Source organism: Paractinoplanes maris, assembly GCF_023544465.1.
In the GTDB taxonomy this organism is placed as follows: domain Bacteria; phylum Actinomycetota; class Actinomycetes; order Mycobacteriales; family Micromonosporaceae; genus Actinoplanes; species Actinoplanes maris.
The window spans coordinates 113877-227684 of sequence record NZ_JALPVL010000012.1 but is presented as its reverse complement, the minus strand read 5'-3'; the positions used below and the strand labels follow the sequence as shown (position 1 = coordinate 227684).

Genomic DNA, 113808 nt, shown 5'->3' with positions numbered 1-113808 from the left:
CATGCGCATGCGGCACGACGCGGGGGTGAGCTCCTGCGCGATGCCGTAATGGCCGATGAAGGCTCGCACCGCCGAGGCCGGCGTCTCGAGCACGACGGAGACGTCGTAACGCGCCGGGATCTGTGACATCCGCGAGCGCAGCCACGCCGCCGGGTCGCCGCCGGGGATCTCGCGCGGGCGGAAACGGGCCCCGGTCAGCGCGGGCGCACCGAGTCGGTCGACGCGGAAACTGCGCCAGTCGCCCCGGTCGAGATCCCACGCCACCAGATACCACCGCCGGCCGAGCGGGACGAGCCGGTGCGGCTCGACATATCGGGCGGCCGCCTCGCCGTCCTTCCGCGTGTAGTCGAAGCGCAGCCGCTCCTCGCCCCGGCAGGCCATGGCCAGGGTGGTCAGCACCGTGGCGTCGAGCGTCGGACCTCCCCCGAAGGCGCCGGGGGCCGTGACCTCGCGGAGAGCGTCGATGCGGCGGCGGAGGCGGGGCGGCAGCAGCTGGATCACCTTGGCCAGGGCCCGTACGGAAGTCTCCTCGAACCCGGCCACCGCGCCCGCCGCCGCCGTGCGCAGCCCGATCGCGATCGCCACCGCCTCGTCGTCGTCCAGCAGCAGGGGCGGCACCGCGGCACCGGCCTGCAACTGGTAGCCCCCGGCCACGCCGCGGCTGGCGTCGACGGGATAGCCCAGCTCGCGCAGCCGGTCGACATCGCGGCGCAGCGTACGGGGACTGACCTCGAGCCGGCCCGCGAGCTCGGACCCCGGCCAGTAACGGTGGGTCTGGAGCAACGACAGCAGCCGGAGCATCCGGGCACTCGTGTTCGCCATGAATCCAGACTCCGCCACATTGAGGTCAGAAAGTGTCCGCAAGCAACCCTAGCGTCGTGTCCATGATTGAGACACGAGGGCTGACGAAGCACTTCAAGGACGTGCGGGCGGTCGACGGCATCGACCTCACCGTCGCGCCGGGCGAGCTGGTCGCGCTGCTCGGCCCGAACGGCGCCGGCAAGTCGACCACGCTGCGGATGCTGACGACGCTGATCCCGCCGAGCTCGGGGACGGCCCGGGTGGCCGGTTTCGACGTGGTGCGGCAGCAGCGGGAGGTGCGCCTGCGGATCGGCTACATCGGACAGGGCAACGGCGCCGGCCACAGCCAGCGGGGGCGCGACGAGCTGATCAGTCAAGGACGGGCGTACGGCTTGAGCGTGCGCGACGCCCGGACCCGGGCCGGCCGCCTGGTCGACTCGCTGGGGCTGGCCGAGGTGGCCGACCGCCGGGTCTCCAGCCTCTCCGGTGGTCAGCGCCGCCGGCTGGACATCGCGATGGGCCTGATCCACGCCCCCGAGCTGCTCTTCCTCGACGAGCCGTCGACCGGTCTCGACCCGCAGAACCGGGCCAACCTGCAGGAGCACATCCTCGCCTTGCGGGCCGAGCACGAGACGACGATCGTGCTGACCACGCACTACCTCGACGAGGCCGATTCGATGGCCGAGCGGGTGATCGTGATCGACCACGGCCGCATCGTGGCCGACGACAGCCCGGCCCGGCTCAAGGCCGAGCACGTGGGCGACCGGATCGTCCTGGGCTTCGACGCCGAGACCGAGGCCGCCCGGGCCGCCTCGACGCTGGCCGCGTACGACCCGGGCCGCGAGGGCACCCGGCTGACCATCACCACCCAGGGCGCGCCCCGCCGGGTGCCCGGGATGCTCGACGACCTGCGCGCGGCCGGGCATCCCGCGGCCGAGGTCGAGGTGATCCGCCCCACCCTCGACGACGTCTTCCTCAAACTCACCGGCCGCAGCCTGCGCGAGGGCGGCGCCGCCCAGGAGCCCGCGAACAGCACCGACGAGCTCGTGGAGGTCTGAGCCATGACCACGTTGATCACCGACACCCGGACCGTCTTCAGCCGCGAGTTGAGGCCGGTGCTGCGCGACCCGTTCACGATCATCTTCTCGATGGTGCAGCCGCTGGTCTTCCTGGCGTTGTTCGCGCCCCTGCTGCCGGGCGCCGACGCCCTGCAGTGGTTCGTGCCCGGCATCATCGTGATGTCGTGCCTGTTCGCGTCGTCGATGACCGGTTCCAACCTGCTCTTCGAGATCCAGACCGGCTCGCACGAGCGGATGCTGGTCACCCCGCTGCGGCGGCCGGCGCTGCTGATCGGCCGGGCGCTCAAGGAGATCGTCCCGATGTTCGCCCAGGCCGCCCTGATCGTGGCCGTCTGCGTGCCGTTCGGGTTCCGGTTCAACCTCGCCGGCGCGCTGCTGGGGCTGGTCGTCCTGGCCACCTTCTGCATCGGGCTGGGCGCTCTCTCGTACACCTTGGCTCTGGCCGCCAAGAACCAGGAGTGGCTGTTCTGGACCGTGCAGCAGACCCTGATCTTCCCGTTGCTGCTGCTGGCCGGGGTGCTGCTGCCGATCGAGAACGGCCCGGGCTGGCTGCGGGCCCTGGCCAAGGGCAACCCGCTCAGCTATGTCGTCGACGCCGAGCGCTCGCTGTTCAACGGTGACATCTGGACGTCCGCGACCGTGAGCGGTGTGGTCGCCGCCGCAGCCGTCGCGGCCCTCGGCCTGTGGGCCGGCGTGCGAGCCATGCGCCGCTCGGATTAGTCGTACCGGGCCAGTACGGTCGGCGGGTGTTCAAGCTTCTGGGCCGCCTCGTCGAGGGCATCGCGCCGCGCACCACCGGTGCCGCTGTCGAGCGGCGCCGCCACAATCCGGATGCCGTGGTCGATTGCGCCGTCTACCAAGCCGGACGGCGCCGGCCCGGCCCGGCCCACTACGCCTCGGCGCGCCGGCGCCGGGGCGAGTTCCTCTGGCTGGGGCTGCACGAGCCCGACCTGGTGACCATGCGCTCGGTGGCCGAGACGTTCGGGCTGCACGAGCTGATCGTCGAGCAGACCACCGAGGGCGGGCACCGGCCGCTCGTCGAGTCGGCCGGTGAGGTGACCCGGCTGGTGCTGCGGACGGCCCGCTATGTCGAGCACGAGGAATTGACGGCGACCAGTGAAGTGGTCGACACGGGCGACGTGACCTTGTTGATCGGGTCGTGGTTCGTCATCACGGTCCGTCATGGCACGGCGGGCGCGTTGTGGCCGGTTCGGCGCGATGTCGAGAAGCGCCCGGAGCTGTTGCGGACCGGCCCGTGGGCGGTCGCCTACGCGGTGGCCAACCGGATGGTCGACGACTACCTCGCCGTCTCGATGGATGTCGAGCACGACCTCGAGCGGATCGAGGAGGAGACCTTCGCCACCCGTCGCTCGGCCGACGTGGCGCACTTCTACCAGCTCAAACGTGAGATGGTGGAGCTCAAGCGCGCAGTGCTGCCGCTGCAGGAGCCGCTCGTGCGGCTGCTCGACCTGACCGAGGTGCCACCGGCTCTGCGGCCCTACTTCGTCGACGTCCGCGACCGCCTGGCCCGGGCCGCCGACCGGGTGGCCGGCTTCGACGACCTGCTCAACTCGGTCCTGCAAGCCCGGCTGACACAGGTCACGCTGGAACAGAACAACGACATGCGCATGATCGCCGCCTGGGCCGCCATCGCCGCCGTCCCGACCGTCGGAGCCGGGATTTATGGGATGAACTTCACGAATATGCCCGGGATCGACTCCCGGTATGGGTTCGCGGTGACGATTGTGATAGTTCTTCTCGTCTGTAGCGGCCTCTTCTGGCGTTTCAAACGAGCGGGTTGGTTGTGATGATCCACGTCACCGCGAGTGACCGGATGACTCATCCGGGACCTCAGGCGCACCAGGTATCGACCGAACGGCCACCCGGATCCGCCGCTTACACGATCGTCCATACCGGACAGTATGTGAAGATCCGGCCGCTCTCCCGTAGCAACGCAAACCGGCGAGTAACTAACCTTTCATCGTCGTTCCGTGGGGAGGCTGTGTGACCGCGACCGAGGTTCGAGCGCCGCAAAGCTCGGTGCCGAAACCGGCCAAACGCCGCAGCGGCATCGTGACCGCCCTCAAGGGGCATGTCGATCTGTTCCTGAACGCCGGCTCCCTGATCGCGACCACCGCGATCACGTCGCTGTTCGGGTTCGCCTACTGGTGGGTCGCCGCACGTACGGCGTCGCCCGAGGCGGTCGGCCAGGCTTCGGCCGCCGTGTCGGCGATGACGCTGATCGGCACCATCGGCATGTTCGGCATGGGCACCATGCTGATCTCCGACCTGTCACAGCTGCGCGGCCCCAAGTGGGAACTGATCACGACCTGTCTGCTCGTGGCCGGCAGCGCCGCCACGGTCGGCGGCATCGTCTATGTGATCGTCGCCCAGCTCTGGATCCCGGGCCTGCAGGCGGCGCTCGGCGGCACGTTCGGCAGCGTCCTGCTGATCGCCGGCATAGCCATCAACGCGGTCACCCTGGTGCTCGACGAAGCCCTGGTCGGCCTGCTCAAGGGTCCGTTGCAGCTGATGCGCAACGCCTGGTTCTCGGTGATCAAGCTGGCGCTGCTGGGCGGTCTGGCCTTCGCGCCGATCACCCTGACCGGCAACGAGCTGCTGCTCACCTGGGTGTCCGGCATCGTGCTGTCGACCGCCATCCTGAGCGTCGCGCTGCGCCGCCGCCGCATCATCGACTCCGCCCGCCCCCGGCTCTCGCTGCTCAAGGGCCGCGGCAAGTCGACCTTCGACCACAACCTGCTCAACCTGGCGACCTACCTGCCACGGGCGGCGCTGCCGCTGGTCGTCACCGCGGTGCTGTCCGCCGAGGCCAACGCGTCGTTCTACACCGCCTTTATGGTGCTGTCCTTCCTCGCGATGGTGCCCGGCAACGTGGCACTGACGCTGTTCGCGGTGGCCAGCGGTGACAAGCGGGCGCTGACCTCCAAGGTGCGGGTCGGCCTGATGATCTGCCTCGGCGGCGGCGTGCCCGTCGCGCTGGCGGTCTCGTTCCTGGCCAACCCGATCATGTCGCTGTTCGGTGCGGAGTACGCCGAGACGGCCGGCGACGCGCTGCGCATCCTGGCGCTGACCTACGTGCCGTTCGTCTTCCTGCACTTCTTCATGGCGATCTCCCGCGTGCAGGACAAGGTGCGCGGCGCCGGCGTCTTCTCGCTCTTCGCGGGTGCGGCCGAGCTGGGCGCGGCCTGGTACGGCGGCAGCACCGGCGGCCTGACCGACCTGGTCAAGTGGGTCGCGATCGTGATGGCCGTCGAGACGGTGCTGGTCGCGCCGACCGTGCTGCGGGTGGTCTTCGGTGGCGCCAAGCGGCGGGGCGACAGCGCCAACACCACGATCATGACGCTGCACGAGCGGGCGTGGCTGCCGCTCGAATACATCCGGACTGTGGGGCCGCTCTACGGGGTGACCGTCGATGGCGTACGCCGGGCTCTGATCGGTCTGCACGCGGCCGACCCCAAGCACCGGGCCGTCTCGAAGCTCGACCGCGTCGGCGCGCGCTGGGAGCACATGAACGGCGCGGAGTTCGCCCAGTTCGTGCACCGCGCGGTGCAGGACTCCGGCGACTGGTCGCTCGACATGGACGGCATGACCCGCAAGCTGCAGTCCGAGCCGCGGGGCATCCACCCGATCCGCATCCTGGTCGGGGCCGGCTACGTGGCGATCAAGGTCTCGCACGCGTACGGCGACGCCGGCCCGGTCAACCTGCTGGTGCACGAACTCGTGCTCGCCGCCAGCCAGGGTCGCGCGGCGGTCATCCCGCCGCTCGAGCGCAACCGGATGGCGCTGCCCAAGGCCTGGTGGAAGCAGTTCGGCACCAAGCCGGCGCGCTGGAAGGAGGGCATCAGCTTCGCCCGCCCGCCGGAGCCCGTCGAGACCCGCATGCGCAAGTGGCAGCCCAACCTGACCGTACGCTCGGCCCGCTCGGCCACGACGCTCAAGCTGATGCGCCAGTGGCGGGACGAGTACTCCCCGGGCGTCACCACGTCGGCGATCACGTTCGCGGCGTTCACCGCGGCGCTCAACCAGCTGGGCCTCAAGCCCGACACCGGCGGGGCGACGTTCCTGGCCGACGGCCGGCGCTTCCTCGACAAGGACACCCGGATCGACAGCAACTTCTGCATGGGCCCCTACCTGTCCCCGCAGAACATGATGGACCCGGCGTCGATCAACACGACGATCAAGAACGAGCTGGCCACCGGCCGCATCCTCACGATGATGGTGCTACGCGAGGGCAAGATCGCTCTGGACGGCGCGCCCGGCATGCCCGACCCGTACCCGTCGGAGCTGGCCATCCCGCCGCGGCCCCGCCTGACCTTCAGCAACCAGGGCCGGCACGACCTGCTCGGCGACCTGCCCTGGTCGGTCGGGCCGGAGTGGCGGGTCAACCTGAGCGTGCCCACGCTCAACAGCCCCGAGGGCGTCACGCTGACCACCAGCGAGATGAACGGCGTGCTCCACCTCGAGGCGACGTTCCACGCGTCGACCTTCGACCCCAACCTGATCTCGAAGGCGATGGAGATGGTCCTGGCCGACCCGTCGGCCCTGATCATGAACGCGCGGCGGGAATCGGACGAGGCTACCCAGGTCCTCGCCCGGGTCTGAACCGTGGCGCCGCGTCGCGGTGCTGGAAAGCAAAGCGCCCGGCCAGTTCTGCTGGCCGGGCGCAACTATGTTCGGCGTAGCTGGCCGCCGCTCGTGAGTTGGCGGGTCCGTCCCGCCCCCGGTTCATCCGGCGCCGTGCTGGCCGCCACTATGTTCCGGCACTTCAGGTGCCGCTTTCGTCAGCTCCGCACGGGAGCTTGAAGCTGGTGTCGCTCAGGAAGGTGTGAGTCACGCCTGATCGCTGTGGCTGATGGTGGCCGCAGCGGGGCGAAGGCGCTCCGGTCGTAGGCGGACTCGTCGGTCTTGTTGCGCTCGAGAAGTCGCCGCGCGTTCCAGTCGCCTGGACAGCGGATGTCGACCCCGCCGTCTCCCAGACAACGGCCCGCATGTCGTGGTTGGCCCTCCGGCGCACGGGCAGCCATTCCGGCTCGCCGGCTTCGGCCGCCGGCAGTAGCGGGGTGAGGGGCGCCTTCAGCAGGTTCCGCGCGTCCGCGGCGGCGCCGCTCTTCGACCTACTTCGGGTGGCGGTCTCGTCGCGGGCAGGACAGCGGTGGCGGAACAGGTTCGGCGGCGCGCCGTCATGTTGTTCCTCCCGTCGCCTGTCCGCTGTCCTCGCGGTCCGCTGATCATGCTATAACGGCAATTTCGGACACAGGGCTTTTAACCGTTTCGTACTGGCCGTGAATGCGCAGACCGGCAGCGGTTCCCACAACGAGCGCTGTGTCGCCTCGATACACCCTCACGCGCGCCTCTTCAGCTCAGCCGTTTCCAGGCTTCCGAGGAGTACCGCTTTCCACCGGGAGCCAACGGAGCGGGCCCCGGCTCACCGACTCAATCAGTGGTCCCGGGACCCGCTTGCTTCCACTTCACCCGTGCCGCTTCTCCAGCTCCACCCCACCGCCCGGGCCCACGAGGAGCTCGAGCGGTGGAAGGCATGCAACGGTGTGCCGGATCCGGCAGCCGTTACGCAGTGGCGGACGCGCTGGGGGACGGCGACGGGCTCTGCCACGGCTTGCCCGAGGTGTTGCCACGGTCGCTGCCGGTGCCGTTGCCGCGGTCGCCGCCACGGTCGCCGCCAGTGCCGTTGCCACGGTCGCCGCCGGTGCCGTTGCCACGGTCGTTGCCACGGTCAGTGCCGGTGCTGGTGCTGGTGGTAGGGCTGGGGCTGTTGCTGGGGCTGGGGCTGGCGGTGCCGCCGTTGCCACGGTCGTTGCTGTCGCCAGGGCGGCCATCGCCAGGGCGGCCATCACCGGGGCGGCCATCGCCGGGGCGGCCATCGCCAGGGCGGCCATCGCCAGGGCGGCCATCGCCAGGGCGGCCATCGCCAGGGCGGCCATCGCCAGGGCGGCCATCGCCAGGGCGGCCATCGCCAGGGCGGCCATCACCGGGGCGGCCATCACCGGGGCGGCCATCGCCAGGGCGGCCATCGCCGGGGCGGCTCGGGCCCTGGTGGCTGTTGCGCAGGACCGGCATGGCGAGCGAGAACGACTTGAACTGGGTCCGGTCGCGACGGCCACAGGTGTCGAAGGAGATCGTGGCACGGAGGCGCGCGATGCCGGCCCGATCGAAGTCGGGGTTGACCTCGATGGCGGTGAAGTCGGTGCGGCCCGGACGCAGCGTGTCGCCGCGGGTGAAGGACGAGAAGCGCTTGCGACCCGGGTAGTCGACATCCACGTCGCGACCACTGACCCGGACCTCGACGTCACAGATCGTCTGGTCCGTGCGCCAGTAGAGCTTGACCAAGCTGTCCGTGTTCGCCTTGACAGCACCCAGCCAGCTGGAAGCCGGCTGCGGGCCCTTGGCGGGCGCCGCCGAGACGGGCGCCGTGGCGGTAACCGTAGCCACGCCGACCGCTGCGGTGGCCATGGCCATGAGCGCCCCGATACGCCGACTGCTGTTCATTCCAAATCCTCCAGAGACTGATGGGTGTCCGGCAGACTGCCAACCGACAAACCGGACACTATGACCACCAAACGATCCCAGGCCGCGTTTAGGTAGCGTTTCAGACGAAAACCTCTTACTTGGACCAAGTGTTTAGTCGCGGTGAGCCGAAAAGCTGATGTTGATCCACTTCCGGTCGGAACCCATGACGTGCTCGCCATCCGAAACAGATTCCTGATTGCTCGCAACTGATGATCAATTGCGTCGCCGAGTACAGCTTCACCACTGCTTATAGAAATTCAAGAATGGAAGGCACTGCGCATCCGCAACGATGCGAGACGCTCGACACGCCCGCCCTGCCACCGGCGTGTCGGCGACCACTGGGCCCCGGACCCGGCACAGCGGCAGGCGAAGTGGATCTCGCGGGATGGAAGCGAGTCCTGGGATCACCGGGCGCTGACCAAGACTTGTGCCGTACGTCTGAGGGGTTGGGTTTTGAGGTCGTGCCCGTTCTTTCGTAAGACTCGGGCCCTCGCGATGGTCTTATGCAGGACGGTGAAGAGGTTTGGCAAGGAGGGGGAACTGATGTCGCTCAGTGGGGCGCACCGGGCGGCCTTTCGGCGGGAAGCGGCTCGGGAAGGGCGTGTCTTCACGATCCGGGACCCGGAGGGGATTCCGGCTCCGGTGGGAGGCGATGGGCGGCGGGCCGTGCCGTTCTGGTCGAAGCCGACTCGGGCGGGACGGGTGGTGGAGCAGGTTGATGCCTATCGGGGGTTCGAACTGGTGACCGTCGACGTCGGGGAGTGGCTCAGCGGGTGGCTTCCGCGGCTCGAGAAGGACGGGATGCTGGTGGGGGTGAACTGGGCCGGTTCGCGGGCTACGGGGTACGACCTCTCACCGGCGCAGGTGCGGCAGTGGTTCGCGGACCAGCCGGCGCCCGACGAGGGTGAAACCGAGACCTCCCGGACGTAGTTGAGGATGGTGCATGCCCCTATGCTTGCGGCACAGCAACCAAAGGGGCTTTCCGTGCGCAGTCTGCAGATCCTCGTCGTGGACGATGACGACGCCGACGCCCTCATGATCTCCGAGGCGTTGGAGAACGCCGGTACGGAGACCAACGTCGAGCGGGTGGCTGACGGGCGTGAAGCGCTGGACTATCTGCGGCGCGAGGGTGTCTACGCCGAGGCGGTCCGGCCCGATCTGATTCTGCTCGACCTCAACATGCCGCGGATGGACGGGCGGGAGACGCTCGCCGCCATCAAGTCGGACGAACAGTTCAAGGCCATTCCGGTGGTGATACTGACGACGTCGGGCGCGGCGCCGGACATCGCCTCGAGCTACCAGCACCGGGCCAACGCTTACGTCACCAAGCCGTTCGGCCTCGACGACTTCGAGGCGACCGTGCGGCAGATCAACCGCTTCTACCGCGAGGTCGCCACGCTCCCCAGCGACCGCGAACTGTAGGTCACAGCTCTTCCCGCGCGAGTCACGCCTGGTGAAGGCGTTGCGACCGACCACTCGCGCCGCACCGTCAACGCGCGCGAGCCTGGCATCGCACACCGCTGTCCCGGCCCACGACCTACCTCCTGGTCCCAACCGCAGCCTGCGCGCGCCTCGAGCACGGCCTGCGCGCTGCCCCGAGCCCGGCCCAGACGCTGCGCGTGGCGCTGCCCCATCGCAACCTGCCTGCCTCCCTCGGGCGCGACCTGCGCCCTTCCCTATCCGGCTTTCCTCGGACGCGGCCTACGACACGGTGGCCCCGCCTGGTGCGAGGCATAGGGCGCGCCGCGGGCGGGTACCGGGAAGGCCATGACCCAGAACGAAGCTCCCGAGGACCTTGGCGCGCCGGTTGCTTATCTCGTACTCAAGGACGGCACACCCGTCTTCGACGAGTCCGGTGCGCGTGCCGGTGAGGTCGAGCATGTGCTGGATGACGAGCAGTCGGATGTCTTTCACGGGCTGATCATCAAGACGCCGCAGGGGCATCGGTTCGCGCCGGCCGACAAGGTGAGTGGGCTGTTCGAGCACGGGGTGATTCTCACCGTGCCCGGCGCTGACCTGCCGGAGCCGAGCGAGGACCCGGCGGCCCGGGTCGCCGATGAGGGCCTCCAGGACACGCTCAAGCGAGCGTGGAACTGGCTGGTCCAGCCCAAGTAGGCCAACCCGCGACACGCCACTCTCCACGCCAGTTATCCCGGCAACCGCTCGACACACCTGGCGAGCTTGGCAACCGCTGGACACGCCTGGTGAGCTTGGCAACGCTGAACACCCCGGGTGAGCCTGGCAACCGCTGGATACGCCTGGCGAGCCGGCACCCGCTCGACGGCGCCTGAGCCGCAGCCCGGACGCGGGGTGTCGCTGCGGTCGAGGCTCTGCCTGGGGTGATGCAAAAGCCGCGCGCTGCCTGAGCAGCGCGCGGCCTACGTGCGTGGCGACCTGGGGCCGCGGGTCAGTGGCGGGCCGTGCCGCCCCAGCGCAGCAGGGACGCGCCGACGGACATGCCGCCGCCGAAGCCGGCCATCAGGACGATGTCGCCGTCCTTGAGCGCGCCCTTGCGTGCCGCCTCGTCCAGCGTGACCGGCACCGAGGCGCTACCCACGTTGCCGTAGCGGTCGAGCGTCAGGTGGGTCGTGGCCGCGCCCAAGCCCGCCTTTTCGACCAGCTCGGCCAGCATGATGCCGTTGGCCTGGTGCGGCACGAAGTGGGTGACGTCCTCGACGGCGATGTCGGCCCGCTTGAGCAGGGTCTCGAGGGCCGGCGGGACGCCGATGTTGACGAAGTCGCGGACGCCGCGGCCGTTCATCTTGAAGTAGTGGTCGCCGTTCGCCACCGTTTCGGCCGAGGCCGGGAGCCGGCTGCCACCGCCGGGGACGTGGATGAGCTCGCTGGCCTCGCCGCGCGAGACCAGCTCCATGTCGAGGAAGCCGTAGCCCTCGGCCACCGAGCCGATCACCGCCGCCCCCGCGCCGTCGCCGAACAGCACGGCCGTGCGGCGGTCGCCGAAGTCGAGGATGCGCGAGTAGATGTCGGACGCGATGACCAGGATCTTGGCGTTCGGGTTCATCGCGACGAGGCTGTTGGCCAGCGCGACACCGAAGACGAAGCCGGCGCAGACCACATTGATGTCGAAGCACGCGGCCCGGTTGGCGCCGATCTTGTCCTGCACCAGGGTGGAGGTCGGCGGTTGCGGAGAGTCACCGGTGGAGGTCGAGACGATGAGGTAGTCGATGTCGACGGCCTCGAGCCCGGCATTGACCAGGGCCTCTCGGGCGGCCTCGGCGGCAAGGTCGGACGCGGCCTCGTGCGGCGCCGCGAAACGGCGCGCCTGGATCATCGTCTTGCGGCTGACCCACTCGGGGTCGGCATCCGGCACGAGACGCACCAGATCCGCGTTGGTGACCACCTCGGCCGGCAGGTACGAGCCGGTACCCAGGATGCCCACGCCCATGTTGCCCCCACTTTCGACGAACTCGCCCATCCCTGAGGAAAGAGGCTATCGGCTTTAGGCTATGACAGGCAGACAAGATCCGACGGCCGGGCGGACCCTGGCGATCAGCCGATCGGCCCACCGATGGCGCCCTCGGAAACGGCTCGGTAACAAGTCGAAACCAAATACACCGTGGTCGTTCGTTGCGTTGAGGGCCCGCACACGCAGCGTCACCAGGAACGTTGCATTTGCTGCCCAGAAAAGTCCTTTCGGCATCTTCAGATAGTGAAATCGCCTCGCGGACGCGGCGGCCCGTTTCCGACCCCAAGACCACGGAGTGAGGGCCGGCCATGACGGCCGACCCTCACTGTTATTCGCGTCTCAACGCAGCGCGACTAGCCTTCACGCAGCCAGGACAAGCCTGTTCCGTCTCCATGGAGCCAAGACGAGCCGCGACCCGCTGCAGCACCGATCGGATCGGGCGGACGTCAGCGCGACGAACGGTCCCGATAGGTCCACGCCCCGGAGGCGAGGCTGCCCGGCGACGGCGGCGCGGCCTGCTGCGGGATGCGGGCCGCAGCCTGTTCACGGCGCTGCTCCAGATAGGCCGCGGCCGCGCGGTCCTCCTCGGTCGGGGCGGACATCAGGGCGTACGCGAGCCCGATGATGCCGAAGACCACGGCCACGCCGATCGGGACGAGCATGCCGCTCGCCGTCGCACCCGGCAGCTGGGTGGTCGACGGGTCGGTGTCGACCGACATCGCGGTCATGCCGGTGAAGTGCATGCCGTTGACCGCGACACCCATCACGAGGGCGGCGGCGAAGACGACGAGCGGGCGGCGCACCGTGACGGCGAGCCAGAGCGCCACCGCCGCCGCGACCACGGCGATGCCGATCGACAGACCGACCCGGGTCATCCCGTACGAGACATCGCCGTGCAGCTTCATCGCGGCCATGCCCGTGTAGTGCATCGCCGCGACGCCCAGCCCGGCGATGACCCCGCCGGTCACGATGCGCAGGTTCTGCCCGCCCTTGCCGAGCAGCGCGATGGCCAGACCGACACCGACCGCCACCACGGCGATGATGGCGCTGGCCACGGTGAGGCCGACGTCGTAGCGGATCGGCGTGCCGACGACGCTGAAGCCCATCATCGCGACGAAGTGCATGCTCCAGATCGCGGTGCCGCCGATCGACACCGAGGCCAGCACGAGCCACCAGAAGCGCTCGCCGCGCCCGCTCGCACTCCGGAACCGGATGGCGCAGGTGAGCCCCAGCATTGACCCCAGAACGGACAAAACATAGCTGATGGTGGGCGTGATCCACCCATGGTCGAAGTGATGGATCTGCGCCATCGCGGTCCCCCTCTGTAAAACCCCGCTCCGGTAAGGCATCCTGCATCGTCCGGACGCGATCGCGCAGTGATCGTGACCAATCTGTGTCACAGTCCGACTGCAAACGGTCAAACAACGCCGACCGATTAGACGCCTGGTCAGCGGCTGAGTGATCATCCGACGGTCTGCAGCCCGCTGTCCGAACAGACAGTCGACATGTCCGAGGCGGCAGCTCCGACGGCCGCCACGGCGTCGGGTTCGGTTTCCCGGCCCGCGGCGGCGACGGCCGAGGCGTACGCGGAACCGAGGCGCTCGGCGGCGTCGGCCACCGGGGCGTCGGCCGTGGCGCTGCTCCGCACGATCGCGTCGACGATCCCCGGCGTCATCAGCGAGGAGTCGGCGATCGCGGCGGCCAGGGCAGTGCAGGTGAGAGTGCCGGGCGGGTCGTCCACGGGCAGCGCGGACGACGGCGCCGCACTGCTCGGTGGCACCGGCTCGGGCTGCGTGGGCTGTTGCTCCCGGGAGCAGCCGGCGACCAGCAGCAACGCGACGATCAATGGTACGAATCGGGGCACTTCGCCAGGTTAAGCGCGCTTCACCCCGTACGGGAAAGAAAAGGCCCGGTCGTCGCCGACCGGGCCTTGATCACTCAGCGTGGGGACCGCTCAGAGGTAGGAGCCTTTTTTGTACTCGTCCCAGCTCATGTTCCAGTCGGTCCAGCCGTTGCCGTTCTTCAGCTTCTCCTCGGTGCCGGTGACCGTGATCGGGTCACCCATGAGGGTGCGGTCGAAGAGCCAGGCACCCAGCGCCTCGGAGACGTTGACGCAGCCGTGGGAGACGTTGACCTTGCCCTGCTTGCCCTCGGACCACGGCGCGGCGTGGATGAACTGGCCACTCCAGGTGATCCGCTGGGCGAAGTCGATCGGGGTCTTGTAGCCTTCGCCGGCCGGCAGCTCGTCGGTCGTGTCGAAGATCGTCTTCTTCTTCTTCTCGATGACGACCATCGTGCCGCTCGACGACGGGGTGCTCTTCTTGCCCAGGCTGACCGGGATCGTCTTGATGACCTTGCCGTCCTGCTTGACCGTCATCCGCTTGGTCTTGTTCGAGACCGTCATGACGAACGATCGGGCGATCTTGAGGTCGACGGTGAGGTCGGACCGGCCGTAGTAGCCATTGCCCAGCGGGACGCCGGCCAGCGCGACCTTGTAGAAGACCTTGGAGTTGGCCATCCAATAGACCTTGGGGCGGTAGTGCACCTCGGTCGGGCTGGTCCAGTGCCAGGTGCCGACCTGGGCCGGGGTGGCGGTGACCTTCATCCGGCGCTCGACGTCGTCGCGGAAGCTCTCCGGGATCGAGCGGCCGAACCGGACGATCAGCGGCATGCCGACGCCGACCTTCTGACCGTCGCCCAGGAAGCTCGAGACACGGATCAGCTTGGCCGGCTTCGACATCGTGGTGAAGGTGCTGGTCGCGGTGTTCGTCTTGCCGTCGGCCTCGGGGCCGGTGACGGTCACCGTGATCTTCGCCCCCCACGGGAGGGCCTTGGCCGGGGTGAAGGTGCCGGCGTCCTTGTCGAGGGTGCCCTCGATCTCCTTGCCCTGGGAGTCGGCCACCTTGACGGTGGTGCTCTCCGGGTCCTCACTGGTGAACTTGATCGGGGTGATCGCCTGGACGTTCTTGGCGTCGGCGGCCGGCGAGCTCACCGCGACGGTGCTGGGCAGAGCCTCGGGCGTGGCGGCCTCACCGCCGGGCGAAGCACTGCTGCCCGGCTTGCCGCCACCCTCCCAGGAGGACGACTTCTTGTCGCCGTCACCACAGCCCGAGGCGAGCAGCGCGCTCGCCGCGACCAGCGCAACCGCGGCCTTTCTGAATCCCCAGGTCTTCATGGTCCCCTCACGGCGTCGTTCGTCCCGGCGCCCAATACTGCCCTTATCTTCCCCGGCTACCAATCCCGGAATCGTGCCGCCTGTCGTTCTCGGCCCACCTATTTGGTCCGATTTAGACGCAATGGCACCATTGGTCACTTGAGCGACGCGGGCACCGGCAGAGCACTGCCCTTCACGAACTCCGACCAGGGCTTGTCCCACGGCGTCCAGCCGTTTCCGTACGAGAGCTTGTCGCTTGTGCCCTTCACGGTGACCGGGTCACCGATCAGAGTGCGGTCGAACAACCACCGGGCATTGCCGGGGGCCACGTTGACACAACCGTGCGACACGTTGCGCCGGCCCTGATCGCCGACCGACCAGGGGGCGGAGTGGATGTACTGCCCGCTCCAGGTGAGCCGCTGGGCAAATTGGATCTCGGTGCGGTAGCCGTCCTCGGGACCGAGCTCGGCGGTGGTGTCGAAGACCGTCTCGGCCTTCTTCTCCATCACGACCATGGTGCCGCTGGACGAGGGCGTGCTCTTCTTGCCCAGACTCACCGGCATCGTCTTGATCGCCTTGCCGTCCTGCACCACGGTCATCTTCTTGCTGGCGTTGTCGACCTTCATCTCGAACCGGCGGCCGATCTTCGCCGTGGCCGAGCGGTCCCGGTCGCCATACCGCCCGCTGCCGGTCGGCAGTCCGCCGAGCCCGATGCGGACCTTGAGCGTCGTGCCCGACTGCCAGAACTCGGGGCCGCGGTAATAGGCCTGGGTGCCGTTCGGCGTCCACGACCAGACACCGGGCTGGGCCGGGGTGGTGGTGACGAACATGCGGCGCTGCACGGCGGCGCGGTCGGCCTTCTTGATGCCCGGGCTGAACTCGACCACGACCGGCATGGCCACGCCGTACGTGTGGTCGTCGAACAGATAAAGGCCGGTGCCGGTCCGCTTGCCCGGCTTGCCCATCGTGGTGAACGTGGTGGCGGCGGTCTTCGTGCTGCCGTCCTCGGCCGTGGCGACGACGCTGGCCGCGTACTTCTGCTTGGTCTTGAGGGGCGCGCTGGGCACCCAGGCCGAGCCGTCCTCGCGCAGCGTGCCGGCGACGGCCTTGCCCGCGGAGTCCTTGAGGGTGACGGTCGTCACCTTGGCCCCGGCGACCTTGAAGCCGATCTCGGCGCTGACCGGCACCTCGGTCTTGCCGGTGGCCGGGGTGACGGCGAGGCTGACCGGCACGGTGGCCGACTCCTCCCGGCCGGTCACGGCCGGGGCGCTCGCACTCGCGCTCGCGGACGGTGTGCCCACCCAGGCCGAGTCGCCGTCGTCGCCCTTACCGCACGCGGCCAGCGCGACCGGCGTGATCACCGCCATCGCCATGACTGCCACGAGCGTGCGCCGCATGCTGACCGTCCGTCCGTCCCGTTGTGAAGCTGCGGGGACATCCTGCCTCATGAATGCAAGAGATCGGTTCCTCCGTCCGGGTGGGTGGCGCCCCGTCCGGAGGTCCTCCGGGGGGCGATTTCGATGATCACCGGGAGCCGTGCTAACGTTTTCGTCGTTGCCAACGAGCGCCGCTAGCTCAACTGGCAGAGCAGCGGACTCTTAATCCGCGGGTTGTAGGTTCAAGTCCTACGCGGCGCACAGCAGTGACGGGGGGCGTATAGCTGACCAGCTATACGCCCCTCGATCTTTGTGTGACGTTGGTGGGACGTATGTGGGCGGCCCCGTTTTCTGCCTGTGGAGCGGATGGGCGGCCTGTTCACCGGCCGTTCTGCGGCGATGATCTCGACCGGTGCAGTGGTTTTCCGCGGGAGATCGTTTCGGCGGTGCAGGCGGCCCGAGTTAAGGGACGCCGCAGCGAGTACCGGCTTCGCGATGGCCTCGGCCGCGCACGCCAGCAGATCGGTCAGGACACTGGTGTAGGTGTCGGCGGTGAGCATGATGCTGGAATGCCCCAACTGGGCCTGCACCGTCTTGAGATCGATCTCGGCGCAGTGCGCGAGACTGGCGGCTCCGTGCCGCAGGTCGTGCAGCCGGACTGGGGCAGCCCGGACTCGAGCATGGGGTGGCGGAAGCGGCGAGTCAGAAAGTCCGGGTGCAGCGGCGCCCCGTCCTCAGCCACGAGCACGTAGCCGGAGTCCTGCCAGCCCTCTCCCGCGGCCCGCTGCTGAGCGCGCTGCCGGCGCCGGTGCTCGCGCAGCAGCCGCACAGTGTGCCGGTCGAGCGCGATCAGGCGGCGGCTCGCTGAGGTCTTCGCGCCCCGCAGGGTTTCGCCGTCCACCACGATTACCCGGAGATACCGGCGCGGCAGCGCCACGCGCGGTTGCTGGGTGCGGGCGTGCAGCCAGCCGGCGAGAACAGTGGCCAATAGGGCCGGATCGAGATGGATCAATAGCCGACACATCGTGGTGCCGGCCGGTACACCATCGGTGAAGCCGAGGCGAGTACGGGCCTGATCGTCGAGGTCATGTAGCCAGTCGGTGATCGCCGCGAACGAGCACGCGCCGGCCATGACCGCGCGGACCGCGACGGTCAAGACCGCGGACAACGGGCAACGGATCCCGCGTGGGTCACGAGGGTCGGGGACCTTCGTCAACGCGGCCAGGAGATCCTTGCGCTCACCGTCGGTTACCAGAGTCGGTGCAGTAACGGCGTAGGGTGTCGTGACGGTCAGTGCGGCAATGAGAGATGACGCCATCGGCGGGTGAGGTCCTCGGGGCTTCGTGCGGCGTAGAGAACTTCATGATCACCGACGTGATCTCGCCTGCCGCCTTCGCCCCACAGAGGCCAATCACACCACAGATCCCCAGCTCAAACGCCTGGCATCAGACTACGCAACGGCCCTGCCACAGCATCACCTGCAAGAGGCGGGCGGCGGTGAGAATAGCGAGGTTCTCCCCCAAGCGACACCACCGCCCGCCTCGCGTTCGGTGCACCAGCAGTGCGCTGTCGGCGCCTGAAGTTAATTGAGACACGAAAATGGTGACCGATTCCGAGGCACGCGGCGATCGACCCAGCACATCTGTCGCTTCAATGTTGGCGTCGAATCGCGGTGCTTGCCGAGTACCAAGCGTCAATCACCTTTGACGCCGGTAGTGGTCTCGGCCAGGCGATCGCAGTCGAATAGCTTCCCGTCGAGGATGACGTACGCTCAGCCTCCGGCGGCAGCCCTGGCGAGAGCGTCGTGAAGGTCGGGCCCTGGTCATCTGAGCTGGTCAGTGCCCGTTTCCGGCGGCGGGGTGCCGAGCAGTCAGCGTTGCGCGGCGAGCACGGGGGCGAGGTAACGCACGGGGTCCTTGGGCGCGTCGAGCATGGTTTGACAAGCGATCACAGGAAGCCCTCTCGAAGGCCGGCGTCTGTCGCAAGGACCTGTCTATCGATGGCTCCACGCCTATATCCAGCATCGTCCGTCCTGCCTGATATGCCCGTGGCGGTCAGATCCAACGCCCTTCCCTTGCTGAGATCACCTCCCTACCACAATCCCTGAAATTCGACGAGCCGTTATTTACTTGGAGCGTGCCGACTGCTCGAAGAGATGGTCGACCTCGACGAGCATATGTGGTAACGGCGTCATCAACCGCAGGCTCAAAACTCGGCAGCGCGGACATCGACGAGGGTTGCCTGTGTCTACTCTGGAATGTTAACTTCGTTGAGCCGTCTTCCGGAGACTCTGGGACGAGAAAAGGGGAATTCTGTGAAGGTCAGAGTTGGTTTGATGCTAGCGATTACCGCGCTTTCTGGCCTAGCTTGGGCGGCCCCTGCGGCGGCATCGGAAAGTGAATGCTTGTCGAATCGGGTTTGCTTGTTCGGGAACAACGACTTTGATTGGCTTCTTAGCATGCGGGGGGCGGGTTACGGGAACTACAACCTTATCTCCTCAGTCAATGACAAAATGGATTCATGGATCAATCGCACCGGCACCAATGCCGCCGGATACTCAAACGCCAATGGCAGTGGAGATTGCCAGACCTTCCACTCGAATAGCAAAGACAACAACGTGAACTTCGCCAACAGCGATGAGGTGAGTTCGTGGAAGACCAACGGTGGCTGCTGATCTAAAATTGCTTAGGGAACACTTCGATAAAAACATTGAGGAATATTTACGTCGTGCTGAGTATTGCTAATATGAGTCGGTCGTACTCGTCGCACGCGGAAACGGTTTGGGCCGTCAGGGACGTTTCCCTGACGGCCCGTCCCGGTGAATTCGTGTGCATCTCCGGGGCAAGTGGTTCCGGCAAATCGACGTTGCTTAACCTGCTCGCGGGTCTGGACAGCGCCGACCATGGTGAGATCACTGTCGCCGGCGCCAGGGTTGATACGCTGAGCGAGACCGAGCGGGCCCAGTTGCGACTGGAAACCGTCGGTGTGGTGTTCCAGGACCACAATTTGATCGAGGAGTTCACCGCAGCGGAGAACGTCGCCCTGCCGTTGGAAGTGCTCGGAGTGGACAGCCGGCAAGCGCGGCAACGAGCGGGTGAGGAGTTGTCCCGGGTCGGCTTGGCCGGCCTGGACCGCCGGTTTCCCCGACAGTTGTCCGGTGGGCAACGGCAACGCGTCGGTGTGGCTCGAGCCGTGATCGGTGACCGCCGCATTCTTCTTGCGGACGAACCAACCGGCGCTCTCGATTCCAAGAATTCCCGGGAGTTGTTCGCATTGATCAGGTCGCTGTGCGACCAGGGAGTCCTCGCTGTGGTCTGCTCGCACGACATCATGTGCCGGGAGTTTGCTGACACCGCATACGAAATGGTCGATGGCGGCCTTGTTGCATGCGGCTCGGCGGAGCGGACCATGCCGTGACCCGTGTTCGCCTGGTACTGGTGCTGGGGCGCCGTTTTCTGCGGGACCGCGCGCAGGCGCAGTTCGCACTGATCGCGTTTGTGTCGTCCGCGTTCCTGATCACGATGGTCATCACGCTGGCGGCGTTCAGCCCCAGCGGCGATCAAGTCGTCGAGCGGGATCTCGGACGTTTCGGTCATAGTCTGTCCGTCGGTAACCTTGGAGGCATACGTCCTGGAGACGACCGGCTCGTCCGAGACGCCGTCACGGCGGGGCGTGCGGCCGGGGCGGCGGATCTGACAGCGGAGTTGCTGTCGCTGGACTTGCGACAGACCGGTACCAACACCCGCCTGACCTACCGGGAAACGGTTTGGACGGCGGACCCGTTTCCCCGCAGGTATGTGCTGAGCGGCGGGCGGTGGCCCACCCGTCCCGGCGAGGTCGTGGTGGCCAACGCCGAAACTTTGCGCATCGTCCCGGGCGCAGAGGTGTCCACGTTGTCGGGCCGAGCTCGTTTCCGCGTTGTCGGTGTCGCCGCCGACCGCTACTACGGCAATCCCGCTGTGCTGGCGGCGCCGGGCACCTGGGCCGCTCTCGACAAGGACATCACAAAGACGTTCACCGCGGTGCAGGCCTCCCCCAACCTCTACTGGGGTGCGGCCCCCGCCGAGCCGGTCATCGCGGCGGTAAGCCGGGTCGCAGCGCGCTATTACCGCACGACGGAGAAGGCGGCCGTCAGGGAGTTGACCCCCGCTGTCCAGACTGTGGAAGCTGCGAAAGCGAACCAACAGCGACGGCAGACCTGGGTGGGCCGCGCACCGGCCGCCTACCAGGCGCCCTCCTGGGTATTGCCGGTGCTGGCCGTCTTGCTGGTGTTCGGTCTCAACGACCGACGGCTCCGCCGCAGCACCCGCATCCTGCGGTCCGTAGGTGTGCCGCCTCGAGTCGCAGTGGCCAGTGTGGCCGTATCCAGCGCCGCCTGGACTCTGATAGCGACGCTCGCCGGCGCGGCCGCAGGCGTGGGGCTGGGCGCCGCAGCCCGTCTCATCGTGGCCCGTTTCATCGATGCGCCCCTACCGCCGCTGGGCGGCCTGGGCGAACCGATCCTGCGGCTTGTCGCCCTCACGGTGGTGGGCTGCGCGGCGGCGACCGTTCTGTTGACGCGCACCGGCGTTTCGCATCGTCGGCGCCCCACCAAACCCGAGGTCGCCCGCCGCACCACGCCGGCCGTGAAACCCCGGATGCCCGCAATCCGTCTTGCCGTAGCCGCCCTGATCGGCATGGCCGCTGCCCTGCAGATTCCCGGCATGAACGTGCCCCGCAAGGCCATGGTGTTCGCGGCCATGGTCGGCGTGGCCGTACTGCTGGTCACACCGGACATCGTCCGGTACGTGTTGCGGCGGCTGCCCGAGCGTGGCCCGCGGTCCCGGCTCGCCGGCCGCCAGCTCACCGGAGACCACCGACGCGCTGTCATCGCCGTGGCCGTGCTCGCCACTGCGCTGGGCGGGCCACTGGGTTTCCTCACCCTGTTGCACACGATGATCGTCTCGGTCGAGGCCAGCAACGTACCCGACACCGGTCCCGGCCAGGTCGCCGTAAGCGGCAGCGGCGGCATTCTCCAACCACCCCTGCCCGCACTGGTGAACACCGTCCGCACAGCCCTTCCCGGCCGTACATCGGTCGAATTGAGATCCGTGTACTCGGAGAAGGCCGGCTTCGTGGTGCCCCGAGGAACAGACGTCGGATACTTCCTGGCCGTCGACACCCCGCAAGAGGTCGCCGCCCTCGCGGGCCGACCGCTCACCGGCGAACAGACGGGCACCTTGCAGGCCGGCGGCATCCTCAGCTGGGACGACCCGGCACCCGACGAATACATCCTCGTCTCCGGCACGAGTCCCTCGAACGCACGCGAAACGCCGCCAGTGCCCACCCGGCCGCTCCGGCTGGCCAAAGCTGAGTGGAACCGCAACGCGTACGGCATCATGCTGACTGCCACCGTGCAGCGGCTGAAACTGCCGTTGTCGACTGGTGCGGTGTTCTTCACCGGCGTGTCCGACGCAGAGGCGACCGCCGCCCGCCAAGCCGCGCTGGCCGCCGGGTTGAACACGCACGATGTCCTGCTGGACGAAGCCCCACCGCCGCCCGTGCCGCCGGCCGCCCTCTACGCCTCGGCCATCGGACTATTCGCCCTGATTCTGCTGGTGGCCATGGCCGTGGCCCGTGGGCAGGTCGCCGCGCTGCGGGCCTACCTCAGCACCCTCATCTCGGTCGGCGTGCCCACCGTCTGGGCCCGCCACGTCCTGCTCTACCAGCAGGCGGTGACCGTCGCCCTCAGCACGCTGCTAGCGGCCCTGATCGCCATCCCGCCGGTGATCGTCGCGGCCTGGCGGCTACCGGGATACGTGCTCAGCATTCCGTGGGATTGGCTGGCCCTGGTAACCGGCGCGTTCTACGCCGCCACCCTCACGATGACGCTCCTCACCGCCCGGCGGCTACGCGCCCGTGACCGTACCGCGTATACGACATAGGACGGTCAGCGGTTCGCAGTTGGTGGCCGCGCCATGGTCGCGGCGACCGAGATCAACTGATCTTCGGCGAGACCGAGCAAGAACCCGATTCTTCGCCGGGTGCCCCCGCCGACTTGCTCGCGCAGGTCGGCGGGGGTTTGCATTGCTCGTGGTTGAACGGAGGGCGTGGGGTTCGAACCAGGGAACCACCACGCCACCCGGACCCGCAGGGTGTTCACGCACCGCAAGCACCGCACCGTGGGGTTTCAGAGGGTCCGGCCCCTGAGCAGACATGACGAGGGGCCACGGTTACTTATCTACTGGTGGCACGACCGCAGCCCGGCTACGCTCCGTCGGGGTGACCGGTGAGATCGCTCGCTCGCGGCTGTCCACCGCGACTTTGGTGTGACTCTCATCTGGCATGCGCCTACCGGTCACCGCGGCGCGGAGAGGCTCAAGAGGGGCATGCCCAGCCCAAAGTAGCGATGCCTTCGTGCCAGCGTTTCTTCGGATCAGGGGAGGAACGACATGGCCCGAGTCGTCATCGATATGGCCTCGCACAAGCATCCGCGACCATCGAGATCATGAACCACCGCGAGAATCCTGTCGGCAAAGGCCGCTTCGGCACTGACCGCGACGGCTACCAGACGATACTCGCCACCGGCCACAAATACGCCGACCGGGTGCGGGCGGTCGAAGGACGCAGCAGTATCGGCCGGCACGTCGGCCCAGCGCCTGGTCGCCCACGGTGAAACCGTACTGGACGTTCCCGCGAAGCTGTCCGCCCAGGCCCCGGTGTTCGCGACCGGCCAAGGCCGCAAGACCGATCCGGTCGACGCGCACGGCGTCGCCGTGCGCGCCGAAGGCCTGCCCCAGGTCACCGTCGACGACACCACTGTGGCGTTGCGGTTTTGAGACCGTCGGCGACGGCCCAGCCCGCGACGCCGGGCGAGGTCGATGACGGTGGCCGGATATAGCCAGCCTTCCCACGTGGTGATGTAGGTGATGTCGCCGCACCAACGGGTGTCGACCGCCGTCGCATCGACGGTGAGTCCCGCCGGACTAGATCGGGCCGCCGGACGGCCCGCCCCGGCGGTCGACGGCGGCAGCCGAACGCGTGATTCGCCACCAAGCATCACCCAGGCCATACAGTCCACGGACTGTGTGGCCTGTTCTGTTTTCCGGGTCACTCCGTCAGGTCACCTAAATCACAGGTCGGCAGGGCTATCCAGCCCTCCCTGCGAGCCCTCCCCCGCTCCTCCGGGGCCGGTTCCAGGGCGCGACCCAGGGCGGCGGCCCGGGCGGCCAGCGCGGCGATCACCGCGTCGAAGGCGTCGTGGCTCCGGCGGCACAGCGGCTCGAACGGGCCGAGACTCAGCCAGGGCGCGGCCGCGAGCAGGCTGTCGACGAGGAGACCGAGGGCGTCCGGGCCGGGCAGCTTGTAGCCGCGGTGGGTCAGTCCCCAGCGGCGCAGGGAGGCGGCGGGATAGACCTCGACCACCAGGCCCGCTCCGGAGCGGTCGATCGGCATGCCCAGCGAGGCCAGCAGGTTGGCGCAGCGGAACGCCACGTAGGCGATGCGGTCGGCCGAGACGCTGAGCGGGTTGAGGCCCGCTTCGACCCGTACGACCTGGTCGGTGAGCCGATAGGCGAGACCCCGCCGCCAGGCCGCGTCGGCCCGCACCGGGGACAGCGAACCGGTCCGCTGCGCCCCGACGAAGTCCACGAAAGCGTCCGGCCACCCGAGCGGGCAGTCGATGCCGGCCTTGTCGGCGGCCCGGATCGCGTCGATCAGCTCGGCGTCGGTGACACCGCCCTGCAGCGTGCGGACGGTGGCCTCACCGCCGGCCCACTCCACCGACGCGATCGCCGTACGCTCGTCGGCCGAGGCCAGGTCGACTCCCAAGGTCAGCACCCGTCACACGATAGGCAGCCCGGCGGCGAAGGGCCCACACGCCGAGCGCGACCACGAGCACCGCCACCGGGATCAGGCCCAGGTAGTAGAGCGGCGTCGACCTCGACGAGCCGCTGGTGGTGGCGGTGATCCAGTCGCTGATGTTGTCGGTGCGGGCGCTGAGGTCGGGGCCCGTGTGCGGGCAGCTCGGGCCGCCGCTCACCACGGCCACCAGCTCGGGGCCGCTGTCGGTGGTGCGGAAATACGGGCCGCCCGAGTCGTGCGGGCAGGGGCTGGTGTCGTCCTGCGGGGCGGTGCCCGAGGTCTCGATCAGGGAGTCGCCCACGGCGTCGATGGTGAAGCGGCCGGTCTGCAGGCGCTTGGCCGGCACCTGGCCGGCGGTCAGGCCGAAACCGGTCAGGCGGAGGCTCTCGCCGGGCGACGGCGGGTGGGTGGCCACGCGCAGCGGGGTGATCCCGGTGACCGGGGTGTCCAGTTCAGCCAGGGCCACGTCGGTCGTCTCGGACTGGTGGACCGCCACCACCTCGATCACCTGCCCACCTCGGCCGCCGGCGACCAGCGTGCGGCCGATCGTGGCGGTGGTGCGCTCGGCCACCGGGTGGCTGACCTTCTGGCCGGCCGCGTCGCGGAAGCAGTGACCGGCCGTGACGATCCAGCGCGGAGCGATCAGCGCGCCCGAGCAGGAGCTGTCGCGGCGGCCCCGGTCGGCGGTGGGCAGGCCGGTCATCGTCAGCCGGACCGAGAAGGGGTAGGCGCCGTCGCGCGCGTTCTCGCCGTACGCGATCGCCGAAGCCGGCTGGGCCGTCCCCAGCAGCACGACGAGGATGGCGGTGGCGAGCGTGGCGAGGACCCTGGACATGGCGACAACCCTGCGAGAACGACTGTCACACGGTCGTCAGCGGAGTGCTTATGAATCTTTTATCGCGGATGTGGAAGCGTGGGACCGTGCGAGTGCTGGTGGCGGAGGACGAGCGGGTGCTGGCCGACACCCTCGCCGAGGGGCTGCGGCGGCAGGCGATGGCCGTCGACGTCGTCTACGACGGGGAGGCGGCGATCGAACGGCTCGGGGTCAACCGCTACGACGTGGCCGTGCTCGACCGGGACATGCCGGGGCGCACCGGCGACGAGGTGTGCCGGTGGATCAGCGAGACCGGGGCGGACACCAAGGTGCTGCTGCTCACCGCGGCGGCCGGCATCCGGGACCGGGTCGAGGGGCTCGGGCTGGGCGCCGACGACTACCTGACCAAGCCGTTCGCGTTCGCCGAGCTCGTCGCCCGTCTGCAGGCGCTGTCGCGGCGGTCGGGGCCGGCCCTGCCGCCCGTGCTGGAGCAGGACGGCGTCGTCCTCGATGTCGCCCGGCACACGGCGAGCCGGGACGGGCAGGTGCTGTCGCTGTCGCCCAAGGAGTTCGCCGTCCTGCACGTGCTGTTGCGGGCCGGCGGCCGGGTGGTCAGCGCCGAGGACCTGCTCGAGCAGGCGTGGGACGAGAACACCGACCCGTTCACCAACACCGTCCGGATGACCGTGATGACCTTGCGGCGCAAGCTCGGCGAGCCGTCGGTGCTGCACACCGTGCCGCGCGCCGGCTACCGGCTCGGCTCATGAGACGGCGCATCCTGCTGCTCTGCGCGATGCTGCTGGTGGCCGCGCTTTTCGTACGACCGATGGCCGACACCGTGCTGTCGATCTGGTGGGACGTCACCCCGGACTGGTGCGCGCCGCCCACCCCGGACAGTTCGCACCTGATCTGCCGGCAACTGTTCCGGCGGCCCAGCATCCCGTCGACTCTCGCCATCGCCGTCGTGCTGACGGCGCTGCTGGCGGCCTCCTACCCGGTGATCCGGTGGTGCCTGCGCCCGTTGCGCGACCTGGCGCCGGTGATCGCCGACGTCGGGCCGCAGAACCTCGGCCACCGGCTGCGCCCGGGCGACGGGCGGGACGAGCTGGCCGTCCTGGGCCGCTCGATCGACGAGATGATGGACCGGATCGCCGTCGGTTACGAGGCGCAGCGCCGCTTCGCCGCCGACGCCTCGCACGAGCTGCGGACCCCGCTGGCCGTGCAGCGGACGCTGATCGAGGTCGGCCTGGCCCGCACGCTGGGCGCGGAGCAGCTGGAGTTGCTGGCGGCGCAGCTGCTCGAGACCAACGAGCGCAACGAGCGCCTGATCGAGGGCCTGCTGGTGCTCAGTGAGAGCGATCGCGGCCTGGTCTCCCGTACGCCTTTACGGCTCGACCGGATAACCGAGGCGGTCCTCGACGCCCACCGCGCACGGGCCGGCGAGGCCGGCGTCACCATCACCAGCGAGCTCCAGCCCCGGCTCGTGCTCGGTGAGCAGGTGCTGCTGGAACGGCTGGTCGGCAACCTGGTGCAGAACGCGATCAAATACAACCGCCCCGGCGGCACGCTCGACGTGCGGGTCGGTGCGGACCCGGCGCTGATCGTCACCAACACCGGTGACGACGTGCCGGTCGACGAGGTGGCCGCCCTCTTCGAGCCGTTCCGCCGGCTCAGCGGTGCCCGCATCGACCACAGCGGCGGGGCCGGCCTCGGTCTGTCCATCGCGCGCTCCATCGTCCGCGCCCACGACGGCGTCATCGCCGCGTCGTCCTCCGGCCACGACGGCCTGCGGGTCCAGGTCACCTTCCCCTGACCGCCCGGCTGCGGGCTCATCCCGCCGTCCGCGCCGGGTGCGAGCTTTGCCGTGTCCGCGACATCAACCGTTGACGAAGTAGTGACGTATCTGAAACCTTGAATGCCTGTTCACGAAAAAACTTGGCAACACGGCGAAAAATCGTGGCAGAACCTCCCCCGTCCCCCGGTGGTCGCCGGGATCCCCGCCCGGCGGCCCCATACGCACCACGAAGAGGACTTCATGAGAGGACGAAGACTCCTTACCGGCATCCTGGCGACCGCCCTGGTCACCACCGGGATCTCGGCCACCCCCGCGCAGGCGGCCGGCGGCCCCAACCTCGCCCAGGGCAAGGCGGCCACGGCCAGTGGCACCAACGGCCCGTACGGTGCCGGGAACGTCACCGACGGGAACGCCGGCTCCTATTGGGAGAGTCCGAACAACGCCTTCCCGCAGTGGGTGCAGGTCGACCTCGGCAGCAGCGTCGCGATCGACCAGGTCAAGCTCAAGCTGCCGCCCCCGGCCGACTGGGCCACCCGCACCCAGACCCTGACCGTCCAGGGCAGCACCACCAGCAGCAGCTGGAGCACGCTCTCGGCGAGCGCCGGCCGCACCTTCAACCCGGCCAGTGGCAACACGGTGACCATCGACTTCACCGCCGCGACCGTCCGCTACGTCCGGGTCACCATCACCGGCAACACCGGCTGGCCGGCCGGGCAGCTCTCCGAGCTCGAGGTCTATGGCGTGGCCGGGCAGAACCCCGACCCCGATCCGGACCCGCCGACCGGCACCAACCTGGCCGCCGGCAAGCCGATGGAGGCGTCGAGCAACGTCTTCACCTATGTCGCGCCCAACGCCAACGACAACAACCTGGCCAGCTACTGGGAGTCGAACGGCCTCCCGGCCACGCTGACCACCAAGCTCGGCTCGGACGCCAACATCACCGGGGTGGTCGTCAAGCTCAACCCCGATCCGTCGTGGGGCCCCCGCACGCAGGGCATCCAGGTGTTCGGCCGGGCTCAGGGCGCCGCGACCTACAGCTCCCTCAAGGCCCGCGCCGACTACGCCTTCGGCTCCGGCAACACGGTGACCATCCCGGTCACCGGGCGGGTCGCCGACCTGCAGCTCCAGTTCTTCAGCAACACCGGCGCACCGGGCGCGCAGGTCGCCGAGCTGCAGGTGCTCGGGTCCTGGGCGCCGGCGGCCGACCTGGTCGTGACCGGTCTGTCGTGGACGCCCACGACGCCGGACGAGTCCTCCACCATCTCCGTCTCGGCCACCGTACGCAACGCCGGGACGGTCGCCTCGGCCGCGACCACAGTCGACGTGCGCCTCAACGGCACCGTGATCGGCAGCGCCACCGTCGGAGCACTCGCGGCCGGCGCCTCGAGCACCGTCGCGGTCAGCGCGGGCCGGCGGGGACAGGGCAGCTACCAGGTGTCCGCCGTCGTCGACCCGGCCAACACCGTCGCCGAGACCGACAACGGCAACAACACCTACACCGCGCCCGGCTCGCTCGTCGTCGCCCAGGCGCCGGGCCCCGACCTGCAGGTCCTGAGCGTCACCCCGAACCCGGCCAACCCGGCAGCCGGCTCCGCGGTCACCTTCGCGGTGCAGGTCAACAACCGCGGCACGAGCGCGGCCGCGGCCAGTGTCACCCGGGTCGTCGCGGGCAGCACCACGCTGAACGCCGCCACCGGCAGCATCGCCGCCGGCGCGACCGTCACCGTCAACGCCGGACCCTGGACGGCGACCAGCGGCGGCGCCACCGTGACGGCCACGGCCGACGCCACCGGTGTGGTGGCCGAGACCAACGAGAACAACAACTCCCGTACGCAATCGATCGTGGTCGGGCGGGGAGCGGCGACCCCGTACGTCTCCTACGAGGCCGAGTCCGGCCGGCACAACGGCACCCTGGTCGAGGCGGACGCGCTCCGGACCTTCGGGCACACCAACTTCGGCACCGAGTCGTCGGGCCGCAAGTCGATCCGCCTCACCAGCACCGGCCAGTTCGTCGAGTTCACCTCGGCCAACCAGGCCAACTCGATCGTCGTGCGCAACTCCATCCCGGACGCGCCGGGCGGCGGCGGCCTCACCGCGACGATCAGCCTCTACGCCAACGACCAGTTCGTGCAGAAGCTGACGCTGTCCTCCCGCAACAGCTGGCTCTACGGCACCAGCGACGACACCGAGTCGCTGTCGAACACCCCGTCGGGCGACGCGCGCCGGCTCTTCGACGAGTCGAACGCGCTGCTCTCCCAGTCGTATCCGGCCGGCACCCGCTTCAAGTTGCAGCGGGACTCGGGCGACACGGCGTCGTTCTACATCATCGACATGGTCGACCTCGAGCAGGTGGCGCCGGCGCTGAGCCAGCCCGCCGGCTGTGTCTCGATCACCACCTACGGCGCGGTGCCGAACGACGGCCTCGACGACACCGCCGCCATCCAGCGCGCGGTGACCGACGACGAGAACGGCGTGATCAGCTGCGTCTGGATCCCGGCCGGGCAGTGGCGCCAGGAGCAGAAGATCCTGTCGCCCGACCCCACCCGCGGGCAGTGGAACCAGAAGGGCATCCGGAACGTGGTGGTCCGCGGGGCCGGCCTGTGGCACACCCGGCTCTACACCGACACCCAGCCGCAGAACGTGACCGGCAACATCAACCACCCGCACGAGGGCAACGTCGGCTTCGACATCGACGACAACACGCAGATCTCCGACCTGGCGATCTTCGGCAACACGACGAACCGGGCCAACCGCGGTCACGGCATCAACGGCCGGCTCGGCAAGAACACCAAGATCAGCAACGTGTGGATCGAGCACGTCAACGTCGGCGCCTGGGTCGGCCGCGACTACTCGGACACGCCGGCCTACTGGAACCCGGGCGACGGGCTCGAGTTCAGCGGCATGCGCATCCGGGACACGTACGCCGACGGCATCAACTTCTCCAACGGCACGCGCAACTCGCGGGTGTTCAACTCGTCCTTCCGGACGACCGGTGACGACTCGCTGGCCGTGTGGGCCAACCCGCGGGTCAAGGACACGACGGCCGACTCCGCGAACAACAACCATTTCGTCAACAACACGGTGCAGCTGCCGTGGCGGGCCAACGGAATCGCGATCTACGGCGGCTCGAACAACTCGGCCGAGAACAACCTGATCTCCGACACCATGAACTACCCGGGCATCATGCTGGCGACCGACCACGACCCGCTGCCGTTCGGCGGGACGACGCTGCTCGCCAACAACGGCCTCTACCGGGCCGGTGGGGTGTTCTGGAACGAGGACCAGGAGTTCGGCGCGATCACGCTCTTCCCGTCGAGCAAGCCGATCACCGGCGTCACCATCCGGGACACCGACATCATCGACTCCACGTACGACGGCATTCAGTTCAAGACCGGCGGCGGCGAGATGCCGAACGTCGCGGTCACCAACGTCCGCATCGACAAGAGCAACAACGGCGCCGGCATCCTCGCGATGAGTGGCGCCCGCGGCAACGCCAACCTGACGAACGTCACCATCACGAACTCGGCCGACGGCAACATCGTCGTCCAGCCCGGTTCGCAGTTCGTCATCAACGGCGGCTGACGCGGAATCGGAAAGGTGCGGCGCCGTCCCCGGCCGGGAGTTGGGGACGGTGCCGCACCGGTCCGGGGCGCCGCATACCCCGGTCCGGCCGGATCATTCGCCCGTTTGCCGTCGATCTCCGCGGGTACCCGATCGGTCCACCGTGACCGGAGGGACCCATCGTGCGGAACAACGTTCTTTCCGGGGCGCTGCTGGGGATCGGGATCGCCGCGTTCATCGACGAGACCGTTTTCCACCAACTGCTGCACTGGCACCATTTCTACGACAAGTCGACGCCGGCCGCGGGGCTCGTCTCGGACGGGATCTTCCACGCCGTGAGCTTCTTCGCCACCGTGGCCTCGCTCTTCCTGCTCGCGTCGCTGCGGCGCGAGGGTGCCTTCCGGGCCCGGCCGTGGTGGGGCGGCCTGCTCACCGCGGCCGGCGCCTTCCAGCTGTACGACGGGACGGTGCAGCACAAGCTGATGCGGCTGCACCAGATCCGCTACGAGGTGGACCTCACCGCGTACGACTGGACCTGGAACATCATCGCCGGGCTGCTCATCGTGGCCGGGGTCGTGCTGCTCACCCGTTCGCGGACCGCGGTGGCCGCTTGATCTGGGGCCTGGCCGCGCTCGCCGGCGCCTACGCGGTGGCGGTGGCCCGGTTGCGCCGGCGTGACATCGACTGGCCGGTGGGCCGCTCGCTCGCCTGGTATGCCGGCGTGGCCACGGCCGCGGCGGCCACCTTCGGCCAGCACCACGACTTCCGGGCCCACATGTCCGCCCATCTCCTGCTCGGCATGGCCGCGCCGCTGCTGCTGGTCCTCGGCCGGCCGGTGACCCTCGTGCTGCGCGTCCTGCCGGTGCGCCCGGCCCGCCGGGTGTCGCGTCTCCTGCGTACGCGGGTGGCCTGGGTCCTGACCCACCCGGTGACCGCGGCCGTGCTCGACGCGGGCGGGCTGTGGCTGCTCTACACGACCGGCCTCTATGCGCAGGCCATGGCCCGGCCGTGGCTGCACACCCTGGTGCAGGTGCACATGCTGCTGGCCGGCGGTCTGCTCACCGCCGCCATCATCGGCCGCGACCCGGCGCCGCACCGGCCGGGACCGATCGTCCGGGGCGCGGTGTTCCTGGCCTTCGTGGCCGCCCACGGCATCCTCGCCAAGCATCTCTACGGACATCCGCCGGTGGGCGTTCCCGCCGGTGAGGCCGAGGCGGGCGCGCAGATCATGTATTACGGCGGTGACCTGCTGCACGTCCTGGTCATCGTGCTGTTCTTCCGGCAGTGCTTCGCGCCCGCGCCCGAACGCCGTCCGTGGCGGCTGGTTTCCGTGGCCCCGGCCGGGGAATCCCGGCACCATGCAGCCTGAGACCCCGACGCAGCCGTTGCCCATCGCCCGCGTGAACGTGGGCATGACCGTCGCCGATTCAGCCGGCGAGGAGGTCGGCCAGGTGACCGCCGTGCAGATGCCGGACACCGGCGTGCGCCCGGATGTGGCCGCCGGCGTGGCCGAGCGCCTGATGGCCTCCGGTTACCTGCGGATCGACGGCACCGGCTTCCTCTCCAACGACGTCTACGCCGGTGGTGACCAGATCGCCGAGTCGGTCGAGGGCCGCCCGGCCACCGTGACGCTGAACGTGCCGCGGTCGGAGCTCTTCCGCACGGAAAGCTGACGCCCGCAAAGGTGGCACCCCGGGGCAAGAGTTCATGACATATCGTGCCTGAGTGATTGCAATCCGTCACCCAGGAGGCTCGATGGTCCGCCGTTGGCACGTCGCCACCCTCGCCACGCTCGCCGTTTTCGCACTGGCCTGCGAGGCGGGGGCCGGGGGCGCGGGCGGTGGCTCCGACGACCCCGGGCCCACCTCACCCCGGGGATACCCGTCCTCGATGGCCGCGCTCGGCGACTCGATCACGGCAGGCTTCGGCAGCTGCGGGACGTTCCTGGCCTGCAGCCGCAACTCCTGGTCGACCGGCACCGCCGAGACGGTCGACAGCCACTACCGCCGGATCCTGGCCAAGAACCCGAAGATCAAGGGCAAGGCCCGCAACTTCGCCGAGCCCGGGGCCGAGGCGGGCGCCCTTCCCAGCCAGGTCGCCCAGGCCATCGACATGAAGGCGCAATACGTCACGATCCTCATCGGAGCCAACGACGCCTGCGCCCGGACCGCTGCCGGCATGACCCCGGTGTCCACGTTCCGCCGCGACGTCGACCGCGCGCTGACCCGCCTCAAGAAGGGCCTGCCCCGCGCCGACGTGCTGGTCGCCGGCATTCCCGACCTCTACCGCCTGTGGCAGCTGGGCCGCAAGGACACCCGGGCCGTCCGCGCGTGGCAGCGTTTCAGCACCTGCCGCTCGATGCTGACCGACCCCACCTCGACCGACGAGTCCGACGACGCCCGCCGCCGCCAGGTCAACACCCGCATCAACGACTACAACGACGAGCTGCGCCAGGCCTGCGACAAGTACGGCCCCCGCTGCCGCTGGGACAACGACTCGCACGAGACCAGCTTCAACCTCGACCTGGTCAACCAGGTCGACTACTTCCACCCCAACCTGCGGGGCCAGGCCCAGCTGGCCGACGCCACCTACGAGCGCTTCTGACGGCCGGCCTCAGCGGCGGCGGGGTGGTGCGGCCCAGACGAAACGGGGAGCCGCGGCGGCGGGCAGGGCCAGCGCGCGGTAGGTGGGGTCGACCGGGCGCCCCCGGTCCGGCGGGCGCCAGATGGGCGGCGGGCCCCACCAGATGATCCGCTCGCCGGTCGGCTGGGGCAGCACCGGCAGCGGCGGGGCAGCCAGGGCGTGACGCGGGGCATGCGGCGGCAGAGCGGCCGGACCGGCGGGGACGGGCTCGGCCGGAGTCTCCACATGGGTGGCGTGCGTGGCCGGGGCGGTGGCCAGGACCACGGCGGCCCCCACGGTCAGCGCGCACGCGATGCCGGCCGGGAGCAGCCAGCCCTCGCGGACCGTGTCGCCCAGGAAGACGACGGCGACGATGGACGGGGCCATCACCTCGGCCGTCCAGTGGATCGCGGTCACCGGGCCGACGTCGCCGTGCTGCAGGGCGTGGGCATACAGGGTCATGCCGGTGCCGGCGAAGACCAGCAGGGCTGCCACCAGCGGCTCGGTCAGCAGGGCGAGGGCGACCTGACCGCCGCTCGCGCCCTCGGGGATCGGCAGCGAGCGGCCGACCAGGGCGGCCCCGCCCAGGGAGAGGCCGGCGCAGGCGGCGATGACACCGCCGGGCGCGTTCACCTTGGCCGCGCCATAACCGACCAGGACCATCGCGGCGGCCGCCCCGCACAGGGCGAAGCGCAGCTCGTTGGTGGTGTGGACCGCGTGTTGCGGGCCGGCTGAGAACGCCAAGGAGGTCAGCGACAGGATCGTGACGGCCACGGCCACCGAGTCGCGGCGGCGCAGGCGCGAGCCGAGCACGACGCGGGCGCCCAGCACCGTGAAGGCCAGCGAGCCGGCCAGGATCGACTCGACCACATAGACGGCCAGGGTCTGCAACGCGATCATCGCGCCGACCCAGGCCAGGATGTCGAAGAAGATGCCGGCCAGATAGAGCGGATGGGCCATGGTCTGCGCGGTGCCGACGCTGCGGCGGGCGCCCACGCCCTGCAGGATCGAGGCGGTCGCGTAACAGAGCGACCCGACGCTCACGATCGCCAGCGCGAACCAACCGGCGCTGGTCATCGGAGGACCCTCTCGCCGTGACGCTGAGTCGATCGAGCAATCACGATCTGATGATAGGCGTCGCGGCGGTGTTCTAGATAGGGGCGGTCGCCAGAACCTGACCCGCATACGTCTCGACCTGAACCGCGGTCACGTCGGCCGGGGCGACCAGGGCGCTGCCGTCCACGATGGTCGCACCGGTGCCGACCAGCCAGCTGCCGGCGAACTCGCGGGAGCCGTCGCGCGCGACGACGAACAAACGGCACTGTGAACCGGCCGGAACTCCGGCCACAGTGGCCCGCAGCCGCACCCAGCCGGCCGCCGGGGTGATGGTGACATCCATCGACGTGCCGGTGGTGGCGTCGGTCGCGGTGATCGCGCGCGGGCCGGCGGCCACCGCGGGCGCCACGGGCTCAGGTGGGCCGGCGGACCGGCCGACGTAGAGGCCACCGGTGACCGCCAGGAGAGTGGCCGCCACCGCCGCCAGCGCCCAGATCGTCCGGCGCCGCCGGTCGTGGCCGCGGCTCTCCGCGCGTACCTGAAGAAGGGTTTTGCGCAGCAGCAGGTCACCGCCCGGCGGCGGGCCCTCCAGGAAGGCCTCGGGCGGGATCTCGCCCAGCCGTTCCTCGATCTCGCGCAGGTCGCCGACCTCCCGCCGGCAGTCCGGGCAGTCCTCGACGTGGGCGTGCACGGCGGCCCACTCGTCGCCGTCCAGAACCCCCAGCGCGTACGCCCCGAGCTGCTCCGCCTGGTGCCCGCTCATCCCGCTGCTCCCATCGAGACGCCGGTCAGCGCCTCCCGCAGCCGCCGCAACGCGTCATAGCTGCGGGACTTCACCGTCTCGGCCGGAAGACCGAGCGACGCTGCCGCCTCTTTGACGTCACGCCCCTGGAAGTACAACTGGTTCAGTACCTCGCGCTCGCCGGGCGGAAGCGTGCCCACCGCGTCGAGCATCTCGGTGGGAGCGGCCGGTGTGCCGGCGACCCCGCGCAGCACGCCGAACAGGTGGGAACGCACGGGTCCCCGGTCGTCGCCCAGGGCGGCCGGCTGGGCCCAGGCCCGCAGCAACGTCTCGCGCACCAGGTCCTCGGCCACCGCCCGGTCGCTGCTCAGCCTCATCGCGTACGCCATCAGGGCCGCGCCGTGCTCGGCGAACAGCCGGCGGACCAGCACTTCGCCGGCGGCCTGGTCGCGTCGGCTCACTCCCCCACCCGCAGGACGGAGATGGTGTTGTCGCCGCCGTTGGACACGTAGGCCACCCGGCCGTCGGGCGAGACCCCGATCGTGCGCGGGCTCTTGCCCACCTTGACCGTCGCCGTGATCGCACCCGTACGCCCGTCGAGCACCGACACCGTGCCGTCGCCCTCGTTCACCGTGTAGCCGTAACGGCTGTCGGCCGAGAACGCCACGCTCTGCGGGTCACGACCCACTTTGAACGGCCCGGTGCGCTGGAGGGTGACCGTGTCGATCAGGTTGGCCTGGTCGGCCTCGTAACCCGCGACCAGCGCCCGCCGGCCGTCGGGCGAGACGGCGATGCTGTGCGGCGCCCGGGCCACCGGGATGCTCCGGATCACCTTGTTGGTGCGCATGTCGACCACGGCCACCGCGTTCGACTCGTGGTTGGCGGTGAAGGCGCGCATCTGGTCGCTCGAGAAGCCGACGGCGTGCGGGTTGGGCGAGACGGGGAGCTCGGCGATCATGCGCAGCGTGCCGGAGCTGAAGATCTCGAGCCGGCCGTCGCTGTGGATCGGCACCCAGAGCTTGTTGTCGGGCGCGACGGCCAGCGTGTAGGGCATGTGGCCGGTGTCGAGATAGCGCAGGACCTTGCCGCTGCGGGTGTCGACCACCGCGACGCCGCTGCCGGTGTGCTTGTCGTCCTCGTACATCGAGGCGAAGACCGTGTTGCCGTCGCGCGAGACGGCCACGAAGCGCGGCGTGTTCCGCAAAGTGACCGGGGTGACCTTGCGGGTGGCGGCGTCGACGATCGAGAGGATGCGGCTGTCCTGGTTGGCCACGTAGATCGTGCGGCCGTCGGGCGAGACGACGACACCCTCGGGCTCGGCGCCGACCCGGATCGTGCCGGTCACCCGGGGCTTGGCCACGGCCCGCACCCGCTGGGCCAGCGGCACCCGGGTGACCTCGGGCGCGGGCGTCGCGGGATCGGCGGACTCGAAGGCCTCGGCCGGCTGCGGCTGGGCCGGGGTGGGCAGGGCGGCCGCCGGCGGCGCCTCGGCCCGGTCGTCGTTGAGCACGGCCATCGCCACGCCGGCCCCGCCGAGCACCACCAGCGTGGTCAGGATGGCCACCAGGATCGTGGTGCCGAGCTGGCGACGGCCGGACGAGGGGGGCGCGGGCAGCACGGTGACCCGGGCCGGGCCGTAACCGCCGGCGACCATGCCGCCGTCGTAGGTCCGCAGGCCCTCGGGCTCGGCGCCCCGCGAGGTGGGCCCGGGGGCCGCGTCGGCGACCTGGCCCGTGACCCGGACGTCGGCCCAGCCGGCCGGGCCGCGCACGGTGACCGAGCCGTCGAGCCAGTCGGAGCGGGGCAGCCACATGATGCGCAGCGTGCGATCGCTGAGCATGGCCCGCAGCCCGGGACCGGAGACGGTGACCGCGGCGCCGGCCAGGGCCAGCGGCGGACCCTCGACGCGCACGTCGGCGACCATGCGCTGGGTGTCGGCGACCACCGGGCCGAAATCGACGCGCTCGGGGTCGAGCCGGACGGCCGTCCGCTCCAGGGCGGCGGCGGCCGCGGCCGAGACGCTGCGGCTGTCGTCCTCCATCATCTGCTGCAGGGCATGCCGGGCCGCCGCCGCCACCTCGAGGTCGGCGCCCCAGGCCAGCCGGGCGAGCTCGTCGACCCCGGTCAGGCGGGACTCCCGGATCGGACTCCCGATCTCGGTCAGCACACTCTGCGGCAGCCCGTTATCACTCATAGTGTCACCGCGATCATCTTGCAGTGACGACGCGCCACTTAGGAAGGTGTGGCGCCAGTTTTGGCACGCTCAGCGGTTCATCAGCCAGATCGCCAAGTTGAGCGCGCTGGCAAAGGTCACCCAGGCCCAGTACGGCAGCAGGAGCACGGCCGCCGGCCGGTGGATCCGCCAGAAGGTCACGACGGTCGCGCCGATCATCAGCCACATCAGCACGATCTCGGCGAAGGCCAGACCGTACTGCCCGGCCCCGAAGAACAGCGGCGTCCAGATCGCGTTGAGCACCAGCTGGGCCGACCAGAGCCAGAGCGGCCGGGTGAAGCCCACCCGCTGCCAGACCAGCCACCCGGACAGCGCGATCATCACGTACAACACGGTCCAGACCGGGCCGAACAGCCACGACGGCGGCGCGAACGACGGCTGCTCGAGACTGTTGTACTCGTTGCTCGTGCCGCTCACCCCGAGCCCGCCGATCCCGGCGGCCACAAAGACGGCCAGCCCGAATCCGGCCAGCGCGAGCCAGCGGCGACGGTGCGGAGAGCGCAGGTGAAGGGCCGCTTCGGTCATACCGTGGCAATGCCCACCACGGAAAAGCCCACACCTGGAAAACCCCGGCCGGCTCTGGGGCAGCTTTGAGAAAACGCTCCTACAGTCGATGAATGGAGATGGAGGTGCTCCGCCCCGCGGGTCCGGAGCAGGCACCACCCGAGCCCGAACCCCGACCGGCACCGTGGTGGAAAGCCGGTCTGCGCCGCAAGCTCCTGACCGGTGCCATCGCCGCCTGGGCGGTCGCGATCACGGCCGTGGTGCTGCTGCGCGACGGCGGCGACCCCGGGGCCGCGGCCCGCGCGCTCCCGTCGGCCTCCCCCTCCGCCTCCGACGCGCCCCTCACCGTCCCCCAGGTCTACCAGGCCCTGCGCCCCTCGGTCGTGCTGATCAAGGCCACCGGCAGCGGAGCCGGCGCCGACACCGGCACCGGCGTCGTCGCCAACGCCGACGGCACCATCCTCACCGCCTTCCACGTGGTCGAGGGCTCGAAGAGCATCACCGTCGCCTACGCCGACGGCACCGAGTCACCGGCCGAGATCGTGACGTCGAGCGCCGCGCAGGACATCGCCACCCTCAAACCGGCCAAGCTCCCCGAGACGCTGGTGCCCGCGGTGCTCGGTGGCGGCGCGGGGATCGGCGACGACGTGGTGGCGATCGGCAACCCGCTCGGGCTGACCGCGACCACCACCAGCGGCGTCGTCTCGGGCCTCGAGCGCACGCTCAGCCGGGACCGGGGCGGCGACATCGCCGGGCTCATCCAGTTCGACGCGGCCGTCAACCCGGGCAGCTCCGGTGGCCCCCTCATCAACGACCGGGGCCAGGTGATCGGTGTCGTGGTGGCCCTGGCCAACCCGACCGACGCCGGCACGTTCATCGGCATCGGCTTCGCCGTGCCCATCGGAGCCGCCCTCGGCGCCGGGGAGGGCGAGGGCCAGAACCCACCGCTGTGACTCGATTCCTCCGCCACGAGAACCTGAGGACGGACGCATGAACCAACCGGCACGCGGCGCCTACCACTGGGACGGCCCGCCCGCCTCGGCCGGGCCGATCGAGAAGGTCCTCTACGAGGTCAAGAAGACCATCGTGGGCCAGGACAACCTGCTCGAACGGCTGCTCGTGGCCCTGCTCGCCCGCGGGCACATCCTGGTCGAGGGGGTGCCCGGGCTGGCCAAGACACTCGCCGTGAAATCGCTGGCCGAGGCGATCGGCGGCGACTTCCACCGGGTGCAGTTCACCCCCGACCTGGTGCCGGCCGACATCGTCGGCACCCGCGTCTATCACCAGCCGACCGGCGAGTTCCAGGTGCAGCTGGGCCCGGTCTTCACCAACCTGCTGCTGGCCGACGAGATCAACCGGGCGCCCGCCAAAGTGCAGTCCGCGCTGCTCGAGGTGATGCAGGAACGTCAGGTCACCATCGGCCGCGAGACCCACCAGGTGCCCCACCCGTTCCTGGTCATGGCCACCCAGAACCCGATCGAGACCGAGGGCACCTATCCGCTGCCCGAGGCCCAGATCGACCGCTTCATGATGAAGGTGATCGTCGGCTACCCGAGCGCCACCGAGGAGTTCGTGGTCGTCGAGCGGGCCCTCAGCCCGGCCGCCGTGATCCAGAAGATCATCGACCCCGAGACGCTGGTCGGCCTCCAGCAGCAGGCCGACCAGGTGTACGTCGACCCGTCGCTCATCGAGTTCGCGGTGCAACTGGCCCACGCCACCCGCGATCCGGGCCGCATCGGCCTGACCGACCTCTCCCGGTACGTGACCTTCGGCGCCAGCCCCCGCTCGTCGATCAGCCTGGTGCTCGCGGCCCGGGCGCTCGCCTTCATCCGGGGGCGCGAATACGTCGTACCGGAAGATCTGGCCGACCTGGCCCTGGACGTTCTGCGGCATCGGCTCGTGCTGTCCTACGAGGCCCTCTCGGACGACGTGACGGCCGACCTGATCCTGCAGAAAGTCCTGGCCAACGTGGCGATCCCGGAGCCGGCGGGCCGGGGCCGCTGAGATGAGCTCAGCCCCGGATCGTCTGCTGCGGCGCCTGGAGTGGCGGCTCGGGCGGCGGCTCGACGGGCGGCTGCAGGGCAACTACCGCACGGCCTGGCACGGCGCCGGCATCGACTTCACCGACCTGCGGCTGTATGCGGCCGAGGACGACGTCCGCCACATCGACTGGAACGTCACGGCGCGCCTCGACGAGCCGTACGTGCGGCAGTACACCGAGGATCGCGAGCTGACCGCCTGGCTGGTCATCGACCGGTCGGCCTCGATGCGGTTCGGCCGCCCCACGGCAAGCGGCGGCGCGGGCAAGGAGTCGACCGCCACCGAGCTGGCCGTCAGCATCGCGCGGCTGATCTCCCGCGGCGGCAACCGGGTCGGCGCCATCCTCTACGACAACGCCGGGCACCAGATCATCCCGCCCCGCGGCGGCCGCGACCAGGTCCTGCGGATCACCCGCGAGCTGCTGCGGCCGGCACCCCCGGGCAAGCCCGGCAAGACGACCGACCTCGGCGCCATGCTCCATCTGGCCGCGACCACCACCTCGCGCCGGCGCAGCCTGATCTTCGTGATGAGCGACTTCATCGGCGAGCAGGGCTGGGACCGGCCGCTGGCCCGGCTCACCCACCGGCACGAGGTGGTGGTGATCCGCGTGGTCGACCCGGCCGAGGTCGAACTGCCCGACCTCGGCGTGATCCTGGTCGAGGACGCCGAAACCGGCGAGCAGCTGCTGGTCGACACGAGTGACCCGCTGCTGCGCAGCCGGCTGGCCGACCAGGCCGGCGCCCGCGAGACCGAACTGGCCGACGGCATGCGCCGGGCCGGGGTCAGCGCCCAGCGCATCACCACCGACCAGGACCTGCTGGCAGTGCTGATCGACATGGTGCAGCGCTCGGGGCGGGGGCGCCGGTGAGCTTCCTCTACCCGGCGCTGCTCGCGGTCGCCCTGCTCGTCACGGTCGCGGCCGTGTTCGCGTACGTCCGGATCCAGCGACAACGCACGGCGGCGCTGGCCCGCGCCGGCTTCGCGGGTGTGCCGACCCGGCGCGCGGCGGTGCGCCGCCACCTCCCGTACGTCCTGATCCTCATCGCCCTGCCGATCCTGCTCGTCGGGCTGGCCCGGCCGCAGGCCGAGGTCACCGTGCCCCGCGTCTCGGGCACGGTGCTGCTGGCCTTCGACGTGTCCAACAGCATGAAAGCCGACGACGTCCAGCCCACCCGGCTCGCCGCCGCCCAGGCCGCGGCCAAGGAGTTCGTCGACGACCAGCCCAGCACGGTCGACGTCGGCGTACTCGTCTTCGGCGACCAGGCGCTGCTCACCCAGGCCCCCAGCGACGACCATCAGGCCGCGCTGGCCGCGATCAGCCGGTTGTCACCCAGCGGAGGCACCTCGCTGGGCCAGGCGATCCTGGTCGCCCTGGGCACGATCACCGGCAAGACCATCGCCCTGCCCGAGGAGGGCGCGGCGCCACCCGAGCTCGGCTACTGGCCGTCGGCAACCATCGTGGTCTTCTCGGACGGCCAGGAGACCGGCGGACCGGACGTGGTGGCCGCGGCCGAACTCGCGGCCGCCGCCGGAGTGCGCATCCAGACCGTGGGCGTGGGCACCGAACGCGGCTCCACCGTCGAAGTGGACGGCTTCCAGCTCGGCACGGCACTCGACCCGACCCTGCTGACCACGGTCGCGCAGACCACCGGCGGCGCCTACCTGCCGGCCGGCGACGCGGCGACGCTGACCGACACCACCAAAGACATCGACCTGCGCCTGACCGCCGAGAAGGAGCCGCTCGAACTGACCGCGCCGTTCGCCGGCGCCGCCCTGCTGCTGCTCATGCTGGGCGCCGTCCTCGGCTCCCGCTGGCACGGAAGGATCATCTGATGTCGTTCAGCTGGCCGTGGGCCCTGACCGCGCTGCTGGCGGTGCCGCTGCTGCTGGCGATCCGCTGGTGGTTCAACCGCCGGCGCAAACGGGCGGCGGTGACGGTCTCCAGCGTCGCGCTGATCCGGGCGGCCCTCCCCGGGCGTACGTCCTGGCGGCGAAGAATCCCGGTGTTCCTCTTCCTGGCCGGCCTGCTGGCCCTCGGCGGCGCGCTGGCCCGGCCCCAGGCCTCGGTGTCGGTGCCCTCGAACAGCACGTCGGTGCTGCTGGCCATCGACGTGTCCGGCTCGATGTGCTCGACCGACATCGAACCCAACCGGTTCACGGTGGCGACCGAAGCGGCCAAGCAGTTCATCCAGCGACAAGAGGACGGGACAAGGATCGGCCTGGTCGCGTTCTCGGGGATCGCGGGCCTGCTGGTGGCGCCCACAACAGACAAAGACGCGCTGCTGGACGCGATCGGGACGCTGCGGACAGCCCGCGGAACGGCGATCGGGCAAGCCATCCTGACGTCGATCGACGCGATTGCGGAAAGCAACCCTCGGGTGGCCAAGACCGGGGTGCAGCTGGACGCCCCGAGCCAGCTGGGCGACTACGAGCCGGACACGATCGTGGTGCTGACGGACGGCTCGAACACCACCGGCGTGGACCCGGAAACCGCGGCGGAACAGGCGGCGGCGCGCCGGGTACGGGTCTACACGATCGGCTTCGGAACGACGGAGCCGGCACCGATGGTGTGCACAGCCGACCAGATCGGCGGCGACTCACCGTTCGGCGGCGGCCGAGGCTGGGGTGGCGGCCGAGGGGGGCGAAATATGGAAATCGACGAAGAAGCGCTGACGCAGGTGGCGGATACGACGGGCGGGCGGTATTTCCGCGCCGAGGACGCCGATCAGCTGGCCGATGTCCTGACCGATCTGCCTCGTGAATTCACGTTGCGCAAGCAGGAAGTTGAGATCACGTTCTGGTTTGTGCTGGCTGCTTCGGTGTTGGTTGTCGGTGGGGTGGGGCTGTCGCTCTGGTGGAATCGTGGGGGGCGGCGGGGCTGAATCGGTGAGGGCTGGGTGGGGTGGGCTTGCTTGCGGTGGACGGGCGGAGGCGGGGGTGAGCAAGCAGGGCCTGGAAAAGCAGCTACGGCCTTGCTTGCTCACCCCCGCCTCCGCCCTTGCGGGCGAGCTTGCCGGCGGCTCTGACTCTGGTCGCCGGCTGCTGATTGCCTGGTGACGGCGGCGGTCACCTGACGGGTGAGGGGTCTGGCTGCCGCGCTGGGGACGAAACTGGGCGGTCACGTCGAGCAGGCCGAGCTGGGTGGGGGCTTGCGGGAACTTAACAATGCCGGTTGCTTCCGCCTTCGGCGTACGTCTTTGGTCGCGGCTGCTTGGTGCGGGGTGAGCTTCGTCGGGGCGGATGGGTAGTGCTGGGTGGTCGAATCCATGGGAATGGAATGGGCTAGGGGCTCCCGTATTTTTTGTTGGCTCAACCAGGCTCGGTCGAGACTGTCGTGGTTGGGGTTGCTTTTTCTCGCAGCGCGGGCCGTTGGCTTGGGGGCTCTCCAGCGATGGCCGGGGGTTCGGGGGCAGCGCCCCTGAGGTCTGTCCGACATCGAAAGGAACGGTCACGACGTCGGCCGGTGGCCGTTCTCCAAGTAGACGGTGACGTTCAGGGAGCGGGCTTGGAGAGCGGCGGCCATTCGGCGGTGCAGGCGGGCGGGTAGGAGCGCTTCGGCCTCAGCCGGGGTGCACCAGCGCCAGCTGCGTAACTCCGTGGCCGGGAGGGTTATCTCGGCGGCTCGGGCAGGAGTCAGGACGCCGGCGTCGAAGACGAACATCAGGCCGTCGGGGCGGTCGGGGGCCTCCGGGCGCGGCGGGTTCCAGTCGACCACCAGGAGCTGCCCCACGGGGATCGGCAGGCCCAGTTCTTCCAGCAGTTCGCGCTGGACGCCGGCCCGAGGGGATTCGGCCGCTTCCACCACGCCGCCGGGGATCTCCCACGCGTCCTTGTAGGTGGGTTCGACCAGCAGGAGGCGGCCGTCCTCGTCGGTGATGAGGGCGCCCGCGCCGACCAGCTTGCGGGGCAGGGACGCGAAGTAGTCGCCCTGAGTCATGTCGTGACGGTAGAGGTCATTCGGGGGCGAGGACTCGCGGAATCTCTTGGCGCAGGGCCAGGGCGGTGGGGAGGACTGTGGCGAGCAGCAGGAGGAGCAGGGCCAGGGCGGCGACTGTCAGGGACGGGACGACGCCGGCCGCCGTCCACATGTCGGCTGACCAGGCGCCGATCAGGGTGGTGGTGGCTACGGCGGCGGCGCCCAGGAGCAGGGCGGTGCCGACGTAGATGACGGCTTCGGCGGCGGCTGCGGTCAGGACCAGCGCCGGGGTGCCGCCGGCGGCCAGAATCAAGGCCAGCTCGCGGTCGCGGCGGCGGCTGGACATGAAGACCGTGGCTACGGCGCCCAGGACGGCCAGGAGCAAGGGGCCACCGATCAGCAGGACCACCGAGCCGGTGGAGAGCGTGCCCGAGGGGGCACCCACGGCGCCGTTGGCTGTGTAGAGGCCGCCGGCCAGGGCTACGGCGACCATCAGGGGGCTGATCGTGGCGGTGCTGCGGCCCACGTTGGCGGCGGTGCTGTTGCGGGCCAGGAACCAGGCGGCGGAGGCGGTGGCGGGCAGCAACGACGTCCAGGCCCGCACCAGGCGGGCCAGGAACAGCGGGCCGAACGCGGCCAGCACGCCGGCCAGGAGCGGGCTGATCAGCATCAGCGGGACGGCCATCGTGTCGAGGCCGGTGCCGGGCAGGGTGGCCACGATGGCGGCGACCACGGCCGCGGTGGCCAGGCCGCCGATCCACCGGGCCACGGTCATCCGGCGGTCGGGCGGCTCGACCTCGCGCAACGACTGCAGGGGTGGCGTGTGGGCGGCCCGGCCGGCTCCCCGGAAGCCGCCCAGCGTGATCACCACGGCTACGAACAGGACGACGGGTACGGCACCGGCCGGCGTCAGCCTCGGGTCGAGCGCCGACAACTCGGGTGAGCCGCTGAACCCGTACCGGAAAAGGGGTTTGACCAGGGGCAGGGCGAGCAGGCAGCCGGCGAGGCCGCCGGCGAGGGACACCACCAGCAGCTGGGTCGTCACGACCAGGCGGACCAGGCCGGGGCGCAGGCCGACGAGTTGCCACAGGGCATATCCGCGCTGCTGCAACGTCACCGTGAGGTTGGTGACCGCGCCGACGACGATGAGCGCGGTGACCACGGTGAAGGCCGCGACCGTGCCGCTGATGCCGTAGAGGGCGAGCGCGTCGTTGCCGCCGGCCGCCGACGCCGTCTCGATGTCACTGGCCACGACCGCGCCGACCAGCCCGGTGGCCGCCGCGATGAGCAGGGCACCGAGCCAGATGCGACCGTTGGCGATCAGGTCGCTGACGATGAGGCGCGGCATGTCAGGACGCCCCGGCGACCGCGGCGAAGACGTCGTCGGCCTTCGGATGGGTCAGCTCGCGGTGGATCAGGCCGTCGCGCAGGACGAGCACCCGGTCGGCGCGCGCGGCCGCCTCCAAGTCGTGGGTCACCATGACGACCGAGCGGCCCTCCCCCGACCGGGCCACCCCGGCCAGCAGGTCGAGGACCTGCGCGCCCGACTCCGTGTCGAGCGCGCCGGTCGGCTCGTCGGCGAAGACCAGATCGGGGCGTACGGCGAGAACGCGCGCGATGGCGACCCGCTGCTGCTGCCCGCCGGAGAGCGCGGACGGGCGATAGCCGGCGCGCTCGGTCAGCCCGACCTCGGCCAGCGCCCGGTCGACGTCGGCGCCGGAGATCCGGCGGCGGGCCAGGCGGGCCGGCAGGGCGACGTTCTCGCGGGCGGTGAGCGACGGGATCAGGTTGTACGACTGGAAGACGAACCCGAGGTGGTCACGGCGCAGCTTCGCGATCGCGCCCCGCCCGAGCGAGCCGGTGTCCCGACCGAGCAGGCGCACCCGGCCGGCGGTGGCCGCCTCCAGCGCGGACATGCAGTAGAGCAGGGTGGACTTGCCGGAGCCACTCGGCCCGACCACGGCCAGGAACTGCCCGGGCGGCACCTCGAGGCTGATGCCGCGCAGCACCGGCACGGTGTCACCCCCGGCGGCCGGAAACGACTTGGTGAGGTTCTCCACCTCGACGACGGGGGTCATCGGTTGATCTAAACCGTTGCCCAGGGACAACAACCATGGTCTGTGAAGAGCGTCATGCCGTCTCCCTGTCGCAGCGCGGCTCAGCACGCCTACGTCGCACGACTTGGCTCACCTCGCGGGGTGGCGGCTACAACCCGACCTTCTTGACGCCGTATTTGGCCTGTTTGTCAGTGAAGCCCTCGAATTTGAGCTGGCGGATCAACCCCGAGCGGGAGAACGAGCTGGTTTCCAGATAATCCGCTGCCTTCTTGGCGGCCTGGTCATTCCAGTTGGTTTTCTGCGCGTCGACGCCGGAGGTGGCCTGCTTGGTCGAGAAGCCTTCGAACTTGAGCTGCTTGATCAGTCCGGAGCGGGAGAACGGGCTGGTCTCCAGGTAATCAGCTGCTTTTCCGGCGGCTTGTTCAGTCCAGTTGGCCTTTTGCTCGTCCACGCCGAAGGTGGCGTCCTTGGTGGAGAAGCCCTCGAACTTGAGCTGCTTGATCAGCCCGGAACGCGAGAAGGACGAGGAGGACAGGTAACCGGCTGCCTTGTCGACGGCGTTCTGCTGCGAGACGGTCAGCTCGGCGGTCGGCTCCGCGACGGGCTCGGTGGTGGCTTCGGCAACGGGCTCGGTGATGGCTTCGGTCGTGGCTTCGGCGGCCGGCTCGGTGGTCGGCCGGTCCACGGAGCCGAGATTGCCGTGGTATTCGCCGCACAGGGTGGTGTCCCAGAGCGCCGGGTCGTAAGCACGGGTGCCGACGGTCATGTCGATGCACACCTGCAGCTTGTTGATCGCTTCCTGGTTCGCCGAACTGATGGTCGTGGCGGCCGCAGCGGGTGCTGCGGCGGGCGTCTCGCCTCCTCCGCCGGCGGCGACACCGATGATGATCAGACCAGCGAGGACGCCTCCGCCGACCAGGCCGGCCTTCTTGCCCCGGCTCATGGTCTTCTTCGGAGCTGGGGCAGAAAGGTATTCAGGCGTGGACATGAATGTCTCCTTGCGTGCGGGCCGAGTCATCGGCTGCGCCGGAAACCCTTCGGGGGAATCAGGCGCCCCCAAGCTAAAGGCGAATGGCGGCCGGTGAATCCGCCGGACGTACACGCGGGACGACCTCACGACTAATTCGTTGACGACGATGGTTCGGCCCGTCCGGCCGCGCGGAGGACGCCGATGGCGGGCCGGTTTTCGCGCGCGAACGAGGAGCCGTTGGTCAGGGGGCATCCGAGCTGCTTGGCACGAGCGGGGAGGCGGGGACGGGGGTGTGGAAGGGGACGGTCAGCAGGAGGGCGATGCTGATCCAGACGTACGTGTTGCTGCCGATCGCGGCGAGTGGGCCGTCGGATCCGGACCACCAGAGCCAGACCACGCTGCTGCTCAGGATCACGTAGACGGCGGCCAGGGCGGCCAGGCGCGGGCGGGAGCGGGTGTGCAGGGCGGCGCCGGTGAGCAGGAACAGGGCCGGCAGCAGCCAGACCAGGTGGTGCACCCAGGTGACCGGGCTGATCAGGCAGGCGACGATGCCGGTCACGGCGAAGCCGGCGGCGTGGTCGGGTGAGGTGCGGAGCAGGCGTACGCGCAGGAACCAGCACGCCAGGACCAGCGCGACCGCGGCCAGCCACCAGGCCGAGGGCAGCTCGAGGCGGGCCGCCACGCCGCGCAGCGACTGGTTGGAGACGTATTCGAGGCGGCCCACGCGGTCGGTGTCCCACAGCGTGGCCGTCCAGAACTGGGCGGACGTCGACGGGGCGATCAGCGCCGCCAGCAGTGTCGCGCCGGCCGCGGTGGCGGTCGCGGTGGCGGCGGCTCGGTATTGGCGGGTGACGATCAGGTAGCCGATGAAGACGGCGGGGGTCAGCTTGATCGCGGCGGCCAGACCGATGCCGACGCCGGCCCAGCGGCGGCCGGTGGTCAGCCCGCGCAGGTCGGCGAAGACCAGCACGAGCAGGGCCAGGTTGACCTGGCCGAAGCTGAACGTGTCGCGGGCCGGTTCGAAGACCAGCACGGCCAGGAAGGCCAGCGCGCCCACGAACCACACCGGGCCGCCGTGCCGGCGCACCACCGGCACCAGGAACCAGCGCAGCAGCAGCACCACGGCGGCCGCGTTGACCACGATGCTCAGCGCGACGGCGACCGGCCAGTTGGTCAGCGCGAGCGGGCTGAGGACGAGCGCGGCGAACGGCGGATAGGTGAAGCCGTATTCAGTGTCCTGGTAGAGGAAGTCGTAGAGCTCGTGGCCGTCGAGCAGCCACGAGCGCACCGCCCCGCGATAGACACCGAGATCGAAGAACTCGCGGAACGTCGGCACCGTGATCAGGAAAACGCCCACGGCGATGGCCGCCACGACCACGATCAGCACTCGCCGGCGGGTCATCGGGTGGCCCTCGCCGTGGCGAGCCGGCTGACGGCGGGTGCGGCGGCCAGGCGTACGCCCAGGAAGGCCGCGGCCCCGGCCAGCGCACCCAGCGTGGCCAGCAGGAACTCGCGGATGTCGACGGCGAAGCCGTCCGGCAGCACTACCAGGGCCAGGATCGCGCAGGCCGCGGCCAGCACGCTACGGACCCAGGTGTGCCGGGCCGCGGCGGCCAGCGGCACCAGGCCCCAGATCAGATACCAGGGGCGCAGCGCCGGACCGAACGCGACCACCGCCACCAGCACGATCCCCAGCCCGTAGAGCGGTCCCAGCCGGTCGAGGCAGGTCCACACCAGACCGGCGACGATCAGCGTGGCCAGCACGCCGAGCCACCGCCAGAGGTCGAGGACGAAGACCTCGCCGACACCGTCCTCGCGCAGCAGATCGGCCGTCCAGCGGCCGAGCACACTGGTCAGCGACAGGTTCTGCGGGGAGATCGGGGTGTCCAGGGCGGTTGTCCAGCCGTATCCGGTGCCGGCGATCTGGGTGAGCACCGCGGTCGCCGCGGCGGCGGTGGCTCCGACGGCGGCCGACGCGCGCAGCCGGGGGAACCGGCCGTCGAGCCGCGACGCCCAGATGACGGCGACCGCCAGGAGGCCCAGCACGGCCGGCGCCTTGATCAGCGTGGCCGTCACGATCAGCACCGTGCCGACGACCGGCCGGTGCCGGATCGCGGCGGCCAGACCGGCGGCGAGCAGGCCGACCATCAGGGCGTCGTTGTGCGCGCCGCCGACGAAGTGGATCAGCACGAGCGGGTTGAGGACGGCCAGCCAGAGCGCCTTGTCCGGCCGGACCCCGGCTTCCCGGGCGAGGGTCGGCAGCACGTACGCCAGGAGGGCGAGCCCGGCCACGGCGACCAGCCGCATCGCGATGACGCCGGTGAGCAGATGCCCGCCGATCGGCGCGACGACCACCGCCGAGAGCAGCAGGAAGACCGGACCGTACGGGCTCGGGGTGTGCTGCCAGATCGCGGGCACCTGCTCGGCGAAGAAGCCGCCCAGCGCCGACGGACCGGCCCGGTAGACGTCGAGTCCCTCGCCGACCATCAGGCCCTGGGCCAGGTAGCTGTAGACGTCCCGGCTGAACATCGGCGGCGCGATCAGCAGCGGCGCGGCCCACAGCGCGAGGGTCGTCCAGACGGCCCGGATGTCCCCGCCCGGGCTGAGCCGGCCCAGCCACCACCAGGCGAGCAGCAGCAACGCGAGGCCGCCGTAGACCGCGACCAGCCCGATCCCGACGTGCTCGAGACCGGCGAAGAACGGGATGCCGACCGGGAGCGCGCCCGCCCCGAGCCCGCCCACCGCGATCAGGCTGGACCCCGCGAAACCGGTGGCGCGCGCCATGGCACGGGCGTGATCACTCGACACCGCAGCACCTTCTCAATCAAGGATGTCGCGGCGGGGACGAGTTGCCGTCTCCCGGGTGACGGTCCGCCGTCCCTGCGGCACGACGCGACCGAGCGTCGCTCAGCCGACTCGGAGGGTCGGCGGTGTCGCGGCCTCGGCCGGGCCGGAGCCCGGCGACGGCCGGGCCGCGACGGCGGCGCCTAGGGAGAAATCACCGTACGCAGGGGTGGGAGGCCGTTGAAGCCCACCGAGGAGTACGTCGCCGTGTAGGCACCTGTCCCCAGAATGCGGATCACCTCGCCGGCCGCCAGGTCCAGCGGGAGATCGTAGGGGGCGTGCTGGTAGAGGATGTCGACGCTGTCGCAGGTCGGTCCGGCCAGGATCACCGGGCCGGCCGGTCCGTCGCGGGTGGTCGACAGCTCGTACTGGATCGCCTCGTCCTCCGTCTCGGCGAGCCCGCCGAACCGGCCGACATCCAGGTAGACCCAGCGCGGCTCGTCGTCGTAGGACTTGCGGGCGACCAGCACCACCTGGGTGTGCAGCACCCCGGCGGGGGCGGCGACATACCGGCCCGGCTCGATCATGAGCGACGGGGTGTGCCGTCCGAAATGTCGTGCGACAGCGGACCGGATGGCCGCCGCGTACGACGTGATCGGGGCGGCCGGCGTCCGGTACGAGACCGGGAACCCACCACCGGCGTTCAGGATCCGGAGCGATATGCCGGAGGTCTCCAGCTCGGTGAAGATCGCCGCCGCGGTGGCGATGCTCGGCTCCCACCGTTCCGGGTAGAGCTGCTGCGACCCCACGTGGAACGCGATCCCGGCCGGATCGAGCCCGCGCAGCGCCGCCACTTTCATCAGGTCGACCGCCATCTCGGGGACGCACCCGAACTTGCGGCTGAGCGGCCACCTCGCCCCCTGGCTGGAGGCGAGCACCCGGCACATCACCGAGGAGCCGGGCGCATGGTTGACGATCTTGTCGAGCTCGCCCTCGCTGTCGAAGGCGAACAGGCGGACTCCCCGGGCGTACGCGTACGCGATGTCCTCGGCCTTCTTGATCGGATGGCCGTAGCTGAGGTCACCCGGCGACGCGCCGGCGGCCAGGCAGAGGTCGATCTCGGCCCGGCCGGCCACGTCGAACTGGGAGCCCGCCGCGACCAGGGCTTCGAGCAGGGCCAACTCGGGATTGGCCTTCACGGCGTAGTGGATGTGGGCCCCGGCGAAGGCGTCGGCGATCCGCGCGTACTGCGCGCGGGCCACGTCGACGTCGATCACCAGGCATGGGGTGTGCTGGGCGCCGGCCGCGATGGCCGGCTGCGATGTCTCATCTGCGGTCACTGTCATGGCTGCGATGTCCTCATCGATGACGGGGCAACGACGACACTCAGCGTACTTCCATCAATGCTCTGCGTGTTTGCCAGATATCGACAGCTCGAAAGATTCAAAAGCCTTATTACAGTTGCCGCGTGTCTGACCTGCTCTCCACACCGGAGCAGCACGCCTATCGCCTGCTCGTGCGCATGGCCGGTGCTGCCCCGACCGATCTCGCGGCGCAGGGCGGCCTCGACCCCGCGGAGGCGTCCGCGCTGCTCGAAGCCCTGCACCGCAAGGGCCTGGCCACCCCGGGCCCGCTCTTCCACGCCCTGCCGGCCGACGTCGCGCTCGGCGAGACCCTGCTGCGCGAGCAGGAGTCCCTGGAGTCGGCCCGGCAGATGGTCGCCTCGCTCAGTGAGGAATATCGCTCGAACACCCGTCGCCGTGACTCCGACCACCTGGTGGAGATCGTCGTCGGCGCCCCGGCCCTGCGCGACCGGCTGCGCGAGATGCAGGACTCGGCCCGTGAGGAGATCCTCTGGTTCTGCCGGGCCAACCCGATCGCGATGCAGGGGCCGGAGAACGACGAGGAGTCCGGGGCACTCGGGCGTGGTGTCCGCTACCGGGCCATCTACGAGCGTGAGCTGCTGGTCAAGCCGGGTGAGCTGGACAGCATCATCGAGGCCATGCGGCTGGGCGAGCTCTCCCGGACGCTTCCGGTCCTTCCCGTACGGCTGGCGATCGCCGACCGGAGTCTGGCCATCTGCCCGCTGGTGCCCGACGCCGCCCGCGGGGTCGGGGAGCCCACCGCGGCGCTGATCCGCCCCAGTGAGCTCCTCGACGCCCTGGTCGCCCTCTTCGAGAGCTATTGGGAGCGCGCCACCCCGCTGCTGCCGGAAGGCGGCGAGGAGGAACCCGACAAGTTACTGCTGTCGCTGTTCGTGGCCGGGCTGCCGGACAAGTCCATCGCCACCCAGCTCGGCGTCAGCCGCCGGACGGTCCAGCGCCGGCTCGACCGGCTGATGGAGCTGGCCGGTGTGGACACCCGGGCCGGCCTGGCCTTCCAGGCCGCCCGACGCGGCTGGCTGTAGGCCGGCCAGCGGTCCTCGGCGAGCGGCCTCATGATCGGCCGTAGGCCCGGAGCACGGTCTGGGTGACCGTGTTGCCGGCCCGGTCGGCGGCGGTCACCCGCAGCGACACGGTGCCCTGGCCGGCCGGCACGAGCACCGCCGAGCCGATGGCCGGGGCCGTCCGCCAGGTCCTGCCCTCGTCGGCCGAGGTCTCGACCTTCACCCGGCGAGCGCCCGGCACCGTGACGATCAGCGGATGCGGAAGTCGCGTGGCCCGGGCCGGTGCGTCGTACCCGACCTGGAGCAGCGGCAACGGGCCCGCCGGACCCGACTTGAAGGTCCACTCGGTGGCCGTCGAGGTGCCGTGGAGCCACTCGTCGCCGGTCCGGCTGGTCGTCATGGCCAGCTTGTAGGTCGCGGTCCCGGCCGGCACTGTCACGTCCTGCCAGCCGTCGGGCAGCGTGGCGATCTCGGTGCCGTCGCGGGACAGCGTGGCCGGAGCGGGATCGACGAGGTAGTGCCGGTCGGTGCTGTCCACGTACGAGGCCACTCGCAGCCTGAGCGTGTTGCCCTCACGGGTGCTCCGGTGACCGGCCGGGGTGGCCGGCCGCACGACCGGCTCGTACCAGGTGTCGGCCGAACTGCCGGCCCTCGGGTAGGAGACCGCGTCGTCGTGGATGCCGCCCTGCAGGCTCCCGCCCCTGTTTTTCCACGGGAACTCGTGGTGCACCTGGTGCTGCCACACGGTGTCCCCGGTCGACACCCACTCCTGGCGGACCGACGGGGTACGGACCTGGCGTGACGTGTCGTTCCAGGAGTACTCCTGGGCCGGGCGCCAGCCGAACCGCTGCTCGCGGATCCAGTCGAAGCCACCGTTGTCGGCGTAGCGGGTGGTGATCCGGTGCGTGTTGGCCGCGGTCACCTTGTGCACGATCTGGCTGGGCACCCGGTCCTTCGACACCTGGAAGACGTCGTACAGGTAGGGGCTGTCAGGAGTGAGCGTCAGGGCCATCGTCGCGCCCGGCTGGGCTGCCCGGGCGAGGATCCGCAGGCCGTCGTCGTGGGCCACGAGAGCGGTCGGGATGGGCATCCGGTCGCCGCTCGGGTCCCACGGCTGCCAGGCGCTGCGGTCGGCCGGCACCACGACCAGCGCCACCGCCGCCCCGGCCGCGGCGGCTGCCGCCGACGCCTCGTCCGGGTCGTCCGTCTCGATCACCACGGCTTTGCCCCGGACGTTGCCGCCGAGACCCTGGACCAGGCCGAACCGGCGGGTTCCGTCATAGGCCGGGGAGTAGACGCACAGGTTGATGTCGAGCTCCCCGGTCACCCCCGGGATGTCGGCCCGCACCAGCGGCGCGACCAGCTGCCAGCGCGACGAGAACTCGTAGCTGCCCCGGCGGAGCTTCGCGGTGGGCGTGACGTTGATCTTCTGCACGGAGCTGAAGCTCATGAAGCCGTTGATGATGCTCCGGCCGCCGCCGGTCACCCGCTGCACATAGATGCTCTGGACCGTCCGCTGCTCGGCCGGCTTCGGCGTCTCGATCCGGATCGGCTTGCCGGTGCGGGCGTCGAGCACCACGGTCAGGTCCCGGTCGACCTTGAGCTCGGGGATGGTGACCAGGGTGTCCTGCTCGTCGAGGGGCGCACCGTCGGAGATGAGCGCGTCGACCAGGTAGTCCCCCTCGCCGAGCTGGAACGTCTTCTCCTCGCCGGGGAACAGGAAGTTGAGGATGTCGTAGCGCGGCTGGTCGCCGAAGGCCTGGAGCGCGGGCACGGCCGTGGGCCGGCCGGCCCGGTCGACGGCCTTGAACGTCACCAGGTGGCGGGGTGCGTCGAGGGTGCCGCCGATCGCGGTGGTGACCTTCACGCCGGCCGGCCCGGTGGCGGTGAGCCACCCGCTGAACTGCCCCGGGTCGGACGCCGCGATATCGAAGGTCAGCGTCACGGCGGCGGAGCCCCCGGCCGGGACGGTGACGGTGGACGCGGACAGGCTGACCTCGGCCACGTTCGTGGTCAGGGCCAGCGTCACCGGCGCGGTTCCGGTGTTCGCATACGTCACGGTCCGCTGGACCTTGGCCGGGGTCTCGTCGATCGCGCGGAACCCGAAGTCGGCCACGCCGGTGCCGGAGACCGTCTGGGTGGTCGCCCGGGTCAGGTCGACCCGGCCGGCGCCCTGCGCGTAGACCGACGTGTCGGCCGTGGTCCTGGCCGTGCTGGTCAGCTCGTCCTTGATCCGCGCGCCGGTCCAGTCCGGGTGCTGCTGGGCGATGATCGCGGCCGCCCCGGCGACGTGCGGGGTGGCCATCGAGGTGCCGTTGGCCGCGGTGTAGAGCTCGTCCACCGGGTCACCCATCGAGGTGCCGGCGGCGCGGGCGGCGACGATGCCGACACCGGGCGCGGTGATCTCGGGCTTGAGCCCCTCGTCGCCGAAGCGCGGGCCGCGGCTGGAGAAGTCGGCGATCCGGTCGGTGCGGTCGACCGCGCCGACGGTGAGGGCCGAGGTGGCCGCGCCGGGCGTGCCCACCGAGTAGGCGGTGCCCTCGTTGCCCGCGGCCACCACGAACAGCGTGCCGGTCGCGGCGCTGAGCTCGTTCACCGCCTCGCTCATCGGGTCGGCGCCGTCGGTGGCCGACCCGCCGAGGCTCATGTTGACAACCTTGGCACCGGAGTCGGCTGCCCACTCCATCCCGGCGATGATGCCGGACTCGTAGCCGGAGCCGCTGTCGTCGAGCACCTTGCCGATCAGCAGCCGCGCGCCGGGCGCGACGCCCTTGCGGGTGCCGTTCGACCCGGCGCCCGAGCCGGCCACCGTGGCCGCCACGTGCGTGCCGTGTCCGAAGTGGTCGCTCGTGTCGGCGCTGTCGCTGAAGTCGCGCGCCTCGAGGATCCGGCCGGCCAGGTCGGGGTGGTTCTGGTCGGCGCCGGTGTCGAGCACCGCGACCTTGATCCCCGCGCCGTCCAGGCCCTGGGCCCACGCGTCGGGGGCGCCGATCTGCGCGGTGCTGCGGTCGAGGACCGGCTCGACCTTGCCGTCGAGCCAGATCCGATCGGTGGTCGCGGTCCGTCCACCACTGGCGGCGCCGGTTCGGGTACGCCAGAAGTCCGCGAGCGAGCTTTTGCCGGCCCGCACAGCGACGGCTCCGATGCTGGGCAGCTCGGTTCCCGCGGCGGCGCCCAGAGCCCGGGCCCCGGCCGGCGACTTCACGATCAGCGGGAGGGTCGGGCTGGCCGCGTCGCCGTAGCCCTCGGCGATCAGGTGCTGCACGTCGAACAACTCGGCGTCGACCCGGCCGGCGGCCAGCAGCGGCACGGCGTCGCTGGGGACGACGCGTACGCCGTCCTTGGTCTCGGTCGTCGAGAAGGAGATGCGCTCGCGGCCGGGTCCCGGCCGCACCGACGCCGCGACCCGGCCGTCGCCCGACGCGGTCAGCTGGACGACGTCGCCGGTGATGAGCGTGACAGCCTGCCCGGCCGGAGGGACGGCACGGGCCGGGGTGGCGGCGGCGGGCCCTGGGGGGAACGCGGCGACGCTGCCGGCTCCGATCAGGACGCCGGCCAGGACACCGGTGAGGCGCTTGTGTGGTGACAAGGCCAGCTCCTTAGCGTGGGGTTGACACGCATTTTGAAGTCAGCCGATGTCCGGCCGGGAGGTCTGCGCGCTGCCGCAGAGGCGACATGGCGCGATGTGGACAGCCGGTTGATGATTACCGTCAGGCCAGCGACAGGGCGATGACGCGCGCCTGCTCGAGGCTGGTGAAGCCCTCCAGCCGGTAGGTCACCTGGCCCTGTTCCCAGATCAGCGTGGGGGTCGCGAGCCGCGCGGTCGCGCTGCGCGGCACGCCGTCCCGGCCGATGTAGGTCAGCGTGTGCGGGGTGGGCAGCCAGATCGCCATGGCGCCGCCCAGGTCGACCCACTCGGCGTCCTGGGCCTGCTTGAAGAACGAGCCGGCCGAGCCGTCGAACTGGTCGAAGCGCACGCTGCCACCGCGGTAGAGCGCGCTGACCACCCGGGGCACGCCGTTGGCGTCGAGGTCGGCGATCTCGACGCGCTCGGGCGGGCCGAGGCCGGTCGGCATGCGGACCGGGAAAGGCGCTCGCTGCTCGGCCACCTCCAGGCTGACCGCGCCGGTCGAGGGCAACGGGCTGGGACTCGCTGTCGGCAGGGCCGCACTCTCCGAGCGCCGCACCTCGATGCCCGCCACCGCGAGCACCTGCGCGACCACGTCGATGACGGCGGCCCGGGCCGGCTCCACCGCGACCACGGTGACCGTGACCGCCGCGACGGCCGCCGCCAGCCAGACCCGCCACCGGCCGGTCCGGCGCGTCAGCCGCTCACGGACGGCCACCCGCTGGTCGGCCGCCTCGGGCACGGCGAGCCAGGTGTCCAGCTCGCGCAGCTCGGCGATGAGGTCGTCGTGGTGGTCAGGCACCGGGCACCTCCTCGGCCCGCAGGTGCTCGCGCAACCGGGCCAGCGCCCGCGAGGTCCGCGATTTCACCGTGCCCTTGGGCAGCCCCAGGGCCGACGCCGTCTCCTGCTCGCTGAGGTCGAGCAGGAAGCGGCAGACGAGCACGTCCTGATCACGCCGGTCGAGCAGCCGCAGCCGTTCGACCAGCTGCCGGCGACGGTCCCGGGCGAGCACGGTGTCGGCCGGGTCGGGGGCGTCGGGCAGCGGCTCGGACGCCGAGGCGGCTCGCAGGGCCAGGCCGTCGCGCCGGCGGCGGGAGCGGTGCAGGTTCCGCGTCTCGTTGGCCACGATCGCCAGCAGCCATGGGCGGAAGCCGGATTCGCCGCGGTAGCGCGACAACTGCCGGTACGCCTTCACCAGCGCCTCCTGCACCACGTCGTCGGCGTCGTCGCCCGCGCCGAGGAGCACGGCGGCCCGGTGCGCGGGCACGGTGTAGCGGGCGACCAGGACCTCGTACGCCCCCAGGTCGCCGCCCCGCGCCCGGCTCACCGCCGTCGCATCGTCGATTTCGGTGTCCGCTTCCCGCATCCGTCACTTTCGCTTTCGGCAACACTGCACTGACACCGCTCGCGGCGGAACGGTTCCCGGAACCTGATGCGCACTTGTGGTGTCACCAGGACATGACCACACGCCGCTCGTTCCTCGCGCTCTCCGGTGGCGTACTCGCCGCCTCCGCCCTGGCCGGCTGCCGCGAGCAGGCCGCCGCTGCGGTGCCGTCCGCGGTGCCCGACGTGCTGCTGGCGGACAGCGGCAACGGGATCGTCCGGATCCGCGGCACCGAGGTGCGCCCGCTCGGCCCGCGATCGGTGCTGAGCCGGAACGGCACCACCGCGTACGTCGTCGACGGCACCGGACTGCAGCGGATCGAGGCGGCGACCGGGGCACCCACCCACAGGCAGGACATCGGGGGTGGGTGGGCGCCCCGGGTGGTGGCCGAGTCGTCGGATCTGTGTGTCCTGACCGGATCGGCACCGGCCGAGCCCCCGGCCGGTCGCACCACGTCGCCGCTGCTGGTCGTCGGGCCCGATCGGCGGCAGAAGTTCACTCTGCCCGGCTGCGTCGAGCCGGACGCCTTCACGGCCGACGGCACCGGCCTGTTCGTGCTCGACTGGCTGCCCGCCGACCGGCCCGACCATTACCGCGTACGGCTTCTGGACCTCACCGACGGCAAGCTGTATCCGTTGCTCACCCGTGACAAGCGGCCCGTGCCCGAGGGCGCGGAGGAGCAGATGCGGGGCCGCGGGCGGCAAGCGGTCTATGCGGCCGATCGGCAGACGCTGTACACGCTCTACACCCATCAGCCCGAGCACCAGCACACCCGCAATCTGCTCGGCGGCACGCGCAGTCACGTGCATGCCTTCGTCCACGTGCTGCATCTGGCCGAGCGGTGGGCCTACTGCCTCGATCTGCCCGACCCGTTCGGGCACGGCCCGGCCGAGGGGCACGCGCTGGCCGTCGCCGGCGGGCAGCTCGCGGTGCTGGACACGGCGTCCGGCTCGATCGCCCGCACCGACGTCGAGACGCTGGCCGCCCCGGCGGTGACCCGGATCCCGGCCGGCCGGGGCGCCGCGAGCATCGGATTCGGACCGGACGGGCGGTTGTTCGCGGCCGACGGGGCCGAGGTGCATGTCCTCGATCGGAGTGCCGGGCAGCAGCTCGGCCGGTGGTCGTTGCCGACAGCCGCGCGCGGCCTGCGGCTCAGTGCGGACGGCACGCGGTTCTACGCCGGCGGCGAGAACGAGGTGGCCTGGCTGGACTCCACCTCGGGTGAGCTGCGCGGAAGGGCCCGGGTCGACGGGCTGGTCGCATTGCTTTTCGTCAGTTGACCGAAAGTTTCGGACCTGCGTCACACGCCAAAGGTGGCTTCACCTGCCGATAATTCGCCGGAAGTTAAAGGTTGACTCATCCGCGGGCGCGCTCCCAAGATGGATCCCAACGACGATCGTCGATCGCGCGGCGCCGGGTGGCTTCCACCGGTCACCCGTCGCCGCGCTCCCCCGACAACGACGAAGGTGAATCCCCGTGACCAGACGGATCCGTCCTCGATCCCTGTTCCTGACGACAGCGGCGGCGCTGCTGGCCGGCGCCGGCGCGATCGCCCTGGCCCCCGCCGCGGACGCGGCGAGCACGCTCGGCGCCTCGGCCCAGCAGAGCGGCCGCTACTTCGGCGTCGCACTCAGCGCCGGCAAGCTGAACGACGCCACCTACACCACGATCGCGAACCGCGAGTTCGACATGGTGACCGCCGAGAACGAGATGAAGCTCGATGCCACCGAGCCCAGCCAGGGCCAGTTCAACTACACCAACGGCGACCGCATCGCCCAGTGGGCGACCACCAACGGCAAGCGGTTGCGCGGTCACACGCTGGCCTGGCACTCGCAGCAGCCGGGCTGGATGCAGAGCATGAGCGGCACCGCGCTGCGCAACGCGATGCTCAACCACGTCACCCAGGTCGCCACCCACTACCGCGGCAAGGTCTACGCCTGGGACGTGGTCAACGAGGCGTTCTCCGACAACGGGGACGGCGCGCGCCGCGACTCCAACCTGCAGCGCACCGGCAACGACTGGATCGAGGCCGCCTTCCGGGCCGCGCGCACGGCCGATTCCGGGGCCAAGCTCTGCTACAACGACTACAACATCGACAATCCGAGCCACGCCAAGACGCAAGCCGTGCTGGCGATGGTGCGCGACTTCAAGTCACGCGGCGTGCCGATCGACTGCGTGGGCCTGCAGGCGCACTTCAACAGCGGCAACCCGGTGCCGTCGAACTTCCAGACGACGATCTCGAACTTCGCCGCCCTGGGCGTGGACGTGCAGATCACCGAGCTCGACATCCAGGGTTCCGGCTCGGACCAGGCCGGCAAATACCGTACGGTCGTGAACGCCTGCCTCGCGGTGGCGCGCTGCACCGGCATCACCGTCTGGGGTGTGCGCGACAGCGACTCGTGGCGTTCGGGTGACACCCCGCTGCTGTTCGACGGCTCGGGCAACAAGAAGGCGGCTTACACGTCCACTCTCGACGCACTCAACGCGGCCGGCCCCGGCAACCCGACCACTCCGCCGCCGGCCACCACCGCCCCGCCGGCCGCCGCCTGCCCCAACGGCTACGTCGGCCTGACCTATGACGACGGGCCCAACCCGAGCACCACCACCCAGCTGCTGAACGCGTTGCGCAGCAACGGATTGCGGGCCACGATGTTCAACACCGGGCAGAACGCGGCGGCCAACCCCGGCCTCGTCGCGGCCCAGGTGTCGGCCGGCATGTGGGTCGGCAACCACAGCTACACCCACCCGCACATGCTCACGCTGAGCCAGGCCGACATGTCCTCGGAGCTGTCGCGCACCCAGACCGCCATCCGCAACGGTGGCGGCGGCACCCCGACGATCTTCCGGCCCCCGTACGGGGAGACCAACGCGACCCTGCAGTCGGCCGCCTCGGCCCTCGGCCTGCGCACGGTGACCTGGGACGTCGACTCCCAGGACTGGAACGGCGCGAGCACCGCGCAGATCGTCCAGGCCGCCTCGACGCTGACCAACGGCCAGCTGATCCTGATGCACGACAACTACCAGACGACCATCTCGGCCGTCCCGCAGATCGCGGCCGGGCTGGCCCAGCGCGGGCTGTGCGCGGGCATGATCTCGGCGAGCACCGGCCGGGCGGTCGCGCCCGACGGCGGCTCGAACCCGACGACGCCGCCGGCCACCACTCCCCCGCCCACCGGCGGCGCCTGCACCACGACCTACACCGAGGGTCAGAAGTGGTCCGACCGCTTCAACGGCTCGGTGGCCGTGAGCGGCGCGACCAACTGGGTCGTGACCGTGACGCTGCGCTCGCCGCAGAAGGTGGTCGCCACCTGGAACGCCTCGGTGAGCTGGGACAGCACCGGTCTGGTGATGACCGCCCGGCCCAACGGCAGCGGCAACACGTTCGGCTTCACCATCCAGCACGGCGGCAACTGGACCTGGCCGTCGCTGGGCTGCCGCACCGCCTGACCCACCCCGGCGTGGGGGCGCGGGTGCGCCCCCACGCTGTGATCTTCGGAGTGGCGTCTGTCCTTTCGTGCCCGAGTGGGTAGATTGGACGCATGGCAACGAACTCACTCCGCGGCGCTCTGCTGCGGTCGTTGCCTGTCCTGCTCCTGCTGCTGACGTTGGGCCTGACCGCGCCGCAGACGACAACGCAGGTGCTCACCTCGGCGGGCGTGGTGCACAGCGCCCCCGCCGCGGATTCCACTGCCGACACTCCGGCCACCCAGCCGGCCCCGGCCGATTCCCGGACGACGACCCCGGTCGCCGACCACACCCGGGCTCTCACCGCGCAGCGCACCGCCGGGGTCTCCGGCTCCCGCGCCCCGCCGTTCCACTCCGCCTGATCACGCGCTGACGGCCCTCGCGGCCGGGCCCGTGGTCGTCGCTCGCGCCTTCGAGCGCGAACCCTCTGTGCTCCCGGCTCCCCGGCCCGCACAGAGCCGCACAGCCCGCGGCGGAGCGGACCCTCGCACCTCGGCGGCGCAGACCCTTCACAGCCTTCGTCAGCGCGGACCTCCGTGCTCTCGTCGGCGCACCAGCCGGACATCTTCGAGCGGACAGGACACCCTGGCGATGAACAACGTTGTGGCCGAAATGCTGCTGACCGACCCCGCCCCGGCCGCCATCTGGGCGACCCTGTGGATTCTCACCCTGCCCGCCATGCTGCTGCTGGCCAGCCCGCAGGCGATGCGCAACCCGTGGCAGACGCTGTGCGAGACCTTCTCGGTGCTGCGCGAGCGGGGCGAGAAGCGTCGCGAGACGGCGCTCGAGGCGCTGGCCGCCAACCAGTTCGCCGACGAGGTGCGGGTCGCCGCCGACCGGGCCGCGCTGGCCGCCGAGCGCTGGCAGGAGCGGTGGGAGACGGCCACCGACGAGGTCACCGAGGCCTGGCAGGCCTGGCTCGACGCCGACGCCCGGCTGCGCGGACGCCTGAGCGGGGCGGCCTTCGGCACGCCGTGGAGCGCGCAGACCCCGACCGAGTACGTGGCCCGCGAGCGCTTCCTGCACAAGGCCGTGCGCACCGCCGTCGGCCACGGCTGGCTGCCGGCCGCCGCGATCGCCGACGCCCTGGCCGGCCGGGCCGGCTGGGACGCCCGCCTGCACCCGCTGGAGCAGGAGCTGGTCGTCTTCCGGGCCGCCGCCGGCCACCTGCGCGACCGCTACGAGCGCGCGGTGGCCGCCGAGCAGGCCGCCGCCCACGACGCCGAGCTGGCCCGCCGCACCAGCGACAGCCTGCGCCAGGAGGCCTGGACGGCCGCCGCCCGCGCCGCCGAGCTGCGCCGGCACCTGCCGGCCGGCCTGACCGTCACCGTCGCGGCCGCCCGCCCCGCGGTGGCCCCCGCCTGGCGCTAGTCTGCGGCTCATGGCCACGCACTGGACCCTCGGCGGGGACGCCGCCGATCCGCACCGGCTGGCGGCCTTCTGGGCCGCGGCGCTGGGCTACCTCGCCGAGCCCGGCTACGACGACCCGGACGGTGCCTCCATCGTCGACCCCGACGGCCGGGGCCCGGCGATCAGTTTCCTCCGGGTGCCCGAGCCCAAGACCAGTAAGAACCGCTTCCACATCGACCTGCGCGTGGCCGGCGAGCCGCCGTGGGACATGGCCGCGCGCGAGGGCCTGATCCGGGCCAAGGTCGCCGAGCTGGTCCGGGCCGGCGCGACCGAGATCCGCGACCACCACTACGGCCCCGACCTCGGTCACGTCGTCCTGTTCGACCCGGAGGGCAACGAGTTCTGCGTGGCCTGATCAGGCCCGGGTGAGCTGACAGCCCGCCTGGCCGAGGTCGATCACGCGCGACGCCGTCAGACACGGAGGTCCGCATCCGGGTCATACTCACGGCGCCGCGGGCACCATCCAGTCGAGCACCGGGGTGCCCTGCAGGGTGACCAGCACGCACATGACCAGCAGCAGCGCCAGGCTCCAGCCGACCACCTTGCGAAAGATGTCGCCCTCCCGGCCGGCCATGCCCACGGCCGAGGCGGCGATCGCCAGGTTCTGCGGGCTGATCATCTTGCCCAGGACGCCGCCGGACGAGTTCGCCGCGGCCAGCAGCACCGGGTCGAGGCCGGCGTCGGCCGCGGTCTGCACCTGCAGCGCGCCGAACAGGGCGTTGGCCGAGGTGTCGGAGCCGGTCACGGCCACCCCGATCCAGCCCAGGATCGAGGACAGGAAGAGGAAGAAACCGCCGGCCTGGGCCAGGAACTCGCCCAGCGTGTTGGTCTGGCCGGACTGGTTGAGCACGTAGGCCAGCGCCAGCACGGCCATCACCGTGACGATCGCGTGCCGCAGTTCGACGTACGTCCGCCCGTAGGCCGCCAAGGCCGGCCGGGGTCCGACGCGCAGGAGCACCGCGGTGATCAGGCCGGCCAGGATCATCAGCGTGCCGGCCGCGGGCAGCCAGCCGAGCGTGAACGTGGTCGAGGCCAGCGGTTTGCCGGCCGCGCCCAGCACGTCCAGGCCGGGCCAGTGGAACGAGACGGTCCAGGGCGACTCGGCCAGCGCCGACTTGATCGGACCGAGATTGGCGATCGAGAAGATCACGATGATGATCAGATAGGGGGCGTAGGCGCGCATCACCTCGGCCCGGGTGTCCCGTTTCTGGGCCACGGCAACCGATCCGGACGACGGCGCAGGCTGCTCAGTGGACAGATCCGGCGACTCGGCCGGGCGCCAGGCGCGCAACAGAAGCATCACCGCGGCCGCCGCCAGCAACGCGGCGATGATGTCGGTCAACGGCACCGAGATGTAGTTGGACGCGGCGAACTGCGCCCCGGCGAAGACCACCCCGGCCACCAGCGCGACCGGCCACGTCTGGCGGACCCCACGCTTGCCGTCGATGACCGCGACCAGCACCAGCGGCACCACCACGGCCAGGATCGGCGTCTGCCGCCCGACCATGGCGCCCAGGGTGTCGGTGTTGAGCCGCGGGTCGTCGGCCGCGCCCGCGGTGACCGTGCCGAGCGTGGTGATCGGGGTGGCCAGCGCACCGAAGGCGACCGGGGCGGTGTTCGCGATCAGGGCCACCGTGGCCGCCTTGACCGGCCGGAAGCCGAGGGCCATCAGCATCACCACGGTGACGGCGACCGGCGTACCGAAACCGGCGAGAGCCTCGAGCAGCGCGCCGAAGCAGAAGGCGACGATCACGGCCTGGATCCGCATGTCCGGGCTGACCCGCTCCATCGAGCGGCGCAGCACGTCGAAGTGGCCGCTGACGACGGTCAGGTTGTAGACCCAGATCGCGTTGATGACGATCCACAGGATCGGGAAGAAGCCGAACGCCGCCCCCTCGGTGGCCGACAGCACCGCCTGCCCGACCGGCATCGCGTAGACCACGACCGCCACCACCAGGGCGACCAGCAGCGAGATCACACCGGCCAGCCACGCTCGCATCCGCAGTGCGCCGAGCAGGACGAACAACGTCAGCAGCGGCAGCACCGCGAAGATCGCCGAGACGGCCACCGAATCGCCGACCGGATCCGTCACGATCTGGAACTGATCAAACATGATCGCCATCCAGGATGATCGATGTTTGCACCGGGCTGTCATCGTCCCCCGTCCGGCCCGGCACCGCATCCCGGACGGAGCGGCCTCGAATGCGGAAAATGCCACTTCCGGGGCATTCCGCAGGTACGGTCGGAGAACCGGGTCAGGCGGGCGGGTGAGTTGACGATGAGCACCGGCTGGCACACCGAGACGACCGGCCGCAGCCTCCAGCACGAGCTGGAGGAGCAGGTCCGCGAGCTCGACGCGTTCGCGTACTCGATCTCGCACGACCTGCGGGCGCCGCTGCGCAGCATCGAGGGGTTCAGCCAGATCCTGCTCGAGGAGCATGCCGCGGGCCTCGACGACGAGGCCCAGCGCTACCTCGGGCGCATCCGGGCCAATGTCGAACGCATGACCGAGATGATGGACGCCCTGCTCGACCTGTCGCGCGCCGCGCGGTCGCAGCTGCGCCGGGAGCACACCGATCTGAGCGCCCTCGCCCGCGAGGTGGCGGCCGAGCTCAGCGCCACCGATCCCGGCCGCTCGGTGCGCTTCGGCATCGCCGACGGCCTGGACGCGCTGGGCGATCCGCACCTGATCCGGCTCGTCCTGCAGAACCTGCTGGGCAACGCGTTCAAGTTCACGGCCCAGCGGTCCGAGGCGGTGATCGAGCTGAGCGGCGAGCGGCAGGACGGCGTGGACGTGTTCTCGGTGCGCGACAACGGCGCCGGCTTCGAGGCACGGCACGCGAACCGCATGTTCGACCCGTTTCAGCGGCTGCACACGGCGGGCGAGTTCGAGGGCACCGGCGTCGGTCTGGCCATCGTGCGGCGCATCATCGCCCGGCACGGCGGTCAGGTCAGCGCCGCCGGTGAGCCCGGCCGGGGCGCCGTCGTCCGGTTCAGCCTGGCCCCCGGCGCGGCCGGATGGGAGCTGCGATGACGGCCGACGAGATCCGGGTGCTCGTCGTCGACGACAACGACGACGACGCCGTGCTGATCGGCCACTCGCTGGCCCGCACGGGCATGCCGGTGCGGGTCACCCGGGCCGAGACCACCGAGGAGGTCACGGCCGCTCTCGCCGAGCGCCCGGTCGACGTGGTGATCTGCGATTACAACCTTCCCGGCGTACGTGCCGAGGACGTGCTCACCCAGATCCGGCAGCACGACCCCGATCTGCCGTTCCTGCTCGTCTCGGGTCAGGTCGGCGAGGAGACCGCGGCCGACCTGATGCGGGCGGGCGCACGCGACTTCGTGCTCAAGGACCGCCTGACCCGGCTCGCCCCGGCCGTGCAGAGAGAGCTGCACGAGGCGGCCGAACGGCGCCGGCACCACCGCATCGAGCAGCAGCTGCGCCAGGCCGAGCGGCTCGACTCGCTGGGTCAGCTGGCCGGCGGCATCGCCCACGACTTCAACAACATCCTGGCCGTGATCGCCGGGTACGCCACGATGCTCACCGAGGAGCTGGGACCGGGCCACGAGCTGCACGCCGACGCGGTGGCCATCGAACAGGCGGCCGCCCGGGGCAGCGGACTGACCCGGCAGCTGCTCATCTTCAGCGGTCTCGAACCGTCCCGGCCCGAGCTGCTCGACCTGAACGTCGTCGCCACCGAGATGCAGCGCCTGCTGAGCCGCACGCTGGGCGAGGACATCGAACTGACGACCATGTTGTCACTGAACCTGCCGCGGATCACGATCGACCGCAGCAAGCTGGAGCAGGTCGTCCTGAACGCGGCGAACAACGCCCGGGCGGCGATGCCGTCGGGTGGCCGGCTGACCATCTCGACCGCGGCCGTGCGCGAGACCGGTCAGGTCTGTCTGTCCATCACGGACACCGGCTGTGGCATGCCGGCCGAGGTGGCCGCGCGGGCCTTCGAGCCGTTCTTCACCACCAAGGGCCGGGGCAAGGGCACCGGGCTGGGCCTGGCCACGGCGTACGGGGTGGTGACCGACGCGGGCGGCACGATCTCCCTCGACTCGAGCCCCGGCGACGGCACGACCCTGCGGATCAGCCTGCCCCCGGCCGAGGTCGCGGCACCCCAGTCGACGCTGGTGAAGCGACCGTCCGCCGGGTCGGGCCGGGTGCTGGTGGTGGAGGACGAGGACGGCGTACGGGACATCGTCTGCCGTATCCTGCGCCGGGCCGGCTACGAGGTGCACGCCGCGGCCGACCCGGCCGAGGCGCTGCGGATGGTCCACCAGGAGCGCCTGCACATGGACGTGCTGCTGACCGACGTCATCATGCCCGGCATGTCGGGCACCCAGCTGGCGGCCGAACTGCGCCGCACCAACCCGGCGCTGCCGGTGCTCTTCATGTCGGGCTACACGAGCGGTCCGGCTCCCGGCGGCCAGGAGCTACCGGCCGACGCGCCGTTGCTGCACAAGCCCTTCCAGACCGAGAACCTGCTCAGCGCCCTGCACGCCGTCCTGCCGTAGACCCGGGGTCAGCGCGGTGCCGGATGCTCATCCGGTGGCCGGCTGTCGTCCATCTGGCCTGCCTACCGTCGATCCCGTGCGGTTCGCCGAATTCCTGCTGCTCTTCTTCGGGCTCGTCGGGGTCTACATCGCGATCGACGTGCCCGGCGGGCCGATCCCGGTGCTGCTGGCCGCGGGCGTCCTGGTCGTCCTCTACCTGCGCCGGCAGCGTGTCAGCCTGGCTGGGCCGCGGGATTTCAGCGGCGTGCTCGGACTGTGGGCTCTCGTCTCGGTGCTGACGGTGGCCGCGATGGCCGTCTTCGACCGCGACAACCTCTTCGTGCTGCCGCGCGAGAATCCCGGGCTGTGGCTGGCGATCATCGTGTTCTATCCGCTGGTCTCGGTCTATCCGCAGGAGTTGCTCTACCGGGCGTTCCTGCTGCACCGGTACGAGGCGGTCTGGGGTACCGGTAAACGGGCGGCCGCCGCGAGCGCCGTCGCCTTCGGCTTCGCCCATCTGCTGTTCGGCAACGTCATCGCGGTCGTGAGCACCGTCATCGGCGGCTGGCTCTTCGCGCGGCGCTACCAGAGGACCGGATCGCTGCTGGTGGTGTCGGTGGAGCACGCGCTCTACGGGATCACGATTTTCACCGTGGGGCTGGGGCAGTACTTCTATCACGGTGCCTGAGGGACCGGCCGGGGCTCCCCAACCCCGGCCGGCCGATCTCCGGGCTACTGGCCGATCGTGGCCTGCGGTCCCGCATACGTCCGGAGGAGGCCCGGCACCTCGGCGGCCGGATCCAAGGCGTACGAGTAGAAGCTGCTCGGCGTGAAAGCGGAGCCGTTGGTCTGCTGCTTGCCCGAGCTGTTCACGACGATGCTGCCGCTCTGCTTGAGCTGAGCGGCCGACGTGTCGTTGTAGTAGGGGTTCTGCACGTTGTCGAAGTAGCTGTTCTCGAGCACCAGCTTGGTGCCGCCGCGCGCGAGGTTGCCGTAGGACGTGATGTTCTGCAGATAGTTGTTGTAGAGGTGGGCGTACGCGACGTTGTCGACGCTGGGGTTGCGCTGATTGGTGTCGTGGAGCCAGTTGTGGTGGATCGTCATCCGCGCGGTCACGTTGTCGGTCCAGCCGATGCCGAACGACTTGTTGTTGCCGGTCAGCACGTTCCACGACACGGTGAGGTAGGTCGTGTCCTTGCGGCTGTCGATCGAGCCGTCGTTCATCCGGGTGATGGTGTTGTGGTCGATCCAGATGTGGTCGGCCGTGTCCATCTGGATGCCGTCGTAGTCGTAGACCTTGTCGTCCGGGTCGTCGTCGGGCATCGCGGTGTCCCGGATCGTCAGGTTCCGGATGATGACGTTGCGCACGCCCGGGCCCAGGAAGAAACCGCCGCCGACGAGGTGGCCGCCGGTGCCGGCGCCCACGATCGTCTTGTTCGATGTCACCTTGAGCTCGGTGCCTTTGGGCGTCACGGTGATCGCGCCGTTGACCCGGATCACGTACGGCTCGGTCGCGGTGACGTACTTCTGCAGATCGGCCGGCGTGCTGACGGTGACCGTCATACCGGCCGCGCCACCGGTCGTGCCGCCCCCGGTCGCGGCGAATCCGTCCGGTGTGGACGGCCACGTCCGGCCGCCGCTGCTCGTGGCCGGCTCGAAGGCCCACTGCTTGTTGGAGTTGGCGGTGCAGGCCTCCTGGATGATGGCGGCGCCGGACGCGGTGGACGCGCCCTGGTCGCTGACGCAGAGGCCGTTGCCGACGTTGACGATCTGGAAAGTGTTCGTGCCGCTCGCGACCAGACGCCATTGCTGGTTGGTCTGCCCGCTCGCGCAACCCCACTGCTGGAGCTGCACACCAGCGGTGGCCGACGAGCCGGGTACGTCGATGCAGCGGCCGCTGCTGACGTTCTGCACGAGATAGTGGGATCCGGTGGCCACCAGCTTGAACTGCTGCCAGGCGGCGCCGGTGGTGCAGCCCCACTGCTGGAGCAGCGCGCCGTTGGCACTGCTGGCCCCGGGCACGTCGAGGCATTTACCGCTCTTGGCCACCTTGAGCTGATAGGCGACGCCGGTGACGGGCGCGGCGGCCGCCTCGGACGGCAGCATCGAGATGCCGACGATCGTGGCCGGCACGACGACGGCCAGTGCGGCGGTGATCCATTTCTTCATGGGGTTCCCTCTCAACCGACCGGGTTCCAGCCGTCGCTGCCGGCCAGGTATCGCTGCGGGGTATAGGTTGCGGCCTGGGCGTCGCTGAGCTGAGGCCGGTTGCTGTTGGTGCCGGCGCCCGAGCCGGTGTTCTGGTATTCGAGGAAGCGGGCGGTCTTCCACGAGTTGCCGGACATGTCGGTCCACGGCTGGGCGGTCTTGATCGTGGCGCTGAGGTTCGACTCGCGATACAGCACCTGGGCGTCCGGGCGCCACGGCCGGCCCAGCTGCGTCACGTTGCCGGCCGCGCCGGTGATCGTGCATTGATGGAAGAGCAGGCCATAGGTCTTGGCCGCATCCGTGCTGGCCGCCGTGATCGGGCCGCCGCTGGTGCGCTTCTCGTGGATCGTGCTGCCGTGGAAGACGGTGGTCGCCCCGCCGAAGATGAAGTCGACCGTGCCCTCGACGTACGAGTTCCGGACGTACGACCGGTTGGCGTTGACCAGCAACGTGTCCTGGTTGCCGAGGAACCGGACGTTGGTGAACACGGACCGGTCGGCGTTCAGGTTGACGGCGACGGCCTGGCTGCCCTCGCCGTAGTCGTTGGAGAACGTCAGGTTGGTCGCGGCGAAGTCGTGCCCGTCGAGGAAGGCGGTGGCGCTGCCCGACGTGCCGTAGCCCCCGGCGCTGCTGTGGTTGTTGACGATCACGGTCTGGCCGGCCGCCGTTCCCAGGCCCTGCAGACTCACGTACGGCTTGGTGGACGGCACCGTGACGATCTCGCGATAGGTGCCGGGCTTGATCGTGATGACCCGCCGGGTGGTATTGCCGGCCGGGACAGCGTCGACCGCCGCCTGCACCGTCGAATACTGACCGGTGCCGTCCTTGGCCACGGTCGCCGTCGCGCTGGACCCGATCGGCATGAAGGCCCACTGCTTGTTGGAGTTGGCGGTGCAGGTCTCCTGGATGATCGCGGCGCCGGACACCGTGGACGCGTCCTTGTCGCTGACGCACAACCCGCTGCCGACGTTGATGATCTGGAACGTGTCGGTGCCACTCGCGGCCAGACGCCATTGCTGGTTGGTCTGCGCGCTCGCGCAGCTCCACTGCTGCAGTTGCAGGCCGCTGGTGCCCGCTCCACCGGGTACGTCGACGCACTTGCCGCTGCTGACGTTCTGCAGCAGGTAGCCGGAGCCGGTCGCGACCAGCTTGAACTGCTGCCAGCCGGCGTCGGTGGTGCAGCCCCACTGCTGGAGCAGGGCACCGTTGGCGCCGGCGGCGCCGGGTACGTCGATGCACTGGCCGCTCTTGGCGACCTTGAGCTGATAGGTGCCACCGGCCGCGGGCAGGGTCGCCGCGGCCGACGGGAGAGTGGACACGACGATCGCGGCGGTGGGGACGGCGATCGCCAGGGCGGCGACGAGGAGGCGCCTGGTGAGGGGTGATCGGGACAACCTCGTATCCTCTCGCATTGTGGGAGCGCTCCCGTTTGGTCACGCTGCGCTGTCGCCACCGCGGGGAATCGGCGGCACCCTGGTAGATGCGTTGCCGGCCGAGTGACAACAGAAATCCTCAAGATTTCTTCGCTTTACAGCTGGCGTGGGCCGTGCCACCATCGCTCGCGCTCTGTTCCGTCGATGATTGTCGATGCATTCGGAAAGGCGAACAGTGACCCAGAGTCAGATCGCTCCGGATGCTGCCCGGCTGGTGCGGCTGGCCCAGGCCGGTGACGTCGCGGCCCGCGACGAGCTCATCGCCGAACACCTCCCCCTGATCTACAACGTCGTCGGGCGGGCGCTCGACGGGCATCCCGACGTCGACGATCTGGTGCAGGAGACGATGCTCCGGGCGGTCCGCGGCCTCGGCGCCCTGCGTGAGCCTGATCGTTTCCGGTCGTGGTTGGTGGCCATCGCGTACCGGCAGATCCAGCTGCACCTGCGCGCGCGCCGCACGGCCCGGGTGCGGCCGATGCCCGCGACCGCCGACCTGCCCGACCCGGACGGCGACTTCGCCGAGCGCACCACGGCCGAGCTGGTGGTGGCCGACCAGCGGCGCGAACTGCTCGAGGCGACGCGGTGGCTGGACGCCGCGGACCGGCGCCTGCTCGGGTTGTGGTGGCAGGAGGCGGCGGGCGGGCTCACGCGTACGGAATTGGCCGCGGCCCTGGACGTGCCGCCGAAGCACGCGGCGGTGCGTGTGCAGCGGATGAAGGCTCAGCTCGACGCGGCCCGCGGGGTCGTGCGTGCTTTGCGGGCGCGGCCGCGGTGCCCGGCGCTGATGAGTCAGGTGAAGCGGTGGAACGGGGTGGCCGATCCGCTGTGGCGCAAACGGTTGGCGCGACACGTGCGCGACTGTCCTCAGTGCACGGTGACGCAGCACGGACTCGTCGCGCCCGAGGAGCTGCTGCTGGGCATCGCGGCACTGCCGGTGCCGGCGGCACTGGCGGCCGGGGTGATCACCGAACTGCCGGCGGCCGGATCGGCGTTGTCCCCCAAGCTGCTGGCGGTGGCGGCGGTCGCTTCGGTCGCGGTGAGCGGCGGATTCGTGTACGCGGTGCACTACTCCCCGGCGCCCGCGGAGATCGCGGTCGGGCCACCGGCTGTGGTGCGGCCGTCCGCGCCCGGCGTTGTGGCGCGCAGCCGCGCGGCGGTGGCTGTGCCCGCCGCGTCGCCGACCTCACGGGTGACCGTGGTGGGGCTGGGTGTGCAGCGGGCGGACATCTACGTGGCTCCGTCCGGGTCGGATCAGGGCGACGGGTCGATCGGCCGTCCATTCGCCACCGTGGACAAGGCCGCTGAAGTTGTCCGCCCCGGGCAGACGATCGCGTTGCGCGGCGGCACGTACACCGTCAGCTCGGAGATATCCCTTTCGGTCAACGGCACCGCAGCCCGGCCGATCGTGCTCAGCAACTACCGCGATGAACGTCCGGTGCTCGACGCGGCCACCCTGCCACCGACCGACTGGGCGATCGAACAGTCGACGGCCTTCTGGACCGTGCAGGGTCTGGAGATCAGGAACGCTCCCTCGCACGCCCTGGTGTGCTCGGCCTGCCGGGACACCGTCTTTCAGCGCCTTACCCTGCGCGGCAACACGCGCGCCGGGATGATGCTGCGCGACCCCGGCACAACCCGGAACAGCGTGCTGGACAGCGACTTCATCGGCTCCGAGGGCATCGGGCTGGGCCTGCAGTTCGGCTCGGGCGCGGGCAACGTGGTGCGCGGGAACCGCTTCTCCGGCAACCGGGCCTCCGGTCTGGACCTGAAGTTCGACAGCCCGGTGACCGTCGAGGGCAACTGGTCCTACGACAACGGCGGCAACGGGTTCGTCCTCACCGGCGCGCCCGCTTCCCACCGGCTGCGGCAGAACGCGGCCTGGGACAACGGGGGTCACGGGTTCACCGACGACGGCGGGGAGACCTCCGGACTCCTGCTGGCCAACAACACGGCGTTCCGCAACCGGGGGTCGGGTTTCGCCCTGCCCGGCGGTCGGCCGACGCTGCGGGCCAACGTCGCCGTGGGCAACGCCGGCGGGCCGGCCGGCCTGGGGTCGGGCTCTTCCGGCCTGGGGTCGGGCTCTTCCGGCCTGGGGTCGGGCTCTTCCGGCCTGGGGTCGGGCTCTTCATCGGCCGTGCGGGGCAACAGCTGGCAGCAGTCCGGGTGGTCGGCCGACCGCTTCCGATCCACGTCCCCGTCCGTGGCCGAAGGCCCTCGAACCGCCGCCGGCCGTCTTCCCCGCACCGACTTCCTTGTTCCGCGAGCCGGCTAGCTTCTCTTCTGTTCGCCTTTTCCGACAGTTCGTCGTAATCTTTGCGACAGACCGTCGTGAAGTGAGGGAGAAAAGTAGTGGCTGAGCACGTTCAGAAGCTGGTCGTCGTCACCGGGGCATCCACCGGCATGGGTGCGTCCACCGCCCGCGAGCTGGCCCGTCAGGGATTCCACGTCCTGGCCGGGGTGCGGCGGGACCGTGACGCCGAGGCCCTCCGGTCGGCCGGCATCGAACCGGTCATCCTCGACATCACCGAGCCCGGCCAGGTGGAGGCGGTCGCGGCCCGCGTCGCCGACGACCCGCGCCCCTTGCACGCGCTGGTCAACAACGCCGGCATCCAGGTCAACGCCCCCGTCGAAGCCCTGCCGATGGCGGAATGGCGCCGGGTGTTCGAGGTCAACCTGTTCGGCCACATCGCCCTGACCCAGGCACTCCTGCCGGCCCTGCTCCGGAGCCGCGGACGCGTGATCAACATCAGCTCGATCGGCGGCCGGACCGCGATGCCGACCTATGGCGCGTACGCCGGCGCGAAGTTCGCCCTCGAAGCGGTCAGCGACGCCCTCCGCCGCGAGGTCGAGCCGTTCGGCGTACGGGTCGTCGTGCTCGAGCCGGGCGGCGTCCGCACCGAGATGGCCACCCGCGGCATCGCCACGGCCAACGACCTGGCCACCCGGATGACCCCCGAACAGCACCAGCGCTACGGCGGTCTGGTCCAGGCGATCAACTCGCTGATGGCCTCGGGTACCGCCTCGGGTCTGACCGCGGATGCCGCCGCCCGCGCGATCGCCAAGGCCGTGACGACCCCTCGACCACGTACCCGCTACGCCGTCGGGCGGGATGCCGCCCTGATCATCCGCCTGAGCCGCATCCTGTCCGACCGCACACTCGACCGCGTCATAGCGACCAACTTGCGCCGCCACTACCCAAAGCCCGCCTAGCACTCACACGACTACCGACAGCCACCCCACCGCCCACCCACACGCGCGGGCGGCGGCCACCCGACACACCGGGCCGGGGCCGCCCGCTCACGAGTCCGCGGCCCTATCCGAGTCCCCGGCCCTTATCCGTCCGGTTCCCAGTCCACCAATCCCAGTCCACCCAATCCCAGCCCGCTCGATCGCAGCCCGCCCGGTCCCGAGGCCCCCCGATCCCAGCCCGCCCGATTCCAGAGCCCCCGATCCCAGAGCCCCCGACCCCAGGCGCCCCGGATCCCAGACCGCCTGATCCAGACCGCCCGGTTGCCAGGTCCACCGATCCCAGTCCGCCCAATTTCCAGGTCCACCGGTTCCCAGGTCCACCGGTTCCCAGGTCCACCGATCCCAGGCCCCCCGATCCCAGCCCGCCCGGTTCCCAGGTCCACCGGTTTCCAGGTCCACCGATCCCAGGCCCCCTGATCCCAGACCGCCCGGTTCCGAGTCCGGCCTGTTCCGAGTCCCTCGCGGCCTTCCGGCCGGCCGCCGCGTGTAGTTGGAAGGGTGCGGCATGGGCGCCACCGCCGAGGCCGACTTGGCTCTGCGTGGCTGCCGTAATTGGTGAGCCTGCGATGCTCGGGACAATCCCGGCAAGGGAGGATGATCGGATGCCGCGGATTCGGGGAGCCAGCATCGAGGAGCACCACGAGATGGTGTGGGCCGACCTCGATGAGGCAATTCGGGGGCTGCTGGCCGAACGCGACTACGACTCGATCACCATGGGCCACATCGCGGGCCGGGCCGGGCTCGCGCGCAACACGCTCTACAACTACGCGGGCGACAAGAGTGCTCTTGTCCTGGCGTTGACCGAGCGAGCAGGCCGGCCCGCAGTCGAACGCGTGACCGCGATCGCCGAACGCTCCACCGACCCCGCCACCGAGCGCATGCGGGAGATCATCGAGGTAGTTCTGGAGGCTTTCACCGACCAGACCCTGCAGCTGATGTTCCGTCCAGGTTCCGGCGCACCCAAGGGCCCGGGAAGCCCGTTCCACGCGATCGTCGTCGAGGTGGAAAACGTCGTCCGCGACGGCATCGCGCGCGCCGAGTTCCGTGACGTCGACGACATCCATCTCGCGGTGGAGTTGCTTTCCGGCGTCATGCGAGCCGGCGCCGAACGCATCGGCCGCGATCCCCACGCCCTCGAGCCCACAGTCCGCGAAGCAAGCGAGATCATCCTCGGCTCCCTGACCAGTCACAGCGCCTAGGTTTCCTCAACGACATCCACATCCCCCAACGCGGCGATCTCCCTTATGCGGCCACCGGCTACTTACCGACCGCCGCCAATGACCAGCGGGTCGGTGGCGATCGCTCCCTGACCGGCCATCACATGACCACCAGCGACCAGTCCCGACCAGCGATCACATGGCGCCGGCGATCAACCGCGTGTCGGCGATCAATTGCCGACCAGTGAAAACGACGAAGGCCCGGTCATCGTGACCGAGCCTTCGCATTACCGCTTGGGGTGACCGACGGGACTTGAACCCGCGACCCCCGGGACCACAACCCGGTGCTCTACCAGCTGAGCTACGACCACCATCGCGCACGAGGAAAACCCCGTGGTGCCGGACAAGCATAGCCGAATACCGGAGGGCCCCGTCGAGCGGGTTACCAGCACGGTCGGGTGAAGGGGTCGGCCGCCCTACAGCTCGGCGGCGATCGCCTTGGCCGACTCGACATCGGGCCCGGGCAGCGGGACGAAGATCGTACGGCGGTAGTACTCCAGCTCGCGGATGCTCTCCCGGATGTCGGCGAGCGCGCGGTGGGCCAGGCCCTTGGCCGGCTGGCCGAAGTAAACCCGCGGGTACCAGCGGCGGCACAGCTCCTTGATCGAGGAAACGTCGATCATGCGGTAGTGCAGGAACGAGTCGAGCGCCGGCATGTCACGAGCCAGGAACCCACGGTCGGTGGCGATCGAGTTGCCGCAGAGCGGGGCCGTGCGCGGGTTCGTCACGAACTGACGGACATACGTGAGCACGGCCTCCTCGGCCTCGCCCATGGTGATCGCCGAGCGGCGCACCTCATCGGTCAGCCCCGATTTCGCATGCATGTCCCGAACCACCGGCGGCATCGCGTCCAGCGCCGCGTCGTCGGCGTGGATGACCAGGTCGATGCCCTCACCCAGCACGTTGAGATCAGCATCGGTGACGAGCGCGGCGACCTCGATGAGCTTGTCCTTGCCCAGGTCGAGGCCCGTCATCTCACAGTCGATCCACACCAAATGATCAGCCACGCGGACAGCCTACGCCGCCACCGCCGGGACCGGTGTCTCGTCTTTCCGAGCCACCCGTCCGGGCATGCCGCACGCAGCCACGTGCTATGTCCGCTTTCGGGCGATGACTTCCCACTCGTACCGTTGAGGGGCTAAACTGGTCTTAACGGACGAAGCCCCCTTTCGGTTACTCCGTTCCCCCGGTAAAGGGCCCTCCGTGTCGGCAGCGCGGAGGGCCCTTTCAGTTCCAGCACAGCAAAATGCTCCTTCGCGCACAGCACGGTGATCCGCGCAGGAAGCGTCTTCGGTTGGGCGGCACAAACGAAGAAGGCCGCCCCAGTGGGGCGGCCTTCTCGACGGGATCGGGTCTTACTGGTCCTCGTTCCCGCTCTCGTGCTGATCGATCGGGGATGTCGTGGTCATGCGACGGCGGCGGCGCTGGTTGGTGCCGGCCAGCAGTTCGGCCGCTTCCTGCTGATAGGCGGCCAACCAGCCGGCCGGCGTGCCGCTCCCGGCCGGGATCGCGCCCGTGCTCGTACGCACCGGAACGTCAGGCGCCGGGCGGGCCGGTCGCACAGCCGGGGTGGCCGGCTTGGCGGGAGTCCGCGCCGCGGGCTTGGCCGGGGTGGCCGACTTGCCGGCCGCCCGGGTCGAGCTCTTCGCAGGAGCCGACTTCGTGGCGGGCGTCTTGGCAGTCGTCGCTCGCGCCGAAGCCGGCTTGGCGGCGGTCTTGGCGGCCGCCTTCGCCGGCTTGGCCGGCTTGTCACCGTCGGCCGGCTCGGCCTCCGTCTTGGTCCGAGCGGTTCGCGTACGGGCGGTCCGCGTCTTGGGCTTGGCCGGCGTCACTTCCGGTACGCCCGTCTCGCTCACTTCCCCGTCGGCGAGCGTGTCCGCAGCCGGCTCCGAACCCACCGCCGCCTCCGCCGCAGCCCGAGCCGCAACAGTCTGAGCCGCCTTCCGCCAAGCGGCCGGCGCCGGCCGCCCAGGCCCAGACAGCCGACTGGAGAACGTAGACGCCACTCCCCCTTCAACCCGACTCTGCGCCTGAGCCATAAGGTCCCGCTCAGCCTCGCCTCGGGCGCCACCCCGCCGCCCAGCAGAACCCTGCTCCGCCACATCAGCCGCAAGCTCAGCGTCTCCGCCGGCGTCGTCCCCGGTCACACCATCCGCGGCCAGCTCAGCCTCAACACCACCACCAGCCTCAGTGCCAACGCCAGAGCCAGTTCCGAGGCCAGCCTCAGTGCCAACGCCAGAGTCGGAGCCGGCCGCATCGATCCCAGGACCAGCATCAGTCTTAAAGCCATCGTCGATCCCAGGACCAGCGTCAGTCTTAGAGCCATCGTCGATCCCAGGACCAGCATCAGTCTTAGAGCCACCGTTGATCCCAGGACCACCGTCAGCCCCAGCGCCACCGCCAATCCCAAGACCAGCGATAGCTCCAGCAGCTTCGATCCCGGCACCGGCACCGGCCATCCCAGGACCAGCATCGACGGCACCAGCGATCCCAGGACCAGCGTGCTCGGGAGTGGTGCCGGCGTCAAAGCCGATGTTGGTCCTAAGAGCGCTAGTCCCAGGACCTGTGCTGTTCCTAAGAGCCGCGTTGGTTCCGGCAGCAGTGTTGGTCCCGGCAGGGCGGTCGCCAGACGAAGCCGGCTTGGGCCGCTGATGCGGGGAAGCAGTCGCGGAGCGGGCCGGCGACGCGCCGCCAGCCGGCGCTGCCCGCGGGGTCTCCCCGTTCGGCCCGGCCGGGGAGGCGCCATTGCCGTTGAGCCCGGTCGGGGAAGCGCCGTTGCCGTTGACCCCGGCCGGAGACGCACCGTTGCCGTTGACCCCGGCCGGAGACGCGCCGCTGCCGTTGACCCCGGCCGGAGACGCGCCGCTGCCGTTGACCCCGGCCGGAGACGCGCCGCTGCCGTTGACCCCGGCCGGAGACGCGCCGCTGCCGTTGACCCCGGCCGGAGACGCGCCGTTGCCGTTGACCCCGGCCGGAGACGGGCTAATGCGGTTCGATCCCGATGGCGAGGAGGCGCTGCCCACCTGTGCGGTCGTCGACGAATTGTTCTCGGTCTGGTGGGTCGAGGACTTGAGCGCTGTCGGGGCCGATTGGTCTTCGGCCGCTCGTTCGCCTCGTGCCATGGCGTGCATGGCGGTCGGGACATTCGACGCCACGGCGGAGGCCTGCGCTGAGGCGTCGGAAAGGCGCGTCCCCTCCGCGGGGTCCTCAAGACGCGGCTGGTTCGCGGCGTCCGCGCGGCCGGGCTGGCTTGCGGCGTTGGCGGTCTCTTTGGAAGGGGCCAGGCCGGACATCCGGGCCGGCTGCAGGTCACCCTGCGGCGAGGCGGACTCTCCCGCCGGCACGGGCCCGGCGGGGGAAGGCTGGCCGTTGGTCACCTGCTCGGCCGTTCGGGTCTGGGCGGAGGCGGGCTGCTTCGAGGTTCCGGGACGGGCCGGGGACGGCACGATCGGCCGGCTCGGCGACGGCGGCCGCGGAACACTGGGCCGCGGCGGAGCCGGCGCGGTGGTTCCCTGCCCAGTGGATCCCGGCGCGGTGGTTCCCTGCCGAGAGGTTCCCTGCGCGGCGGTTCCCTGCCCAGAGGTTCCCGTCGCGGCGATTCCCTGCGCGGTGTTCGGGCGGTGCTTGTCGTTGTGTTCCTCCACGTCTGCCGCGGCGGTTCCACCCTTGAAGCGCTGCCCGTCGTCGGGGGTCGCACTGGATGCCGGGACGTCGGCCTCGGTCACGTCAGCCGCCGGCTCTCCACCCGGCTCGGACACAGAGGCCGCCTCTCCCCGCGGCGCAGCGACACCCTGTTCGGCAAGGGGCCGGTCCTTCGGCGAGGTGCGCGGCCCGGAGGCCACCTGGCCCTGCGGCGAGCCGGAAGCCTGCGCCCGGGGCTGGGTGGAATCGGAGGAGGCCGCCTCACTCTGAGGCGAAGCCGGCCCCTGCGCCCCGGGGCCCGTACGGCTCTGGGCCGAGCCCGAAACGTGCGACTTGGATCCTTCCGGGTCATGCGGCGAAGCCGAAGTGTGCGGGCCGGAAGGCGAACCCGAAGTGGGTGACTGGGCGGGCGCCTGACCCTGGGACGGAGTCGAGGAGGTGCCGCCCTTGTGGGGCTCGGGGGCCGGCACCGGGCGGGGGCCTTGGGCGCCCTGCTCGGTGCCGGCTCCCGCTGCCGGGCTGAACCCACTGGCGGATGGGGTGGCCGGCTCGGTGGTGGTCTGGGCGGATGCCGGCTTGTCGCCGGGGTCGGCCGGGCGACGGGTGGCGGGAGTGGGTGTCGCCGAGTTGTCTGCGGGGGCCGGGCGGCTCCGGTCTTTCGGGCTGCCGGGAGCGGGCTCGGTCTGAGCTGGGTCCGCGTTCGGGGAGCCGAAGGACGGCTTGGCGGCGTCGGGTGCGGACCCGGCGGGCATGCGGTCCGGGGTCGCGCCCCGGCCGGTGGGTGACGGGTGGCCGGGGCGGCCTCCGGTGGGAGTACGGCGGGAGGACGACGACGAACGGTCGGCTCGCGGGGACTGGCGGTCGGCGCGCGGGGCGGCCGGGCGGGGCATGCCCATCGCGGCCCAGTCGGTGGCTCCGGGGCCGGTGACGATGGAGACCTTCTGGTTGGCCATGCGAGGGTCGCGGCCGTAGTCGTCCTCGTATTCGCCTCGGGCGGCGCGGGCGTCGGCAGCGCCGGCCGCGTAGGCGGCGGCCACGGCGTCGATCGGGTGAGCGGGCACGTCCTCGGCCGAGGCCCCGGCGGCTTTGGCCGGTTCCCCTGCGACGGAAGCCGGGGACGAGACGGAGGACGCACCGGCCAAGGATGGAGCGGCGGGAGTCGCGGAGGCGAGGGTCGACTGCGCGGGCGCCGGGCCATTGGCGGCCCCAGCCGCGGCGGTGACGTTCGCAGTCACCCCGTCAGAGGCAGTCACTGACGTCGCGGAGCCGTTCTGCGCGCCTGCCGCGACATCGGTAGCGGGGCCGGAAGCACCAACCGCGGTGGAACGACCGGCCACGCTGGAAGCATCGCCCGAGGCAGAAGCAGCAACCGGCCTGGAAGCACCAACCACCGAAGCGGCAGCCGCGCTCGAAGCACCAACCACCGAAGCGGCAGCCGGGCCCGAAGCACCAACCACCGAAGCGGCAGCCGGGCCCGAAGCACCAACCACCGAAGCAGCAGCCGGGCCCGAAGCACCAACCACCGAAGCAGCAGCCGGGCCCGAAGCACCAACCGCGGAAGCGGCAGCTGGGTCGGAAGAACCGACCGCGGCGGCAGCAGCGGCCGGGCTCGAAGCGGCAGCGGCCGGGGCCGGCGTGCGCGGGGAGGCCGGCGACGCGGCGCCTGGTTTGTCGGCGCCGGCGGCGGCGCGGCGGCGGGCCGCCTCGGCCAGGCGGGCGGCGGCTTGGGCCTCGGTCTCGCGGGCCCGGGCCGGAGCGGTCTCGGCCACCCAGGCCTCGACCGCGGACGGCTGGAACATCGGGATGTCGCCCGGCACCGGCACCGAGCGCTTGGCGGCCCGGTCGGGGCGGCGGCCGGAGGGAGACTCGACCGAAGCCGAAGCCGAAGCCGAGGAGGCGGCTGAGGCCGGCGCGCCGGCGGCGGGCTCACCCAGCGGCAACGACACCGCGTTGGCCCCGATGAACTCGAGCGGCTCCCCCGGCGCCGGCGTGGCCTGGCGGCCCGGGATGGCGGTGGCGGCGGCGTACTCGGCGGGGTCGGGTGGCATCCCCGGGCCGGCGGCCGGCGTCAACGCGGCGGGCGCGGGTGACGTCGGGGCGGTCAGTGCGGGAGTGGGCGGCCAGGCCATCACGGCCGGCACCGGGCCCGTACGGGTGTCGGCCAGCGTCCGCGGACGGTGGGCGCCCGCCGGGCGGCTCGGCGCGGGCAGGGCCGGCATCGGCGCTCCGATGGCGCGCATCAGCTCGGGGACCTGGCTCGGCTCGACCACGTAGACGATCTCGCGTCGGCGGGCCGGCCAGGCCAGCACCACCATGCCGATCATCACCAGCAGCGTGCCCAGCGTCAGCAGGCCCCACGCGCTCGAGTTGAGCCAGCCCGGCCGCAGCTCGGCCGTGGCGCGCAGCTGCAGGCCGGGGGCGGCGTCGGGGCTCATCACGACCAGGCTGTACGGGCCGCCGCGCACGTCGGACGGGGTCCACGAGATCTGGCCGGTGCTGTCGGACCGGGTCCAGAACGGCGCCTGTCCCGGCTGCTGACGCGGGGCCACCAGGCCGGGTACGACCGTCGTGGCCACCGGCAGGGCGCCGGTGCCGATGTCGATCGTGCGGACCGTGCTGTGCTGCACGTTCGACAGGTATGCGCGGGCCGCGTTGGTCGGCGCGAGCCCGAGGAAGGCCGGGCCCCGCCCGGTACGGGCGAGCAGCCGCAGCTGGGTGTCGCCGAGGCGGGTGAAGGGCGCGTCGGAGCGCAGGACGCGGTCGACGTCCTCGATCACGACGGCGTAGCCGGGCGTGGACAGCTGCTGGAGCTGTGCGCTGAACGCTCCACCCTGGTCGCGGTGCTGCATGGCGGCCCAGAGGCCCGCGCCGGCCAGCAGCGACGGCAGACCGATGGTCAGCGCCAGCATTCCGAGAATGGTCCGGAACACCCGCATCGCTTCTCCCCTCAAAGCTCAAGCGGTAATGCGCCGACCATACAAGTCCAAATAACCCCAAAGTGGTCAAATAGTGGCTAACTCGCTGATAGAAGTAAGGCTCAGTTGATCGTCGCGGTGGTCGACAGGGTCGACTGGTCGATGTCGCTCGTGCGCGCGGTGACCTTGAAGGTCCACTCGCCGGCGGCCGGCAGGGCGATGTCGCCGACCGCGTGGAAGTCGGTGATCCGCAGCAGCGGGATCTCGATCGGCTCGATGCCCTTCGACGGCAACGCCGCCGTGGCGCTCCACTCCACGACCGTCAGCGGCTTGTTGTCGGGCGTGTAGGCGTACAGGTGGATGCTGTTGTTTCCGACCGTCGCCGGGAAGACGTCGATCTGCACGGCCATCTTGTCGTTGGTCAGCGTCTTGGTCACCGTGGTCGAGGCGCCCGCGGTCTGGGACGCCTCGGCCGAGCGGGCCGGCGGGATCTGGACCAGGGCCGAGGTCACGCCGAGGACCACGGCGGTGACGGCCAGCTCGGCCCAGACCACCCGGCGCAGGCCGGACGGCCTCTCCTCGGCCGCCTTGGACCGCACCAGCCGGCGCGAATACCAGGCCACGCCGAGCACGATGGCGGCCAGCCCCACCTTGACGAGGATCAGACGGCCGTACGTGGTGAAGAAGAGCCCGTCGAGCGAGGAGACCTCGATCAGCGCCTGCACGACCCCGGCCACGATCAGCGCCGCCACCGCCGTGGCGGCCCAGCGCGACCAGATCGGCAGGATCGCCCCGAGTTCCCGCTCGTCGGCCTTGGGCAGCAGGAAGGCGACCAGCATGACCAGCCCGCCCAGCCACACCGCCATCGCGGCCAGGTGGATCGCGTCGACCACCACCGACACGCCCGCCACCGGCGAGGCGGTCGGGTGCCCGGTCAGCGGCCAGGTGGCCAGGGCGGCCACGCCGAGCACCCCGAGCAGGGCGAGGTCGGTCTTCGAGTCACTGCCGTTGCCACTGCCCTTCAGCAGCGGCCGTAGCAGCAGAGCGGCGGCACAGATCACGCCCAGGCGCACCAGCATGACCGCCCCGAACGTGCTGCCGAGCACATCGCGGAGGTCCCCCACCCGTACGTCGAAAAGGCCGGACCCGGTCGAATAGGGCGCCTGGAGCCACAGCGCGAGAAGGGTGCTGCCGGCCACCAGGCCGATGCCCGTCCAGACGAGACGCCCCGGGCCGCGGCGGCTGAGCCGGTGTGGCCAGAGCAACGCGAGCACCAGCACCGGGCCGACCAGGAACACCAGACCGGCGTACCCGAGGTACTTGCCGATCGGGATGAGCACGCGCACGACCGGGTCGACCGTCTCGTCGTCGATCGTGGCCGACGGGGTCGCCGAGGCCGCGCCCACCGAGAAGGTCAGGCTGCCGCCGACCGGGTGGCTGTCGGCCGAGATCACCCGGTAGCTGACCAGATAGGTGCCCCGGCCGCCGCCCGAGCGCAGCGGGATCGTCACCGTGCTGCCCTCGGCGGTCGGCTCGCCCTGGTCGGCCCGGGAGCCGTCCGGCGCGAGCACCTGGATCTTGCCGTTGAGCAGTTGCACCGACTCGGTGAACCTGAGCGTGATCTTGTTGGGCGCGTCGGGGACGATCGTGCCGGACGCCGGGTCGCTGGTGGCCAGCGCCGCGTGCGCGCTCGCGGGCGCGGCCGGACCGAGCAGCACGGCGAAGAGCCCGATCAACAACCCCGCCAAGGCCACCAGACCGCGACAAACCCGGCGCCGATCAACAGTCATGGCAGACATGCTGCCCGATCGGATCGACCGATGCCCACCACGGGTGGTTGCGGAACCCGGCCCGGAGGCTGCGGCGGCCATGGGGCGTACGATGTCGGGCCATGGACGGCCTGGACGAAACAACCTCGCTCGCCCTTGCCGCCCGCGAGGGTGACGAGGCCGCCTTGGCGGCGTTCGTGCGCGCCACCCAGGCCGAGGTCTGGCGGTTCACCGCGGCGCTGGTCGACCCGGGCTCGGCCGACGACCTGACGCAGGAGACCTTTCTGCGCGCGTTCAAGGCGCTGGCCGCGTTCGAGGCCCGCTCGTCCGCGCGCACCTGGCTGCTCGGCATCGCCCGCCGCACCTGCGCCGACCATCTGCGCACGGTGATCCGCCGCCGCCGGCTCGACGCCCGCCTGGCCGCCGAGGCCTGGACCGCGTCGCCGTCACCCGACCCGGCCCACCGGCTCAGCACGGCCGACCTGCTCGGCCGGCTGGGTGAGGAAAGGCGCACGGCGTTCGTGCTGACCCAGGTGCTGGGCCTGTCCTACGCCGAGGCGGCCGAGATCGAGGACGTGCCGGTCGGCACGATCCGCTCGCGTGTCGCCCGGGCCCGGGACGAGCTGGTGACGGCCGTCTCGCAGGCCCGCGCCGTTTAATCAGCAGTTTCCCAGCGGAACCTCAGCACAATAGAGGGAACCGGCGGGACAGTTGCATCGACTAAACGGGCGTGACCATGGACTTGAAGCAGCAGCCCCGGCTGGCGGCAGCCTGGCCGTGGATCTCCACCCTCGCGCGTCTCGGACTGGCGGCGGTCTTCCTGATCGCCGGCGGCCTCAAGGTGACCGATCTGGCCGCCTCGGCGCGCGCGGTGAACGCGTACGACCTGATGTCCTACGACACCGCGAAGGTGATCGGGGCCGTGCAGCCGTTCCTGGAGATCGCACTGGGCTTGCTGTTGCTGATCGGGATAGCGACCCGGCTGAGCGCGGCCATCGCGGCGGTGGTGCTGGTGATCTTCATCGCCGGCATCATCTCGGCCTGGTCGCGCGGGCTGCAGATCGACTGTGGCTGTTTCAGCAAAGGCGGGGAGCTGACCGGCGGGCGGACCGCGCAGTACGGCCTCGACATCCTGCGTGACGTGGGATTCCTCGCACTGGCCGGGATCCTGCTGTGGAAGCCGCGGACCAGGTTCTCGCTCGACGGACTGTTGATGGGGGACAGATGAGCAAGGGCAATCGGGGGCGCGACCGTACGGCGGTCAAGCGGATCGTCGAACAGCAGAAGGCGGCCGAGCGCCGCCGCCGGGTGACGATCTGGACCTCGGTCGGCGTTGTCGCGGTGCTGCTGATCGCCGGTCTGATCGGCTGGGGCGTCCTGGCCAACCAGGATTCGGACTCCTCGCAGGCCAGCACGCCCAGCGTGGCGGTGGACGACGGCACCGCGTTCGCGGTCGGGTCGGGGCCGGTCACGGTCGACATCTACGAGGACTTCATGTGCCCGATCTGCCATGAGTTCGAGAATCAGACCGGCCCGGCGATCGCGCAGCTGGTCACCGACAAAAAGGTGACGGTCCGCTACCACCCCGTCTCCATCCTGGACCGCGCGTCGAACGGCACGAAGTACTCGACCCGGTCGGCCGGGGCCGCGGCGGCCGCGGCGGTCGACGGCAAGTTCATCGAGTATCACCAGGTGCTCTTCGACAACCAGCCCGAGGAGGGCAGCGACGGGCTCGACAACGCCAAGCTGATCGAGCTCGGCAAATCGGTCGGGCTGGGCGACAGCTTCGCCCAGGCGGTCGACGGCAAGACGTACGACTCGTGGGCCACCAAGGCCACCGAGACGTTCGCGTCGCGCGGCTACAGCGGCACGCCGACCATCGTCGTCAACGGCAAGCAGGTGACCGGGCCGAACGGGACGCTGCCGACCACCGAGGTCTTCACCCAGGCGGTCACGGCGGCCGCGGGGTGAGACGGCTCGCGCTGATGGTGGCGCTGGCCGGTGCGGTGCTCGCGCCGGCCACGCCCGCGTTCGCGCACACCGGGGACGCGCCCAGCTCGACGGCGTACCGGACCTCGGTGACCATGATCAGCGCGCCGGGCGTCTCGGTGCGCCCGGTCGAGGCCGGGGCGCAGCTCGAGCTCACCAACAACTCCGGGCATTCGATCGAGGTTCTCGGCTATGCCGGGGAGCCCTATCTCGATGTGCGCCCCGACGGCACCTGGCAGAACGTGAACTCCCCGGCGGCGTACCTGAACGAGACGCTGGCCGGGGACACGCCGGTTCCGGCGAGCGCCGACCCCACCGCGCCGCCCGCGTGGCGCAAGATCTCGGACGCGCCGAGGGTGCGCTGGCACGACCAGCGGACCCATTGGCTGAGCGCCGGACTGCCCCCGCAGGCGGTCGCCGACCCCTCTCGCAGCCATCGCCTGCGCGACTGGGTGGTGCCGCTGCGCTTCCAGACGAGCGGGTTCGAGGTCCGCGGCACGCTCGACTGGGTTCCGCCGCCCCGCGCCGGGCTCTGGTGGGCGGGCGTGGCCCTGGCCGGGCTCATGGCGGCGGCGCTGGCTCATCGGTGGCCGCGCTCCGTGCGGCCGGTCGCGCTGGTCGCCGGCTCGGCTCCTCTGGTGTACGCGGTCAGTCGTACGCTCGACGGCGGCACCCCGCCGCCGGTGCTCATCCTGGCCGGGCTCGTGGGGCTGGCCGCGGCCTACCGGCATCCGCCGTTCTTCCTCGCGCTGGCCGGTGCGGTCGTCGCGCTGTTCGCGGGCTTCAACGAGGGCTCGGTCTTCGGCGCGGCCGTCCTGGGCACGGCCGGCCCGGGATGGGTGGCGCGGCTGGCGGTCGCTCTCGCCGCGGGGCTCGGCGCCGGGCTGGCCGTCACCGGCGTCCTGCGCCTGCGGGCCGCCCTGCCGGCTCCCCAACCGGCTGTCGCTCACGCGTAGCCCCTTTTCGCTGCCCTTGCGGTCGCGCGGTCTATCGTCGTCGGCATGACTGAGTCCGTTCGACTTTCCGCCGGCGACACCGCGCCCGAGTTCAGCCTGCCGACCGACAACGGCGACCGGCTCACGCTCAAGGATCTGCGCGGACGCAAGGTCGTGCTGTACGCCTACCCGGCCGCGATGACGCCCGGCTGCACCACCCAGGCCTGTGACTTCCGGGACTCGCTGGGCTCGCTGCAGGCGGCCGGTTACGAGGTTGTCGGCATCTCCCCCGACGCCCCGGCCAAGCTGGCCAAGTTCCGCGAGCGCGACGCCATCACGTTCCCGCTGGTCAGCGACGAGGACAAGAGCGTGCTCAACGCGTACGGAGCGTTCGGCGAGAAGAACAACTACGGCAAGACGGTCATGGGCGTCATCCGGTCGACGTTTGTGATCGACGAGAACGGCGTGATCGAGCGGGCCCTCTACAACGTCAAGGCCACCGGGCACGTCGCCAAGCTGCGGCGCGATCTCGGCATCGACTGACCCTACAGTCGGCCCCGGATCGGCCGATCTCTACGGCAAGACCCCAAAACGGTCTTCCCAGACCACGGCGGCTGTCACGCGGCATGATCCGCGAGGCGGCCGCCGTGCCATGTGACCGCGGGCGCTCCGGCCGGGCAAGAGCGTCTAGAATCGCGGGAACGTGTGTGCCCCGCGGGGCGCGCATCGAGCGGGAGTGGCGTAATCGGCAGCCGCGCGGGTTTTAGGTGCCCGTGCCCGAAAGGGCGTGGGGGTTCAAGTCCCCCCTTCCGCACACGACATCGATGATGGCGGCATGGGATTGCACTTCGAGGTGGATCCGCCGCTCACCGGCGCGTTGCGCGCGAGCATCGTCGCGCTCTGGACCGACGTGACCAACGCCGGCGGGGCGGTGGGCTTCGTCGGCCCGGTGACCGGTGCGGAGGTCCAGCCGGTGGCCGACGCCGCGTTCGCCGCGGTGGAGTCGGGGGTCGATCGGCTGCTGATCGCCACCGACGACGGCGAACTGGTCGCGCTGCTCTTCGTGGTCAGCAACCGCTTCGAGCTCAAGGAGCACTGGCGGGTGCTCAAGCGGGTCATGGTCACCCCACACCGGCAGGGCCGCGGCTACGGCGCCGCGCTGATGCTCGAGGCCGAGCGGCTCGCCCGCGACCTGGGCCTGGACGCCATCCAGGTCACCGTGCGGGCCGGCGCGGGCGTCGAGAGGTTCTATGCCGGGCTGGGCTATCGCGAGGTCGGCCGGCTGCCCGGGGCGCTGCGGGTCGGGACGGGCGACGACCGCGACGAGATCCACCTGTGGCTGACCCTGACGTCCTGACGACCCGGCCGGGCGCGACGGAGGATCGCGTCCGGCCGGGTGCGGTGGGGACGGTCAGGAACAGCGGGGTGAGTCGGCGGCCAGGTTGGCGTCGAGCGGGGCGGGCTGGGTGGCCGTGGGCGCCGCCACGGCGGTCGACTCGAGCAGCGGGGCGGCCGCGGGCGACGACTTCGACGGGGCCGGCTTGGGGGCGGCGGTGGTCTTCGTGACCTTGGGGGTGGCCTTCTTGGTCTTGGTGACCTTCTTGGCGGACTGCGACTCCGGCTTCACCTTGACGCTTCCGCCGAGCTTGGCCGTGGTCTTCTGGGTCTTCCCGACCGCGAGCTTGATGCCGCCGAGGGTGGCCGAGTTCCCGTACACGTCGGTGACCTTGACCTTGAAGGGGCCGCTGCCGGCGCCGCTGGGGATCGTCCAGTAGTTGTAGTCCTCGCGCGACGCGGTGCGGAAGCTGCCGCCCTTGGAGGCGATCTTCACCGAGGCGAGCCGGCTGGCGTGGTTGTCGATCAGCACACTCAGCCAGTACTGCGAGGAGCCTTCCTTCACCCGTACGGAAAGCGGGCCCGGAACCGACGCGCCGGGCACCGTCCGATAGGTGATCGGGATGATGCCGTCGGACTGCTTGCCGATCTTCTTGAACGCGGTGAGGCTCAGGTCGAGGTGACCGGCCGGGCACTCCGGGCAGGAGTCGATGACCTTGACCCGCACCTTGCCCTTGGGCCCGGTGACGTCGATGTAGGTGCCGCAGGCCGCGCCCTGGGAGTACTGGTTCTTCTGACCGAGGGCCACGAAGAGGTCGTCGGCCGGCGGGCTCGGGAACGAGCAGTTGCCGAGCGTGCCGTCGAGCGAGAAGTACGTCGCCTTCCCCTTGGCGGCCGACGTGGACGGCGGGGCGGCACAGGCCGAGCCGCTGTTCTGCAGCACGAGCGCCACTCCGAGGACAGCGGCGAGGACACCGGCGCCGCCGAAGGCGAGCCAGCGGGGCGAGAACAGACGAGATGCGGTCACGGTGAGCGATCCTGCGCGCGTTCCCGTCGCGGCGGCAACTTACCTAAGACACTCCTAAGACTCGGGTGGCGGGCTTCATCCGTTCACCCGACCCCCACCGTGTCACCGAGCCGCACGACGCCCAATTTGTCAGGAATGAGATTGATTGCGAAGAGTAGCCCGGTATCGAAGCGCCGGCGCGCGCCCAGCATGCGCAGCGGCTGCCGGCCCTTCTCCCCGGTCTCCTGATCGATCGTGGTGACCACGCAGCGGGCGCACTCCTTGGCCGCCCGGAAGGTCAGATCGCCGATCCGCAGCCGCCGCCCGAGCCAGCCGTCCTCGATCCACGGCTCGGCGCCGCCGATCACCAGGTTGGGCCGGAACCGGGTCACCGGCACCGCCTCCTCCCCCGCCTCGACGAGCCAGTCGTTGAGCGCGGCCAGCGACCCCTCGTTGGCCAGCAGCACGGGATAGCCGTCGGCGAAGCTCACCCGGTCGCCGGGCAGCGCCTGCTCCTCGATCGTGCGGCCGGTCGGGTCGGCCTGCCAGACCAGCCGGGCGTCCCGGCCCAGGAAGCGGGTGCTCCACTCCTTCTCGGCCACGCGGGCGGGCACCGGCTCCTTGGCCCGGAACACCCGCACCTGCTCCTCCGGCCCGTCGGCGGGCTCGTCGACCGACAGCGGCGGCAGGCCGGGGGCGCTGAGCTCGAGGCCGCCGGCTCGTGGAGTGACGGTCAGCCGGGTCAGGACGGGGGTGTCGCGCTGAGTGATCCCGACGCCCTCGGCGTCGACCATCAGCCATCGGCGGTCACCGGCCAGACCCCACGGCTCGACCGCGGCGGTGTCGTGCTCGAGGCGATGACACCCCTTGACCGGGTACGTGTACAGGGCCGTGATGCGCATCCTCGAAGCCTTGCACGCCCGTCTCAGAACGGCAGCCGAACCCCCGCCGACTTGGCCTCGCCGGGCGGGTTGTCGAAGAAGTCGTCGTCGGCGGCCGGGTTGGCCTGCCGGTCGAGGTAGACCTGGGCCTGAGAAGCCTGGGCGGGGGTCAGGGCGTACACCTTGCCGGTCCGCACCACGTCGGTGCTCGCGTCGGCCGGGATGGTCACATCGAACGTCGCGGCGTCACCCTTGAGGTCGCGGCGCGGGTAGTAGTCGGTGTTCCCGTCACCCCAGTTGATCTCGAGGATGAACCAGTAGGCCGTGGAGGCTTCAGGAGCACCCGAGGTGGTCGCGGCCACCCGCACGGTCCGGTCGTCGAGGCTGCCGGCGTCGAGTTGATAGCGCAGGGGCCCGGCGGGCGTGGAGCTCGATGCGTTGCCTGACGCATTGCTCGGTGCGATCGAGGGGGACGCGTCGCCGCCGGCGACGTTCCGTCGTTCGCCTTCATCCCCGCGCCAGGCCAGGTAGGCGATGATCACGCCGATCAGGGCGAGCACCACACCGGCCGCGGTCATCATGCCGACGACGTTCTGATCCCCGAAGAATCCGAAGCGCCCGCCTCGAGGAGCGGGCGCGGGATCCGAGGGCGTGGATGCTCTGATTCTCAACACCTCCGACGGTTCGCCGGGTTTCCGGCCGGAACAGCATGGGTGTCCGGCACCACCTCAGCCATCACCTTTTCGTCTTCGCACTTTGTCCACCGTGGCCGGTCCGCATCGGCGGATCATCCAGTCCCGCGGATGTGTTCCACGCCATCACTCCGCCCTCCTGCGGTTGATGACTTGGTACCCCCAGGGGGTATATGGTTCGGAACGGAGGTGGCAGCAAATGATCGAGACTCATCAGCACGCGCCCGAGATGCACGGTGGGCACGGGGAGCATGCGGGGCACGACCCGGAGGTGTTTCGGCGCAAGTTCTGGCTGAGCCTTGTCCTCACCGTTCCGATCGTCGTGACCAGCGAGATGGTCATGGAGTGGTTCGGCTACTCGCTGGACTTCCCGGGCATCGGCGCGGTCGGGCCGGTGCTCGGCACGGTCGTCCTCCTCTATGGCGGGTGGCCGTTCCTGACCGGGGCGCTCGCCGAGATCCGCACCCGCGCGCCGGGCATGATGCTGCTGATCGCGATGGCCATCACGGTCGCCTACGCCGCCTCGCTCGCCACCAGCATCGGACTGTTCGAGCTGGACTTCTGGTGGGAGCTGGCCGCGCTCGTCACGATCATGCTGCTGGGCCACTGGCAGGAGATGAAGGCGATCGGCCAGGCCCAGGGCGCCTTGGCCGCGCTGGCCGCCCTGTTGCCCGACCGGGCCGCGCGCATCCGGCCCGACGGCTCGATCGACGACGTACCGGTCTCGGATCTGGGGGTCGGCGACCGGGTGCTGGTGCGCTCGGGTGGCCGGGTGCCCGCCGACGGTCGCATCGTCGAGGGGACCGCCGAGATGGACGAGTCGATGATCACCGGAGAGTCGAGACCGGTTTCCCGTACGCCGGGAGACCGCGTCGTGGCCGGCACGGTGGCCACCGATTCGGCCGTCCGGGTCGACGTCGACGCCGTGGGTGAGAACACCGCCCTGGCCGGCATCGGACGCCTGGTCGCCCAGGCCCAGGCGGCCGGCGGCCGGGCTCAGGTGCTGGCCGACCGGTTCGCCGCCTGGCTGTTCTACGTCGCGGCCGGGGCGGGGCTCGTCACCTTCGTGACGTGGTGGACGTTGGGCGACCTCGACCAGTCGGTCGTCCGGACCGTGACGGTGCTGGTGATCGCCTGCCCGCACGCCCTCGGCCTGGCCATCCCGCTGGTGATCGCCCTGTCCACGGCGCTCTCGGCCCGCGCCGGCATCCTGGTCAAGGACCGGCTGGCGCTCGAGCGGATGCGTACGGTGAATGCTGTTCTCTTCGACAAGACCGGCACCCTGACCAAGGGCGCACACACGGTCACCGGAGTCGCCGCCACGGCCGGTCACACCGAGGACGACGTGCTGAGGATCGCGGCCGCCGTCGAGAGCGACAGTGAACACCCGCTGGCCAAGGCACTCGTGTCGGTGGCCCGGGAGCGCGGGCTCACGGCCTCCGCCACCGGCTTCCGCTCGCTGACCGGTCGCGGCGTCCAGGCCGTGGTCGACGACCGGGCGTACGCCGTGGGCGGCCCCGCCCTGCTCCGGGAGCTGACCGCCACGGCCCCCGCCGATCTGACCGCCCCGGCCGAGGCCTGGTCCCACCGGGGTGCCGCCGTGCTGCACCTCGTGCGGCTGGGCGGCGACGAGCCCGCGGTGATCGGGGCGTTCGCGCTGGAGGACGAGATCCGCCCCGAGGCCCGCCAGGCGATCCGGCAGCTGCGGGCGCAGGGCATCGAGAAGATCGTGATGATCACCGGTGACGCCCGCCCGGTGGCCGAGGCCGTCGCGGCCGACCTGGGTCTCGACGAGGTCTTCGCCGAGGTGCTGCCGGCCGACAAGGACAAGGCGGTGGCCGACCTGCAGCGCCGCGGCCTGAGCGTGGCCATGGTCGGCGACGGTGTCAACGACGCTCCCGCGCTGGCCCGCGCCGACGTGGGCCTGGCCATCGGTGCCGGCACCGACGTGGCGATCGAGTCGGCCGGCGTGGTGCTGGCCTCCTCCGACCCGCGCGCCGTGAGCAGCGTGATCAAGCTGTCCCGGGCGTCCTACCGCAAGATGATCCAGAACCTGGCCTGGGCGGCCGGCTACAACGTCGTCGCCATCCCGCTGGCCGCCGGCGTCCTGGCCTGGACCGGCTTCACCCTGAGCCCCGCCGTCGGCGCCGTCATGATGAGCGCCTCGACCATCGTGGTCGCCCTGAACGCCCAGCTCCTGCGCCGCGTGCGCCTCGCACCCGACGATCAGTAGGTCGGCGATCCGACTGAGTGTCGCCACGACCCTCGCCACCTCGGTTGACTGGACACCGTGGACAACACAGCGGTGGTCGTCGGGGCCGGGGTGGCGGGCCTGGCCGCCGCCCGGGTGCTGCATGACCGGTACGACCAGGTGACCGTGCTCGACCGCGACACGCTGCCGGACGAGGCCGTGCCCCGGCGTGGGGTGCCGCAGGGCAGCCAGCCGCACATCCTGCTCGCCTCGGGGCTGCGCGAGCTGAGCATGCTCTTCCCCGGTTTCGAGGAGGAGCTGATCGCCGCGGGCGAGCTGCCCGACCCGATCCTGGGCGAGCTGCTCGACCGGGCCGAGCCGCTCAGCGAGATCGTCGTGGCGAAGTTCCCGTCGTCGCGGCGACGGCTCTTCGAGAGCCTGGACACACCGCCGCCGGGACACGTGGCGCTCGGCGACGCGATCTGCAGCGTCAACCCGATCTATGGGCAGGGTATGACGTGCGCGACGCTCTCGGCCCGCGCCCTACGCGTCCCAGATCGACGCCGGCATCAACCGCGCCTTCGTCCGGGTGCAGCAGCTGCTCGACCCGCCGTCGGTGCTCATGCGGCCGGGATTTGTGTTGCGCGTGCTGCAGCGGTCCTACCACCGTAGAAGGCATGGGTGACTACGACTTCGCTGCGCTGGAAGCACGATGGCGGCCGGTGTGGGAGTCGCTCGATCTCTTCGCCGCCGGCTCCTCGGGCGGGGAGCGCCGCACGGTGGTCGACATGTTCGCCTATCCCTCGGGCGACCTGCACATGGGGCACGCGGAGGCGTACGCGTTCGGCGATGCCGTGGCGCGGTACTGGATTCAGCTGGGTCACGACGTGCTGCACCCGGTGGGGTGGGACTCGTTCGGGCTGCCCGCCGAGAACGCGGCGATCAAACGCGGCACGCACCCGGCCGACTGGACCTACGCCAACATCGCGACGCAGGCCGAGACGTTCCGCCGCTTCGCCACGTCCATCGACTGGCGCACCCGCCTGCACACCAGCGACCCGTCCTACTACCGCTGGACGCAATGGTTGTTCCTGCGGCTGCTCGGGGGCGGTCTGGCCGAGCGCCGCCCCGCCCCGGTCAACTGGTGTCCCGTCGACCAGACCGTGCTGGCCAACGAGCAGGTGATCGACGGCCGGTGCGAGCGGTGCGACAGCCCGGTCACCACACGCGAGCTCACCCAGTGGTTTCTCAAGATCACCGCGTACGCCGATCAGCTGCTCGACGACCTGGCCGAGCTCGAGGGCCGGTGGCCCGCCGCCGTCCTGACCATGCAGCGCAACTGGATCGGCCGGGCCGGCGGCACCTATCGGCTGCACGACTGGCTGATCTCGCGCCAGCGCTACTGGGGTTGCCCCATCCCGGTCGTGCACTGTGGAGCATGCGGGATCGTGCCGGTGCCCGATGACCAGCTGCCGGTGCTGCTGCCCGATCTGCGCGGAGCCGACCTGACGCCGAAGGGTGTCTCGCCGCTGGCCGCCGCCCGCGACTGGGTGGCCGTCGACTGCCCGCGCTGCGGCGAGCCGGCCGAGCGGGACACGGACACGCTCGACACCTTCGTCGACTCGTCCTGGTATTTCCTGCGGTACTGCTCCCCCTCGTACGGGAAAGGGCCGTTCGATCCGGACGAGGTGCGGCGGTGGATGCCGGTCGATCAGTACATCGGCGGACCGGACCACGCTGTGCTGCACCTGCTCTACGCCCGGTTCTTCACGAAGGCTCTGCGTGACCTCGGCCTGATCGATTTCGGTGAGCCGTTCCGCCGCCTGCTCACCCAGGGTCAGGTGATTCTGCACGGCGCGGCGATGAGCAAGTCCCGGGGCAACCTGGTCCGCCTGGGCGAGCAGCTCGACCGGTACGGCGTCGACGCGGTGCGCCTGACCATGGTGTTCGCCGGCCCGCCGGAGGAGGACATCGACTGGGCCGACGTGTCGCCCGACGGTTCGGTGCGCTTCCTGGACCGCGTGTTGCGCCTGGCCGCCGGCGTGACGTCCGCTCCCGGTGTCCCGTTCGAGCAGGGTGACACCGAGCTGCGCCGCACCACCCACCGGCTGCTGCGCCAGATCACCGACCTGATGGAGCACCGCCGGTTCAACGTGGTCGTCGCCCGCGCGATGCAGCTGGCCAACGCCGCCCGTCACGCGCCGCCCGGCGACCCGGCGACCCGCGAGGCCGTCGAAGCACTGGCCGTGGTGCTGTCCCTCGTCACGCCCTACACCGCCGAGGAGATGTGGTCGCGTCTCGGCCACGCCCCGGGGGTGGCCCGCGCCGGGTGGCCCGCCATCGACCCCGCCCTGGCCGCCGACCGCACCGTGACCTGCGTCGTCCAGGTGGACGGCAAGGTCCGGCACCGCCTCGAGGTGCCGGCCGGCATCAACGCCGCCGACCTCGAGAGGCTCGCGCTGGCCGTGGCCGGCCGCCCGGTGACCCGCGCCATCGTCCGGCCACCCTCGCTGGTCAACCTGCTCACGGCCTGATCGTCGCCCCCCGGAACGCGGGTCCGGTGGATCATCCTGCTGACCACCGGTGTTCTCGCGCTGCTCCTGGTGGCAACGTCACAACGACGCCGTCGGCGGCGGGCCGTTCCGGCGATCGGGCGCCAACCTCTAGCGCGCTGAAAGATTTCATGCATAAGCTGCGTGGGTGAATGACGGAGTGGTCAGGGTGGGCGAGCGGGTGCTCGACCTGTTTGCCGGGGCCCGGCTCACTCCGACCCAGCGGCGCATAGCCCACTGCCTGGTCGAGCACGCCGGCAAGGCCGCCTACCTCTCCGCGGCCGAGGTCGCCGACCTGGCCGGGGTCAGTCAGCCCTCGGTCACCCGCTTCGCCATGGCTCTCGGCTACGACGGTTACCCGGCCTTGCGGCGGGTGCTCCGCGAGCTCACCGGGGGTTCGGACGGCGACGGCGGGCGGGAGCACAACGCCCTGCAGACGGCGGTGGCCGCTGAGGCCGAGCATTTGGGGCGGCTCTGCCACCAGCTGGAGCGGCTCGATGACGTACGCCGGGGGGCCGAGCTCCTGATCGCGAGCCGGCCTCTGCCGGTGCTCGGGTTGCGGTCGGCGGCGCCCCTGGCCGGCTATTTCGGGTATTTCGCCAGCAAGGTGCACCCGGATGTGCGCGTGCTCGACGCGGGCGGGACGTCGCTGGTCGACCGGCTCGATCAGGCCCGGGCCGCCGGTGCCGGTGCCATGCTGGCCCTGGTGCTGCCGCGCTATCCGCGGGAGTCGCTCGAGGCGATCCGGGAGGCCCGGGGCATGGGGTACGCGGTGGTCGCGATCACCGACTCGGCCGTCTCCCCGGTGGCCGAGCACGCCGACGTCGTGCTGCCCGCCGCGGTCGGCACCCGGCTCGTCTTCGACCTGCACACCGGGCCGATGGCGATGGCCATGGTGCTGCTGCAGGCGATGTGCGACGCCGACCCGGAGCCGGTGCAGCGGCGGCTGGAGCAGTTCGAGGCCACGGCCGCGCGCCGGCAGATTTTCCAGGCTTGAGAAGAACAGGAAGGTCGACGATGTCGGAGATCAGGGCACCGCGCGGAACGGCGTACACCGCCCAGGGCTGGCCGCAGGAGGCGGCCAAGCGGATGCTGATGAACAACCTCGACCCCGACGTGGCCGAGCGCCCCGAGGACCTGGTGGTCTATGGCGGCACCGGACGGGCCGCGCGGGACTGGCCGTCCTTCCACGCGATCGTGCGGGAGCTCGACGTGCTGGCCGGCGATGAGACGCTGCTGGTGCAGTCGGGCCGTCCGGTGGGTGTGTTCCGTACGCATGAATGGGCCCCGCGGGTGCTGATCGCCAACTCCAACCTCGTCGGCGACTGGGCCACCTGGCCCGAGTTCCGCCGGTTGGAGAACCTCGGCCTGACCATGTACGGCCAGATGACCGCCGGGTCCTGGATCTACATCGGCACCCAGGGCATCCTGCAGGGCACCTACGAGACCTTCGCCGCCGTCGCCGCCAAGCGGTTCAACGGCACCCTGGCCGGCACGCTGACCCTGACCGGCGGCTGCGGCGGCATGGGCGGCGCCCAGCCGCTCGCGGTGACCATGAACGGCGGCGTCTGCCTGATCGTCGACGTCGACCGGACCCGTCTGCGGCGCCGCGTCGACACCCGCTACCTCGACGAGATCGCCGACGACCTCGACGACGCGCTGGCCCGGGCCGAGAAGGCCAAGCGGGAGAAGCGCGCGGTGTCGATCGGGGTGGTCGGCAACGCCGCGCTCGTGTTCGGCGAGATCCTGACCCGCGGCGTCGAGATCGACATCGTCACCGACCAGACCAGCGCGCACGACCCGTTGTCGTATCTGCCGGTCGGCGTCGAACTGGCCGACGCCGCCGAGTACGCACGGACGAAGCCCGAGGAGTTCACCGAGCGCGCCCGTGGCAGCATGGCCAAGCAGGTCGCCGCCATGGTCGGCTTCCTCGACGCCGGGGCCGAGGTGTTCGACTACGGCAACTCGATCCGCGGCGAGGCCCAGCTGGCCGGCTATCAGCGCGCCTTCGACTTCCCGGGCTTCGTCCCGGCGTACATCCGGCCGCTCTTCGCCGAGGGCAAGGGGCCGTTCCGCTGGGCCGCGCTCTCGGGTGACCCGGCCGACATCGCGGCGACCGACAAGGCCATCCTCGAGCTCTTCCCGGAGAACGAGTCGCTGGCCCGGTGGATGAAGATGGCCGAGGAGCGCGTCGCGTTCCAGGGCCTGCCGGCCCGGATCTGCTGGCTCGGCTACGGCGAGCGGGACAAGGCCGGCGTGCGCTTCAACGACATGGTGGCGTCGGGCGAGCTCAAGGCGCCGCTGGTGATCGGCCGCGACCACCTCGACTCGGGCTCGGTCGCCTCGCCCTACCGCGAGACCGAGTCGATGCTCGACGGCTCCGACGCGATCGCCGACTGGCCGCTGCTCAACGCCCTGCTCAACACGGCCAGCGGCGCGAGCTGGGTGTCGATCCACCACGGCGGCGGCGTCGGCATCGGCCGCTCGATCCACGCCGGTCAGGTCTGTGTGGCCGACGGCACGCCGCTGGCCGGGCAGAAGATCGAGCGGGTGCTGACCAACGACCCCGGTACGGGTGTGATGCGGCACGTCGACGCCGGCTACGAGTCGCAGGCCGCCGCGGGCGTGCACCTCCCGATGCGGGACGCCCGGTGACCGCGACGTTCGCCGAGCTGTGGAACGGGATCGCGCCGATCGGGCGGGTCCGCAACGGGGGCTACCTGCGTTACGCGCTGGAGGAACCGGAACTGGTGCTGCGCGACTGGTTCCGCAACCAGGCCGCCCGCCGGGACATGGCGGTCACCGACGACGGCAACGGCAACCTGTTCGCCTGGTGGGGTGACCAGTGGGGCCACGACGCGGTGCTCACCGGCTCGCACTTCGACTCGGTGCCGCACGGCGGGGGCTTCGACGGGCCACTCGGCATCGTCAGCGCGTTCCTGGCGGTCGACGAGCTGCGCCGGCGGGGGCACGTGCCGCGGCGGCCGATCGCCGTCGTCGCGTTCGTCGAGGAGGAGGGGGGCCGGTTCGGCGTACCGTGCCTCGGGTCCCGCCTCCTGAGCGGTGCGATCGAGCCCGCGCAGGCGGCGGCGTTGACCGACCGGGAGGGCATCACGTTCGGTGAGGCCCTCGGCGACACACCCGCGGGCCGGCTGCCCGGGCTGACCGGCCGGATCAACTCGCTGGTCGAGCTGCACATCGAGCAGGGGCGCGCGCTCGACGTGCCGGTCGGGGTGGCCAGCGCGATCTGGCCGCACGGGCGCTGGCGGTTCGATTTCACCGGCATCGGCGACCACGCGGGCACCACCCGGATGGCCGACCGGCGCGACCCGATGCTGACCTTCGCGTACACGGTGCTGGCGGCCAACAAGGAGGCCCGGCTGGCCGGGGCGCACGCGACGATGGCCCGGGTCGAGGTCGAGCCGAACGCCACCAACGCGATCCCGTCGCTGGTGCGGGGCTGGCTGGACGCGCGGGCGGCCGAGACCGGCACGCTGGACGGGGTCGTCGACGCGGTGATCAAGCGGGCGCACGAGCGGGCCGGGCGGGACGGCACCGGGATCACGGTGACGCCGGAGTCGTTCAGTGCCGAGGTGACCTTCGAGGAGTCGCTGGCGGCACGGATCGCCGGGCTGCTCGGCGGAGCGCCGATCCTGCCGACGGGCGCGGGGCACGACGCGGGAGTGCTGTCGGCCCACGTGCCGACCGCGATGCTGTTCGTGCGCAACCCGACGGGTGTCTCGCACTCCCCGGCCGAGCACGCCGAACCGGAGGATTGCGTGGCGGGCATCGAGGCGCTCGCCCGGGTCCTCGGCGACCTGACATGACTGTCTACTTCGCCGAGTACGCCTGGACGAGCGGCCGCCTCGCCCGCAACGTCCGCATCGACGTCCACGACGGCGTGATCACCGCCATCACCCCGACCGCAGGCAGCCCTTCCACCGGCGAGCCCGCCCCGGGCAGTCCCCTTGCCGCCGCGCCCAGCGCAGCCGGCGCGCCCACCGCGGGCGCTCCCCCGGCCCCCGCGCCCACCTTCCCCACCCCTGGCGCGGACAAAACGGGCATCCACCTGCCTGGCCTGGTTCTGCCGGGCTTTGCGAACGCGCATTCGCATGCCTTTCACCGGGCTTTGCGGGGGCGCACGCACGCGGGCGGCGGCAGTTTCTGGACGTGGCGCGACCTCATGTACGCGGTCGCCGGCCGCCTCGATCCGGACTCCTACTACGCGCTGGCCCGCGGCGTGTATGCCGAGATGGCCCTGTCCGGGATCACCGCGGTCGGCGAGTTCCACTACCTGCACCACGGCCCCGACGGCGTGCCCTACGGCGATCCGAACGCGATGGGTCACGCGCTTCTCCAGGCAGCGGCCGACGCCGGCATCCGGATCACGTTGCTGGACACGCTCTATCTGACGTCCGGTGTGGACGCCAAACCGCTCGAGGGAGTGCAGCGCCGCTACGGCGATGGCGACCTGGACGGCTGGTCGGCCCGCACCGACCTGCTGCGCGCCCAGCCGCACGCCAAGATCGGCGCGGCCCTGCACTCGGTCCGGGCGGTCCCGGCCGATGTCATGTCGACCTTCGCCCACCGCACCGACGGCCAGCCCGTGCACGTGCATCTCTCCGAGCAACGCGCCGAGAACGAGCAGTGCCAGGCTGTCCACGGTTGCACACCGACCGAGCTGCTCGAGGCGCACGGCGTCTGGCAGCCGATGACCGTGGCCGTGCACGCTACCCACCTCACCGATCGCGACATCGACATCCTTGGCGATCACCAGGTGTGCTTCTGCCCCACCACCGAACGCGACCTCGCCGACGGCATCGGGCCGGCCCGCCGGTTGGCCGGGGCCGGCGCGGCGCTGAGCCTGGGCAGCGACAGCCACGCCGTGATCGACCAGTTCGAGGAGCTGCGGGGTCTGGAGATGAACGACCGGCTGGCCAGCGAGCAGCGCGGCCGGTTCACCCCGGCCGAGTTGATCGCCGCCGCGGCCAACCACAGGTCGATCGGCTGGTTCGACGCCGGAGACCTCGCCCCCGGCCACCGGGCCGACTTCGTCTGCGTGGCGCTCGACACCGTCCGCACTGCCGGAGCCGATCCCGCACAGGCCGTTCTGGCCGCGACGGCAGCCGACATCACGCACGTCGTGGCGGACGGCCGGATGATCGTGTCCGAGGGCCGCCACACCGCGATCGACGTCCCGCGCGCACTCAGCGCCGCGATCACGGCACTCACCGGCCGCCAAGGCCCGCTTCCCCGTGATCCGGAGGCGCTCCCAGGAGATCGAGCGCTTCCCGCCGACGGGCGCGCGCTTCCCGCCGATGAACGCGCGCTCACCACCGACGAACGCGCGCTCACCACCGACGGGCGCGCACTCACCACCGACGACAGCCCACTCACCACCGACGGGCGCGCACCTTCCGCGGCGGCACGGTCATTCGTCGAGGAGCGGCGCCCATGAGCGAGGAGCGGCGCCCATGAGCATCGTCATCGACAACATCGGCGAGCTGGTCACCAATGACGAGGGCGAGGGCCTGCTCGGCGTACGGAAAGACGTGGCCGTGGCGATCGAGGGCGACCGCATCGCCTGGATCGGCCCGTCATCGCAGGCCCCCGCGGCCGATCAGCGGATCGACGCCCGGGGCGGCGCCGTCCTGCCGGGCTTTGTGGACAGTCACGCGCACCTGGTCTTCGCCGGTGACCGGGCGGCCGAGTTCGGCGCGCGGATGGCCGGCGAGCCGTACACCGGCGGTGGCATCCGCACCACGGTCGCGGCAACCCGGGCGGCCGGCGACGACGAGCTGCTCGGCCGGGCCCGGCGGCTCGTCGGTGAGGCGCGGCGGCAGGGCACCACCACGATCGAGATCAAGAGCGGGTACGGGCTGAACGTCGCCGACGAGGCCCGGTCGTTGCGGATCGCGCGCGAGCTGAGCGACGAGACGACGTTCCTCGGCGCGCACGTGGTGCCGGCCGGGAGCGACCCCGGCGAGTACGTGGATCTGGTGCGCGGCCCGATGCTGGAGGCCTGCGCCCCGTACGCGAAATGGATCGACGTGTTCTGCGAGCGCGGCGCCTTCGACGAGGAGCAGACCCGGGCGATCCTGACCGCCGGCCGCCGCAAGGGCCTGGGGCTCCGGGTGCACGCCAACCAGCTGGCCGAGGGGCCCGGCGTCCGGCTCGCGGTCGAGCTGGGGGCGGCCAGCGCCGACCACTGCACGCATCTGAGCAGCGCCGATGTCGACGCGCTGGCCGGATCGGCGACGGTCGCCACGCTGCTGCCCGGAGCCGAGTTCTCGACCCGCTCGCCCTACCCCGACGCGCGCCGGCTGATCGACGCCGGCGTCTCGGTGGCGCTCGCCACCGACTGCAATCCCGGCTCCTCCTACACCTCGTCGATGCCGTTCTGCATCGCGCTCGCCGTCCGGGACATGCGGATGACACCGGCCGAAGCCGTGTTCGCGGCGACCGCCGGCGGCGCGCGGGCCTTGCGCCGCGACGACATCGGCCGGTTGCGCCCCGGTGCCCGGGCCGACCTGGCGGTGCTCGACGCGCCGTCCCACCTGCACCTGGCCTACCGGCCCGGCGTTCCCCTGATCAAACAGATCCTGCACGGCGGACTGCTGTCCGACGCGTTCGAACTCACCGAAGGCCAGTCATCATGATCGTCACAGTCCAGCCCACCGGCGTGACTCCGGCCGATGTGCTCGCGGTCGCTCGCGGTGACGCCCGCGTCGAGATCGCCCCCGAGACCGTCACCGCCATGGCCACGAGCCGCGAGATCGTCGACCGGATCGAGGCCTCCGGCCGTCCCGTGTACGGGGTGTCGACCGGCTTCGGCGCGCTGGCCAACACGTCCATCGCCCCCGAGCGCCGAGCCGAGCTCCAGCACGCGCTGATCCGCTCGCACGCGGCCGGCATCGGCGCGCCCATGCCCCGCGAGGTGGTGCGGGCGATGATGCTGCTGCGGCTGCGCTCGCTCGCGCTGGGCCGCTCGGGTGTCCGCCCGGTGCTCGCCCAGGGCCTGGCCGACCTGCTCAACCACGACATCACCCCGTGGGTGCCCGAGCACGGCTCGCTGGGCGCCTCGGGCGACCTGGCCCCGCTGGCCCACTGCGCGATCGTGCTGCTCGGCGAGGGCTGGGTGCTGGGCAAGGACGGCGCCCGCCTGGCCGCGGCCGAGGCGCTGCACACGGCCGGCATCGAGCCGCTCGAGCTGGCCGCCAAGGAGGGGCTGGCGCTGATCAACGGCACCGACGGCATGCTGGGCATGCTGCTGCTCGCCATTGACGACGCCGCGCACCTGTTCGCGATGGCCGACGTGACCGCGGCGCTGGCGATCGAGGCGATGCTGGGCTCGGAGCGGCCGTTCCTGCCCGAGCTGCACGAGATCCGCCCGCACCCCGGCCAGTCGGCCTCGGCCGCCAACATCCTCCAGCTGCTCCAGGGCTCGGCGATCATGGATTCGCACCGCGACGACCTGGCCCACGCGGTGCAGGACGCGTATTCGATGCGCTGCGCCCCGCAGGTGGCCGGAGCCGCCCGCGACACGCTCGATTTCGTCCGCACGACCGCCGCCCGCGAGCTGGTGTCCGTGGTGGACAACCCGGTCGTGCTGCCCGACGGGCGGGTCGAGTCGACCGGCAACTTCCACGGCGCGCCGCTCGGCTTCGCCGCCGACTTCCTGGCCATCGCCGCCGCCGAGGTGGGCGCGATCGCCGAACGCCGCGTCGACCGCCTGCTCGACGTGACGCGCAACCGCCGGCTGCCGCCGTTCCTCTCCCCCGACGCCGGTGTCAACTCGGGCCTGATGATCGCCCAGTACACGGCGGCCGGGATCGTCGCCGAGAACCGCCGGCTGGCCGCACCCGCCTCGGTCGACTCGCTGCCGACCAGCGGCATGCAGGAGGACCACGTCTCGATGGGCTGGGCCGCCACCAAGAAGCTGCGCACGGTCCTCGACAATCTGACCAGCCTGCTCGCCGTCGAACTGATCTCCGCGGTCCGCGGCCTGCAGCTGCGCGAGCCGCTCGTCCCGTCGCCGGCCGGCCGGGCCGCGATCGCCGCCCTCGAGCCCGCCGCGGGCCGGCCCGGCCCCGACCTGTTCCTGGCCCCGGCGCTCGAGGCCGCCCGGTCGGTCGTGGCGGGCCGCGACCTGCGCGCCCGGATCGAGGACGCCGTCGGCCCGCTGCGGTGACGGTTGATCCACATCGATGGGGTGCAGCCAGGCTGGCCCGGATGGGCTAGCGTGCTTAGCGCTGCCTAGAGATGTGGATCCGGGGGACACGATGGGCATTGAGGTTCCGCCCGAGGAGGTTCGGCGGCACGCGCGCGACGTCGACGAGACGGGGCGCATGCTCGACGAGGCACGGGCCGCGGCGGCGCACATCCGCGTGTCCAGCAACGCGTACGGATACTTCGTGGGTGCCGTGATCGCGAATGTCTACATGAATCCGCACGCGGATGAGGCGATCGCCGCGTACCAGAAGACTGTGGACGGCATGAATGGCCTGGCCGGCCAGGTGCGCGCGCTGGCCGACGACTACGAGCACACCGACGAGCGGGCCGCCGACCGGATCAAGGGCACGCGATGAGCGACGCGGCCGCGCTGTCCCGGTCGAGCCTGATCGCGCCCGAGGCCGAGACCAAGGGATACGAGGGTGCCGGCATCCTCGAGGCGGCCATGGGTGTCAAGGACGGCATCAAGGAGGAGAACTACTTCGGCGCCGCCGGCAACGCCGCGGTGGTCGGGCTGAGCGCGCTGGGCGCGATCATGGATCCGTTCCAGGCGGTCTTCGCGGCCGGTGTCGGCTGGCTCATGGAGCACCTGGACTGCCTGCGGGAGCCGCTGGACGCCCTGCTCGGCGACCCCAAGGAGATCGAGGGTCACGCCGCCACCTGGCGCAACCTGCAGGCCCGGACGTACGAGGCCACCGACTACTTCGCCGGCCAGGTGAGCACCGCGACGTCGCGCTGGGTCTCCGACGCGGTCACGGCCTATCGCGCGAAGGCGTCCACGATGGCCGACAGCAGCCTGGCGCTGGGCGAGGTCGCCGACGCGATGGCCGAGGCCACGCTGATCGCCGGCGCGATCGTCGGCGTGTTCCGCAACATGGTCCGCGATCTGATCGCCGAGCTGGTCGGGGCCGCGATCTCCAAGGCCGTCCAGGCGCTGCTGGTCGTGACGATCCCCAAGATCCTGGCCGAGGTGGCGCTGATGGTGGCCGAGTGGGCCGGCCGGATCGTGCGGGTGATGCGCCAGCTCAGCGACGCCATCACCGCGCTGGGCAGCAAGTTCCCCGCGCTCGCCCAGGTCTGCACCCGGATCGCCCGGACCATGGACGACTCGATGTCCGACTTCCAGTACGGTTCGCTGTTCCTCAACTCGTCGAAGCTGCACGCCGCCGACAGCCACATCAGCGACAGCGAGGGCGCCTGGGGTGGCTTCAAGCACGCGTACAAGACCTTGGCGCAGGGCGACACGGTTGTGCACGGCACGCAGGCCCAGATCGCGGCCGACGCGTTACGCGAGGGCGTCAAGATGAACAGCATCCAGAACGGTGGTACCACCGCCGGTTCCCTGCACAATGACGAGCCCGACAAGCCGCAGATCGATCTGCCGCTCTAGGCGATCGCGAGGATGGGGCGATGACCGACGACGACAACCGCCGGGCCGAGCGCCGGCGGCGGATGGACGAGCTGCTCGGTGAGGCCGAGGAAAATGTGGCCCGCAGCCGGGCGGCGCGGGAGAGGCCGGTGGTCGAGGAACGTCGCGGCACCGTCTGGGGCAGCGCGCTCGGCGTCGTGATCCTGCTCGCGCTGGCGACCGTCTTCTATCTGGGCTCGCGGACCGTCGGCCGGTTCTCCGGCCCCGACTTCGCTGACGCGAGCCGCCAGGGCACGGCGACCGTCGAGAGCTGCGAGCGGCAGGGGCCCATCACGACCAAGGGTTTCGGCTACTTCGACGCCTGCACCGTCAGCATCACCTGGAACGACGGCGCGGGCCCGCGGATCCTGATCGACGAGCCCGGGTTTATGAAGGGCGAGAAGCCCGGCGACACCTTCGAGATCGGCCAGAACTCCGGCACCCGCGGCAGCGTCGGCTACTCCCGGCCGGAGGTGCCCGACCGGGGCTGGGTGACCGCCGTGCAGGTTGTCCTGGCGGTGATTGCTTTCCTTTTCGCGGCCGGGATCTTCGTGTTCTTCCGCGAGACGATCAAGGACATGCGCCGCCGCAACTGAGATGTCAGGCGCCAGCCGTCAGGCGGCGGGGTCGGTCGTCTGCCACGGGCAGTCGTTGACCTTGGGCTCGACGACGACGAAGGTCTTGGCGGCCGTCGTGGTCTCGCTGTCGGAGGTCACGGGCTCGCTGGCGAAGACCACGGAAAGACCGACGAGCGCTGTGGCCGCGAAGAGGGCGGCGAACCGGAGCTGCATGAATTTCTCCCCAGGCTGTTGCGGGACGCGGTACCCCGAGAACCGCTCCCTCAAGCATGTCCCAGGAAGTTGACAGCTTCCTGAGAGCGGAGTCAGCTCGTCACTTCGCGGGCGATGACCTTGGAGAGCTCGCGGAAGGCCTTGCCCCGATGGCTGATCGCGTCCTTCTCGGCCGGTGACAGCTCGGCGTTGGTGCGGGTCTGGCCGTCGCCCAGGAAGATCGGGTCGTAGCCGAAGCCGCCCTCGCCACGACGCGCGCGCAGGATCGTGCCCGACTGCCGGCCCTCGACCAGATGCTCCCGGCCGTTGGGCAGCACGAGCGCCGCGGCGCAGACGAAGGCGCCGCCCCGCTGCTCGTCGGACACGTCGGCGATCTGACCCAGCACCAGGTCGAGGTTGGCCTCGTCGTCACCGTGCCGGCCGGACCAGCGGGCGCTGAAGACGCCGGGCATGCCGTTGAGCGCGTCGACCGCGAGGCCCGAGTCGTCGGCCACCGTGGGCAGCTTGGTGCGCTTGGCCCCCTCACGGGCCTTGATCAGCGCGTTCTCCCCGAAGGTGAGGCCGGTCTCGGGGACGTCGGGGTAGCCCTCGTAGTCAGCCAGGCCGACCAGCGCGACGCGGTTGGCCCCGAGCGACGTGTCGAGGATGCGCTGCAGCTCGACCAGCTTCTTCTTGTTGGCCGTGGCCAGCAGGAGCTTGGCGCTCATGAGGTCAGAGCCTTCTGCTGGGCGGCGGCCAGGTCGGCGCAGCCGGCGACGGCCAGATCGAGCAGCGCGTCGAGCTGGTCGCGGCGGAAGACGCCGTCCTCCCCGGTGCCCTGCACCTCGACGAAGTCGCCGTCGCCGGTGCACACCACATTCATGTCGACCTCGGCCGCGACGTCCTCGAGATACATCAGGTCGAGGCGGGGCTCGCCCTCGATGATGCCGACGCTGACGGCCTGGATCGAGCGGTGCATGACCTTTTCCACCCGGCCGGCCAGGGACTTGCGCTCGGCCAGCCAGCCCACCGCGTCGTGCAGCGCCACATAGGCCCCGGTGATCGCGGCGGTGCGGGTGCCGCCGTCGGCCTGCAGCACGTCACAGTCGAGAACGATCGAATTCTCGCCGAGCGCCTTGAGGTCGATGCAGGCGCGCAGGCTGCGGCCGATCAGGCGGGAGATCTCGTGGGTGCGGCCGCCGACCTTGCCCTTGATGCTCTCGCGGTCGCCGCGGGTGTTGGTGGCCCGGGGCAACATCGCATATTCCGCGGTGACCCAGCCCAGACCCGAGCCTTTGCGCCAGCGCGGCACGCCCTCGGTGACGCTCGCGGTGCAGAGCACTCGGGTGTTGCCGAACTCGACGAGCACCGACCCCTCGGGGTGGATGCTCCAGCTCCGGCTGAGGGTCACCGGGCGCAGTTGGTCGGCCGTGCGGCCGTCGGGGCGTGCCATGCCTGAACCTTATTAGGCCGCGGGCCGGACCGCCGAATCCACCCCGCAGCTTGTGGACAACTCTGCCGGCCTTGGATGAATGACTCGGCCCGCCTGTGGACGACTCAGCCGAACCAGCCGGTTGCGGCCTCGGCCGGGCCGGCCGGGCGGGGCACCGCGGGCCGCAGCACGGCGGTCGGCCGCGGACGGCCCACCAGCGCCACGTCGGGCAGGGCGCCGTGCGCCCGCAGGAAGCCGTCGACCGCCTGCGGCCAGCCGAAGTGCTCGGCCCGGGCCCGCGCGGCGGCCCGGCGCTCCGGCTCGGGGCGTTCCATCAGGCGGCGTACGCCGTCGGCGAAGGCCTCCGCGGTGCCGGGCACCGCGACGCCGGCCACGCCCACGACCTCGGGCAGGGCGCTCGTCTCGTTGACCACGACCGGCGTGCCGCAGGCCAGCGCCTCGAGAGCGGCCAGGCCGAACGTCTCGACCGGGCCGGGTGCGAGCACCACGTCGGCACTGGCCAGCAGGGCGGCCACCGCGGACCGGTCGGCGATGTGCCCGGCGAAGCGCACCGGCAGCCGGGCCGCCCGATAGGCCAGCGCGGCCCGCCGGGTGCCGTCTCCGGCCACCGCCAGGACCGCGGGCACCTTGTCGTTGCGCAGCACGCCGATCGTGTCCACGGCCAGCTCGGGCCGCTTCTGGCCGGAGAGCCGGCTGCAGAAGACCACGAGCAGCTCGCCGGGCCGGGCGTAACGGGCGCGGACCGCCTCGTCGGCGCGATCGGGGTGGAACTCGTCGAGGTCGACGCCGAGCGGCACCTCGGTCAGGTTGGGCACGCCCAGCCGGCGGAACTCGGCCGCCGCGAACGAGGTGGTGCAGATGATCTGGTCGAAGAACTCGGCCGTACGCAGGTTGAACTTGTCGGCCACGGCGTCGCGCTTGGGCACGCCCCAGACACCGAGCAGGCCGGCCAGGCTCTCGTGCGACACCATCATCGAGCCGACGCCGCGCTGCCGGGCCCAGCCGCCCGTCCAGCGCAGGCTGGTGCGGTCGGAGACCTCGAGGCGGTCGGGCTCCAGCTCGTCGAGCAGCTTGGTGAGCTCGCGCCGGCTGGTCATGACCCGGTATCCGCCGGTGCGGGGCAACGGGGCGCTGGGCAGGGTGATGACCCGGCCCTGGGAGGTCATCTTGTCGGAGCGTTCACGTCCGGGGACGATCAGCACCGCTTCGTGGCCGGCTCGCTGGTAGCCCTCGCCGAGGTTGCGGAGGGCTGTCCGCAGGCCACCGGAGTGGGTTGTCACGAAGTTGGCCAAGCGAACGATGCGCATGCAACAACTCCAAGATCACGATCTGCGGGTGCTCAGTAGCCGGACCGCTCCCCCGCCCCGGTCCAGGGCCTAGAGATCGTAGCGGGCACCGGGACGCACGACCTCAACCGGTCCCGCAAACGCGGCCACGGCGGCATCCACAATAGATGCCTCCGAGACCCACGCGGGCACGAGATGGGTCAGCAGCAGCTTGCCCACGTCGGCCTTGGTGGCCGCCTCGCCCGCCTCACCGCCGGTGAGATGCAGGCCAGGAGGGTTCTCGGCGCCGTCCAGGTAGCTCGCCTCACACAGAAACAAATCCGCACCCGCGGCGAGTCGCAGCAGCGGTTCGCACGGTGCCGTGTCCGAGGAGTACGCGAGCACTCGCCCACCGTGCTCGATCCGGACGCCATAGGTCTCGATCGGATGGTTGACCCGGTCGACCGTGATCGTGAAAGGACCGATCGGGAACGTCCCCGGCTGCAGGCCGTAGAAGGTGTAGACGTCGTCGATCGCCTCGCTCTCCTGGCTGTACGCGGCCGAGATGCGCTCGGCGGCACCCAGCGGGGCGTAGACCGGCACCGGCGGCAGCGGGCCGGACGGGTCGTAGCGGCGGACCACGATGTAGGTGCACGCGTCCAGCATGTGGTCGCAGTGCAGGTGGGTGAGGATGATCGCATCGATCTTGTTCATGTCCGAGTAGCGCTGCAGCGCGGACAACGAACCCGACCCGAAGTCGACCAGCAGCCGGAAGCCCTCAGCCTCGACGAGGTAGGCGGAACAAGCCGACTCGGGGCCGGGAAAACTGCCGGCACAGCCGAGAACGGTCAGTCGCATGCGGGTCCCTCTGGCTCACGCTGGGTCGAACACGCCCCGCCCGACCGGTCCGTGCGGCATTCTTCAGACCAGTCAATCACGGAGCGAAGCGTACGCCGGGACCTGCGCGCCATGTATACGTCTGATCGATTTGTCGCCAAATCGACAACCTACATCACAGCGCCCGTGACCTCGGCCATTAACGCAATTCCCGTTACGTCCGGTGAGTCGTTTGCGTTGCACAAAGTGAGGACTTCTGAGGACGGAACAGACGGAGGCAGCGTGACCCTGGTCCAGAAAGACCGCACCACGCACACCGAGGCGGCGGCAATCATGCCGTTCGGTGGGTGGGAGAGTACACCGGCCGGAGCGGCGCTGGACGGCGACGAGGCGCTTTTCCGGTTCCCGGCCCCCGACGACCCGGCGCCGACCACTGCTCGCCTGCTCACGATGGCCGGCGCGGCCGCCCTTCTGGGCTTCACGGTGGTGGGCGTGGGAGCGCGCGCATTCGTCACCGTGCTGGGCGGAGCGCCGTTCTGGTACGTGCCGACGCTCGCCCTATTCGGATTGTTGAGCATTGCCCTGATGGTCGGCGCGTTCCTGTCGATCCACCGCGCGTTCCTGCCATGGCTGCTGCTGGTGTGCGCGATCGGGCCGCTGACCGTCGACATTCTGATAGCTGCCCTTTATTGAGGCGCCTATGCCCACAGTTGCCCTTCGAGGGCTTCTTCCGCGTCGTTGAGCGTGCCGCCGTAGGCCCCCGTCGAGAGGTATTTCCAGCCGCCGTCGGCGATGACGAAGGCCACGTCGGCACCGCGGCCGGCTTTGACTGCCTCGTGGGCCACGGCGAGCGCGGCGTGCAGGATCGCGCCGCTGGAGAAGCCGGCGAAGATGCCCTCGACCTCGACGAGCTGGCGGGTGCGCAGGACGGCGTCGCGGGTGCCGACCGAGAACCGGCGGTCGAGCACGCTGGCGTCGTACAGCTCGGGCACGTAGCCCTCGTCGATGTTGCGCAGCCCGTAGACCAGCTCGCCGTACCGCGGCTCGGCGGCGATGATCTGGATGCCGTCGACCTTCTCCTTGAGGAAGCGGCCGGTGCCCATCAGCGTGCCGGTGGTGCCCAGGCCGGCCACGAAGTGCGTGATGGTCGGCAGATCGTGCAGCAGCTCGGGACCGGTGGTCTCGTAGTGCGCGCGGGCGTTGGCCGGGTTGCCGTACTGATACAGCATCTTCCAGTCGGGGTGCTCGACGGCGATCTGCTTGGCCGTCGCGACCGCCTGGTTGGAACCGCCGGCGGCCGGCGAGAAGAGGATCTCCGCCCCGTACATCCGCAGGATCTGGATCCGCTCGGCCGACACGTTCTCCGGCATCACGCAGACGAGGCGATAGCCTCGCAGCTTGGCCACCATGGCCAGCGCGATGCCGGTGTTGCCGCTGGTCGGCTCGAGGATGGTGTCGCCCGGGTGCAGGTGGCCGGACTCCTCGGCCTCGCGCACCATGAAGAGCGCGGCCCGGTCCTTGATGCTCCCGGTCGGGTTGCGGTCCTCCAGCTTGGCCCAGAGCCGCACCGGCGGTGCCCCGTCGGGCACCGTCGGCGACAGACGGGGCAGGCCGACGAGCGGCGTGCCCCCACAGGCGTCAAGCAGGCTCTCGAAGCGAGCCATCCCCGGTCAGCGCCCGAGGAGGGCGGCCGCCGCCGCGAAGCCCAGGGCGCCACCGGCCACGGCCGGGAGGATGGTGATCGAGTCACCGTCGCTGAGCTTGGCGTCGAGCGCGCCCAGGAAGCGGACGTCCTCGTCGTTGACGTAGATGTTGACGAACCGGTGCAGGCCGCCCTCGGTGGTGATGAGCCGTCCCTTGAGACCGTTGTGCTTGGTGTCCAGGTCGTCGATCAGCGCGCTCAGCGTCTCGCCGGCACCCTCGACGGTCTTGGCGCCGCCGGTGTAGCTGCGCAGGATGGTGGGAACGCGAACTTCGATAGCCATGGCTGTGAATGCTCCAAAGGAAGGCAGAACTGAGGGCAGGGGACGCTTACGGAGTGGTCGTCAACGACACTCGTAAACGACCGACACCGGGCTCTGCCCGAACATGTACGACTGCACAGCGCTAGCCATCACGCGTCTACCGTCGCATCCACGATGTTGATCTCTTCCTCGGTCACCACGCCGTCCACTATGCGGAACGATCGGATCTCTTCCGAGTCGCTCTCGCGCGTGGAAACGAGCACATAGTGGGCGCCGGGCTCGCCGGCGAACGAGATGTCGGTGCGCGAGGGATAAGCCTCGGTGGCCGTGTGCGAGTGGTAGATGACCACCGGCTCCTCGTCGTTGTCGTCCATCTCGCGCCACACCCGCAGCTGCTCCATGGAGTCGAACTCGTAGAACGTCATCGACCGGGCGGCGTTGTCCATCGGAATGAGCCGGGTCGGCAGGTCGCTGCCGATCGGGCCGGCGATCACGCCACAGGCCTCGTCGGGGTGGTCCCGGCGGGCGTGGGCAACGATCGCGTCGACGATCGCGCTGTCGATGGTCAGCACGCTGTTCACATTACCGTGAGAATTGAGCGAGCCTCGCGTGGCGCGGCTCACTCGATTTCGGGCAAGGCGTTGAGCAGCGACTCCTGCAGGTAGCCCAGGTAGGCGTACACGCTCAGCTGGAACACCCGGCTGGAGCCGGGGTCGTGCAGCACGGCGTCGTCGAGCTCGGCGCTCAGGTCGGTGTCGGCCTGGATGTCGAGCCGGGTGCCCATCGCGAGCCGGGCGTCGTTGATCGCCCGCAGCCAGGCCTCGGCGGCCTCGCCGTCGAGGCGTACCTCACCCTCGCCCTCGTCGGGCAGGGCCGCGAGGATCGCCCCGGCCTGATCGATCTTGCCGGTTTTGAGATCCCCCTCGGTGTAGAGGCGGAACTCCTCGGAATCGTCCGGACGATCCGGATAGATGTCGGGGAAGAGCCGGCTGACGACCGGATCGGTGTGATCCATGCCGTCGGTCAGCAGGCCGACCACCTCACCGGCGACCTTGCGCAGGACGCGCACCTCGTCGACCGCGAACGTGGCCACGCACGTGCTGCCGTTGCGTCGGAACATCTGCCCTCTCCCGCGGTGTTCAGTCCCGGTCCACCGTCGCCCAGAGACCGTATCCGTGCAGCTGATTTGCGTCCATCTCCATACGCTCGCGCGCACCCGAACTGACCACCGCCCGGCCCTTCGTGTGCACGTCGAGCATCAGCGCCTCGGCTTTCTCCTTCGAGTAGCCGAAGAGCTTCTGAAAAACCCAGGTCACGTATGACATGAGGTTGACCGGATCATCCCAGACGATGGTCACCCACGGCCGATCATCGGCTGGTGCCTCCTCGATCTCGGGGCTCTCGACGGGAGCGACCTGCGGCATCGCCATGCCCCCCATGTTGCCACCGGTTTCGCCGCATCGGTGAACCGGAACACCGAACCGCAGGTCAGGACGCGGTTCGTAAGGGGCCGCCGGGCGCAATAGGGTGGGTTCCGTGAACACCTACGCCCCCGCGCTGATGACCGATCAGTACGAGCTGACCATGGTCAGCGCCGCCCTGCGGGACGGCACGGCCGACCGGCGCTGCGTCTTCGAGGTCTTCGCCCGCCGCCTGCCCGGTGGCCGGCGCTACGGCGTGGTGGCCGGGACGGGCCGGCTGCTCGAGCTGATCCGCGAGTTCCGCTTCGGCTCGGCCGACATCGACTTCCTGCGCGGGGCGGACATCGTCGACGAGACGACCGCCCGGTGGCTGGCCGGCTATCGCTTCACCGGCGACATCGACGGCTACGCCGAGGGCGAGCTCTATTTCCCGGGCTCGCCGATCATGACGGTCACCGGCACGTTCGCCGAGTGTGTGGTGCTCGAGACGCTGATCCTCTCGGTGCTCAACCACGATTCGGCGGTGGCCTCGGCGGCCGCCCGGATGGTCACCGCGGCGCGCGGCCGGCCGATCATCGAGATGGGCTCCCGGCGTACGCATGAGGAGTCCGCCATCGCGGCCGCCCGGGCCGCCTTCCTGGCCGGGTTCGCGTCCACGTCCAACCTCGCGGCGGGCGCCCGCTACGGCATCCCGACCACCGGCACCTCGGCGCACGCGTTCACGCTGCTGCACGACGACGAGCCGGCCGCCTTCGCGTCCCAGGTGGCCGCGCTCGGCAAGAACACCACGCTGCTGGTCGACACGTACGACATCAGCCAGGGCATCCGCAACGCGATCGCCGTGGCCGGGCCCGATCTGCGAGCCGTACGCATCGACTCGGGCGACCTGTCGGTGCTGGCCCAGCACTCGCGGGAGCTGCTCGACTCGCTCGGCGCCACCGAGACCAAGATCATCGTTTCCGGCGACATGGACGAGTACGCGATCGCCACGCTCGCCGCCGAGCCGGTCGACATGTACGGCGCGGGCACGGCCGTGGTCACGGGCTCGGGCGCGCCCACCGCGGGCATGGTCTACAAGCTGGTCGAGGTTGAGGGCCGCCCGGTCGTCAAGCGCTCGGAGAACAAAGCGACCATCGGGGGCCGCAAGACCGCCGTACGCCGGCACAAGCCCACCGGCACGGCGATCGAGGAGGTCGTGGTGTCGCAGGGCGTGCCCGACCACGCCGCCAACGACCGGCTGCTGCAGCGCACCCTGGTGGTGGGCGGCGAAGTGGTCGAGACACCGACGTTGCCGGAGTCCCGGGAACACCTGCGGCAGTGCCTGATCTCGATACCGTGGGAGGGTCTGAAGCTCTCCGCCGGCGACCCGGCCGTCCCGGTCACCATCGTCCCGACCAGTTAGGGGTTCCCTGTGACACGAGCGCTGATCATCGTCGACGTCCAGAACGACTTCTGCGAGGGCGGCTCGCTGGCCGTCACCGGGGGCGCCGCGGTCGCCGCGGGTGTCTCGCTGGTGCTGAGCAAGGCCGGGCAGCGATGGGATCACGTGGTCGCCACCAAGGACTGGCACATCGACCCGGGTAACCACTTCAGCGACCACCCCGACTACCGGGACACCTGGCCGGCGCACTGCGTGGTCGGCTCGGGCGGCGCCGATTTCCACCCCGAGCTGGCGACCGACCGCATCGAGGCGGTCTTCCACAAGGGTGAGCACCAGGCGGCGTATTCGGGCTTCGAGGGCCACACCGAGGCCGGCGAGACCCTCGCCGGGTGGCTGCGCGAGCGGGGTGTGACGGAGGTCGAGCTGGTGGGCATCGCCACAGACCATTGCGTACGAGCCACCGCGCTCGACGCGAAGGCCGAGGGCTTCGACACGACGGTGTTGCTGGAGCTGACGGCCGGTGTCGCGGCCGGGACGACAGCGGCCGCCATCGAGCAGTTCAAGTCGGCGTCGATCGAGACGACGGGGGCGCCGGTCGTCTCGTCCTGATCCGCCTTGTTCGTGACGGCTTGAGCGGTTGGTTTTTTGTCGTACCCCCGGGGCAGGATGAGCCTCGGAGGTCAGGATCAAAATGCTTCTCAAGCCTTACCGCGACACCCTCGCCCTGCCCGGCATCAGATCGTTGCTGGCGGTGGCGACGCTGGCGCGCATCCCGATCGCGGCCGGGGCCGTCGTCCTCACCCTCCATGTGGTCATGGACCTCGGCCGGGGTTACGGCGCGGCCGGTCTGATCGGGGCGGCGTTCACGATCGGCGGCTCGGTCGGCGCCCCGCTGATGGGCCGCCTGGTCGACCGGCGCGGGCTGCGCCTGGTGCTCGTGCTCACCACCGTGGCCGAGGTGCTC

General features: G+C 70.7%; 101 protein-coding genes, 3 tRNA genes and 3 pseudogenes (2 of these 107 running past the window's edge). 60 read left to right on the top strand and 47 right to left on the bottom strand.

Going from position 1 to position 113808, the window contains the following annotated elements:
- Nucleotides 1–822 carry the 5' portion of a helix-turn-helix transcriptional regulator gene (locus NAG42_RS32375; RefSeq protein ID WP_250035729.1) on the bottom strand. 132 nt of this gene lie to the left of the window's left edge, so the window shows 822 of its 954 coding nt (coding positions 1–822); its start codon is at nt 820–822; the stop codon falls past the left edge of the window.
- Between the two features lie 62 nt (nt 823–884).
- Between NAG42_RS32375 and NAG42_RS32370 the strand changes: the two genes are divergently transcribed.
- From NAG42_RS32370 to NAG42_RS32355, 4 genes are all read left to right on the top strand, one after another.
- The gene (locus tag NAG42_RS32370; RefSeq protein ID WP_250035728.1) at nt 885–1859 is read left to right on the top strand and encodes an ABC transporter ATP-binding protein; all 975 of its coding nucleotides are present in this window, start codon (nt 885–887) and stop codon (nt 1857–1859) included.
- 3 nt (nt 1860–1862) lie between these two features.
- Nucleotides 1863–2600 (top strand): ABC transporter permease, encoded by a 738-nt coding sequence (locus NAG42_RS32365; RefSeq protein WP_250035727.1) that lies wholly within the window; start codon nt 1863–1865, stop codon nt 2598–2600.
- A 26-nt stretch (nt 2601–2626) separates the two neighbouring features.
- Complete coding sequence (locus NAG42_RS32360; protein WP_250035726.1) at nt 2627–3688, top strand: magnesium and cobalt transport protein CorA; 1062 nt, start codon at nt 2627–2629, stop codon at nt 3686–3688.
- Nucleotides 3689–3884: 196 nt separating this feature from the next.
- Nucleotides 3885–6503: a lipopolysaccharide biosynthesis protein gene (locus NAG42_RS32355; protein WP_250035725.1), complete on the top strand. Its 2619-nt coding sequence runs from the start codon at nt 3885–3887 to the stop codon at nt 6501–6503.
- A 963-nt stretch (nt 6504–7466) separates the two neighbouring features.
- Here the strand turns inward: NAG42_RS32355 and NAG42_RS32350 are convergent.
- Nucleotides 7467–8375: a hypothetical protein gene (locus NAG42_RS32350; RefSeq protein WP_250035724.1), complete on the bottom strand. Its 909-nt coding sequence runs from the start codon at nt 8373–8375 to the stop codon at nt 7467–7469.
- A 546-nt stretch (nt 8376–8921) separates the two neighbouring features.
- Between NAG42_RS32350 and NAG42_RS32345 the strand changes: the two genes are divergently transcribed.
- From NAG42_RS32345 to NAG42_RS32335, 3 genes are all read left to right on the top strand, one after another.
- Nucleotides 8922–9356: a DUF2750 domain-containing protein gene (locus NAG42_RS32345; RefSeq protein ID WP_308201217.1), complete on the top strand. Its 435-nt coding sequence runs from the start codon at nt 8922–8924 to the stop codon at nt 9354–9356.
- Nucleotides 9357–9410: 54 nt separating this feature from the next.
- Nucleotides 9411–9848, top strand: a complete 438-nt coding sequence (locus NAG42_RS32340) for a response regulator (RefSeq protein ID WP_250035722.1) — start codon at nt 9411–9413, stop codon at nt 9846–9848.
- A gap of 345 nt (nt 9849–10193) precedes the next feature.
- Nucleotides 10194–10541, top strand: a complete 348-nt coding sequence (locus NAG42_RS32335; protein ID WP_250035721.1) for a hypothetical protein — start codon at nt 10194–10196, stop codon at nt 10539–10541.
- Between the two features lie 292 nt (nt 10542–10833).
- On the opposite strand, the gene NAG42_RS32330 is transcribed toward NAG42_RS32335, so the two are convergent.
- From NAG42_RS32330 to NAG42_RS32310, 5 genes are all read right to left on the bottom strand, one after another.
- Nucleotides 10834–11862: a 3-oxoacyl-ACP synthase III family protein gene (locus tag NAG42_RS32330; protein WP_250035720.1), complete on the bottom strand. Its 1029-nt coding sequence runs from the start codon at nt 11860–11862 to the stop codon at nt 10834–10836.
- A 437-nt stretch (nt 11863–12299) separates the two neighbouring features.
- Nucleotides 12300–13163: an MHYT domain-containing protein gene (locus NAG42_RS32325; protein WP_250035719.1), complete on the bottom strand. Its 864-nt coding sequence runs from the start codon at nt 13161–13163 to the stop codon at nt 12300–12302.
- Between the two features lie 152 nt (nt 13164–13315).
- The gene (locus NAG42_RS32320; protein ID WP_250035717.1) at nt 13316–13717 is read right to left on the bottom strand and encodes a hypothetical protein; all 402 of its coding nucleotides are present in this window, start codon (nt 13715–13717) and stop codon (nt 13316–13318) included.
- Between the two features lie 90 nt (nt 13718–13807).
- Nucleotides 13808–15028, bottom strand: a complete 1221-nt coding sequence (locus NAG42_RS32315) for a L,D-transpeptidase (RefSeq protein ID WP_250035716.1) — start codon at nt 15026–15028, stop codon at nt 13808–13810.
- A gap of 134 nt (nt 15029–15162) precedes the next feature.
- A complete protein-coding gene (locus tag NAG42_RS32310; protein WP_250035715.1) occupies nt 15163–16404 on the bottom strand; it encodes a L,D-transpeptidase in 1242 nt (413 codons plus the stop codon).
- Between the two features lie 167 nt (nt 16405–16571).
- Here NAG42_RS32310 and NAG42_RS32305 point away from each other — a divergent pair.
- Nucleotides 16572–16644, top strand: a tRNA-Lys gene (locus NAG42_RS32305).
- Between the two features lie 265 nt (nt 16645–16909).
- Here the strand turns inward: NAG42_RS32305 and NAG42_RS32295 are convergent.
- Entirely contained in the window at nt 16910–17701 is a 792-nt protein-coding gene (locus NAG42_RS32295) for a transposase family protein (RefSeq protein WP_250035714.1), read from the bottom strand.
- A 996-nt stretch (nt 17702–18697) separates the two neighbouring features.
- Here NAG42_RS32295 and NAG42_RS32290 point away from each other — a divergent pair.
- The 4 genes from NAG42_RS32290 to NAG42_RS32275 all read left to right on the top strand — a co-directional run bounded on the left by NAG42_RS32290 (nt 18698) and on the right by NAG42_RS32275 (nt 23038).
- Nucleotides 18698–19057 carry a peptidase inhibitor family I36 protein gene (locus tag NAG42_RS32290; protein ID WP_250035713.1) on the top strand — a complete coding sequence of 120 codons (360 nt, stop codon included), beginning with the start codon at nt 18698–18700 and terminating at the stop codon, nt 19055–19057.
- 71 nt (nt 19058–19128) lie between these two features.
- A complete protein-coding gene (locus NAG42_RS32285; RefSeq protein ID WP_250035712.1) occupies nt 19129–19800 on the top strand; it encodes an ABC transporter ATP-binding protein in 672 nt (223 codons plus the stop codon).
- Nucleotides 19797–22307: a hypothetical protein gene (locus tag NAG42_RS32280; protein ID WP_250035711.1), complete on the top strand. Its 2511-nt coding sequence runs from the start codon at nt 19797–19799 to the stop codon at nt 22305–22307. The genes NAG42_RS32285 and NAG42_RS32280 overlap by 4 nt, the downstream gene beginning before the upstream one ends.
- A gap of 563 nt (nt 22308–22870) precedes the next feature.
- Nucleotides 22871–23038: a hypothetical protein gene (locus tag NAG42_RS32275; protein ID WP_250035710.1), complete on the top strand. Its 168-nt coding sequence runs from the start codon at nt 22871–22873 to the stop codon at nt 23036–23038.
- A 155-nt stretch (nt 23039–23193) separates the two neighbouring features.
- On the opposite strand, the pseudogene NAG42_RS32270 reads toward NAG42_RS32275, so the two are convergent.
- The 3 genes and pseudogenes from NAG42_RS32270 to NAG42_RS32260 form a co-directional block, all read right to left on the bottom strand.
- Nucleotides 23194–23326: pseudogene (locus NAG42_RS32270) on the bottom strand (IS3-like element ISRhosp1 family transposase); the annotation flags it as partial.
- A 146-nt stretch (nt 23327–23472) separates the two neighbouring features.
- On the bottom strand, nt 23473–24201 hold the full coding sequence (locus NAG42_RS32265) for a DUF429 domain-containing protein (RefSeq protein WP_250035709.1): 729 nt from the start codon (nt 24199–24201) through the stop codon (nt 23473–23475).
- On the bottom strand, nt 24125–25060 hold the full coding sequence (locus NAG42_RS32260; protein ID WP_250035708.1) for a S1 family peptidase: 936 nt from the start codon (nt 25058–25060) through the stop codon (nt 24125–24127). The genes NAG42_RS32265 and NAG42_RS32260 overlap by 77 nt, the downstream gene beginning before the upstream one ends.
- A gap of 86 nt (nt 25061–25146) precedes the next feature.
- Between NAG42_RS32260 and NAG42_RS32255 the strand changes: the two genes are divergently transcribed.
- The 7 genes from NAG42_RS32255 to NAG42_RS32225 all read left to right on the top strand — a co-directional run bounded on the left by NAG42_RS32255 (nt 25147) and on the right by NAG42_RS32225 (nt 32999).
- Nucleotides 25147–25806, top strand: coding sequence for a response regulator transcription factor (locus NAG42_RS32255; RefSeq protein WP_250035707.1), 660 nt, complete (start codon nt 25147–25149; stop codon nt 25804–25806).
- Entirely contained in the window at nt 25803–26852 is a 1050-nt protein-coding gene (locus tag NAG42_RS32250; RefSeq protein WP_250035706.1) for a sensor histidine kinase, read from the top strand. Before NAG42_RS32255 ends, NAG42_RS32250 begins: the two co-directional genes overlap by 4 nt.
- Before the next feature lie 222 nt (nt 26853–27074).
- Nucleotides 27075–30416, top strand: a complete 3342-nt coding sequence (locus NAG42_RS32245; protein WP_250035705.1) for a CARDB domain-containing protein — start codon at nt 27075–27077, stop codon at nt 30414–30416.
- Between the two features lie 161 nt (nt 30417–30577).
- Nucleotides 30578–31009: a DUF2243 domain-containing protein gene (locus tag NAG42_RS32240; RefSeq protein WP_250035704.1), complete on the top strand. Its 432-nt coding sequence runs from the start codon at nt 30578–30580 to the stop codon at nt 31007–31009.
- Nucleotides 31006–31764 carry a cytochrome c oxidase assembly protein gene (locus tag NAG42_RS32235; RefSeq protein WP_250035702.1) on the top strand — a complete coding sequence of 253 codons (759 nt, stop codon included), beginning with the start codon at nt 31006–31008 and terminating at the stop codon, nt 31762–31764. Before NAG42_RS32240 ends, NAG42_RS32235 begins: the two co-directional genes overlap by 4 nt.
- A complete protein-coding gene (locus tag NAG42_RS32230) occupies nt 31754–32068 on the top strand; it encodes a hypothetical protein (protein ID WP_250035701.1) in 315 nt (104 codons plus the stop codon). Before NAG42_RS32235 ends, NAG42_RS32230 begins: the two co-directional genes overlap by 11 nt.
- 82 nt (nt 32069–32150) lie before the next feature.
- Complete coding sequence (locus NAG42_RS32225; protein WP_250035700.1) at nt 32151–32999, top strand: GDSL-type esterase/lipase family protein; 849 nt, start codon at nt 32151–32153, stop codon at nt 32997–32999.
- Between the two features lie 9 nt (nt 33000–33008).
- Here the strand turns inward: NAG42_RS32225 and NAG42_RS32220 are convergent, their stop codons facing one another.
- The 5 genes from NAG42_RS32220 to NAG42_RS32200 all read right to left on the bottom strand — a co-directional run bounded on the left by NAG42_RS32220 (nt 33009) and on the right by NAG42_RS32200 (nt 37573).
- Nucleotides 33009–34094: a hypothetical protein gene (locus tag NAG42_RS32220; protein ID WP_250035699.1), complete on the bottom strand. Its 1086-nt coding sequence runs from the start codon at nt 34092–34094 to the stop codon at nt 33009–33011.
- 73 nt (nt 34095–34167) lie between these two features.
- Entirely contained in the window at nt 34168–34836 is a 669-nt protein-coding gene (locus tag NAG42_RS32215; protein ID WP_250035698.1) for a zf-HC2 domain-containing protein, read from the bottom strand.
- Nucleotides 34833–35276, bottom strand: coding sequence for a sigma factor-like helix-turn-helix DNA-binding protein (locus tag NAG42_RS32210; RefSeq protein WP_308201216.1), 444 nt, complete (start codon nt 35274–35276; stop codon nt 34833–34835). The genes NAG42_RS32215 and NAG42_RS32210 overlap by 4 nt, the downstream gene beginning before the upstream one ends.
- Nucleotides 35273–37009: a beta-propeller fold lactonase family protein gene (locus NAG42_RS32205; protein ID WP_250035697.1), complete on the bottom strand. Its 1737-nt coding sequence runs from the start codon at nt 37007–37009 to the stop codon at nt 35273–35275. Before NAG42_RS32205 ends, NAG42_RS32210 begins: the two co-directional genes overlap by 4 nt.
- 69 nt (nt 37010–37078) lie before the next feature.
- Nucleotides 37079–37573 (bottom strand): TspO/MBR family protein, encoded by a 495-nt coding sequence (locus NAG42_RS32200; RefSeq protein ID WP_250035696.1) that lies wholly within the window; start codon nt 37571–37573, stop codon nt 37079–37081.
- A gap of 92 nt (nt 37574–37665) precedes the next feature.
- Between NAG42_RS32200 and NAG42_RS32195 the strand changes: the two genes are divergently transcribed.
- The 5 genes from NAG42_RS32195 to NAG42_RS32175 are packed head-to-tail and all read left to right on the top strand — an operon-like array spanning nt 37666 to nt 42474.
- Nucleotides 37666–38505, top strand: a complete 840-nt coding sequence (locus NAG42_RS32195) for a S1C family serine protease (RefSeq protein WP_250035695.1) — start codon at nt 37666–37668, stop codon at nt 38503–38505.
- 37 nt (nt 38506–38542) lie between these two features.
- A complete protein-coding gene (locus tag NAG42_RS32190; protein WP_250035694.1) occupies nt 38543–39556 on the top strand; it encodes an AAA family ATPase in 1014 nt (337 codons plus the stop codon).
- 1 nt (nt 39557) lies between these two features.
- Complete coding sequence (locus NAG42_RS32185; RefSeq protein WP_250035693.1) at nt 39558–40460, top strand: DUF58 domain-containing protein; 903 nt, start codon at nt 39558–39560, stop codon at nt 40458–40460.
- On the top strand, nt 40457–41425 hold the full coding sequence (locus tag NAG42_RS32180; RefSeq protein WP_250035692.1) for a VWA domain-containing protein: 969 nt from the start codon (nt 40457–40459) through the stop codon (nt 41423–41425). The genes NAG42_RS32185 and NAG42_RS32180 overlap by 4 nt, the downstream gene beginning before the upstream one ends.
- Nucleotides 41425–42474 carry a VWA domain-containing protein gene (locus NAG42_RS32175; protein ID WP_250035691.1) on the top strand — a complete coding sequence of 350 codons (1050 nt, stop codon included), beginning with the start codon at nt 41425–41427 and terminating at the stop codon, nt 42472–42474. Before NAG42_RS32180 ends, NAG42_RS32175 begins: the two co-directional genes overlap by 1 nt.
- A 566-nt stretch (nt 42475–43040) precedes the next feature.
- On the opposite strand, the gene NAG42_RS32170 is transcribed toward NAG42_RS32175, so the two are convergent.
- The 7 genes from NAG42_RS32170 to NAG42_RS32140 form a co-directional block, all read right to left on the bottom strand.
- Nucleotides 43041–43529, bottom strand: coding sequence for an NUDIX domain-containing protein (locus tag NAG42_RS32170; RefSeq protein WP_250035690.1), 489 nt, complete (start codon nt 43527–43529; stop codon nt 43041–43043).
- Nucleotides 43530–43545: 16 nt separating this feature from the next.
- Entirely contained in the window at nt 43546–44856 is a 1311-nt protein-coding gene (locus NAG42_RS32165; RefSeq protein WP_250035688.1) for an ABC transporter permease family protein, read from the bottom strand.
- Between the two features lies 1 nt (nt 44857).
- Nucleotides 44858–45586 carry an ABC transporter ATP-binding protein gene (locus NAG42_RS32160; protein WP_250035687.1) on the bottom strand — a complete coding sequence of 243 codons (729 nt, stop codon included), beginning with the start codon at nt 45584–45586 and terminating at the stop codon, nt 44858–44860.
- Nucleotides 45587–45713: 127 nt separating this feature from the next.
- Nucleotides 45714–46553 (bottom strand): Ltp family lipoprotein, encoded by an 840-nt coding sequence (locus tag NAG42_RS32155; protein ID WP_250035686.1) that lies wholly within the window; start codon nt 46551–46553, stop codon nt 45714–45716.
- Between the two features lie 223 nt (nt 46554–46776).
- A complete protein-coding gene (locus NAG42_RS32150) occupies nt 46777–47937 on the bottom strand; it encodes a glycosyltransferase 87 family protein (RefSeq protein ID WP_250035685.1) in 1161 nt (386 codons plus the stop codon).
- Nucleotides 47934–49343 carry a polyprenol phosphomannose-dependent alpha 1,6 mannosyltransferase MptB gene (gene mptB, locus NAG42_RS32145; protein ID WP_250035684.1) on the bottom strand — a complete coding sequence of 470 codons (1410 nt, stop codon included), beginning with the start codon at nt 49341–49343 and terminating at the stop codon, nt 47934–47936. Before mptB ends, NAG42_RS32150 begins: the two co-directional genes overlap by 4 nt.
- Before the next feature lie 179 nt (nt 49344–49522).
- Complete coding sequence (locus NAG42_RS32140) at nt 49523–50665, bottom strand: type III PLP-dependent enzyme (protein ID WP_250035683.1); 1143 nt, start codon at nt 50663–50665, stop codon at nt 49523–49525.
- Between the two features lie 122 nt (nt 50666–50787).
- On the opposite strand from NAG42_RS32140, the gene NAG42_RS32135 reads away from it, so the two are divergent.
- Nucleotides 50788–51726, top strand: a complete 939-nt coding sequence (locus tag NAG42_RS32135) for a helix-turn-helix domain-containing protein (protein WP_250035682.1) — start codon at nt 50788–50790, stop codon at nt 51724–51726.
- 28 nt (nt 51727–51754) lie between these two features.
- Here NAG42_RS32135 and NAG42_RS32130 read toward each other — a convergent pair whose 3' ends face one another.
- The 3 genes from NAG42_RS32130 to NAG42_RS32120 all read right to left on the bottom strand — a co-directional run bounded on the left by NAG42_RS32130 (nt 51755) and on the right by NAG42_RS32120 (nt 56700).
- Nucleotides 51755–55294 carry a S8 family serine peptidase gene (locus NAG42_RS32130; RefSeq protein ID WP_250035681.1) on the bottom strand — a complete coding sequence of 1180 codons (3540 nt, stop codon included), beginning with the start codon at nt 55292–55294 and terminating at the stop codon, nt 51755–51757.
- 121 nt (nt 55295–55415) lie between these two features.
- The gene (locus tag NAG42_RS32125; RefSeq protein WP_250035680.1) at nt 55416–56135 is read right to left on the bottom strand and encodes a hypothetical protein; all 720 of its coding nucleotides are present in this window, start codon (nt 56133–56135) and stop codon (nt 55416–55418) included.
- On the bottom strand, nt 56128–56700 hold the full coding sequence (locus NAG42_RS32120; protein WP_250035679.1) for an RNA polymerase sigma factor: 573 nt from the start codon (nt 56698–56700) through the stop codon (nt 56128–56130). The genes NAG42_RS32125 and NAG42_RS32120 overlap by 8 nt, the downstream gene beginning before the upstream one ends.
- Nucleotides 56701–56792: 92 nt before the next feature.
- Here NAG42_RS32120 and NAG42_RS32115 point away from each other — a divergent pair, with 92 nt between their 5' ends.
- From NAG42_RS32115 to NAG42_RS32095, 5 genes are all read left to right on the top strand, one after another.
- Nucleotides 56793–57998 (top strand): YncE family protein, encoded by a 1206-nt coding sequence (locus NAG42_RS32115; RefSeq protein ID WP_250035678.1) that lies wholly within the window; start codon nt 56793–56795, stop codon nt 57996–57998.
- Nucleotides 57999–58194: 196 nt separating this feature from the next.
- Entirely contained in the window at nt 58195–60165 is a 1971-nt protein-coding gene (locus tag NAG42_RS45145; RefSeq protein WP_308201215.1) for an endo-1,4-beta-xylanase, read from the top strand.
- Nucleotides 60166–60257: 92 nt separating this feature from the next.
- The gene (locus NAG42_RS32105) at nt 60258–60545 is read left to right on the top strand and encodes a hypothetical protein (RefSeq protein ID WP_250035676.1); all 288 of its coding nucleotides are present in this window, start codon (nt 60258–60260) and stop codon (nt 60543–60545) included.
- A 229-nt stretch (nt 60546–60774) separates the two neighbouring features.
- Entirely contained in the window at nt 60775–61554 is a 780-nt protein-coding gene (locus NAG42_RS32100) for a hypothetical protein (RefSeq protein WP_250035675.1), read from the top strand.
- 10 nt (nt 61555–61564) lie between these two features.
- Nucleotides 61565–61948: a VOC family protein gene (locus NAG42_RS32095; RefSeq protein WP_250035674.1), complete on the top strand. Its 384-nt coding sequence runs from the start codon at nt 61565–61567 to the stop codon at nt 61946–61948.
- Between the two features lie 87 nt (nt 61949–62035).
- Here the strand turns inward: NAG42_RS32095 and NAG42_RS32090 are convergent, their stop codons facing one another.
- Nucleotides 62036–63715, bottom strand: a complete 1680-nt coding sequence (locus tag NAG42_RS32090) for an L-lactate permease (RefSeq protein ID WP_250035673.1) — start codon at nt 63713–63715, stop codon at nt 62036–62038.
- A gap of 156 nt (nt 63716–63871) precedes the next feature.
- Here NAG42_RS32090 and NAG42_RS32085 point away from each other — a divergent pair, with 156 nt between their 5' ends.
- From NAG42_RS32085 to NAG42_RS32075, 3 genes are all read left to right on the top strand, one after another.
- Nucleotides 63872–64627 carry a sensor histidine kinase gene (locus tag NAG42_RS32085; protein WP_250035672.1) on the top strand — a complete coding sequence of 252 codons (756 nt, stop codon included), beginning with the start codon at nt 63872–63874 and terminating at the stop codon, nt 64625–64627.
- Nucleotides 64624–66120: a hybrid sensor histidine kinase/response regulator gene (locus tag NAG42_RS32080; protein WP_250035671.1), complete on the top strand. Its 1497-nt coding sequence runs from the start codon at nt 64624–64626 to the stop codon at nt 66118–66120. Before NAG42_RS32085 ends, NAG42_RS32080 begins: the two co-directional genes overlap by 4 nt.
- Before the next feature lie 76 nt (nt 66121–66196).
- Nucleotides 66197–66787, top strand: coding sequence for a CPBP family glutamic-type intramembrane protease (locus NAG42_RS32075; protein ID WP_250035670.1), 591 nt, complete (start codon nt 66197–66199; stop codon nt 66785–66787).
- Between the two features lie 44 nt (nt 66788–66831).
- Here NAG42_RS32075 and NAG42_RS32070 read toward each other — a convergent pair whose 3' ends face one another.
- Nucleotides 66832–68268 (bottom strand): RICIN domain-containing protein, encoded by a 1437-nt coding sequence (locus NAG42_RS32070; protein WP_250035669.1) that lies wholly within the window; start codon nt 68266–68268, stop codon nt 66832–66834.
- A gap of 11 nt (nt 68269–68279) precedes the next feature.
- Complete coding sequence (locus tag NAG42_RS32065) at nt 68280–69701, bottom strand: pectinesterase family protein (RefSeq protein WP_250035668.1); 1422 nt, start codon at nt 69699–69701, stop codon at nt 68280–68282.
- 214 nt (nt 69702–69915) lie between these two features.
- On the opposite strand from NAG42_RS32065, the gene NAG42_RS32060 reads away from it, so the two are divergent.
- The 3 genes from NAG42_RS32060 (at nt 69916) to NAG42_RS32050 (ending at nt 74188) form a co-directional block, all read left to right on the top strand.
- The gene (locus tag NAG42_RS32060; protein ID WP_250035667.1) at nt 69916–72012 is read left to right on the top strand and encodes a sigma-70 family RNA polymerase sigma factor; all 2097 of its coding nucleotides are present in this window, start codon (nt 69916–69918) and stop codon (nt 72010–72012) included.
- A 77-nt stretch (nt 72013–72089) separates the two neighbouring features.
- Nucleotides 72090–72950, top strand: a complete 861-nt coding sequence (locus NAG42_RS32055; protein WP_250035666.1) for an SDR family oxidoreductase — start codon at nt 72090–72092, stop codon at nt 72948–72950.
- Between the two features lie 641 nt (nt 72951–73591).
- Nucleotides 73592–74188, top strand: a complete 597-nt coding sequence (locus NAG42_RS32050; protein WP_250035665.1) for a TetR/AcrR family transcriptional regulator — start codon at nt 73592–73594, stop codon at nt 74186–74188.
- Nucleotides 74189–74441: 253 nt separating this feature from the next.
- Here the strand turns inward: NAG42_RS32050 and NAG42_RS32045 are convergent.
- The 4 genes from NAG42_RS32045 to NAG42_RS32030 all read right to left on the bottom strand — a co-directional run bounded on the left by NAG42_RS32045 (nt 74442) and on the right by NAG42_RS32030 (nt 76679).
- Nucleotides 74442–74517, bottom strand: a tRNA-His gene (locus tag NAG42_RS32045).
- Nucleotides 74518–74622: 105 nt separating this feature from the next.
- Nucleotides 74623–75213 (bottom strand): oligoribonuclease, encoded by a 591-nt coding sequence (gene orn / locus NAG42_RS32040; RefSeq protein WP_308201214.1) that lies wholly within the window; start codon nt 75211–75213, stop codon nt 74623–74625.
- Nucleotides 75214–75561: 348 nt separating this feature from the next.
- Nucleotides 75562–76104, bottom strand: coding sequence for a hypothetical protein (locus NAG42_RS32035; RefSeq protein ID WP_250035664.1), 543 nt, complete (start codon nt 76102–76104; stop codon nt 75562–75564).
- A 245-nt stretch (nt 76105–76349) separates the two neighbouring features.
- Nucleotides 76350–76679: a hypothetical protein gene (locus NAG42_RS32030; RefSeq protein ID WP_250035663.1), complete on the bottom strand. Its 330-nt coding sequence runs from the start codon at nt 76677–76679 to the stop codon at nt 76350–76352.
- A 2804-nt stretch (nt 76680–79483) separates the two neighbouring features.
- On the opposite strand from NAG42_RS32030, the gene NAG42_RS32025 reads away from it, so the two are divergent.
- Nucleotides 79484–80122, top strand: coding sequence for a hypothetical protein (locus NAG42_RS32025; RefSeq protein ID WP_250035662.1), 639 nt, complete (start codon nt 79484–79486; stop codon nt 80120–80122).
- Between the two features lie 763 nt (nt 80123–80885).
- On the opposite strand, the gene NAG42_RS32020 is transcribed toward NAG42_RS32025, so the two are convergent.
- On the bottom strand, nt 80886–82562 hold the full coding sequence (locus NAG42_RS32020) for a copper resistance CopC/CopD family protein (RefSeq protein ID WP_250035660.1): 1677 nt from the start codon (nt 82560–82562) through the stop codon (nt 80886–80888).
- Between the two features lie 92 nt (nt 82563–82654).
- Here NAG42_RS32020 and NAG42_RS32015 point away from each other — a divergent pair, with 92 nt between their 5' ends.
- The 7 genes from NAG42_RS32015 to NAG42_RS31985 all read left to right on the top strand — a co-directional run bounded on the left by NAG42_RS32015 (nt 82655) and on the right by NAG42_RS31985 (nt 86813).
- Nucleotides 82655–83191 carry a sigma-70 family RNA polymerase sigma factor gene (locus NAG42_RS32015; protein ID WP_250035659.1) on the top strand — a complete coding sequence of 179 codons (537 nt, stop codon included), beginning with the start codon at nt 82655–82657 and terminating at the stop codon, nt 83189–83191.
- A gap of 77 nt (nt 83192–83268) precedes the next feature.
- Nucleotides 83269–83760, top strand: a complete 492-nt coding sequence (locus NAG42_RS32010; RefSeq protein ID WP_250035881.1) for a MauE/DoxX family redox-associated membrane protein — start codon at nt 83269–83271, stop codon at nt 83758–83760.
- Nucleotides 83757–84503 carry a DsbA family protein gene (locus tag NAG42_RS32005; protein ID WP_250035658.1) on the top strand — a complete coding sequence of 249 codons (747 nt, stop codon included), beginning with the start codon at nt 83757–83759 and terminating at the stop codon, nt 84501–84503. The genes NAG42_RS32010 and NAG42_RS32005 overlap by 4 nt, the downstream gene beginning before the upstream one ends.
- Nucleotides 84500–85477 (top strand): hypothetical protein, encoded by a 978-nt coding sequence (locus tag NAG42_RS32000; protein ID WP_250035657.1) that lies wholly within the window; start codon nt 84500–84502, stop codon nt 85475–85477. The genes NAG42_RS32005 and NAG42_RS32000 overlap by 4 nt, the downstream gene beginning before the upstream one ends.
- 45 nt (nt 85478–85522) lie before the next feature.
- Nucleotides 85523–85999, top strand: a complete 477-nt coding sequence (gene bcp, locus NAG42_RS31995; RefSeq protein WP_250035656.1) for a thioredoxin-dependent thiol peroxidase — start codon at nt 85523–85525, stop codon at nt 85997–85999.
- Between the two features lie 187 nt (nt 86000–86186).
- A tRNA-Leu gene (locus tag NAG42_RS31990) sits at nt 86187–86270 on the top strand.
- A gap of 21 nt (nt 86271–86291) precedes the next feature.
- Nucleotides 86292–86813, top strand: a complete 522-nt coding sequence (locus NAG42_RS31985) for a GNAT family N-acetyltransferase (RefSeq protein ID WP_250035655.1) — start codon at nt 86292–86294, stop codon at nt 86811–86813.
- 54 nt (nt 86814–86867) lie between these two features.
- Here the strand turns inward: NAG42_RS31985 and NAG42_RS31980 are convergent, their stop codons facing one another.
- The 3 genes from NAG42_RS31980 to NAG42_RS31970 form a co-directional block, all read right to left on the bottom strand.
- Nucleotides 86868–87818 carry an expansin EXLX1 family cellulose-binding protein gene (locus NAG42_RS31980; RefSeq protein ID WP_250035654.1) on the bottom strand — a complete coding sequence of 317 codons (951 nt, stop codon included), beginning with the start codon at nt 87816–87818 and terminating at the stop codon, nt 86868–86870.
- A gap of 83 nt (nt 87819–87901) precedes the next feature.
- Nucleotides 87902–88699, bottom strand: a complete 798-nt coding sequence (locus NAG42_RS31975) for an MOSC domain-containing protein (protein WP_250035653.1) — start codon at nt 88697–88699, stop codon at nt 87902–87904.
- A gap of 23 nt (nt 88700–88722) precedes the next feature.
- Nucleotides 88723–89259, bottom strand: a complete 537-nt coding sequence (locus tag NAG42_RS31970; protein ID WP_250035652.1) for a hypothetical protein — start codon at nt 89257–89259, stop codon at nt 88723–88725.
- A gap of 310 nt (nt 89260–89569) precedes the next feature.
- Between NAG42_RS31970 and NAG42_RS31965 the strand changes: the two genes are divergently transcribed.
- The 12 genes from NAG42_RS31965 (at nt 89570) to NAG42_RS31910 (ending at nt 104349) form a co-directional block, all read left to right on the top strand.
- The gene (locus NAG42_RS31965) at nt 89570–91603 is read left to right on the top strand and encodes a heavy metal translocating P-type ATPase (protein WP_250035651.1); all 2034 of its coding nucleotides are present in this window, start codon (nt 89570–89572) and stop codon (nt 91601–91603) included.
- 57 nt (nt 91604–91660) lie between these two features.
- The gene (locus tag NAG42_RS31960) at nt 91661–92233 is read left to right on the top strand and encodes a hypothetical protein (protein WP_250035650.1); all 573 of its coding nucleotides are present in this window, start codon (nt 91661–91663) and stop codon (nt 92231–92233) included.
- A 5-nt stretch (nt 92234–92238) separates the two neighbouring features.
- Nucleotides 92239–94095: a leucine--tRNA ligase gene (locus NAG42_RS31955; RefSeq protein WP_250035649.1), complete on the top strand. Its 1857-nt coding sequence runs from the start codon at nt 92239–92241 to the stop codon at nt 94093–94095.
- A 166-nt stretch (nt 94096–94261) separates the two neighbouring features.
- The gene (locus NAG42_RS31950) at nt 94262–95110 is read left to right on the top strand and encodes a MurR/RpiR family transcriptional regulator (RefSeq protein ID WP_250035648.1); all 849 of its coding nucleotides are present in this window, start codon (nt 94262–94264) and stop codon (nt 95108–95110) included.
- A 20-nt stretch (nt 95111–95130) separates the two neighbouring features.
- The gene (gene hutU, locus NAG42_RS31945; protein ID WP_250035647.1) at nt 95131–96768 is read left to right on the top strand and encodes a urocanate hydratase; all 1638 of its coding nucleotides are present in this window, start codon (nt 95131–95133) and stop codon (nt 96766–96768) included.
- Nucleotides 96765–97940, top strand: a complete 1176-nt coding sequence (locus tag NAG42_RS31940; protein WP_250035646.1) for an allantoate amidohydrolase — start codon at nt 96765–96767, stop codon at nt 97938–97940. The genes hutU and NAG42_RS31940 overlap by 4 nt, the downstream gene beginning before the upstream one ends.
- Nucleotides 97937–99571 (top strand): formimidoylglutamate deiminase, encoded by a 1635-nt coding sequence (locus NAG42_RS31935; RefSeq protein WP_250035644.1) that lies wholly within the window; start codon nt 97937–97939, stop codon nt 99569–99571. The genes NAG42_RS31940 and NAG42_RS31935 overlap by 4 nt, the downstream gene beginning before the upstream one ends.
- A 16-nt stretch (nt 99572–99587) precedes the next feature.
- On the top strand, nt 99588–100772 hold the full coding sequence (gene hutI, locus NAG42_RS31930) for an imidazolonepropionase (protein WP_250035643.1): 1185 nt from the start codon (nt 99588–99590) through the stop codon (nt 100770–100772).
- Nucleotides 100769–102304, top strand: a complete 1536-nt coding sequence (gene hutH / locus NAG42_RS31925) for a histidine ammonia-lyase (RefSeq protein WP_284046173.1) — start codon at nt 100769–100771, stop codon at nt 102302–102304. The genes hutI and hutH overlap by 4 nt, the downstream gene beginning before the upstream one ends.
- 91 nt (nt 102305–102395) lie before the next feature.
- Nucleotides 102396–102701 (top strand): type VII secretion target, encoded by a 306-nt coding sequence (locus NAG42_RS31920; protein ID WP_250035642.1) that lies wholly within the window; start codon nt 102396–102398, stop codon nt 102699–102701.
- Nucleotides 102698–103735, top strand: a complete 1038-nt coding sequence (locus NAG42_RS31915; protein ID WP_250035641.1) for a hypothetical protein — start codon at nt 102698–102700, stop codon at nt 103733–103735. The genes NAG42_RS31920 and NAG42_RS31915 overlap by 4 nt, the downstream gene beginning before the upstream one ends.
- 20 nt (nt 103736–103755) lie before the next feature.
- On the top strand, nt 103756–104349 hold the full coding sequence (locus NAG42_RS31910; protein ID WP_250035640.1) for a DUF6346 domain-containing protein: 594 nt from the start codon (nt 103756–103758) through the stop codon (nt 104347–104349).
- An 18-nt stretch (nt 104350–104367) separates the two neighbouring features.
- Here the strand turns inward: NAG42_RS31910 and NAG42_RS31905 are convergent, their stop codons facing one another.
- The 5 genes from NAG42_RS31905 to NAG42_RS31885 all read right to left on the bottom strand — a co-directional run bounded on the left by NAG42_RS31905 (nt 104368) and on the right by NAG42_RS31885 (nt 108099).
- A complete protein-coding gene (locus tag NAG42_RS31905; protein ID WP_250035639.1) occupies nt 104368–104544 on the bottom strand; it encodes a hypothetical protein in 177 nt (58 codons plus the stop codon).
- 92 nt (nt 104545–104636) lie between these two features.
- Nucleotides 104637–105251: an RdgB/HAM1 family non-canonical purine NTP pyrophosphatase gene (gene rdgB, locus NAG42_RS31900; RefSeq protein WP_250035638.1), complete on the bottom strand. Its 615-nt coding sequence runs from the start codon at nt 105249–105251 to the stop codon at nt 104637–104639.
- Nucleotides 105248–105976, bottom strand: coding sequence for a ribonuclease PH (rph, locus tag NAG42_RS31895; RefSeq protein WP_250035637.1), 729 nt, complete (start codon nt 105974–105976; stop codon nt 105248–105250). The genes rdgB and rph overlap by 4 nt, the downstream gene beginning before the upstream one ends.
- A 104-nt stretch (nt 105977–106080) precedes the next feature.
- Complete coding sequence (locus NAG42_RS31890) at nt 106081–107283, bottom strand: glycosyltransferase (RefSeq protein WP_250035636.1); 1203 nt, start codon at nt 107281–107283, stop codon at nt 106081–106083.
- Nucleotides 107284–107352: 69 nt separating this feature from the next.
- A complete protein-coding gene (locus NAG42_RS31885; protein ID WP_250035635.1) occupies nt 107353–108099 on the bottom strand; it encodes an MBL fold metallo-hydrolase in 747 nt (248 codons plus the stop codon).
- A gap of 261 nt (nt 108100–108360) precedes the next feature.
- Between NAG42_RS31885 and NAG42_RS31880 the strand changes: the two genes are divergently transcribed.
- A complete protein-coding gene (locus tag NAG42_RS31880) occupies nt 108361–108771 on the top strand; it encodes a hypothetical protein (RefSeq protein ID WP_250035634.1) in 411 nt (136 codons plus the stop codon).
- Between the two features lie 5 nt (nt 108772–108776).
- Here the strand turns inward: NAG42_RS31880 and NAG42_RS31875 are convergent, their stop codons facing one another.
- The 5 genes and pseudogenes from NAG42_RS31875 to clpS form a co-directional block, all read right to left on the bottom strand.
- On the bottom strand, nt 108777–109742 hold the full coding sequence (locus tag NAG42_RS31875; protein WP_250035633.1) for a PLP-dependent cysteine synthase family protein: 966 nt from the start codon (nt 109740–109742) through the stop codon (nt 108777–108779).
- Between the two features lie 6 nt (nt 109743–109748).
- Nucleotides 109749–110063 carry a MoaD family protein gene (locus tag NAG42_RS31870; protein ID WP_250035631.1) on the bottom strand — a complete coding sequence of 105 codons (315 nt, stop codon included), beginning with the start codon at nt 110061–110063 and terminating at the stop codon, nt 109749–109751.
- A 60-nt stretch (nt 110064–110123) separates the two neighbouring features.
- Nucleotides 110124–110614, bottom strand: a pseudogene (locus NAG42_RS31865) (M67 family metallopeptidase).
- Nucleotides 110615–110661: 47 nt separating this feature from the next.
- Nucleotides 110662–111162, bottom strand: a complete 501-nt coding sequence (locus tag NAG42_RS31860) for a DUF2017 domain-containing protein (protein ID WP_250035629.1) — start codon at nt 111160–111162, stop codon at nt 110662–110664.
- A 19-nt stretch (nt 111163–111181) separates the two neighbouring features.
- Nucleotides 111182–111472, bottom strand: a complete 291-nt coding sequence (gene clpS, locus NAG42_RS31855) for an ATP-dependent Clp protease adapter ClpS (protein WP_250035628.1) — start codon at nt 111470–111472, stop codon at nt 111182–111184.
- Nucleotides 111473–111578: 106 nt separating this feature from the next.
- Between clpS and NAG42_RS31850 the strand changes: the two genes are divergently transcribed.
- From NAG42_RS31850 to NAG42_RS44515, 3 genes and pseudogenes are all read left to right on the top strand, one after another.
- Nucleotides 111579–112865 (top strand): nicotinate phosphoribosyltransferase, encoded by a 1287-nt coding sequence (locus NAG42_RS31850; protein WP_250035627.1) that lies wholly within the window; start codon nt 111579–111581, stop codon nt 112863–112865.
- Between the two features lie 9 nt (nt 112866–112874).
- Nucleotides 112875–113453 (top strand): isochorismatase family protein, encoded by a 579-nt coding sequence (locus NAG42_RS31845; RefSeq protein ID WP_250035626.1) that lies wholly within the window; start codon nt 112875–112877, stop codon nt 113451–113453.
- Nucleotides 113454–113535: 82 nt separating this feature from the next.
- Nucleotides 113536–113808 (top strand): annotated as a pseudogene (locus tag NAG42_RS44515) (MFS transporter); its annotated part runs 942 nt beyond the window's last position; the annotation flags it as partial.

What these genes read in the sequence shown, in the direction of transcription:
- NAG42_RS32345 (WP_308201217.1), top strand. Translation starts at nt 8,922, where the DNA reads ATGGTCTTATGCAGGACGGTGAAGAGGTTTGGCAAGGAGGGGGAACTG.
- NAG42_RS32090 (WP_250035673.1), bottom strand. Translation starts at nt 63,715, where the DNA reads ATGGCGATCATGTTTGATCAGTTCCAGATCGTGACGGATCCGGTCGGC.
- NAG42_RS31890 (WP_250035636.1), bottom strand. Translation starts at nt 107,283, where the DNA reads ATGCGCATCGTTCGCTTGGCCAACTTCGTGACAACCCACTCCGGTGGC.
- NAG42_RS32100 (WP_250035675.1), top strand. Translation starts at nt 60,775, where the DNA reads ATGAACAACGTTGTGGCCGAAATGCTGCTGACCGACCCCGCCCCGGCC.
- NAG42_RS31860 (WP_250035629.1), bottom strand. Translation starts at nt 111,162, where the DNA reads ATGTTCCGACGCAACGGCAGCACGTGCGTGGCCACGTTCGCGGTCGAC.
- NAG42_RS32335 (WP_250035721.1), top strand. Translation starts at nt 10,194, where the DNA reads ATGACCCAGAACGAAGCTCCCGAGGACCTTGGCGCGCCGGTTGCTTAT.
- NAG42_RS32080 (WP_250035671.1), top strand. Translation starts at nt 64,624, where the DNA reads ATGACGGCCGACGAGATCCGGGTGCTCGTCGTCGACGACAACGACGAC.
- NAG42_RS32070 (WP_250035669.1), bottom strand. Translation starts at nt 68,268, where the DNA reads ATGAAGAAATGGATCACCGCCGCACTGGCCGTCGTCGTGCCGGCCACG.
- hutH (WP_284046173.1), top strand. Translation starts at nt 100,769, where the DNA reads ATGATCGTCACAGTCCAGCCCACCGGCGTGACTCCGGCCGATGTGCTC.
- NAG42_RS32220 (WP_250035699.1), bottom strand. Translation starts at nt 34,094, where the DNA reads ATGACCAGCGCCGGTTGGTTCGCGCTGGCGATCGTGAGCGTCGGGTCG.
- NAG42_RS32115 (WP_250035678.1), top strand. Translation starts at nt 56,793, where the DNA reads ATGACCACACGCCGCTCGTTCCTCGCGCTCTCCGGTGGCGTACTCGCC.
- NAG42_RS32325 (WP_250035719.1), bottom strand. Translation starts at nt 13,163, where the DNA reads ATGGCGCAGATCCATCACTTCGACCATGGGTGGATCACGCCCACCATC.
- NAG42_RS32195 (WP_250035695.1), top strand. Translation starts at nt 37,666, where the DNA reads ATGGAGATGGAGGTGCTCCGCCCCGCGGGTCCGGAGCAGGCACCACCC.
- NAG42_RS32245 (WP_250035705.1), top strand. Translation starts at nt 27,075, where the DNA reads ATGAGAGGACGAAGACTCCTTACCGGCATCCTGGCGACCGCCCTGGTC.
- NAG42_RS32155 (WP_250035686.1), bottom strand. Translation starts at nt 46,553, where the DNA reads ATGTCCACGCCTGAATACCTTTCTGCCCCAGCTCCGAAGAAGACCATG.
- NAG42_RS31870 (WP_250035631.1), bottom strand. Translation starts at nt 110,063, where the DNA reads ATGGCTATCGAAGTTCGCGTTCCCACCATCCTGCGCAGCTACACCGGC.
- NAG42_RS32185 (WP_250035693.1), top strand. Translation starts at nt 39,558, where the DNA reads ATGAGCTCAGCCCCGGATCGTCTGCTGCGGCGCCTGGAGTGGCGGCTC.
- NAG42_RS32020 (WP_250035660.1), bottom strand. Translation starts at nt 82,562, where the DNA reads ATGTCTGCCATGACTGTTGATCGGCGCCGGGTTTGTCGCGGTCTGGTG.
- NAG42_RS32005 (WP_250035658.1), top strand. Translation starts at nt 83,757, where the DNA reads ATGAGCAAGGGCAATCGGGGGCGCGACCGTACGGCGGTCAAGCGGATC.
- NAG42_RS32010 (WP_250035881.1), top strand. Translation starts at nt 83,269, where the DNA reads ATGGACTTGAAGCAGCAGCCCCGGCTGGCGGCAGCCTGGCCGTGGATC.
- NAG42_RS32175 (WP_250035691.1), top strand. Translation starts at nt 41,425, where the DNA reads ATGTCGTTCAGCTGGCCGTGGGCCCTGACCGCGCTGCTGGCGGTGCCG.
- NAG42_RS31875 (WP_250035633.1), bottom strand. Translation starts at nt 109,742, where the DNA reads ATGGCTCGCTTCGAGAGCCTGCTTGACGCCTGTGGGGGCACGCCGCTC.
- NAG42_RS32160 (WP_250035687.1), bottom strand. Translation starts at nt 45,586, where the DNA reads ATGACCCCCGTCGTCGAGGTGGAGAACCTCACCAAGTCGTTTCCGGCC.
- NAG42_RS31975 (WP_250035653.1), bottom strand. Translation starts at nt 88,699, where the DNA reads ATGCGCATCACGGCCCTGTACACGTACCCGGTCAAGGGGTGTCATCGC.
- NAG42_RS32260 (WP_250035708.1), bottom strand. Translation starts at nt 25,060, where the DNA reads ATGTCCAGGGTCCTCGCCACGCTCGCCACCGCCATCCTCGTCGTGCTG.
- NAG42_RS32165 (WP_250035688.1), bottom strand. Translation starts at nt 44,856, where the DNA reads ATGCCGCGCCTCATCGTCAGCGACCTGATCGCCAACGGTCGCATCTGG.
- NAG42_RS32295 (WP_250035714.1), bottom strand. Translation starts at nt 17,701, where the DNA reads ATGGCGTCATCTCTCATTGCCGCACTGACCGTCACGACACCCTACGCC.
- rph (WP_250035637.1), bottom strand. Translation starts at nt 105,976, where the DNA reads ATGGCACGCCCCGACGGCCGCACGGCCGACCAACTGCGCCCGGTGACC.
- NAG42_RS32205 (WP_250035697.1), bottom strand. Translation starts at nt 37,009, where the DNA reads ATGAGTGATAACGGGCTGCCGCAGAGTGTGCTGACCGAGATCGGGAGT.
- NAG42_RS32120 (WP_250035679.1), bottom strand. Translation starts at nt 56,700, where the DNA reads ATGCGGGAAGCGGACACCGAAATCGACGATGCGACGGCGGTGAGCCGG.
- NAG42_RS31985 (WP_250035655.1), top strand. Translation starts at nt 86,292, where the DNA reads ATGGGATTGCACTTCGAGGTGGATCCGCCGCTCACCGGCGCGTTGCGC.
- NAG42_RS32030 (WP_250035663.1), bottom strand. Translation starts at nt 76,679, where the DNA reads ATGCTGGTCCTGGGATGGCCGGTGCCGGTGCCGGGATCGAAGCTGCTG.
- clpS (WP_250035628.1), bottom strand. Translation starts at nt 111,472, where the DNA reads ATGGCGATGCCGCAGGTCGCTCCCGTCGAGAGCCCCGAGATCGAGGAG.
- NAG42_RS32050 (WP_250035665.1), top strand. Translation starts at nt 73,592, where the DNA reads ATGCCGCGGATTCGGGGAGCCAGCATCGAGGAGCACCACGAGATGGTG.
- NAG42_RS31910 (WP_250035640.1), top strand. Translation starts at nt 103,756, where the DNA reads ATGACCGACGACGACAACCGCCGGGCCGAGCGCCGGCGGCGGATGGAC.
- hutI (WP_250035643.1), top strand. Translation starts at nt 99,588, where the DNA reads ATGAGCATCGTCATCGACAACATCGGCGAGCTGGTCACCAATGACGAG.
- NAG42_RS32250 (WP_250035706.1), top strand. Translation starts at nt 25,803, where the DNA reads ATGAGACGGCGCATCCTGCTGCTCTGCGCGATGCTGCTGGTGGCCGCG.
- NAG42_RS31905 (WP_250035639.1), bottom strand. Translation starts at nt 104,544, where the DNA reads ATGCAGCTCCGGTTCGCCGCCCTCTTCGCGGCCACAGCGCTCGTCGGT.
- NAG42_RS32230 (WP_250035701.1), top strand. Translation starts at nt 31,754, where the DNA reads ATGCAGCCTGAGACCCCGACGCAGCCGTTGCCCATCGCCCGCGTGAAC.
- NAG42_RS31970 (WP_250035652.1), bottom strand. Translation starts at nt 89,259, where the DNA reads ATGATGACCGCGGCCGGTGTGGTGCTCGCCCTGATCGGCGTGATCATC.
- NAG42_RS32170 (WP_250035690.1), bottom strand. Translation starts at nt 43,529, where the DNA reads ATGACTCAGGGCGACTACTTCGCGTCCCTGCCCCGCAAGCTGGTCGGC.
- NAG42_RS32095 (WP_250035674.1), top strand. Translation starts at nt 61,565, where the DNA reads ATGGCCACGCACTGGACCCTCGGCGGGGACGCCGCCGATCCGCACCGG.
- NAG42_RS32085 (WP_250035672.1), top strand. Translation starts at nt 63,872, where the DNA reads ATGAGCACCGGCTGGCACACCGAGACGACCGGCCGCAGCCTCCAGCAC.
- NAG42_RS32200 (WP_250035696.1), bottom strand. Translation starts at nt 37,573, where the DNA reads ATGACCGAAGCGGCCCTTCACCTGCGCTCTCCGCACCGTCGCCGCTGG.
- hutU (WP_250035647.1), top strand. Translation starts at nt 95,131, where the DNA reads ATGTCGGAGATCAGGGCACCGCGCGGAACGGCGTACACCGCCCAGGGC.
- NAG42_RS32150 (WP_250035685.1), bottom strand. Translation starts at nt 47,937, where the DNA reads ATGACCCGCCGGCGAGTGCTGATCGTGGTCGTGGCGGCCATCGCCGTG.
- NAG42_RS32310 (WP_250035715.1), bottom strand. Translation starts at nt 16,404, where the DNA reads ATGCGGCGCACGCTCGTGGCAGTCATGGCGATGGCGGTGATCACGCCG.
- NAG42_RS32140 (WP_250035683.1), bottom strand. Translation starts at nt 50,665, where the DNA reads ATGACAGTGACCGCAGATGAGACATCGCAGCCGGCCATCGCGGCCGGC.
- NAG42_RS31915 (WP_250035641.1), top strand. Translation starts at nt 102,698, where the DNA reads ATGAGCGACGCGGCCGCGCTGTCCCGGTCGAGCCTGATCGCGCCCGAG.
- NAG42_RS31885 (WP_250035635.1), bottom strand. Translation starts at nt 108,099, where the DNA reads ATGCGACTGACCGTTCTCGGCTGTGCCGGCAGTTTTCCCGGCCCCGAG.
- NAG42_RS32370 (WP_250035728.1), top strand. Translation starts at nt 885, where the DNA reads ATGATTGAGACACGAGGGCTGACGAAGCACTTCAAGGACGTGCGGGCG.
- rdgB (WP_250035638.1), bottom strand. Translation starts at nt 105,251, where the DNA reads ATGAGCGCCAAGCTCCTGCTGGCCACGGCCAACAAGAAGAAGCTGGTC.
- NAG42_RS32330 (WP_250035720.1), bottom strand. Translation starts at nt 11,862, where the DNA reads ATGGGCGAGTTCGTCGAAAGTGGGGGCAACATGGGCGTGGGCATCCTG.
- NAG42_RS32015 (WP_250035659.1), top strand. Translation starts at nt 82,655, where the DNA reads ATGGACGGCCTGGACGAAACAACCTCGCTCGCCCTTGCCGCCCGCGAG.
- NAG42_RS32315 (WP_250035716.1), bottom strand. Translation starts at nt 15,028, where the DNA reads ATGAAGACCTGGGGATTCAGAAAGGCCGCGGTTGCGCTGGTCGCGGCG.
- NAG42_RS32105 (WP_250035676.1), top strand. Translation starts at nt 60,258, where the DNA reads ATGGCAACGAACTCACTCCGCGGCGCTCTGCTGCGGTCGTTGCCTGTC.
- NAG42_RS32350 (WP_250035724.1), bottom strand. Translation starts at nt 8,375, where the DNA reads ATGGCCATGGCCACCGCAGCGGTCGGCGTGGCTACGGTTACCGCCACG.
- NAG42_RS32365 (WP_250035727.1), top strand. Translation starts at nt 1,863, where the DNA reads ATGACCACGTTGATCACCGACACCCGGACCGTCTTCAGCCGCGAGTTG.
- bcp (WP_250035656.1), top strand. Translation starts at nt 85,523, where the DNA reads ATGACTGAGTCCGTTCGACTTTCCGCCGGCGACACCGCGCCCGAGTTC.
- NAG42_RS32190 (WP_250035694.1), top strand. Translation starts at nt 38,543, where the DNA reads ATGAACCAACCGGCACGCGGCGCCTACCACTGGGACGGCCCGCCCGCC.
- NAG42_RS31920 (WP_250035642.1), top strand. Translation starts at nt 102,396, where the DNA reads ATGGGCATTGAGGTTCCGCCCGAGGAGGTTCGGCGGCACGCGCGCGAC.
- NAG42_RS32215 (WP_250035698.1), bottom strand. Translation starts at nt 34,836, where the DNA reads ATGAGCGGGCACCAGGCGGAGCAGCTCGGGGCGTACGCGCTGGGGGTT.
- NAG42_RS31965 (WP_250035651.1), top strand. Translation starts at nt 89,570, where the DNA reads ATGATCGAGACTCATCAGCACGCGCCCGAGATGCACGGTGGGCACGGG.
- NAG42_RS32225 (WP_250035700.1), top strand. Translation starts at nt 32,151, where the DNA reads ATGGTCCGCCGTTGGCACGTCGCCACCCTCGCCACGCTCGCCGTTTTC.
- NAG42_RS32275 (WP_250035710.1), top strand. Translation starts at nt 22,871, where the DNA reads ATGAACCACCGCGAGAATCCTGTCGGCAAAGGCCGCTTCGGCACTGAC.
- NAG42_RS31955 (WP_250035649.1), top strand. Translation starts at nt 92,239, where the DNA reads ATGGGTGACTACGACTTCGCTGCGCTGGAAGCACGATGGCGGCCGGTG.
- NAG42_RS32285 (WP_250035712.1), top strand. Translation starts at nt 19,129, where the DNA reads ATGAGTCGGTCGTACTCGTCGCACGCGGAAACGGTTTGGGCCGTCAGG.
- NAG42_RS31935 (WP_250035644.1), top strand. Translation starts at nt 97,937, where the DNA reads ATGACTGTCTACTTCGCCGAGTACGCCTGGACGAGCGGCCGCCTCGCC.